The organism is Cytobacillus sp. FSL W8-0315 (genome assembly GCF_038002905.1).
GTDB classification, from domain to species: Bacteria; Bacillota; Bacilli; order Bacillales; family Cytobacillaceae; genus Cytobacillus; species Cytobacillus pseudoceanisediminis.
On record NZ_JBBOOC010000001.1, the window covers coordinates 3685874 to 3801216 of the forward strand.

Here is a 115343-nt window from a genome sequence, read left to right on the forward strand (position 1 = left end):
GAAAAGATCATTGCTTCTTCTCTCCCGGCTCATTGCGAAGGTGATAAAGATGGTAATTGGACACTGCTATCCTTCCCTCCAATCACAAGCAAATATATCCTTGCCGAAGGAAATAAGGAAAACATAAGCACCGATCAAAAAATATGGGATGCCTATCTAATCCAGCCTCAAATACACCTCCAGGCAGTGACCCGTTCTATTTATAGGTATTTATTTGCTATCCATTTTAATTATTCCCTTATATGCAGTTATATCGCCGGGCAGCTTACCCTTAAGGAAGTGGAAGCGAGGGTTCTTCCAGTAATATAACAATAAAGGAGTGAAATAAATTTGCTTGCTTCCATCATCTTTCCTGTAAAAAACGAAGGAATAAACGTAAAGAACACACTTGAATCTTTTTTCTCCGTAGAGATTGGCTCTCCATATGAAATCATTGTTGTAAATGATCAGTCTGATGATCATTGCTGTGATTTTCTTCGGGATCAGTTTCTGAATAAAAATATCACAGTAGTGAATACATCCGGTGTCGGGGCAGCAAATGCAAGAAATGCAGGGGCAGAAAAAGCAAATGGGAGCATTCTTGTGTTTTGTGATGCCCATCTGGAATTTGAAGATTCGTGGCTAGACAGACTGCTTGAACCAATTCTTGAGGGGACCTGCGATTCCATTACCCCTGCCATTGGCGCTATAGGTAATCCCAATTTTATCGGGTATGGCCAAACACTATGGGTAAATGAAAGATCAAATAAGTTCAGGACCCACTGGAACACAAAAAGAGATTATCTATTTGAAACCGCCGTTCTGCCAGGCGGATGCTTTGCGATCAGACGGGATGTATTTGAAGATGTGGGAGGATTTGAAACAGGGTTTCCGACTTGGGGACATGAAGATGTGGAACTTTCTATTAAGCTCTGGTTATTCGGCTACAATTGTTATGTACAGCCAAAGACGAAAGTACTGCATTTATTCCGGAAAGTACAGCCCTACAAAATTGAACTGGAAGATTACTACTATAACCTATTAAGACTTGCCTATCTGCATTTTAACCCCAGCCGCATTCAAAAAATCCGTAAAATGATGATAAAGCATACTAAATCAAAAGATGTTGAAAAAAGAGTGATTCAGAATGGGGCAATGGAGAAGAAACAGGTTTATTTGAAGAAAAGGAAATTTGATGATGATTGGTATTTTCGGAGGTTTGGGGTTGAGTTTTGATAGCATTTATAAAAATTAAAGCAAACAAGGAACCAGCCTTCAGCATCAATTAACAGACTCCGAGGATGATTCCTCAAATGAACTCTAAATGTTAAACGTTATTGCTAAACCCCTTCCTTAATATATCCGCTACTTCAGGCCTTGTAATTTCAGGTGGAAGCTGCTCTCCATTTCTTAGCATCTCCCTAACTTTGGTGCCGCTTAGAAAGAAGCGGTCCTCTTCTAAGTGGGGACACGTCTTAGCGGACGCCATATTCATGCATTTTTTACAGTAAAAACTATGTTCAAAAAATAACAGTTTAATTCCAATTTTTTCGGGGTCAAAATTGGAAAATATTTTTTGAGCATCATAAGTTCCATAATAATTTCCGACACCTGCATGATCTCTGCCGACAATGAAGTGTGTGCACCCATAATTTTTACGGATAATAGCGTGATGCACAGCTTCTCTCGGACCTGCATAGCGCATAGCACCTGGAAATACTGCCAGCTTAACTCGATCCATTGGATAATATTTATCAAGCAATACACTATAGCTTTCCATTCTGATATCTGCTGGTATATCATCCTTTTTTGTTTCTCCGACAAGGGGATGAAGTAAAAGACCATCTACCATCTCCAATGCACATTTTTGCAGGTATTCATGGGCCCGATGTACTGGATTACGTGTCTGGAAGCCAACGATAGTACTCCACTTCAAGTCATTGAACATTTTTCTTGTTTCAGCTGGTTCTTTTAGATAGTCTTCAAAAGGGGCATGTGAAGGCTGATTAATTGCATAAACCGGACCTGCAACATAAATATCCCCCTGGGTATTTAACTTCTTCACACCAGGATGATTATGATCGTTTGTGCCGTAAACCATCAATGCCTCATATTCTTTGTTGTAACTATATATTTCCTCTATTTTAATTACTCCGTAGGTAATATCATCTTTCCCTCTTAGGAGGACTTCATCTCCTATTTCAAGTTGTTCAGCCTCCTCTTTATCAACGGGAAGAGTGATGGGGATTGTCCAAGGAAGACCGCTTGGGAGATGCATGTTTTCCAAAACACTAAGGTATTCCTTTTGATTCATAAACCCGCGAAGCGGACTGTAACCGCCATTCGTAATCAGTTCAACATCAGATATTGTCCACTTCGAAATTGAAATATAAGGCATGGAATCTTGTTTTGATAAATATTTTTTTCTCTCTCCTTCAGATAACTTGCCATTTACTAAATTTCCACCGTGGGGGTCAATAATTGAATTCATTTTTTCCCTCCTTAGCCATTTACAGTAATCTTTTCAGATAATCATAAAGAATTTCTGTACACTCTTTTATCGAATAGTTAGAAGTCTCTAAGATGATTTCTGGATTCTCAGGCACTTCATAAGGCGAAGAAATCCCTGTAAATTCTTTGATTTCACCATTTTTTGCCCTTTGGTACAAGCCCTTTGGATCTCTTTTTTCGCACTCTTCCAAAGAGCAATTGACATACACTTCAATAAACTCGTCCTTTTCAACCATATCTCTGACCAGTTTACGCTCTGAAGCGAATGGTGATATAAAGGTAACCAGAACCACAATTCCGCTATCTACAAATAATTTTGCTACCTCTCCGATTCTGCGAATATTTTCTTTTCGATCTTCCTGACTGAATCCTAAATCGTTATTCAGTCCCTGCCGAATATTATCTCCATCTAAAATAAAGGTGGAGATACCTTTTGAATGAAGAATGTCTTCCAGTTCATTTGCGATGGTTGTTTTACCTGATCCTGATAAACCAGTAAACCAAATAATCTTACTATTATGTCCATGAAGAGCTCTTCTTTTTTCTTTTGTTACTTTAAATATAGGAGAATATAAATTCTTGTCTTTTTCCATGCCTTCCCTCCTTTTTGTATGACAGAACCTGTATCAGCTCTTATTCTTTTTAATTGTATAAATAATGGCTATTATCCAAAGCATAAAAAGACAGGGATATATAAAGTAAGATAATGTAATCCCTATGCCAGATAAATTAATAATGGTATGCAAATTGGTTATAATGATCACTCCACCTACTGCGACTCCAAGGAGGTAGGAAGGAAGGATCCTTACGAGCCATGCTGCAATAGGAGCAGCAAACAATCCACCTAGCATTAACGCAAGAACCCAAAACCAATCAAATTCCTTCCAGCCTAAAGAGATAAGAAACCCTGCCGTTGCTGATAATGCTATTACAAATTCACTCGTATCAACAGTTCCAATCACTTTTCTGGGAGCAGTGTCTTTTTGGGCCAGAAGAACAGGTGTTGTAATGGGCCCCCATCCGCCTCCACCGGTAGCGTCAGCGAACCCGCCTAATAGACCAAGGATTGCAGCTTTCCTGTTAGATAACTGGATTCCCTTATTCTCATTTGGAGTACTATTAAGAAACAAAAAGCGGAATAAGATATAAACTCCCAATAACAACAAAAAAACAGATATAAAAGGCCTGACAGCTTCTCCTGGCATGTTGCTTAAAAAGCATGCTCCAATAAATGCCCCTACACCACCGGGTAGAATTAATTTCATTACTGTCCCTCTATCTACATTTCCAAACTTAAAGTGAAAAAAACCTGAAGCAGCAGTCGTAACCACTTCCGAAATGTGAATACTGGCAGATGCAACCGCAGGAGCCATACCTAGCATTAAAAGCAAAGAGGAGGATGTAACTCCGTAAGCCATCCCTAGTGATCCGTCAATTAATTGGGCAATGAATCCAACAAATGTAACAGTAAGTAATTTTCTCAATTCTTCTGCTCCAATCTGTTTTTTTTATACACGAGGGTATACCTTTATTAGATTCAAAACTCTTGTATCATGAAACGGCTAATGCACCAAGGTGAAAGAAAAAAACTGGAAAGCTATATCTTCCCAGAATTTGTTTTACATCTTAATAATGTTCTTAAAATTACTTGCAAACGGCTTAACTTTAGGATACCTTTCTAAATCTTCAAGATTTTTTATAATTTGTTCTTTATTTACTGAACTAGTATTTAGTAAGTTTGTTAATGGTTCTTCTTTCCATAGTTTAACAGATATTCTTTGGAGTATTTGCTCTAATAACTTCGGAATTCCTTTATAAATATTTGAATATCCATTTAAAAAGTTCAAGTATGAATCATAAATTAAGTGTACATTAGGAACGGATATACCCAAGAAATGCAATATAAAAATCCTTAATTGTACCTCAGGATATTTATTAAACACTCGGACAAAATTTTTAATAGCATCTTGAGGATTTGTCTTTGAAATAGGGTGTTCTTGATGATAGGCTGCTAACCCATTATGATTAAAAAATCTATACCCCTTTTTATATAAACGATATCCAAGTTCATGATCATCCCAGCCGTATCCTGGGTACTCTTCAAATAGGCCTACTTCCTTAATGGCCTTTGCCTCAACAGAAACATTCCCAGTGCAAAATAAGAGCCATGGAAAGTGAAACCCATTCAGATTATTCCCAAAACGATTAAAAAGCGTTTCTTTGTAAACCTTTACGAATGGTTTATCAAATGAATAATTTTGATATGATTGATTACTAACCTCTTTTTCAGTTAATAGTTTAACAGTCTTACCACTTTTTATCTCATTCAAAGTACTAGGAGTAAAAGTCGGATAGTTTTTCAACAGCTTCATTATATGAGTCTTTTGTTCCATGTTGTATCTTGGATGATATATTGTATATAATCCTTTAAGTACCAAGCTTCCACAAATGACTATTTTTTTGTTCTCCTTATGTCCTTGGTAATGCAGAGAAACAAAGTCAGGCTTAACAATTATCTCTGCATCCAAAAATACAATAACTCGGCCTCCAGCATTCTGAATCCCAAGGTTTCTCATACTAGCCCTTCCAATATTTTGGTTGGATCTTATATATTTTAAATCAAATGAAAAATTGTGTTCATTGATTATAGAAGCAGTATTGTCAATTGATCCATCATCGACAATAATTACTTCATACTTTCTCTTATCAAAATGCTGGCATTCTAAGGAATGAAGTGTTAACAATAATTCTTGATATTTATTAAAGGTCGGCAATATTATACTGACTTCGTAGTCAGATTTCTTCCCATTTTTATAGGCAGACCCGCTTAAAAAGTCATAACCCCACACAATATTTTGATTTACATTCATATCTTCCCTCTTTAACCGAATTTCTGATTGGTTTGGGGGTACTTTCCAAAGTTTTATTGATTGGATTTTTCCATAGAAACACCCATCTTTAATGTTGCCGCCAAAAACCAAAGATGGACAAATGTGGGTATATCTGCTTTTTGTCCCCACGGCTACTTCCTTTTCATTAATATACACTGTTGGTGTCTTATCTATATAAATAAGGACTACTTTAATCCACTCATTCTGATTTATAGGCAAACTTATAACTGTTTCAACATTATTTTGATATTTTTCAACCACACATAACCTATTACTTTGGAATAATATACCTGCTACAGCAAAATTTCCTTCAATATTATTTACCTCTGGTGAAATAAGATATGATGCATTTTCATTATTTGACCTTCTTTGTGGTAAAATCACACATTCATATTTAAAATTATCAATTATTTGCCGAGGGTTAAATTGTGCAGCAATATATTCATTCCCTCTAAAAGTAAATGGAGAGTTAAACATGGTTCTCTCCTCTCTGTTCTGAAAAAAATTTATTATATTTGACTCTATAATTCTCTCTAAGTTCATAGAATTCTTTCATTTGATCTTTATTATGACGAATTGATCCCATTAAATCATGGACCCGGTAGTTAGTTAAAGTACAATGGAAATAATGAAGAGGAAAATGGGCCGAAGTTCTTATCCAGTAATCATAGTCTTGTGCATATTTTAAAGTTTCGTCAAAATATCCAATTTTTTCAATAACCTTCCTGGACATCATAACCGTACAACCATTTATAGGATTAAAATCTTTTAATGATTGTAAGACTTCTATTCCGCTCTTGAAATGTATCCCAACATTATATTTTTTTATCTGATTATGGCTATCGATAATATTAAAATTTGTAAAACTAAATAATGATTTATTCTCTTTCATAAAATTAAGCTGTAGTTCGATTTTCTTCTCAGAAAATAAATCATCTGAGCTTAACCAAGCTAGATATTCACCATTAGCTATCTTGATTCCCTCATTTAAAGCAGACGCAACACCTTTATTTTTTTGTTCTATATATATAATTCTTGATAAGTATGGTTTTAATAATTCATTATACATATAGGACCCATCATTAACTAATATAATTTCGATATTCTTGTAAGTTTGTCTTAATACGGTTTCAATTGCCTGGGGAACATATTTACAATTATAAAATGGTATTAAAACACTTACTAATGGCAGTTCTTTACTCAAACTTCTCACTCCTTTGTTCGAAAAATAAAAGATAAATCAGTTTCCATATACTATTTTCAACAACTGCTAATAAAATCATAGACCTTTTGTGGATTTTTAGATTTGGCCTAATCTTCCTTAGACTCGATCGCAAAATCGGCCATGTAAATCACCAATTATTGTCCTTTTCATAACCTAGTTTAATGATCAAATCACCAGCTACTTTTTTAAAGTTCGCTTTATTTCTAGATGTAAATTCTTCACGCCACCCTCCAAATTTGCCTTGTCTATATGTCCATGAGTTTTTAGTATCAATGTTGTTTTTCATTATTTTTAAGAATTCACTTTTACTTATGTTTAGGTTTCTTAGATCTTCCCATAAAAAATTTATTATTTTTAATATTTCAGTATCTGCAGTTAAATTATTTACTAGATCTTCGTAACGTATGCAGCACACGCTGGGATCTTTACGCCATTCATAAATTTTATAAGTTTCCTCATAAATGCCTGGATAATGTTTCTTAACCCCCCACTTATTTTCATTTTCTTCACCAATCAGATCTACTCCAAGAATGACAGCATCTAATTGATCTTCAAATAAGGTAATTCTCTTTTTAAAAACTTGATGAAGAGGATGATCAAAAAATACATCATTAATAAAGTAAACCATTGAAACAGCAACATCTCTTAAGTCTCTGTAAATGAATATCTGATTTATTGACATACTTTGAAGTCCGCTTGAAAATTTTTCATTATATGGCAGGTGACTATAGACCAATTCACCTTCCTTAATACTTAATACATCATTTTCATTGTTTACCCAATATGATTTACCTTGATATAATTTAGTTATGCCTTTTACTAATTGTATTACTAAATTAGTACTGCTTTTTGGGACAGAGTTAATAAATATCTTAGGTTGTTTAAAAGATTTGTTTTGCACTTTTTCACTCCTATTTAATGTTTTTATGATAGTAATTTAATCTCTTCTAATACAAATTCTTTCATAGTTAAAACGCCATGTTACATTCAAACATTCTTTCCACACAAATCTCCCTCGATAATTACTTAATACGGAAATGAAAATTAAATTTAAATACCCTTCAACCTGTCTTTTATAAGTTATGTCTAATTCTTATTCTTGCTATAGGCTAGTTTTATAGAATTATTCTTTATATTTACAAAATCCTCTTTTGCCTAGCCATGATCAATATTTTCAATCCTGAATTGATTTGAAAAGCAAAAAAATTTATTTAAAGCAGGCATAAATTAATGTCACAAAATATTTTTTCAATTAGAAAGTTTATTAATATAGGATATACCGGCAAAAGATCTAGCTAAAAAAACAGCAGCTTGTCTATAGAAGCTACTGTAAAGTAATTAATTATTTTTCTTTTAAATATTTCTCCAGTTCTGTTTTATATTTTAGTTTTACTTTCCTTGATTCCTTCAACACATCATTTAAATATTGTTTACTTCCCATTTTCCCATGAACTCTATACAATGTGAGTGGAATATTTAAATGCCCTATTTTAAATTTTAGAAACACCCTAATCCAATAATCATAGTCATTGGCATATCTCAGTGATTCATCAAAAAGCCCAATACTTTTAGTAACCTCTCTCCGCATCATAATAGTGGAACCGTTTATCGGGCAGCCTACTATTAGGCTTTTTAGGAGCTCTTCAGAGTTTAAAGGACCAACAGAATCAGATATTATTCGATTCTTTTCATTAATGCAAAAGTAATTGGTATAAGAAAACATATACATTTTGTTTTTCATAAAATCTAATTGTGTTTCGACTTTTGTATTAATAAATAAATCATCTGAACTCAACCATACAATATATTCTCCCTTTGAATTCCTTATTCCCTCATTTAATGCTGAAGCAGTTCCACCATTTTTTTTTCTTATATAGAAGATCTTGTCCTTAAGTGGTTTTATCATTGGTATATGAGAAGTTGATCCGTCATCCACCACAATAACTTCAATATTTCTATAAGTTTGTTTTAATGCACTAGAAATTGCTCTCTGGACATATTTACAATTATAGAATGGAATAATAATAGAAACTAAAGGATATTCATTTAATTCCACAATCTTTCACCTCTTTGTAATCAGATAAAAATAATTCCATATATTTCCAAGGAGGGGATTGGCACAAAAGTTGATAGTTTATTATTCATATTTAATAAATAGACTCCACAGTCTGAAGAAATATTAGGATGCTTTTCTAATAATTTATTTATATGTCTAGTTATACTTTGGCCAATTAGAACCGTTTCATTCTGAACAGCTAGACCTCTCGTATAACCAAGACATTTAAATAATATATTATTTTCTTTACGTACAGAGAATTCTTCCGAATTACAAAAATACAGATCATTTTTATATAACATAACACTATGAGGCTGAGATATTCCTTCATATAGAACATTCTTAACTTTCTTCTTTTTTAAAGAATATTCAACTACCCCGCCTCCAATATTAAATTGGCCAGGTAAATGAAACATTGATACAAAAAGACTATTTTCTTCAATAAATATATCATTAATATGGCAAATATCTGTTGCTCTGTTGGAAGAAAAGCAAATCTCATCGACTCTGTTTAATCCATTTGATAAATCATATATGCCAATACAATTAAGCTTAGTTTCTGCTAAATAAGCAAAATCTCCACTAATAGCTATACCATGCAGATCTAATCCTTTTCCTGCATGGCTAAAATTTACAACATTTAAACTTTCATCCAATAGAATAATTCCTTCCTCATTTGATGCAACAACAAATCCCTTACCATATCTAGCTATTCCTCTGCATTCAATATCTAATATTATTTGAAGTGTATTCATTCCTTTTTGGCGTTTCAGATGGTATAGTCCCCCATTTTGGTTACAGCAGCTTATCAGTGCATTAAAATCTTTAACTTGTAACATATACAACACTCCAACAATTTTAACTATGTTTTAGTTACTTTTTTTTTCTTAGTAAACAAAACACCTTTCAAGGTATTTTATGCATATATAATAATGAGTGCGCAATATATTAATCATAGGATTAAAATATTTGGAAATAAACTTATTCAAATTAATCGAGGTGGAATTATTGGACTTATCTAAAAAAACCGGAGCAGGCGGAATTAAAGTTTTATTTACGTATTATATTCCCAGTGGAGGTATCGAGACACTAAATAGACAGCGTTTTTATGCTCTAAGTAAAGCAGGAGTTACCTGTCACTTTTTGTATAAACAACATGGAACCGGATTACAGAATATGTTAAAACCAGTTTTTGTTCTTGATAAAGAAGAACTTATCAGGGAGTTAGTTATTCGTGAAAAGTATGATGCTATAGTAGTGGCATCAGATCTTCAAATGCTTGAGAATTTAAAGAAATGGGGAATTAAAAGTACATTAATCTATGAAGTTCAAGGACTTGGCTTCTATAAAGAATATGCAGAAAAATTCATTAAAACTCAAGCTTATGATATTATTAATAATTTTGCTGATGGAATTTTATACCCTAGAACGCCTCATTTAATAAAAGCTTTTGAAAAATATTTTCCCAATAAAAAAAAATTTTGCTTTCACAATTGCTTTAACTCAAAAAGTTTTCATTATAAGAAACTGCCTGCTCCTAAGAACCCTATCCTTGGCTGGGTTGGAAGGATAGAAGAAAATAAAAATTGGAGGGATTTTTTAACAATAGGGTCAAAGTTAAGTGAATCTATCCCCAATATCCAAATGTGGATGTTTGAAGACAATACTCTTTCAAAACCTGAATCAAGAAAAGAATTTGAAAATATGGTATCTTCCCTCAAACTGAATAACAGATTAACAATCTACCCTAATCAACCTCATAGTAAGATGGCAGACTACTTTTCAATGATCGGGGATTCTGGTGGCCTGTTATGCTCTACCTCAAAAGTTGAGGGTTTTGGATACGCAGTTCTTGAAGCTATGATTTGTAGATGTCCTGTCCTTACAACAGATTCAGATGGAGTCCGAAGCTTTATTGTTCATAACCATACAGGAAAATATTATAAACAGGGAGATATCAATCATGCTATCCAGGAAGCTAAAATATTACTAACAAACATTCCTATTAGAAATGAAATAAGAAGAAATGGAGTAGCACATATTGAAAAAATATTTTCGCCTGAAATTTATGCTGCTAATTTTCTGAATATGCTTATTACATTAAAAGAATAAAAATAATTTCAACCATTACATTCTTCAACCACTAGCTTTTTATAGGATTTGTATTATTTTGTTAGTTTCATAGCTGTGTTTACATTTTAAACTAATGATTTTACTTTTAAATTATAAATGGCAGCCATTCAAAAGATCGTAAATCAAGAACATTTTAATATCTCATCTAAGTTAATCTGTAAATTTCTAATAGAAGAAACCCATTTTAATAAGGGTTTCTTCTATAATATTTAAGATTATCCTCAAGTGATTTTTTAAAAGAGATAATTGGTTTCCACCCCAATTGGTTTATTCTTTCAGATGATATCTTAACTTTATCTTCTCTAATGCTCCTTTCAGATATTTTAACTTTAAAGTTAATGGGTGTCATCGTTTTAAATATTTTTACAACTTCCCCTAATGAGCGGCTTTTTCCTGATGAAATTGGATAAATTTCTTTACTTACCCCGTTCTTTAAAAGAATTTCATAAGCTCTGACGGCATCTCGAACGTCTATGAAGTCACGCTGAGCGTACAGATTGTTCACATTAAGAATATGTTCTGCTTTTTGGCTTTCCATTTCAGCAATCTTTTTTGCAAACATAGAACATACCCCGTTTGAATTGCCTGGACCTATTAAATTCGTTGGTTGGGCAATGACAATCGAAAGGCCATAAAGTTCTGCCCAAGCTCTGGCAGCTAGCACTTGAAATGTTTTACTGAGACTATATGGATGGGTAATTGCAGAGATATTGGAAGGGTCGATTTGAAGAGCGGATCCTACTATGACAGACTTTGATTCAGGGCATTCTTTATGGATAGCATCCAGTATATATACAGTTGAAAGCAGATTGGTTTCCAACGTTCCTGTTGGATCGGACCATGATTGACCAACATGGTTTTGACCGGCCAAATGCAACAGATATTGCGGTTTTACTTTCTTTATTAAATTTAGCACCAATTCTTTGTTATGAAGATCGCATTGTTCTACCATAACATTATCAATAGCAATATCCTTACTTCTTGTAACAGCAGTTACCTCATATCCGGCAGATGCAAAATACCTGCAGGAATGGAGGCCAGTAAATCCAGCTGCACCAGTAATTAATATTTTAGACTTCCCGCTCACTTTTTTTTCATCCAGTCTCTAAGTTCCAATAGCATTTCCTTATAAGGCGGGACTTGATACTTCCAATCACTTCTTGTATTTATAATGGTTCTATCCTGTTTAATTTCGCTATCAGGCTGAATGACAACATCTCTTTTATTAAATATCTCTTTAATTAACATCAGCAAATTATATTTTGAAATTTTTTCATCACAAGATAAATGATAAAGTCCCGTTATATTCTGCTTAATCATCCAATCGATTGCCTTTGCCAATTCAAGAGTAGTAACACCATTCCAATAAACTTCCTTATATCCCTTTATGTTCCCTTTTTGCTTCATGAACCACAAAAATAATCCGATCCCACTTCCTTTTAATTCAGGGCCTATTATAGAAGTCCGAATGGTCAAATGTGTATCACTGATGATTTCTCCAAGCTGTTTTGATTCAGCATAAACAGAAGTCCCATCTGGTATATCATTTTCAGAATAATTCCCTTTCGTCCCTAAAAATACACAATCAGTGCTAATGTGAATTACCTTCCCATTGTATCTCTCTGCAAATTTGACTAATTGATGGGGAAGCAAACTATTAACCTGAAAGGCTAGCTTTTGGTTTTTTTCTGCAAATTCGTTCAATATTCCAATACAATTAATTATTACATCGGGCTTTTGCTTATTAATTACGTCCTCAAGCTTTAAAGAATCTGTGATATCAAGATAAATTCCATCTTCATCTTCTTTATTCCTTGAAGTATAAATGACATTATATTGTGGCTGCCTCTGAAGATAATCTACTATCATATGGCCTGCCATCCCTTTTCCTCCAAGGACTAATACCTTCATTTATATAAACCTGCCTTTCTTTAAAACTTTCCTGATTTCATCCGTGCTCATTAGGTCTTTGCTGGAATTATAATTTATTAGATTAACCGGTTTATAATTTGCATATTTTTCCTTCAAGCCATCAATATGAATACTTGGCAATATAACAAAATACTCTTCATCATAAGCAATTGTTGTTTCACTTTCATACTCTGAAAGCAGAAGTTCATGAATCTTCTCTCCTGGTCGAACACCCAGAATCTCAACATCGATTCCTTTTTTGCCCATATCCTCAGATAAAACATGTGCAAGATCCAGGATTTTACATGCTGGCATCTTCATGACAAAAATCTCCCCGCCCAAACTTTCAAAAGTGGCCTTAAAAACCAGTTTGATAGCTTCTTCAATTGTTAAGAAAAATCTTGTCATCTCTGGATCAGTAATGCCAATCCTGCCTTTTTCTATTATCTGTTTCTTAAAGACATGAATCACGCTTCCATTTGTTCCAAGAACATTCCCGCCTCTTATGCAAACAAATTTTGTGTCAGTGTTAAGTGTATTTGCATGGATGATTAGCCTTTCTCCCATCGCTTTAGATAATCCATAAAAATTTGATGGATTTGCCGCTTTATCCGTGGAAATGTATACGACTCTTTTTACCTTGTTATGAATCGCAGCTTCAATTACATTCTGGGTACCGTGAACATTTGTCTTTAATGCTTCTAGGGGCTGATATTCACATACAGGAACATGCTTCAGAGCAGCAAGGTGAAAAACATAATCAACACCCTCAGATGCTTCCATGATAATTTCTTTTTCTTTAATATCTCCGATCACAAAATGAAGCAGCGGGTTATTGTCAAATTCTTGCTTCATCGAAAATTGGTTAGATTCGTTCCTGGAAAAAATTCTTATCTCCTTAGGCTTATAATCTAAAAGCTGCCTAACGAGTTCATAGCCCCATGATCCCGTTCCTCCAGTAATTAGAATTGTCTGGTTCTTAAACAACTTCCATGCCTCCCATCAATAATTTCACCACTTTATCAGAAACACCTGTCTCGCCATATCCCTCAGGCAAAGACCAGTCTCTTTCTCCTTTTAGCATGACATTTACACAATTCAATATCTTTCCCGAGTCTATACCTGATAGAACATTGCTTCCGCAATCAATTGTTTCAGGTCTTTCCGTTGTCCGCCGTACTGTAACCGTTGGCACCCGAAAAATACAGCACTCTTCCTGGACAGTTCCACTATCCGTTAAGACACATAACGCCTTTTGCTCCAATTGAACAAAATCAAAGAAACCAAAGGGTTCATGAAATTCAACAAAGGTATTAAGCGTAAATGAATCAAGCTTTTGAAGCTTTGATCTTGTGCGGGGGTGAATACTGCAGATGATTCTTTTTCGATAAATCTCTGCCACCCTGTTGATTCCATTCATAATTTCTCTTAGGTGGCATAAATTATCTACATTCTCAGCCCTGTGAATAGTTACTAAGAAATATTCTTCCTGCTGTAGACCAAGCGTCTTAATTATCTGACTCTGATCAATACTTGTTTTGTAAGCACTTAATACTTCTTTTATTGGGTTCCCGGAAAGGATGATTCTGTTTTTTGGAAATCCTTCTTTCATTAAATTTTCTTTACTTTGTGGTGTATAAGGCAGATTAAAGCTAGCAATAGCATCAATTACTTTTCGGTTCTTTTCTTCAGGAACGTTCAAATCGAAGCAACGATTCCCGGCTTCCATATGAATAACCGGGATTCCCATTCTTTCAGCCAATATTGCGCTTAATCCACTATTTGTATCTCCCAGTACCAAAACCTTATCCGGCTTTTCTTTTAGAAGGATATTTTCTAATTGATTAAACATATTTCCAAGCTGGCCACCTAAAGTGGCCTGTTTTTTCGATAAGATATAATCCGGTTCCCTGATCTTTAATTCCCGAAAAAACAAGTCGCTTAATGATTCAGTAAAGTTTTGGCCGGTATGGACAAGTATGTGTTTTGAGGCTAATAAATCAAGCTTTTTAATAATAAGGCTAAGACGGATTATTTCTGGTCTTGTCCCCAAAATTGTCATAATTCTCACTTTGTGCACTCCTTTCTGCTAAAATCATTATTTCAATTCGTCCCTATTAACCTATTCATATATCTTTAATTTGAATAGGTTTGTATCATTCATTTAAGTTAATTTTTTTGCTGCCAAAACGGATTCTTTGAAAAAAAAAGAAGGGTTGCCCCTTCTAATCATAGCTATTTAACATTTATACTTGGGATTAGTCATCTAGTAAGTTAGGAAAAGTAACACAATCCTGTACAACTAAATCTTCATCTGGTACAAAATCTACTGCAGCAGCAGCAAAAGTTATCAGAGCTGTTCCAGCAAGATCAGTAAGGGTAATGGCATATGTGTCATCAGCTGATCCGATATTTTCTACTAATGTCAATGTGAACAATACAGTCCGGTCAGCAACTCCAGGGTCTGCAAAGCTTACTGTACCTGCCCCTTCAACAGTCATCGTTGTTACCCCAAGAACCTCTGTACATTCCGGCATTCCAATTTCTGAAGCAGTAAACGTAAAGCTTTGATCTACAGTACCTGTTCCTGTTCCTGTTGGAACAACGAAATCTTCGACAATCCAGGAAATAGTGCTCCCAGTTAATTGACAGTTATCGCAAATCTCAGCATTAAGTTCCGTAGTATAAGTTCCTGCAGCTAACGGTGTATCAAAAAGAATTGGTGCGAAGGTAATATCAACTGGACCAGTCAATGGATCTGTATCCACAAACGCCTGGCAATCACAGTTGTCGCGAGGGAAGAAGTCACATTGTGCAGGCCATTCGAATTCCGGACATACGCCGTTAGTAGGAAGTTCAATGTCATTTGGACGCGGGAAGCAGAATTTAGCAAGTACTTCTAGTTTTACATCTGCTTCTACTTGAATCTCGAAACAGATATCCAGCATAACCTGAAGGCCAAGGTCTGGGTCTCCAGTTTCGATGAAGTTAGTGTCACAGTCTAGTGAAATTAAACGGCAGAACACGTTATCAGCTGTAAACGGTTCTGGAGCACAAACAACTAAACGGCGGGATTCACTGATAGTAGGACGGAATTGGCAAATGATAGCACCTGTGCTATCAAAGATTGTAATTAGCGGTCTAATAGTGAAAATGACTTTTACAATGGCCACTTCTACTAGTCTGCCGCCTAGCGGAATTTCACGTCTTTCAATTCTGGAAGAAACTGTACACAATGCGTTTCCATCCGTATCTGGAGGATCAAGCGGGAAGAAGCCTCCTACATCTGGAACTTCGCATGTTACATCTAGCGGTGTTCTTCCTGCTGCAACCGCTGCAGCAACTGCAGCTGCGCAATCATCCGGCAAGGTTATACCTGTATCGGTAGAAATAGCATCAAAAACCCAGTCATAAACCTTGGATACCCGAATACATTCTTCTTGAACGTTATTAGGAGTCAATTGGGATCCTCTAATAGGTTTCAAGCAAATCATCCTTTCTAATAGGTTGTGTTTTCACTTCATAGTATGGATATATTTAGAATTGTGTTCTAATCAAATAGCCTGTTTTTGTTGATTCTCACGAATTCGGTCTCTTCTTCATATATATAGGTGTTACAAATGCAATTGATAAAAGGAGACTGTACACATGACCTATTCTGTTTTTATTGATGGCGAACTTTTAGGCAAAGCTCTCTATCAGTCAGCAGTTAGCCTAGCATTATTTTGTGAGCAGCAGGGATTTGAAGCAGTTATTGATCAACACAAAGAAACGATTAATATTGAAACCGGAAGAAAACAGCACCCTATCTCAATTTCTGCTCGTTCAAAGAACCAGCCAAGCCAGGACGCTGTTCTAAAATTGAATGATATCCTTAAAGCTGAGGGTCTGGATCTTTTGAAAGAGCCAAGTATCATTATATATTTGGATAGCATTGACCAGCAGTATTCTGATCAGCAATTGATCATTGAACATAATGTTCTTCTTGATGAAAGGCTCAAAAATCTTCTCATTATAGAGTTTAATAAAGCAAAAATACCTTTTGTTTTAAATGAAAAGAAAAATTTAGCTGCTGATGGGAAACAGCAATTAGCCTTCAGATCTCAATTTAACGAAGATGATCGACTAATATTAAGCATATCTCGTGCTTTGATCAGGTACTGCAGCGTCAAACCTGCTGCAAATAATTCGGCTATAGTGCCAATGCCACTTATAAAGTCCTGGTTAAGCTCCTTTTTAGATCAAGCACCACTGCCTAATACACAAGAAAAGAAAGCTGTAACAAAGGGTCCTGAAAAAACCATGAAACCCGAAAAGAATAAAAATAGCTCAGCAGTCAACAGCCAAGACCAAAGATTAAAGAAAGCCAATGCTGAAGTATTCCTAAATTACACAATGCTCATTCCAAGACCGGATGATGAACAAAAAGAGTATATGGTGAACGGTTCAATCATAATGAAAAATACTGGGGATCTTGATTTAAAGAATCCTGTCATATGCATTAAAATCCCCGTCGAACAAGGAATCTCTTTACAGGGCCAGATCCTGCCGCCTAAACTGGTTGCAGGTCTGGCAATGAAGGGCAGTGATGGAGAAAAAGGCTGGAAATATGTATATGATGATTGGAGAGATAGGGTGAAAACCAAAGGGGAATATTGGATTACTTCCATTCAGGAATTAACTATTCCCCCTGGAGGCTCTGAAGTATTCAACGGGTTAAAGGTCCTTATAAGAGAACCTAAAAATTCCTCAGTCGGTATCCATGCATTTGTATACTTTAATGAAGGCAAACAACAATACGCATCCAACAACACCATTTCACTTTCATTTTAAGCCTGTGTTAAACAGGCTTTTTATTTTGCAACAATCTGCCTATTAGCACATAGGATAGTGTATATGCTCCTAATTGTAAGGTCAGGAGGGCACATACATGTTGAATGCACCTTTCATTAAAGATAATGGGAAACAAGACTATAGAAATCTTCAGCAAAAAGTGATTTATCTTACTGCTGAAATCTCAAAATATAAAAATAAAATTAAGGAATATCAAGAAAATTATCATTACAGCCAATTGGAAACTTTGAAAAATGAGAACCAATACTTAAAGGAACAAATCCAAAAAAACCAGCAGGATGAATTAAATATAAAAGAACAACTTAGTTTTGCAATAGCCCGTTATGAAATGAAGCTGAAAGAACTTTCTTCTAAAGAAGCAGATTACCTCTCTAAGATTGAATCATTAGATGAACAAATCCAAAACAGTCAGAAGCTTATTTCAAACCTGCAGGAAAATAACACCTCTTTACGTCAGGAAATTGAAGAGTTTCATAAAAATAGAATCTACCTGCATAAACAACTTTCAGAAAAAGATTCTGATCTTATCAGATTGAAAAGTGAGAATAAACATCTCCAATCAAAGAATAATGACTTTAAAGACTTAGTTGTAAGTATGAAAGATGAATTGAACAAATACTCAAATCAATTAGAGACAATCGAAAAAAAGGATCAGCTAATTATAGACGACCTGCAATATAACCTATCCATACAAAAAGAGGAAAATGAAAAGCTTCTTCTTGAAATACTGGAATACAGTACCTTAATTAGTGAATATGAAGATAAAATAAAGAAAAATGAAATGAATATAAATGAATTAAAAATAAAAGATGATAAAAACCTTCAGCTTCAACAGCAAAATGAGCAGCTGGAAGCATTAAACAGGGATTTGTATGAAGAAAAGGTGTTGTTGGAGCATGTACAAAAAGAAATAATTGCTCAGTTACTATTAATTAGAGATGAGATCAAGGAATATCCAAACTCCCCTTTTAGTTCGGATGTTATCTCTTACGGTAAACTTATGGGCAATGTTAAGAAATAATGTATTGCAGCTGAAAGAATGTAGAATATCAGAAAGGAGAATGAACATGCTCCGCAATCATACTCCCAATATGGATAACCAGATACAGCAGAAAATCACTAACCTAAAATCAGAATTAGCCAAATGTCAGTCCATGCTTAGCTCCCCTTTTAAAAGAGATGACTCAATAGAATTCGAAAATAACATGATGCAAATTAATGAATTGATCAATAAAAATGATACCTTGAGAAAGAAATTGGCTTTATTATCTGAAGAAAATAAAAAACAAAGGTCATATTTGCATAACCTACAGAAATCAGTTTATGAGCTTCATAATAAAGATTTAACAGATGAACTTTTTATAAAAGAAGATAAAGAGCTGATTTACAAATTAGAAAGACGAATTTATGAGCTTGAATTAACGTTTTGGGAAATGCATTGTAAAATTGAGAATTTGGAAAGGGAAAATGAAAGACTGATTCAAATACCTGAAAATGAAAATTCACTTCACTTATTCCATAAATCAGATTCTGGTGACACCAGCAGTGAGATCATTATATTAAAGGAAAAAAAGAGGCTTGAACAATTAGTAAGTATAGAAACGAACACAGTAACAGCCTTCAGCAAGCCAAAGCTTCAAAAAATGTCTAATAATGAAGCAGAAATTATTAATCCTGGAACTGCCCGCAATATAGAGCTTGAAAGGGCTATAAAACTTTTGGAGGGGGAAATTTTATCATTAGAAAATAAATTGAATGATCAAGAATAAAACACGTCTTTGAATAAGTCGTGTTTATTTTCTATCATTCTCCAATAAGTGTGAAGGCTGTATTTCTCAGTTAGTTTTAGAGTGCTCATTTTGGGTAAATAAGAAGTAAGCAAACACAAGGAGGAGATACTTATGAACAAAGACCAGACAAATGGAAATGTGGACCAATTAAAAGGCGAATTTAAAAAGCAATATGGCAAACTGACCAATAATGAATCCAAAGAAGCTGAAGGGAATATGGATAAATTCAAGGGACAGGCACAGGAAAAATGGGGAGATGCAAAGGAGGCACTCTCAAAGACTTTCAGTGATCGCAGAGATTAATAAAAGTACTCAACGCTGCATTTGAGCGTTGAGTACTTTTTCATGAGCAGAATGATTAAAAAGTCGTTTTCGCCCCTAAATAACGAGGCTTCCAATATGAATTATTCATATCACTGATTTCTACACCTCGTGAAGAACCAGCATGAATGAACTTGTAATTGCCAAGGTAGATACCTGCATGTGATGGACCGGACTTGTATGTTTCAAAAAAAACCAAATCGCCCACTCTTGGTGCTGCAACATGTTTTGTCGCGCTCCAAATGGATGCTACAGTACGAGGAATAGAGATTCCCACTTTACCATATACATAGTTCAGGTAGCCGCTGCAGTCAAATCCAGCAGGTGTGCTTCCTGCCCATTCATAAGGTGAACCGATGTATTTCTTAGCTTCAGAAATCAGTTCATTCACCTTTGATGTCGTTTGGCCTGCAACCTGTGATTCTGCCGGCTTGCTTGATGCCGTACCAGATACTTTTAAAGTCTGACCAGCATAAATCAAGTCAGAAGAAAGGTTGTTCATTGCCTTTAGTTGTGAAACCGATAAGTTATGGCGAGATGCAATACCTGAAAGAGTGTCTCCTCTTTTGATGGTATAGGATCCAGTGCTTGCAGGAGCAGAAGGTGCAGCAATGTTAGCCGAACCTTTCACTTTTAGCTTTTGACCTGGATATATCGTGTCACTGCTGAATCCGTTTAAACTCTTTAGTGTACTGACGGAAAGGCCGTGTGTTCTTGCAATTCCCCATAAAGTATCGCCCGATTTCACTGTGTAGCTGACTGTACCGCCAGAAGACCCTCCTGTTGAAGCGTCATGGCTGTGCGGTGCCAGAAGAGTCAGAGCTTGTCCTTTATATATTATCGATCCTGATATATTATTCCATGTCTTTAACTCTTCAATTGAAAGATTGTTAGAGCGGGAGATTCCCCATAAGGTGTCGCCAGACTGAACTATATATTTATTTTCATGAGCACTTGCTTCTCCATTGAACGGTGTAATCAAAAAACCAGCTGTCGCAGCCATTGTAAGTAGTTGTTTCTTCAAGTTGTACACTCCTTAAATTTCTTTGACAACCTAATATTAGTAATAATTCTAGTAAAATCCTATCTGAAAATAATGGACAAATAGGTAAAATCATCTATAATTTCATGGAATTCCCTACACTGGTTAAATTGTAGTAACTTTGTCCTGTATTTATTAGTAGTTATTTCCACAATAACAGGGGTAACCGGGTAAATCTTCGTCATATTTCGGACTATTCTGATTAAACTTTCTTTTCCCCAAACAAAAAATAGATCAGCATTTTAAAGCTGATCTACTTAAAGAAAACTCCTTACTTTAAATCCATATTCTTTTATTTTCTGCTCTGCGTGTCATTCCCAAAGTATCAAGTTTTTCGAGAAAAGGAATCATATACTTTCTGGAAAGACCCAATACATCCTTTGCATTGCCCACTTCAAATTCAGCAGCTGTGCTCTTTTTCAGTTCTTCTACTGCTTTTCTAAAATGATCACCATGCCAATAGTATTGTGCATCTAGCGGTACGACGATTTCCTGGTCTTCTAAATAGCGTTTTAAATCGCCTTTGAGATTCTCTGGGATTCCTGCAGAAGCATAATATTCATCGAAAGGCTTTACTTTATAGCCATCTTTTTTTAAGTCAGCAAGAAGATTGTCAGTGCGTTTTTGCCAGCTTTTCGGTACATGCGGATAAAAACCTTTATTCTGTAAAAACTGGCCTTTTCGTTGGAACGCGCTCTTTTCAATCGCTGCATTCAAAACAAATTCAACCAGCATTTTAGGATATTTATTCTGCATTGCCTGCAGCAATTCTGCTTTATTGGCCCCTTGCTTCATTGGATTTTCCAGGTGGAACTCATTCAGGCGGTCAGCTATTTCTTCCTCTACTGCCTCTTTGATGGCTACTAAAGTGAATTCCTTGCTGTTAATACTCAGAAAATCTTCTTCTTTAAGTATTTCTTTAACCGTCAATTCATCCAGTGAGGTTTTTGCTGTAATCTCTGAAACCGTAAGTACCTTATCATCTGACAACGCCGTTTTTATGCGATCTTTCGGTGTCCCTTCTTTTTTCCGGCTTAAGTTTTCAATGGTTTTTTGGCCGAACCGGTATTTTTCCCCGTTGGGATCTATAACCCAGCCCCCGCCGATAGTCTCCTGGGGACTAGGCCGTCTTAAAATGAACCTGTCTCCCCTTTTGGCGACGACTTCTTCTTCTAAACGGAGCTGGCAGAGAATTTCTCCCTCTGAATTGGATAAATCATTACGGTCAAAAAAGACGATTTTGCCCATGACCTCAGCTGTACCAATATGGCATTTGATCGGCATTCTCTGTTTGACGATATGCTCTAAATCTCCCACCATTCTTACTGCCACATCAATGGTTTTCGTGACGCTGAAATGCCCAGACGATACAAGGACCTCTCCCCGCTCAATATCCTCCTTCGAAACACCCGAAAGGTTAATGGCTGCCCTTTGCCCTGCAAATGCCGCTTTTGCAGGCTGATGATGTACCTGCAGCTGGCGTGCCCTGGTCTCAATACCATTTGGCATGATTTTCAGAAGCTGTCCTTCTTCGACTTTTCCTTCATAAACAGTTCCTCTGACTACGGTTCCCTGGCCTTTCACCGTAAATACCTGATCGATTGGAAGGCGGAATGCGCCTTTTGCATCCCGTGTGTCCCTTTCTTTCAGCGTAAGAATAATCAACTGCTTTAACTCTTCAATCCCTTTGCCTGACAAGCTATCTGTTAAAATAAATGGAACATCTTCAAAAACAGTTCCTTTCAGTTCCTCAATAATTTCTTCTTTTACAAGGCCGGTGAACTCTTCGTCCACACGATCAATTTTTGTTATGGCGACAATGCCATTTCGGATCCCCAGAAAATCAAGAATTTCCAGATGTTCTCTTGTTTGCGGCATAACACCTTCATCTGCTGCAACAGCCAGGATGACTAAATCAATACCTGCAACACCTGCAATCATTTGCCTGATAAAACGTTCATGACCCGGTACATCCACTACTGAAATTTGAATTTCCTCATCTTCATGTAAAGGGGCAAATCCTAGTTCTATGGATATTTGCCTTTCTTTTTCTTCTTTTAGCCTATCTGTATCCACGTTTGTTAATGCTTTAGTCAATGTAGTTTTTCCATGATCGATATGGCCAGCCATACCGATTGTAAAGTATCTTTTCATCAAATCTGCCACCTGCTTCTTTTTGCATTCTTGTTCAACTGTATCCTGAAAAAAAGAATCTTTCAATCATCTGGTTTTATAAGGACAGCATCGCACCTAATGCTCCACAATACGCCCCATTTTGAATAAAGACAGGTTTCTTGCCAAGCATGGCGGTATATTTCTCTAACAGGTGCTTTAACGGGGCATTATGCCGAAGTGTGCTTCCTATATAAATTATGTATTCAATTTGGTGCTGATCTGCGGCCTGAGTGCTTAAGAGTACTATCGTTTCAGCAATCATGCTGGTTAAACTGGCAGCTTTGTCTTCCTTGCTTACTTGATCATCCTTAATTTTCCCAAAATTGCTCGCAGTTAGGCTTCCATCTAACGGTGAATCGAATGGTGAATAAATATCTTTGACCAATAAATCTGCATTCTCTGCTTTCCCGCTGGCAGCCAGCGAAACGAGCTTGGAAAAGTCACCTTCACCAGTCAGCAATCTTCCCAGTCCCATCAACGTGCCCCCGCCAATGCCGCTCCCGGTCACCCTTGAGATACTCCCGCCGTTGTTTAGGGAAATCGAGGTTCCTGTGCCTATACTTATGAAGAGAAAATTTTCATAGGATAATCCATCTTGCTTCATCAAATAGGATGCACCCATACCGCAAGACTCAAATTCAGGAACAATCCGGGCATTTTGAAAAAACTCATTTTGAAGGTATTCAGCCTTCCCGCCTGTTAAGGCAATTGGCGCATCAGCAGCAGTCATTTTCAGCCAATTCATTGAACTGTACAGCTCATCAATCGGATAGCTTTTGTAATGGATTTGACCTTGTTCTTCAAATGCCATTTTCAGCAGAGAACCTCCAGCATCAATCCCTATTTTTGCAGGTTTCATGCAGATTCCGCCTTTCCATCTTTATTTTTCCAATCATTTTGAATGGCAGCAGCAATAATGAAAACAGCATTAATGCCGCTATCTCCAGTGTTATTATGTAATAAGGGTAAGGTCCGAAGTAATCTAATAATGAAGTATTCTCAGGCTTACGGGAAAGGAACATATAATTTCCTCCTGTTAGCTTGTTTGCGAAAAATACCGCAGCTGCACAGAGATTCAGGAAGATAAAAGATTGGAACAGACCCTTTCCTGTTGGCCTGAATTGATGAACAAACACGAAATAAAGGCAAGTCCAAACAATTAGATTATGAGTAATAAAAAATTGAAAATAGCGAAAATGAGGAAAGCCTAAAAACAGCTCGGGAGTCAGAATGGCCATTATTGCCCCCGTGACGCCTATGTAATAGACAATCTGGAAGACGGCCTTAGATTTCGATGCCAATAATAACAAGCAAAGGACTAAGCTTATGGAGCAAAGCTGGAGCGGCAGAGTGAAGGAAAGATCCCATTTCCCGCCATGATAAAGCCAGAAATGGTAAAGCAGCTCCAGTGTAAAAAGCAGCAGAAACATATACAGCCTGAATTTTTGATCAAGCCGGTATAACCCTTTTCTGAATATGAATAAAAGCGCTGATGCTGCTGCAAATAACACAATCATGGCAATATGAGGCGCGGAAAAAGACATAAAAGGGAAAGCTTTATAATCATGAGAAAATACATCGGACAAACTATTCTCTCCCTTCCGGGCTGGAGACTGCTCTCCGGGCCTGGAAAGGACTAGTCTCCAATTAAATTATTTATTAAACCAAAGGGGATCATCATTATCAGCTTCCCCATTATAATTAATCAATACCTCTTCACCTGCTTTAATGTCTCTATAAGCGAAAAAGTCAAAGGTATGATTGTCAAAGTTAATATCATATACTGCATTTGGCTTGTAGGAATGGTTAAAAAGCATCCCATAGCCTAATAAAATGGCACTGTGATTTTTTCCGTATTCAAATGCATAATCAGCCAGAGCCGTTTTTTCAATATGCTGATGTTCTTTGTTTGGATAAGGAAGGACCGGAGCCTCATGAATCAGTTCACCCTTCTTAATATCACGAGTAGCAAAGACTCCTCTATTATGTTCGCCATCGCTTACTGCTGATGTCTTAATTTCGATCATTTCATTACCTGCACATTCTCGTCAATGACGTTTTTTTATTTTTCAGCGAGCCTAAACTCACCAAATTCCAATTTCTTCGTGGTTTCAAGCTGAATCACTACAGGAGAGTCCAGCTGGATGCTTTTATAAAATAGCGGACCGTCATAAACAAATGTATGATACTCACCTGATTCACCCATTGGACAGACAGGCTCATCTTCAATTTTGCTTACAAAGTCTTGATTAAGTTCCTTGCCCAGCCAGGAGCTGTCCAATACATCTTCCCGGACACGTATGACTTTGGCTTTATAGCCTGATTCCGCAAAGGCCTTTAATGCCTTAAGACTATCTTTCTCCTCCATCCATAATGGATATACCGCATCCAATCCTGCTTCGGCAGCTGTTTTTTCTCCCCATTCGCGGTGACCATCCAAGTATAGATCCCCATATGCAATGCCTGTAATCCCATATGTATCTTTTATTTTTCTTAAATCACTCACGAAACGTTCCGAGTAATCCTCAAAAGTACAATAAATAAACTCTGCAGGTATGGACAAGCTTTTAGCCTGAAGCTGGATTAATTCCTTTTTTTCACCATGCCCGAACGTTCTGCCAATTTCCTTTGGAACCGTTGTCAGAAGGCATGCAACCTCGTACCCCTGTTTTATTAGAACATCTAGAGCCAGACAGCTGTCTTTGCCGCCGCTCCATGATAAAACGACTTTCTTCCTCAACAGTCTTCACCAACTTTAATAGTATTGGAAAAAGGATAGAAGGTCTATCCTTTTTCCTTGAATCCTAATTTAAAAATTGAAACTGTGTACGGCTTCCTGTCTGGCTTGCTGTTACTTCCAGACGTGCATCAATTCTTTCCTTCAGCTCAGGAACATGAGAGATGATGCCTACAAGCCTTCCGCTGCTTTGGATTTCGATTAATGCTTCTATTGCCTGATCTAATGATTCGGGATCAAGTGTTCCAAATCCTTCATCAATGAACATCGTCTCAAGGGATACCCCTCCTGCGTATTGCTGCACCACGTCCGCCAGACCAAGAGCAAGTGCGAGCGCGGCTTTAAAGCTTTCTCCGCCAGATAAAGTTTTAACATGCCTTTCCTGTCCAGTGTATTGATCGAACACTAGCAATTCCAGGCCGCTTTGTGCGTTGCCCTTTGACCGGTCTGTTTTTCGAAGCAGCATATATCTTCCGCTAGTCATCTTTGATAAACGTCCGTTGGCTTCCCTCAGTATATCATCTAAAAAGGCCGCCAGGACAAATCGTTCAAAAGTAATTCGGTAAGTGTTCTGCCCTTTTGAAATTTCATACAAGTGCCCGATTACTTTGTACCTTTCCTCCAGGGCTTTCATATTTTCATTTATTTCTTCGATTTTTTGCATAGTCTCTTTATTTTGCTTTTTCATCATAAACAGATTTGTATATTGATCCTGCAGCAGTTTCAATTGATCATCTGTTTCCTGCAATAATAGCTGCAAGCTATCCAGGTCAGGTTTTTCAATCCCTTCCAAGAGGTGCCCCAGCTCAGCGTATCGATCATGAACAGAACGGACTTCTTCCCGATATTCCCTTACTTCACCTTCAAGCTGCCTGATCTGATCCTCTGATTTTTTGGCATCACGGTATTCTCCGTAGACTTCAAAGCCCTGGTCCTTCATGCGCTGCACAAAATTCTGCCTTTCGGCTGCAAGCTTTTGCTCGATTTTATCAGCCTGCTTTTGAAGTGTCTCCAGTTTTGCCTGTTCTGCCAAGAGGGCCGACTTTGCATCTTGATAATTCTGCTGGGATGATTCCAGCTGCCTTTGCATAATTTCAAGTTTCTCAGCAGCAGTTTTCAAACTTGACTCATAAGCATCAATAGACCGCAGGTTTTCAGGAATAGTATCCGTCATCCTCGCCAAGTTGCTTCTCTTTTCCGCATGCAAAATGGCTGCGTCATTTATTTGGTCTTGCAGCCGGTCAATTTCTGCAGCTAGAGCTTCTTTCCTCTGCTGTGTTTTTTCTAACTCAGCAGTACAGTTTTCCAGCCTTAAAGATTTCTTCTTCAGTTCAGCATGAATTTTCAGAAGATCCTTCTTTTGATCGGCAAGAGTATTTTTCAGCACAAGCAAACTTTCTTGTTTAAAGTCAGGACGGTGTTTTTGTATTTGGGCTGTGAGTTCAGCCAATCCACTCTCGCTGGAATTCATGCGGGACTGGGCTTCATAAAAAGCAGACTCCGCTTTCGCTTTCTCGGCTTCAATTTGAGCTGCCTGTTTTTTTGCTTCCTTTAGGTCTTTTTCATCCGGAATATCATGCGGAGATACAGCCGGATTTGGATGGTGTTCTGAGCCGCAGACCGGACATGCCTCCCCGTTTTGCAGCCTGTTTGCCAAGATCGATGCCTGTCCATGAAGCCACTTGCCCTCCAGTTCTTCCACAAGCAGTTTGGCATCAGTCAGCCTGGATGAAGTCTGATCAAAATAATTTCTCTTATTGCTGAAGGCATTCATTGATAATTGATGCTCTTTATGCAGCTCTTCATATTTATGAAGCCGTTCTATTTCGTCTGTCAGTTTCTCCAGGTTTCGTTCATTCTCAATCTGTGCAAGCTTACTCTTTTCAATGTCCTGCTTTTCTTCAGAAAGTGTTTTTATTTGTAAATCAGCTTTTTGATGGGCTTCATCTTTCTGTCTCTTTTGAAGCCGGAGGTATTCAAGATTTTTTTCAAGAGAACGGACCAGCTTTTCCACTTTTGCATACGAGAGAATGTCCTCTTTCATATTTTGCAGGTGATTAACCTGTTCGGCAGCTTGTTTTCTTTCTTCCTCGCGGTTCTTTTCAGATTCCCATTTATCTTGCTTTTCTTTTAGGAGAGTTTCAAGAGTGCCTATATTTTTCTGAAGCTCATGAAGATCGGCATGTGCTGCATCAAGATCTTTCTTCAGTTCATGACAGAGCTGCTCCTGCTGATTAAGCAGGGCTGCTTTCTGGGCAAGAGCAATGGCATTCTCTTTGGCAGTATATTGGCCCCTAAGCCCCTCCAGCTCTTCTTTCCTTTGCTTTAGCTCTTCTTTCGTCTTCAGCTGTTTGAGTACCATTTCAGCTTCATAGAGCTTTTGCTGAAGATGATCTCTCTGTTCCTTCTTTTTCCTGCCTGCTTCTGTCAGCTCAGCAAGGCCTGCTTCCATTTCCTTAATTTCCTCTGCAAGAAGCGGCATGAGCAGGGTATCATTAACACTTCCTGCTTCGAGGCAGTATTTCAGCTCCTCGCTATATAAAGCCTGAACCTGATTAAAATACTGATCTCTCAGTTTTATCTGTTCTTCTACCGTTCTTTTTAATTCAGTTGCATCTTCTTTTAGTTTTTCTTCTATGCTTTTGTATATTTGAGTATGGAATAACCGCTGAAGAATGACTTCCTTATCCTTGCTTTCAGAAGTTAGGAGCTTTCGGAACTCTCCCTGGGGAATCATCAGAATTTGCCTGAACTGATTGCTGTCAATGATCATAATTTCTTTTATCTTTTCATCAACATCCCTGACATTTGAAGCCAGGAGCTTTTGCTCTCCATTTTCACCATACATATACAGTTCTGCTTTGGCACTTACTGTCGTCGTGCCATCGCCGCGCTCTTTTTTCTTTTCCTGCTGAGGAGACCTAGTAATATAATATCTTTTATTTCTTAAAATGAATTCGAGGGAAATCTCGGTTAGTGTATTATTTTTCGCAAACTGGCTTCGAAGTTCGGGGCCATTTCGATCCTCCCCGCTCGCCTTTCCGTAAATCGCATAGCTGATGCCGTCAAAAATAGTGGTTTTACCTGAACCCGTCTTTCCGGAGATGACAAACATGGTCCGATTTCCAAGTTCCGTAAAATCAATGCTCTCACTGTCTGCGTAGGGGCCGAACGCCTGCATCGTTAATTTTAATGGCTTCATTTCAGCGCCTCCTCCCTTAGCACTTTTTCGATCACATCGGTCATAACCTGCTGTTTATCTTCTGTAAATTCGGAAGTGGTCATTTGTTCATAGAATTGTTTAAACAGATCAAGCTCCGACTTTTTCTCTTCCTTCATCGAAAGGAAGGAGCTTTTTTTCTTCATATCTGTAACGGCTATCCTTCTTTCAAGGTGAAGAACATTTGGGTAGACCTGTCTCAGCTTATTAATCGGATCAAGCAATGCGCCTTCATCAAAAAGGGTGATTTTCAGATAGTCATCAAGGTTCTGTTTTTCATAGAAAGCTGGATCCATCAGTTCATCCAGATGCCCTTCGATCTCTCTCAAGTCTTTTTTAGGCTTTAATGAACGAGTACGCAAGTCAAATTCACCATTCTCCTTCATTTCTATAATAGAAATGGATTTTTCCTGTTTAGCTTCGGAAAAAGAATATTTTAATAGGGAGCCTGAATAGCGGATCTTGTCATGCTTTATGGCATCAGGACTATGCAAATGACCAAGTGCCGTATAGGAGAAAGGATCAAAGCTGCTTGAATGGACACAGCCTGATCCTCCGACAGAGAGGGTCCTCTCCGATTCACTGGTAGCACCGCCCAATACAAAAGCATGTCCGACAAGAACGTTCGGTTCATTTGGATTCAGGTACTCTTCAATTCTGTTCACAATTGCCTTCATTGCATCATCATGGGAATGCACACGGTCGTCATCAAGCAAATGCCTGACCATTCCGGGTTCAGCATACGGAACCAGATAAAAGTTCACACCATTAATATGTATGGGCCTAAAATCATTTACCAGTTTTCCAGACAGGTAGAACTTGCTTTGTTTGTACCAGGAGCTACCAAAGGACAGCCTTTCAGCGCTGTCATGGTTTCCTCCTATGGCAACCACAGGTGTATTGAGCTCTACATTTATTTTAAAAAGGATTTCATTCAGCAATTCTACAGCATCAGTCGGAGGTACGGAACGGTCATATAAGTCTCCTGCAATAACGACTGCATCCGGCTTTTCTTCCTCTACCACATCAATAAATTGATGCAAAAAATGACGCTGATCTCCGGTCATATATACACCATGGACCAGCTTGCCCAAATGCCAATCAGCGGTATGGATAAATTTCATATCTAACACCCTCTTTTCCTTGCCTGAGATTCTTTCTGCAATGTTACCATTATACCAAATCAAAAAACGGCAATGGCTCAGCAAAATTTGACAGAACATTCGTTCTAATTATATCAGAGATTATTTCCAAAACATAGCATTATTCGAAAAGAAAAAGAGCCCAACAAAGGCTCTTTCATCTATTGCTTTTTTAGCTTAGGGAAGTTAATCAAAATGGCTATAACACCGCAAATGCCAATTAATATTGGATAAATGGAATATGCCATGATGCTCACCGGCGAAATGGCAGCGAGCCCGGAAGCAGCCAGCATCTGTGCCCCATATGGGATAGTCCCTTGTACAAAACAGGCAAATATATCAAGAATACTTGCTGATTTACGTGGGTCAATCTCATATTGATCTGCAATTTTTTTGGCAAGCGGCCCTGCAATAATGATGGCAATTGTGTTATTGGCTGTAGATAAATTTGTCAGGGTGACAAGTGACGCAATACCAAATTCAGCTCCCCTGCGAGATTTTATTTTGCTTGTAGCCATGTGAAGCAAGTAATCGATTCCCCCATTAAATCGGATGATCTCAACCAATCCGCCAATGAGGATGGCAATTATCGCAAGGGTCTGCATACCAGCCATTCCTTCAGCAATCATTTGCAGGAATGAAACAAAGGTATAGCTGCCGTCTGCAATTCCGATCAGCCCTGCAAGAAGGATACCCCCGCTAAGGACAAGAATGACATTCATGCCAAGCAAAGCTGCAGCCAATACGCCAAGATAAGGGATTACTTTCAAAAAGCTGTAATCCCCGCTGGTTACCACGCTTTCCTGACCTGCTGTTAAAATCCCAAGAATCAAAGCCGTAAGCAATGCAGCAGGCAGGACGATTAAGAAATTCACACGGAATTTATCGGTCATTCTCGTTCCTTGTGTCCTGACCGCTGCAATGGTCGTATCAGAAATGACGGAAAGATTATCCCCGAACATGGCACCGCCTATTATTGCTGCCATGGCCAATGCGACGGAAATATCTGTCTCCGCAGAAAGAGCTACACCAATTGGAGCGAGAGCTACAACTGTCCCCATTGATGTTCCCATTGATAATGAAATAAAGCATGCAATGATAAAAATTCCGACCATAAGCAGATTCTGCGGGATAAAAGAGAGTGCAAGGTTCACTGTTGAATCAACTGCACCCATACCTTTAGCTGTACCAGAAAAGGCCCCTGCCAGGATAAAAATGATGGACATTAATATAATATCGGGATGACCTGCCCCTTTAGTGAATATCTCTACTTTTTCCATGAATGGCTTTTTTCTGTTCATTGCCAGTGCTATTCCGGCTGTAGCGGATACAATGACAATGATTGGAATGCTATTGAAATCTCCGGTTGCTATGCCGCTTCCAATAAAAATTAGAAGGAAAGCCAAAAGCGGCAATAATGCCCAGGGATTGCCCTTGTTTTTCATTAAAAATCTCCTCTCCGAATGGATTTTCCAGCAAAATAAAAAGACCTCTTCAAGCAAGAAGAGATCTTAACAAATCAATCGTTCTCTTCTTATCTGCCAAGCACCTATGCTTGCTGGATTTGGCACAGCGCTCTATAGAGCCCGCTGCCGAGACATCTTCGGGCCAGTCCCTCAGTCTCTCTTGATAAGTGATTTATATGAAATTATTCTGAAATAACTCACGCTTGAAAATTATACAGGAAACTCGCGAAACTTCAAGCACTTTTTTGTTATAGATTAAGAATCTGAATAATACTTTAAAAGGGGAAAGATGGGGATTATGAATTTAAAAAAGCCGCAATGCGGCTTAAAATTAATGCAGATCTTTTGAATTTGGCGGGGAATGCCCCTTTTTCAGCTCCTGAAATATATCACCTGATGCTTGTGGTGCAGGCTGAACGGGTGACTGCAAAATCATTTCTCCTATCAGCCTTTTAAATTCTCCAACAGTCAAAGGCTTCGCATCATTCATTAACTCATACCCAAGCTGTCCATTCGGTTCAAGCGTAGCCATTTTGACATCTGAAATTTTTGTGATTCCGTTGGTTCTAAGCCTCATTTCCAGCTGATCAGCTGTAAAGCGCAGCTTCCTCATATTTGCTGTTTTTAGCTTCCCGTCCTCAATCACAATTTTGGATTTGCCCGTTATAAATTTTTCAATAAAATTAAACTTTACCTGCAGATATTCCATTAATATTAATGATCCGATTAAGATAGCTGCTGCCACAATCGTTTTCCAAACACTTGTCTCAATGATCGGCTGAATGATAATGGTACCTATTGAAATCATCACAACTGTTTGAGCTAATGTCATTTGCGAAATGGATTTTCTTCCGGCCACACGTAAAAGCAATACCCCTGAAAAAATTAAAAGGACTGATTCCCATAAAAAATCCATCTTATACCACCTTCCCTTTTTCCCATAGGTTGTGGCATAGCAGGTACTTATATACAATCGTTGATAAATAAAACAGCCTGACCAAATGGCCAGGCTGTTTTTGTATGGGTCTGTCGATTATAGTTTAGTTACGTTAGCTGCTTGAGGTCCGCGTGCACCTTCAACAACTTCGAAAGAAACTTCTTGGCCTTCTTCTAAAGATTTGAAACCTTCAGATTGGATAGCAGAGTAATGTACGAATACGTCGTTTCCGTCTTCACCTTCGATGAATCCGAAACCTTTTTCAGCATTGAACCATTTTACTTTACCGTTTTTCATGAAAAAAATCCTCCTATTGGCTAGAAAAAGCCATGTGTAAATTCACCATATACACGCTTATAACTTTACGTTCATTACTCATCCAGACCATTGCCTAACGGTTGAAAAAGCAGCTAGCAAAATATAACACGATGCATAACGGCTGATTCAAATTTAGCACTTATAGGAAGGAATGTCAACTATACCACCCGTTTGCAAAAGGAATTTTCAAACTATTTCGTCTTCCGCAGATTCCAAAATGTGTAAATCTATCATGATATATCTACCATTTTAGAGACAATCAGACAAACAAATTATATGATGCATTCATAAAATATAGAAAACAGGATCAGGAGGTGAGTGGATTGAACTTACTGGATTTTTTAAACCAGAATTATTACATGCTGGTCCCGGCCTTGTGGGTAATTGGGTATGCATTGAAACAGACACCAAAAATTCCTGATTGGTCCATCGTATGGATTCTTGTAATCATTTCTGTTTCCGCAGGCAGCCTGGCATTTGGCTTTTCTTTTGAAGGGCTCCTTAACGGAATCGTTGCAGCAGGCGTTGCGGTGCTTGGACATCAAATGATGAAACAGACTATAGAAGGTGCATATAGCAATAAAAAGAATTAGATGATATCAAAAAAGGTTCATCCCAATTAGGATGAACTTTTTATTTACTCTATTATTTTAAGCTGGCCAGAACTTTTTCAATATACTCGCCAGTCATTTCCTGTGCTTTTGCAAAACTGTATACATGATTCGATGCCCAGTAATCATAAAGCCTGGCAAGATCATTTCGGTCATATACTTTATTCGCAAATGTGCTGAAGAAATAAACGATCAGGACATTCACGACATTTGCCGGCAGCTGTTTTCTGTTTGCAAGCGTGCCCAAAGCGATTTTTTCCAATCCTCTAATATTACCGCCTGTTAAGTATTCAACCATCTCAAGCGGGGAGGAAGTTTCACACTTTTGAATAAAATCAGGGTCATTTAATAAATTTAACATAGGTCTCTCCCCTCTATAACTTCTATTTATACACATTTGGAGGAGATCAATAAACCCTTTTGGGTATTTTGTATCAAAAATGATATAAATAGCTGAGATTTGTTAAATAAATGTCACTTGCTTTTAGGTTAACCGCGAATGAACCCTCCCTCGGAATGGATCACCTGCCCTGTTATCCACTTTGACTCTTCACTTGCCAGAAATGCTGCAAGATTGGCTGCGTCTTCAGGCTGGCCGATTCTGCCGGCTGGAAATTTAGGCAAGAGGTGATTTCTTATGCCTTCATCCATCCATGTAGAGTCTGTTGGACCAGGGTTAATCGCATTGACGGTTATTCCTAAATGAGCAATTTCTGTTGACAGAGTTCTGGTAAATGCCGTGATGGCTGCTTTAGTAGAAGCATAAGCCAATTCACCGGGCATTGGACCCAGCTCTTGTCCGGAAGTCATATTAATGATTCGACCGTAAGGCAAATTCCAATCCGGAAATCTTTTGGCGAATTCAGTGCAGAGAAGAAATAGGGCTCTCATATTAACCGCATAGTGTGCGTCCAGTGTTTTTGCATCAAGCTCCAGATATCCATCTCTTGTTGAATGAGCTGCATTATTAACAAGTATCATCGGCTTTCCAACTGTCAAGGCAGCAGATTCAAGCACCTTTTCTGCTGATTGAACATCCGATAAGTCTGCTTCAAGACCTTTGCATTCAACCCCGATTTCCGATATCTCATTGCTGAATACTTTTTCCCAATGGGGCTCGGCATCCCAATAAGTAAAGAATATGTTAAAATTTCGAATAGCCAGCTTTCGGCATATAGCAGCACCTATGCCTTTATGGCTGCTGACACCTGTAACAATAACAGTCTTATTCTGTTGATTCATCAGCTTTCCCTCCAATTTGGCCTGCTGCGGGGTAGCCAGGAGATAAAGATTCCAATAAAAAAGCAGATACACAACAAGGTATCAGCCAGCTTATGGTTTAAGAATTCACAGCAGGGCATACCTTGTTTTCATCATTTTTAAAAATAGAGAGACCTTTCCGACATTATGAGAAAGCTGCTCTATTTTAGCTTAAAATGATTACATGTTCTGCCACATAATAGAATCTCAATTCCCCTTCCGTATATCTCCTAGTTTGAGAATATCTGCAGGGCCGGGAAAAATCAACATAATTTTTCAGATTGCTCTGTTAGTTTCCGTCATAGCTCATCCAGACATTAAAAGGAAACGATTATGTTATTTTGTCTCCCTGTGCAGGGTGTGTTTTTTTAGCTTTGGAGAGTATTTCATTAATTCAATCCTATGTGGATTATTTCTTTTATTTTTGGTTGTTATATAGTTGCGATCCCCTGTTTCAATGCATGCCAAAGTAATTTTCACTTTCATACTATTTCCTCCATCCTAGTAGAATTAAAAGGTGGCAGCCTGTCAGCCAGCCTGCTCCAGGCTGAACTCATTTCTTTGTCGGTTAGTAAACAATCATCCAGGCTTGATGCAACCTCTTCTTGTTTCATATCCATGCCAATGAATACAAGCTCTGTCATTCTGTCTCCAAATTCCTTATCCCATCTATTAAGAAGTTCTGGGTCATTTTTTAAAATTTCGTTTCTTTCCACTTCTGGAAGGGCTGCTATCCATTCCCCGGCACCTTGCAGTGTTATGGATGGCCCTGCCTGAGACAGGAGCCCAGCCATGTCATTTCGGGAAGCCAGCCAGAAAAAGCCTTTGGCTCTCACAATATCTGCAGGGAATTCTTCTAGCCATTGCATGAATCTTTCTGGATGGAAAGGCCTTTTCCTTCTATATACAAAGGATGAAATTCCATATTCTTCAGTTTCCGGTGTATGTTCCTCATTAAGCTCCTTAATCCAGCCTGCTCCCTGGCTCGCCGTTTCAAAATCAAAAAGACGAGTATGAAGGATCTCTTCCGGTTCAACCCCTGAATTTACGGCATTAATAATTTTCGCTTCAGGATTTAACTTTTCTAATATAGCCCTAAGCTCATCAGCGCTTTCCGGATCAACCAAATCCATCTTGTTCAGCACTATAACATTTGCGAATTCTATTTGATCAATTAATAAGTCAACAATTTCCCGAACGTCACTTTCATCTGTGCCCTGTTTGCGGTCCAGCAGAGTTTCTCCGGATGCAAAGTCATGCCAAAAACGATTTGCATCTACAACTGTAACCATGGTGTCAAGAGTGCACCACTTTGAAAGGTTAATACCCAAACTTTCATCCATATAAGTAAAAGTCTGGGCAATCGGAATAGGTTCTGAGATGCCTGAGGATTCAATCAGGATATAATCGATATCCCCTTCTTTAACCAGCCTTTCCACTTCTATCATTAAGTCTTCTCTCAGGGTACAGCAGATACAGCCGTTTTGAAGCTCAACCAGCTTTTCATCGGTTCTGGTAAAACCGCCTTTTTTTACCATGGATGCGTCTATGTTGACTTCACTCATATCGTTTACAATCACTGCAATTTTCTTATTGCTGCGATTATGTAGTATGTGGTTGAGCAGAGTGGTCTTTCCTGAACCTAAATAGCCGCTCAGTACAGTGACGGGTAACTTCTTTATCATGGATTCTCTCCTTTTCGGTATAAATAGTAATTATTACGATTTATTTTTGATTACTCCCCCTCACCCTGATTAGATATAGTGTTTACTCGAGAATATTGGTGGATTTTTATTAAATCGTAATTGTTACGATTTAAATCATATTAAAATTTTCTTTCGATTGCAAGGATAGACTTTATATTTTTTTATCCTCCAATTCTCCTATCCTTTCAAAATGCTCATAATCCCATTTACAATATCATAAAATTAATATAGAGTATAAAACGAAATCATTACGATTTTTAAACACAGGAGGATACTATGAATCGAGTTGTTCGCAGCCATATCATTGATATAACGGGCATAATTTTGATAGCCATTCTGGTATATTTAATATCTTTCAGCTCTGGCTTAGGTTTATCTTTTGATATTCCCCCTTCTCTGTTAAATTTGAATGTTATCTTTATCAGCATCTTAATAGAAGCGTTGCCTTTTGTCCTGATAGGTGTGCTGATTGCAGGGTTTATCCAAATTTTCATTACAGAAGACCATATAAAAAGGTGGATACCGAAAAATAGAACGGCTGCTGTTGTCATGAGCTGCGTGGCGGGCGCCCTTTTTCCAGCGTGTGAATGCGGAATTGTCCCCATTATCCGCCGTCTTATGTCCAAGGGTGTTCCAGTATATGCAGCGATTGGTTTTATGCTGACTGGGCCCTTGATTAATCCCATCGTCATTGCTTCTACATACATGGCTTTTGGAAACGATTTTGAAATGGCGGGCTTAAGAATGGGACTTGGATTCCTAATTGCTATAATAGTCGCCTTTAGTGTGAGCATCTTCTTTAAGTCCGGGCAATTGAAAAATAATCTTCATTTACCCCACAGCAGCGAATACAATCGTTCTTTCCTGGACCGGATTTGGTCGATGCTGACTCATTCAATCGATGAATTTTTTGACATGGCCAAATATTTAATAATTGGTGCTTTATTAGCTTCCATTGTACAAGTCTATATGCCAGCAAAAACATTTCTGCAAAATGCTGATAATCCGGTTGTATCCTTGCTGATCATGATGGGCTTTGCTTATGTGTTGTCACTATGCTCCGAGGCAGACGCTTTTATTGGTGCGTCATTCAGCAGCATATTTCCTAAGTCTTCCGTACTGGGGTTCCTGATCTTTGGTCCAATGATCGATTTTAAAAATACAATCATGATGCTTAGTGTGTTTCGGATGAAGTTTGTTCTTGGGGTATTAGCGCTGACCGCTTCCGTTGTCTTTTTCACGCTGGTTCTTGTACAGAATTTCATTTAGGAGGATTGCTATGAAAATCCATTTTCAGCAGGCATTGAGGGCGCTGATTCTACTGGCTTTTTGCGGACTGATTTTTCAGCTTCATTATACAGGCGATATAACCAAATATATTAATCCGAAGTATGTCCGCTTAAGTCAATCCGCTTCCATACTGTTTTTATTTTTATTTTTTATTCAGATTACCAGGATATGGAGTTCCAAAAGAGAAAAAGAGGATCACGAACACCATCACGGCGAGGATTGCTGCCACCATGACGATCATAGCTGTTCTCATCACCATGATCATGGTGATACACCGTTTACAGGTAAAAAGCTGCTTTCATACTCTATTATATTATTTCCACTTTTAACAGGATTCTTCTTACCCGCGAGGACGCTTGATGCTTCAATTGCTGAAAAGAAAGGCGGGCTGGCCATACTTGGGAATCAAAAACAAGAGGTGAATACATCGGCAGGCTCTGAAGAATCAGACTTTGACCTTGAAGACTATTCTTTTGAAGAAGAGCTGGAAGAAGTTGAGGAGCTGGAACATGACCTGTCTGTAAATGAAGAAGTAGAGGAAATATCCAATGAAGAGTTTGAGCAATTAAAAAAGGACCTTTATTCGGCTTCTGCTATTAAGATGGATGATAAAGTTTTTAGCTTGTATTATGAGGAAATCAGTAAGGATATTGATAAATTCATTGGCAGGGAAATTGAATTTCAGGGATTTATATATAAAGAAGAAGGACTTGCTTCCAATCAGCTTGTCATTTCGAGGTTTTTGATTACGCATTGTGTGGCAGATGCAAGTATGATTGGCTTTCTTTCAGAAATGGAGGAAGCTCCGGAACTCTATGATAATATGTGGGTTAAAGTTAGCGGAGTCATAGATAAGGCATCCTATAATGGGACGGAGCTTCCTCTGATTAAAATTAAGGAATGGAAAGAAATTGAGGAGCCGTTTATTCCATATCTGTATCCCTTAACCATTAAAATCTTATAATACAAATCAAAAGGGACTCAGCTGAGTCCCTTTTATAATTTAAATCTCGATACAACCTCCTGCAGTTCTTCCGCAAGCTTTGCAAGTGATCCTGCTGATGTTGATACTTCTTCCATTGTCGCGAGCTGTTCTTCTGTTGCGGCAGAAGTTTCCTGTGAAGCTGCTGCATTTTTTTCTGAAATGTCCTGCACATTTGTCATGACTTCAATGATCTGGCTGGTTAAGGCAGTCAGTTCCTCCACTGAGGATGAAACTTCCTCGACTTTATATGTTACATTACCCATTGAATCGGCGATTTCGGCAAAAGCAGCACTTGCTTCCATCGTGTCTTCAAGGCCTTCTTTTACCTGGTCATTCCCTTTCTCCATTGCCTGAACGGCCTGCTTTGTTTCTTCCTGAACAAGTCCGATCATTTGCTGAATCTGAACAGCAGATTGTTTGGAACCCTCTGCCAGTTTGCGGACTTCATCTGCGACAACCGAAAAGCCCCTGCCATGCTCACCAGCCCTTGCAGCTTCAATGGCAGCATTGAGTGCAAGCAAATTGGTCTGCTCGGCGATAGTGGTGATCAGTTCCACAATATTGCTTATTTCTCTTGATCGGGATTCGAGCGTATAAATATACTGTGTGGCATCGCCTACCGAAATATTTATTTCATTCATCTGCCTTACAACATTTTCGACTGATTTAGTGCCTTTTTTAGTTAAGAAATCAGTTTTTTCTGCTGCTTCAAGCATCAGCTCGCTGCTTGACGAAATCTGCTGCATTCCGGAAGCAATCTCTTCCATTGAAGAAGATACCTCTCTAAAACGGTAAAGCTGCTGTTCAGTGCCAAGGGCATTTTTTTGTGAAATGGCAGCAACCTGTTCAGAAGCCAATGAACTTTCCTCTGCACTCGCAGCCAGTTCCTCACTGCTTGATGCAACTTGTTCTGAAGTGCTTCTTACCTGGCTGACCACAGATCTCAAGTCTTTTACCATCTTATTTAAAGATAAAATAAACGCTCCTATTTCATCCCTGTTTTTCACTTTAATGGAGCTCTGGCTTAAATCTCCTCCAGCCACCTTGTCTATCGTGGCTGCAGCCTGATTTATCGGCCTTGAAATCATTCTGCTTATAAAATAAGCGATCGCCATCGCAGCCAGAATGGCTGCAATCGTAATGATTAAAGTAATGACCTGAGCGGATTTTACGCTGGATACTGTTTCATTTATCCCGGCATCTAATTGGGATTCGTAAAATTTTACAAGTTCATCCGCTTTTTTGTTAAAATCCTGGCTGACCTGTTTATCAGAGGTTTCAACTAATGACATGTATGCATTATTATCTTCCAGCTTAAACTTAATTTCCTTATCAATAATGCTCTGGTAGCGATCATGGAGCACTTTCAGCTCTTTCGCCAGCGCCTTTTCTTCTTTATTGGCGGTTAATTTATTCAGTTCATTAATATGATGTTCCATTCTCTTGCGGGAACTTTCATAGTCACTGAGATATGTAGAGTCGCCTGTCAGGAGGTAGCCTCGGATTCCCCCTGCTTCATTCATAAGCTCTGCCTTCAGGGTTTTTACAAGCATCACTTCAGAGACACTTTCATCTAGTAAGCTTTGATAATTTCGGTTAACGTTACCGAGTTCATAATTCGATAAACCGGCTACAAGACCAAATAATAAAAGGACAGATAAAAACCCGAGGAACAGTTTTTTTGCCACAGATAATTTCATGACTTTCCTCTTTTCCAGATAAAATAGGATATTCTACTTATAATTTAACATGAACACACCTGGTAAGTCAGGTCCTTTTTACCTATCAGCTCATGTATTTACAGAAAATTCTCTTCCTTTCTCATTATTTGCATATAACAAAGAAAATGCCGCTAATCCGGCTGGCAGATTAGCGGCGACTATGCAGACCAAAGATCCTTAGGGAGGAGATCTTCTATATTATTGTATTAAGAGGGACTAAAAAGGTGTGGACAAACCCCCTCCGCTTTTTGCTTATTTTTTCAGCAATTTATTCTGTCAATGCAAGAGTGGTTTAAAAACAAGACAGGCACCTTACCGGAAACCTGGTATAGGTGCATGCTGCCATCATACTGCTTTCTTCAGTAATCCTTCATATTTTTTTGCTGTTCTGATTTCAATCGTTAAAACACCATTTCCAAAGTTTGCTTTTACAAGAAGAGGGATGCCCGTAGTATTTTCAAATCTGAAGTCTTTTCCTCCATAGGACACGGTTGCATCCCTGCCCTTAGGGACATAGCCCACCGTCACGGAATGGTGGTGTTTTTCGACATAGCTGACCCCGACTTTATCGACGGCATTGAAAAGTGTGGAGGATGTTTGGCAAATACCGCCGCCAATGCCCATCACGAGCTTGCCATTAATGGCTTCTTCAGCAGGCTGATATCCATGAGCTTCATCACTGGGACCCACAGTTGTATTAAAAGAAAAATGATCTCCGACACCTAGAATAATATTATTGATGGCTTCTGCAGAGAGTTCAATATTTTTTGTTCTGCCTGCCACACCACTGTTAAAACGGGTTGTATATGACGCAACGACCACTTCACCCAGATAGGGTACATCTGCAGGGTCATATCCACTTTCAGATACATAGAGCGGCAGTTCGACATCGCCTCCGCTTACAGACGAATCAATAATCCTCTGCACCAATTCACTTTCTTCAAGGATAATTTCAGGCTGCCCCTTAATAATTTTCCCATCCGGACCTAATTTATCAAGGGTCATTCTTTGATCATACCCTTGCTTTGCATCCGTGCCCCGTGCTATTTCTTTAGCCCATTGGGCAAGTTCTGCCTTATATTTTTCATCTTCACCTCCAAAGCCCATCTCAGCAGGGCTGAAGGTTTTAAGTACTGCTTTTGTATTGGGATCGATCACATTGACCACAACCGGTTTTACTTCTTCCTTCTTTTCTTCCTCTTTGGCCTGCTCCTCTGCTTTTGCCTCCTCTTTGGACTTTTCTTCATCTTCTTTAGCCTTTTCCGCTGTCTTTTTCTCCAGCTCATTATCGCCGGCAACTTTACCTGAACACCCGGCTAATCCTATGAAACAGACAATCAACAAAAGTGATATTCCCCATTTTCGCTTACTCATTTTTCCCCCAGCTTTTTAAATATTAGCTTCCTCTCTCTATTTAGGAAACTGTTTCCATTTTCTAATTGTATTCACCGGCGATATGAGGTATTCCTGCATTGCTGCAAGTTAAGTTGTACCTTTTTTACTATTTAAAAACGCCTGCGGGTTGCAGACGTTTTACAAGCTATTATACTCCTCCGCAGCCGGACGGATTTTCCCGTTCTTTTTCATGAGAATTAACTTCACTTTCTGAAACAGATTCTAAACCATAGCCTGTTGAACTGATTTCAAGCACTTCTTCAGCCGTTTCAACTTTTGATTTTTCATTTTCATCTTTGTCCCATTTCATGCTAAAACCTCCCTATTTCTTACTTAACCTTTTATCCCATGAAGCCATTCACTATAACATTCTTTGCAGAGGATTTCTTCCCGTTCATTTTCTGCCATATCAAACGAAATCAAATGCATTTGTTTGTCCGTGATCTCTTTCGTACAATAAAAACACGTTTCTCTCATGAATAATCCTCCCTATTTGAAAGTGTTTTTATTTTGGGATCAGTGGTGCTTATTTATTCATGAAAAGTACCAGGCACCTATACCATGTTGTTAAAGCGGTATAGGTGCCTGGCGCCATTTTATGAGAAGTTAGCTGCTGCCGGATCTTCGGTTTTGGCAGATCCTTTTGGCTTATCTTCAAAGATTGGGCTTGATGCAGGCTTTGTGATAAGGGAGATACCAACTAATGATATGGTCGAGATGATCATAGCAATCGCCCCTGTATCAAGTGCTGGAACATAAATTCCTTTTACTTTCAGAATGTATAGACCAAGGCTGGAGATGAACCCTAAAGCAGATGAACAAATAGCAGCTGTCTTCGTTGCACGCCTCCACAATAGGCCGATGCTTAATACAGGCAGCAATGATGCTGAGAAGATACCCCATGATGCATTGCCCAGCCAGCCAACGAGATCAGGGGGATTTAGGGAAAGCAGGAATGTGACAGCTATAATCGCAAGAGTGAACCATCTGGATAGCGCCAATTCCTTTTTCTCAGACAATTTTTCACCTTTCTTAATGATCTGCTGGTAGATGTCCCTTACAATCGATGAACTCGCGACTAGAAGAAATGCTTCGCTAGTCGACATGATCGCTGCCATGACAGCAGCAAATATGATTCCTGCAACAACAGGCGGGAAAAAGTTTTCGATAAACATCGGCGCCACCATATCAGGAGTTGCCGGTGCTGCCATTTCTCCGCGATTTACCATTACTCGTGTATAAAGGCCAACAAACCACAATAAAGCTGTTATCGCGTAAGTTGAAGCCGCAATAATACAAGCCCACTTTAGCATGGAAATTTTTCTGATCATATAGAATTTGGTTACAACATGCGGCTGACCCTGATGACCGATTACGTAAATAAAGAAATAGGATATGAAAGCAAAAATTCCGATTGGGCCTGTAGTATGGAAGGCCTGAACCATATCAGGATTAATAGCTGTCAGCTCAGCATTCATTTGGGACATGCCGCCAACCATTTTCATTCCGCCTATAAAAACAATTAAAGCGCCCGCAATCATGACAATCATTTGAATAAAGTCTGTCCAGACGGCACTGATCATTCCTCCGCCGACAACATATACCGTTAAAATGGCCACTCCTATAAATAAAGCAAGCTTATAATCAACCCCTAATACGGTTTCAAGCATATTGCCCAATGCTTTATATTGAGCCATCTGATAGCCAATTGCTCCGCCAAGGATGGCAAGTGCAGTAATGCCCCGCACAGTTTTGCTGTTATAGCGGATTTCCAATAAGTCCGGAATGGTCAGTGCGCCAAATTTTTGTGTAATTCTCCTCATCGGCTTTGCCAATATCAAGAAGCTTACAAAGATTCCGGCAGTGGCAAAAATACCGATCATAAAAATGGCATAGCCATGCTCATATACCAGCCCGGTCAGTCCAATAAAACCGTAACCTGACATGGTTGTGGAAGAAACAGCCAAAGCGACCAGCCACGGGCCAAATCTCCGCCCCCCGGTATAGAAGGTGTCCATGTCTTTTTGGTGTCTCATGGATAATAACCCGATAACGAGTATGACAAGAAGATAAATAATTCCGATGGCCAATATCATAAAGCATCCTCCTCTTCCCCTGAATTTTTAAATGCCAATACTCCCCATATACCTGCGGCTGCCAATGACAGCGGCCAAAAACCAAATAACATAAAAGTCATTAATGGCGATAATCCAAACATACCAATACCTCCTATTCTTTTAGCTACTGATCAGTAAATTTAGGATCCCTTTTTTGAATAAAAGCACCGACACCTTCTTTTACATCTTCAGTTTGAAATACCTGTCCAAAATATTCAGCCTCGGTGATTAGTGCAATCTCAAGTTTTTGCTCATAACCTTTATCGATCGATCGTTTGGCAAAAGTAAGTGCTGGCAAAGAATGTGCACTGATTGACTCAGCAAGATCCAGAGCCATTTCAAGCGACTTTCCTTTTGGGGCAATACGGTTAATTAACCCTATCCTCCAGGCCTCCTGTGCAGATATCGGCTCACCAATGAAGATCAGCTCTTTGGCTTTTGATTTACCAACAAGACGTGAAAGCCGCTGAGTTCCTCCCGCACCTGGAAATAAGCCAAGCTTTATTTCAGGCAGCCCAATTTTTATGTGCTCCTCTCCTATCCGGATGTCACAGCTTAAAGCCAATTCACAACCGCCGCCCAAAGCAAACCCATTGATGGCAGCAATCGTTGGCTGAGGCAGCCTTTCAAGTTTATTTAAGGGTTCCTGCAGCCAAAGAGACTTTTCTTTTGCGAATTCAATTCCTTTTCCCATCCAATCCGGAAAGCCTTTTATGTCGCCTCCGGCGACAAAAGCCCTTTCTCCAGCCCCTGTTATGATTACAGCCTTAATATTGGAATCGCTTTCAATCTTATCTGCTGTATGTGACAATAACTCAATTACTTCGGCACTCAGAACATTTAATGGCGGATTAGCAATCTTAATAATGGCAATATTACTTTGAACTGACCAGGAAACAGCTTTTGTCTTTTCCAAATCTGTCCCTCCTTCATGAGCTATATTGTTCTCTGAGCATGAACTTTTGAACTTTACCGGATGGTGTGCGGGGCAGTTTCTCTGTAAAGATGACTTTCCTCGGTTTTTTGTAACTCGCAAGATACTTTTTGCAGTGGTTGATAACCTCTTCTTCTGTAAGAATACAGCCATCCTTCCTGACTATGACTGCACAAACAGCTTCAATATATTTCGGATCAGGGACACCGATAATGGATACTTCTTTCACTCCCTCAAGACGGTACAGGACATCTTCAATTTCAGCAGCGTACACATTTTCTCCACCGCTTCGGATCATATCTTTTTTCCTTCCAGCAATGGATAAATATCCATCCTCATCCAGCCCTCCTAAATCACCTGTTCTGCACCATCCACCTGTAAATGTCTCTTTGGTGGCTTCCGGCTTTCGCCAATAGCCAGCTGACACTGCAGGGCTTTTGATCACAATTTCTCCAATTTCCCCTGGAGGAAGAGGCCTTCTATTTTGATCAATAATCTGGATTTCAGTCAATGGCAATGGCCTACCTACCGTCTCGCCTTTTTTACAGGCATCTTCTGGATCCAGACAGGCCGCAATCGGCGTACCTTCTGTAAGTCCATAAACCTGAACCACCCCGATATGAGGAAAATTCACTTTTAATTTTTCAATAGCCCAAGGCATTAAAGGGTCTCCGCCTGTATAAATAGTTTTTAAATGTGTAAATCTAAAATCGGATAATGAAGACAGGTTAAGCATTTCATAAATCATAAACGGAAAGAGAAAACAGTCGGTGACTGATTCCTTTTCAATCACTGCCAGGATCCTGTTTATTTCAAAACCTTTGCTGCCGGTTATCACTACGGTACCGCCCATCATTAAAATAGGAAGCGCGATATCTTCCATCGCTCCCACATGATAGAGCGGTCCTGTTGTCATTCCAATTTCCTTGCCATTAAAATTCCATTTAAGCGCCTGCATGACAGAAAACCAATAAGTCGTTTCGTGTGTCCAGATGGCTCCTTTCGGTCTCCCGGTAGTCCCGGACGTATACATTAGCATTAAGGGATCGCTTAATCCTATGGAATCTGTATTGATTTCATCCTCGGCGCCCCCATCCAGTAAATCCCAGCCTTGAGCCCATGCAGGCTTTGATTCATCCTTATCCGCTAGACAAAGATATCTTTCCACTCCTACATGTTTACGGATGTCTTCAAGCTGAGGAGTTAGCTTTGAATGAAAACATAGTATTTTTGTACCAGAATCATTTAAGGCATACTCAAATTCATTGCTGGTCAGCCGGAAGTTTAGACGGACAGCAATAGCCCCGATTTTCGCAGCTGCAAAATACAGCGCGAAATATTCAAGACAGTTATAAAGCAGTATACCTACACGCTCGCCTTTTTTGACGCCAAGTTCCTTAAGCTTATTTGCATAGGAGTTTGAAGTCCGATGAAGACAGTCGTATGTCCATTTCCTGCCTGTTTCTTCTTTTATTGCTACTTTCATAGGGTTTTCACTATTGAAATCAAGTGCCATCTTCCGTGTAAAATGTCCAAGATCCAAAAAAATCTTCCTCCTTCACTAATGTAAGCGTATACATTTTATATAAAGGCTTTCCTGCTAAAAATCTATTGCAAGTTTTGTGCCAGTTTGAAAATACTTTAGATAATAGTTTTACAGCCAGATAAGCAGATTATTTTTCCGACTTTTCAGAAAGTAAATTACATATTCTTGTATTTAGCTATGTAATGCTACTAGGAAGAAAACAAAAATCCGGGATTTCGGATTGAATTCCGAGTTCCCGGATTTTTGGCATTATGAGGTAATATTATATTTTTTTATTTTATCGTAAATAGTAGAATTGCCTATTCCCAATGATTCGGCAGCTTTATTTTTGTCCTGGCTGTATTTTTTTAAGGCTGTTTCGATAGCATTCTTTTCAGTTTCCTCCAAAAGAAGTTTTAAATTTTTGATTACTGATTTCTCTTTCCCGCCTTTTAAATAATCAGGAAGTTCTTCCAGTCCAATTGTTTCGCTATCCGTTAAATGGACACTGGCTTCCAGAACATTCTCTAATTCACGGATATTCCCCGGCCAGTCATATTGTTTAATCAGTGCAGCTGCTTTTGGACTTGTTCCTGTCACCCTCTTGCCTATCCGCTTTGACGCTTTCCTTAAAAAGTGTTCAGTCAGGAGGGGCAAATCAGATCTTCTCGATCTTAAAGGCGGTATAAATAACTGAACTGCATTAATCCTGTAAAACAAGTCTTCCCGGAATAAATGATCATTGATCATTTTTTCAAGTGGACGATTTGTTGCGGCAATAACACGCACATTCACTTTTTTAGGCTGCAGGGCTCCTATAGGCTCAAATTCCCTTTCCTGCAGAACTCGTAAAAGTTTCACCTGCATATGTAAAGGCATGTCCCCTACTTCATCAAGGAAAATGGTTCCCCCATCAGCCAAATGGAATTTTCCTATCTTACCGCCTTTTCTTGCGCCTGTGAATGCACCATCCTCATAGCCGAACAGCTCAGATTCCAATAAATGCTCAGGTATGGAACCGCAATTTACTTTTACAAAAGGTTTGTCGCTTCTTTCACTCAGCTGGTGAATGCTTTGTGCCAGGATCTCCTTTCCTGTACCGCTCTCCCCCCTCAATAGTATGGAGATATCCCCTCTTGAAATGCGCATGACCCTTTCCTTTAGATCTATAATCTCCTCTGTTTCCCCTATCAAATCATGAAGAGAATATCTTAATCCATTTGATTCATTCCACTCGCTTCGATAATAATTAAGCTCGGATAATACCCCTTTTATATGACTGTTCAATTTCTTCCATTCATCCAAATCACGAAAAATTATCGTCCCGACTGCTCCGATAATTTGATTATTTTCGATAATCGGAATTCGATTTGCGATAACAAAATCGCCCTGCAGAAATTGCAGATCAGCAAAATCTTGCTTTCCTGTTTGTGCAACCAGGTGCATTTTGGTATTTTCAATCACCTCTGTGGCATGCCTGCCAATTACCTCGTCTCTCTGGACATCTAGAAAATCACAATAATTATTGCTCATATATTGTATGATTCCTTCAGTGTCCACGATCACAATCCCATAATATGTACATTCAAAAATTAAATCCAGCAAATGATTATTTATGAAAAGTGCTGTATTTTTCATAATAAATCTCCTTTTTATGTACTCATTAGACACATTTTAGCATAAAAGGGCCAACTAAAAGCTGAAAATTCTAATAATTAAAACAGGGTCGATTTTAATTTATTAATCCCTACTTGACTAATCGGATAAATATGAATTAAAATAAAACTAACAAAAGGGAGGGTTCATTACATGCCATTAAACAGAGAAACGTTAATCAGCAAATTATTATCTCTATCTAAATTCCAGCATAATCATAGCTTGTTCAATTTAAGTGACCGAAAGCTGGAAGCTCTGTATCTGGATCATATTCTTTTTTCACCTCACCCTCACAGCGGACATCAATCAATCAAATTAGTTGGAAAAAATAGATAATAAGAAAGCCTGCTAATGCTCAGAATGCATAGCAGGCTTTTTCATAAAACCATAAAAAAGAGGGAATCCTAAGATTCCCCCTCTTCTAACTAATTTTTTGCTAATTTAGACACCATATTCTCCTGCTTTGGCTCTTCAACCGGGTCTTCCATTGGTATTGCACGTTTAATGAAGAAGGCCAGAACCAGTGCAGCTGCTGCGATGAAGGTTGCTACGAAGAAAGCATCGTTGATTCCCTCAAGCATGGCTTTCATTAAAACTTGCTGCTGCATTTCCGCCACAGCGGCTTCAGTCATTTGGCCGCCATTAGCCATAGCCCCGCCTTTCATCGCTTCTTTCGCGATTTCAGCAGCATGCGTTTCCGTCCTTGTTGACATAACTGTTACCAATAAGGCTGTACCAATGGCTCCTGCCACCTGGTTCAGCGTGTTGTTCATTGCTGTTCCATGAGGATAAAGTCTTCTTGGCAGCTGGTTCAAGCCATTCGTAGAAACTGGCATCATGACCATGGACATCCCAAACATCCTGATTGAGTTCAGAATTATCAGCTGTGTATAAGTTGTTTCCAGAGTCAGCCTGCTGAATGCATAAGTAGTTCCCACTGTAATGGCTAACCCAATGATCGCCAGTATCCGGCCGCCGATTTTATCGAACAGCTTTCCTGTTAATGGCGACATCACGGCCATAACAATGGCACCTGGAAGCATCATCAATCCTGCATCCAGCGGTGAAATTCCCCTTAGTGTCTGAACATAAATCGGAATCAGAATCATCCCGGAGAACAGCGCCATATTTACGGTCATGCTGATGGCTGATGACAAGGCAAACATCGGGTACTTATATACCCCAAAGTTGAGCATTGGACGATCAGATTTCGATTGTTTTAGGATAAACCATACTAAGCTGATGACACCTACAGCAATTGTCAAATATACATGAGGGCTATCCCAGCCTTTGTTCCCTGCAGAACTGAATCCATAAAGTATTCCGCCAAACCCTACACTTGATAGAATTAGGGAAAACAGGTCCAGACGAATATTCACTTTTTCCTTTTTGTCCTTTAGCATGACGGCACCAAGCACTAGTATGACACCGGCAATTGGTGAAAGGAAGTGGAATAGCATTCTCCAATCATAATGTTCAATAATCCATCCGGAAAGAGTAGGCCCAATAGCAGGGGCAAACATTAAGATCAGGCCAAATACACCCATGGCTGCTCCGCGTTTTTCCACCGGAAAGCTGATCAGCATAACATTCATTAACAAAGGCATCATGATTGCCGATCCCGATGCCTGCAGCATTCTGCCTGCCAGCAATACCGGGAATGCATGAGCAACACCCGCTACAAGCGTACCAATTGTAAATAGCCCCATTGCCACAATAAATAACCTGCGGACTGTATATTTTTCAATTAAAAAGGCAGTAGCCGGGATCAAAATACCATTTACCAGCATAAAGCCGGTAGTCAGCCACTGCACTGTTGCCGCTTCAATTTCTAAATCTGCCATAATAGATGGCAAGGCAATATTTAACAATGTATTATTCAAAAAGGCAATAAATGCCCCAATCATTAAAACAGCCAGAATCCCATAGGGCGGTCGATCTGTTTTATTATTTATTGCTTGTTCCATTTGCATTTTTCCTCCTGTACTATCAGTTCATTCTTTTATACTTGCGTTACACACAAACCATATAATATACCATGAGTACAATTTTTGCAACAAAAAAATCCTTGTTAAATAGAGGGTTTGTGAAAAGTCTTAGAATGATGTACTATTAAATTATACACACAGTTCAAATAAAATGACAGGTGATAATAAATGAATGACAGGAAACTGCATGTAATAGAAAAAGCACATCAATTATTCCTGGATAAAGGGTTTCAAGCTACCTCCATTCAGGATATTTTAGAATACAGCGGGATCTCTAAAGGAACCTTCTATAATTATTTTTCCTCAAAAAATGAGCTGCTTATGTCCATTTTTAAAACATTGCATAAAAAAATGGAGGATGAACGCAATAAGCTCCTTATTGGCCAGGATCCAAGCAGCTTAGAAGTATTCACACAGCAGATAGAATTACAAATGAATATGAATCGGACGAATAAATTGGTTGCCCTTTTTGAAGAAGTGCTTGTTTCAAATGATCCTGAACTCAAGCAGTTCATTAAAGAAGGCCAGCTTAGAATGGTGGATTGGATTTTCAACCGGTTTATTGAAATTTTTGGTGAAGACAAGAAACCCTATTTGCTGGACTGCGCTGTGATGTTCCTTGGAATCCTCCATCATAACGTAAAATACTATACAAAATTCTTTGAGTTCTCTTCAAGCATTAATCCTGTGGTCCGTTATAGTGTAGAAAGAATCAGGAAGGTCGTTGAAGAGGTCAGTTCTGCCGATGAATACCTGCTGAAGCCTGAACTGATTGAAAACAGATTTAAGCAGACAGATCATAGAAATGTGCATATTCTTTGCAAATCCATTTTGACTTTAAAAAAGTCCATACAGCAGGAATCTCAGAACGATTGCATGGATCTTCTGGACTTTATTCAGGAAGAAATGGTTCATTCGAAAAAGCCAAGAAAATTTCTCATTGATAGCGCACTGAATACGTTGCGCAGCTGCATTTCCTTTTTGGATGCTAAAGAATTTGAGAATCTTGAAATGCTTGTTTCTGCCTGTTTTAAACAGCCGGAAGAAGAACCCGTGTAATTAAAAATGCCTTCCTCCTTCTTCAGGAAGGCTTTTTTTAGCTATTCCCCGTCTATTCATTCATAATCCTTCCAAAAACGGTAACACTACACATAATGCCGAAACAAACTGGTGATTTGTGTATGAAAAAAGAGTTAAAAAAGAAGAAGAATATATCCGAGTATGAATTTGTCGAGCTGGAAAAGTCCTTTTCACGATCTCACGATTTCCAAAAGGTAAATTATAGCAATAGGCAAACAGGTCTTTGTTTTTCTTTTATTTATTTCAAAACACTGACTGACCAAAAAATGATCACCAAGAGTTTGCTTCCTCAGCTTCTTCAGGGTGAGTTCAACAAGATCGATGATTTGAAAAAGCTTTTGCCATCGGCAAGCATACAAATTTGTGAGGAACTTTCAAAAGCAGAACATTTGCTTTTAAATGGCTATGTGATGGTTACAGTAGAAGCAGAAAAGCAAAAAGCGGCTTTTATGGCTGCTAAATGTTCATATGTAAGGGAGCTGACGCATCCGGAAGTCGAGCAAACGGTTATTGGACCGAAGGAAGCTTTTGTCGAGTCTTTAGACAATAATTTAAATTTAATCCGCAAACGGCTGCCCGTCTCTGAACTGATCATTGAGGAATATATAATCGGAAGCATATCCAGAACAGTGGTGGCCGTTCTCTATATTGAGGGAATCACGAATGCAGATTATGTCAGCATGGTTAAAGAAAGAATTGAAAATATCGATTTTGATGAAATCACTGACAGTTCTTATATTGGACAGCTCATTTCTGATAATAAGAACTCTCCTTTCCCTCAGCTGCTGGATACAGAAAGACCGGACAGGGCAGCCGCTGTCCTTGCAGAAGGAAAAATCGTGATCGCCATAGATGGGTCACCGCATGTGCTGATTACCCCTACAACGTTTTCTGAATTCTTCAGTTCCTTTGAAGATTATTTTTTAAATTGGACTATCGCTTCTTTTGCAAGAATATTGCGGGCCTTTTCTGTTATATTTTCCATACAGATCACGTCCATTTATGTTGCAACGCTTACTTATCATATGGAGCTTATCCCCACGGATTTGTTAGGTACACTGGTGACTTCAAGACAGCATATTCCCCTGCCGCCTTTCTATGAAGCTTTAATGCTTGAACTGGTAATTGAGCTTTTAAGAGAAGCTGGAGCCAGACTGCCCACGAAAGTCGGGCAGACAATCGGTATCGTAGGAGGGATTGTCATTGGAACTGCATCTGTACAGGCAGGACTGACAAGTAATGTCTTGTTAATTATTATCGCATTGGCAGCTCTTGCCTCTTTTACAACACCTGTTTACAAGATGAATAATACGATTCGATTTCTAAGATTTCCGTTTTTAATTTTCGCCAATTTATGGGGTTTTGTAGGTGTGTTGTTCTGTTCCTGCATCTTGCTGACGCATATGATCAGGCTTACCTCTCTCGGAAGACCGTTTTTGGAGCCGTTTTACCCGCCAAGATACCGGGACTTGAAAGATTCATTTCTCAGATTTCCGTTTCAGCCTTTAAGGCCGGTGTATTTAAGAACTCAGAATCCGCATCGGTTTCAGCCCCCTCAGAAATCAAAAGTTAAGAGAGATATTGATGAATAACAGCCTGGCTAAAAGCGCCAGGCTGTTATTCAGTTTTCTTTGATTTGTCTTCCCAAGGTTCAAAGGAAAATGGAATCCCGATCATTTTTGCCGTCATCTCATCATAGGACACAAGATCTTTCTTGGACAGTTCTTTTAAAGTCTTTTTCCCCATGGCTCGCAAAGCCATTTTGATTTCCTCCGTGCTCGCGGTTAAAAACTTTTCTGCAGATTTTGTCCCATCTTCGATTTTAAAAGTATCCTTGAATTTACCTTCGTTCCACACAGATTGTGTTGGCGGTTCAAAAGGCAGCGAATTCAAAGTCTGCTTATGGGAAACAGTAAACAGCATAACAGATCCAAGGTAGACAGCATCAGCGCCAAGAGCGAGGACTTTTAAAAAGTGTCCTGGTGTGAAGAGGCCGCCTGATACAATTAAGCTGATTTCCCCCTTCTTTTTTCGTTTTTCAAGGTGATTGGATGCACGGATGAGAGCATGTAAAGTTGGAATCCCAAAATCATCTGACAATAAAGGCGGCGCACCGACAGATGCTCCCTGGCCCCCATCAACTGCTATAAAATCAACGCCCATTTCGATTAAATGGTCAATGTCTTCTTCTATTTTTCCTCCTGCCCCTATTTTTGCACCAATTGGAACACCTCCGGTCATACTGCGGAGTTCATCCACCAGTTCCTTTAAATCCTTCAATGTCTGTTTATCAAAAAAGTGTTCCATTATATGCGCAGTTTCATTTTCCTTTAAGCCCATTACTTCCCTTGCACGGCCGGTTAAATTTTCAGGAGATATGTTTCCTCCCATCCCCATTACAGCTCCCTGCCCCAGCTTAATTTCAATCATGTCGGCACGTTTGATGGTTTTTTCTTCCTTCCCCCATTCGGTTTTCGAGAACTGAAGGATATACTTTCCTGCACTTTCAAGCTCTTCGGGAAGGATTCCTCCTTCACCGGAATTGACAGCCGTACCTGTATTCTTGGCAGCTGTTGCCAGCGCAATTTTCACTTGCTCACTCAATGCTATTCCATAGGCCATTCCACTAATCATCAGGGGTATTTTGATTTTCATTGGTTTTTTCGCTTTTGGCCCGATTGTCACCTTCACATCAACATCTTCATCCCCGTCAATCGGAAAGGGCGAAGTCTGTGCAGGAATAAAGGTAATCTCATCGAAATGAGGCCATTTTTTCGAAGAGCCAAATGGGCGGTGCAGGACATCACCCGTTTCGGCTCGCAGGTTATTTTCAAGTGCATTTTGAATGCCCATATGCTTGAAACCAGGGATCAGCTCAATGAGATTTTCCTGGTAGCTGTCTGTCATAATTATTTTCCCTGCCTGCTTAACGAGCCGCTTCATGATCCAGCGCCAGCCGATCAACATTAAAATTAAAAAGATAAATAATATAAAAATCATAGCCAGAGTTGCAATCAATAATATATTTGTCATACGTTTTCTCCAAAAGATCTTTTAGCCTCCATTATTTCCATTGGAAGGGAATTTAACCTATGACTTCTCGGTTTTTGGAATAATCATTAAGCGGGAAGTAAATTCTATGAAAAATTAGTAAAATGAGGTGAAGTGATGGACAACCGCGATACTATTCAGCCGGATAATATGGATGAACAGAATCAAGTTAAAGGAAGTCTTCTTGAATCTATGATGGAGCCTATGGACCAGCTTTCCAAGATTCCTCCTGAGAAGACAGACCGGAGAACCAGTGATGAAGAGATGAATTAACCAATGCAGAAAGCCAGCATGATTGATGCCGGCTTTCATTTTTGATAAGGAGTATCCTGATAGAAGTAATTAGGCGTTTTTACTTCATTAATATACTGTTTATGAAAAATGTGTGTAGCTGCAGGGGATACGGGCGGGATCAGCCAGGTCCAGTCACCGGTCAGATCCCTTCCCTGGCCCTTTTCGTTTTCTTCAAATTTCTTGAACTGCTGTGCAGCAGTATGATGGTCTACTATGCTGACACCTTCTTTTTTAAATGAATGCAATACAGCTGCATTCAATTCCACCAGTGCCCGATCCTTCCAAAGCGAAGAATGCGACCTGGTATCCAGCCCCAATAATGAGGCAATCTGCGGGAGCACGTCATAACGAAAATCGTCTGCCAGGTTTCGCGCACCAATTTCAGTACCCATATACCAGCCATTAAAAGGGGCTGCTTTGTAGGAAATGCCCCCAATTTCCAGCTTCATATCCGATATCATCGGGACTGCGTACCATTTCAAGCCGAGGTCACTGAACCAATTATATTCTGGATGCACAATCGCGACTTCGAGAATCAGCTCTTCAGGTATTTCCCTTAATCGGGGCTGCTGATTGTACATTTGAACAACTAATGGCAGCACATCAAATTTGCCGTACTTCGGCTCCCAGCCCAATTTCACGCATTGTTTAGTAAAAGGGATGGAGTGGGGATCGCCAATAATCCCATCCGCAGTCTCATAGCCAGCATACCGGATTAGCTGATGGTTCCAAATTCTGATTTTCTGTTCGGAAGTGTCAGGAGAGAAGATGGTGATGGCCGGACGAAGCCTGCCATTGTTAGTGGCAAATTGTATATGTTCAAACAGAGCAGAAAATACTTCATCCGCTTCTTTCGCCTCCCGCTTATCCAAAACTTTTAGATGATCCCAGAACAGTCTCCCTATACAGCGATTGCTATTTCGCCAGGCAGCTTTGGCACCAAATTCCAATTCTTCATAAGTATGTTCATAAACTCCGTGCTCTGCAATTGAATATTCGATTTCCCTTAGTCTGTTGCTTAGTTCAGCAGGACTTCTATTCTGTTCACTATAAAACATTTTTATAAATTCTGCTGCTTTTTCAAATAAGTCCTTTTTCAAAGATAAATCCTCCCAGAATAGACTATTGGTTAATGATAGCATAGGGAAGGTTGGGGAGAAAGAAATGATGTTCTGGGGTTTGCCGGATCGTCTAAGGATGTTGCTTTAGAGTGGACTTGGCAAAATTATCTTTCTGATTAACATCCGTTATTAAAGAGGGGTTTCTTTTTCGTCGTTATTCATTTCGATTAGCTCTCATTTTTTGAGTAGAGGTTTCTTTTTCGCCATCCTTAGAGTAAAGGGTTCCGTTTAGAACTGCTTTTTAAAAAATCTGCACCGAAATGACAGCCCTTTTGACAAGGTTTATGTCGGATAAAAAAGCAAAACTCGCCCTTTCATAAAACTGCCCCGTAAGAACAACAAAAAACGCAGCAGCAGTCATCTTCTTCATTAACCAACAATTAAGATTATCTTATTAATGGATAACCATTGCTTAAACTGGTATACCCCACTATCATAATCAATTTCTTTATTGCGTATTGAAAAAATTCTCGTTCCGTATGAGTTTAGTGTTAATTCGTTTTCTGGGGTATTATTTTTAATCCCATACGCTTTAAAGTCAAAGAATATATCCCATATATCCTCTGATTTTCTTTTAAATGCTATCGACTCATAATCACAATCATCCTGGTAATAACCTAAATGCAGATGATATTTATCATCATACAAATTATCCATTAAGCACCTCTTTTTTTATCATTTAAATTTCGAAGATAAAAATCAACAATTCTTCTTCATATTCCTCAATAAAAAAAGTTTGTTCAATATGGTATTCAACAAAAATAGCGGTTAATGCTTCCGAACTCAACGACTCGCTACTTTCTTAACAAACTCATAATCTACATAAAACCGAATAAGCAGCAGAATAAGTAAATTAAATTATCACACCCAGAATATACAGAAACCGGCTATATTGCTTTCTATTTGCACTATTTATAGGAATGAGAGGAAAGACCCCGACCAATAAGGTTTGCAGAAACAGGGTTTATTCCAATATCCCTTGCCCAAATTGATAATTGTCCTATATGGTGAATTTCATGAGCAATAGTATGACGCATAATCTCACCCCAGGTATCCGTCACTATTCTTCCATCTGGTAAGGTATCGTAAAATAAACGATTTTCCATACTGGCATCCCAATTTTTCACAAAGTTTTCTACTTCTAAATGAAATTCAGCGTCCAATTTTCGAACCTTATTCAAACTTTTATAACCATCGAAACTCTCTTGAAAGTCGGTTTTTCCTTGTAAGAGCCGTATCCAGCTCCATTCGACATCAACTATATGGAAAAGTGTATACAAAATACTTCCCATTCCACCCGTTCGGTTTTGCTGGAGTTCTTCTTCACTTAACTCTTCACACCAGCGATACCAGTCTTCTCTTACCATCCAGTTATATTTAAAAAAAATTTGCAAAAAAGCCCCTCCTTATTTAGGAAATAATTGACCTTGAAAAAAACAGTATAAAAGCAAAACGAAACATTGTTAATTATTACTATTTCACAATTATTATTAGAATTCCTTGTTCCACAAACCTGCCCTATAGTTTTTATAAAAAAAGCTGACCGGAATGGAAGCCTGTATTTAGCACCGATTTCTGGAAATAAAATTCTTTAGTACAAGGCATTAAATCTCTTTTACCATTTTAGTACTTCAGTTTCATAGTTTAAATGCCTATAGAAATTTACCGCACGATCATTCTTGGCAAAGACATCAGGAAGAGTTGATGATATCCTTTTTGCTGAGCCCAACTACTGCCTTCTCCATTAGGCTCTTACCGATACCCTTCCCTTCACCTTTAGATGAAACTGCAATGGCTACAAGGTTCCTTGTTCTATACCGCTTAAAAAATCTTTATGTGGTTTTACTTCTATGAAACCTAATAAATCCCCTGTCTCTTCCTCTGCCACAAAGAATCTCTGTATAAAGTGAAGGATCGTTAAGAGATTCTTCAGCTATTTTTAATTGTGCCTCTTCCATTTTTTGAGGATCACGCCAGGCCATAAGGTCGAATTTCGCAAACCGTGTTGAAAGACTTACAAGAAAAGCTTTATCTGTCTCTTTATATGGTCTAATATTCATTCTATTCCCCTTTAAATTGAATTTTTTCTATCCATCAAGAATAAATAATTCTCCTCTCTTTAAAATAATCCCTTTTTTCACTAACCTGCCTTTTTAGTTAAATAATAAACAGCCACCAAATTTGGCAGCTGATCTTTAACATACACACAATTAATTGATAAACGTCCTTTTTCTTAGTGCAAAGTTTGGTTACTTGATGAAACATCAATAAGACCATCTGATATACTTAAATCCCTTTTCTTTGGGTAAGATAAAAATGAAGAGTAAAGATAAGGCAAGCTTTCCAGTTTACTCGCTTAAGCCCTGCTCCTTACTCGCATCCTCATTCAATTATGAACCTATACTACAGATCAATTCACAGGGTAGCCGCAAATCTGCGGGTGTTTTTGTATTTTAAATTAGATATTTTCACAAGCACTGGGCATAATAATATCTGGAGTAAGGGCTTTGTATATTCTCCTTGTATATTGAATAAGTTTCAGCCCTTTCTCTTAGCACATGAGGTGATATCATGCTTCATTGGATAGATCAACATATTTTAAACACTCCCTGGTTTTTACTAGCTATTTCAACAATAATTTTTTTTACTTGGGCTATAGCTACTACCCTGGTATATATAGCGGGAAGAAAAGATTAATGAAACAAGATGCTTATTAATACAACTTCTTCGAACTTTGCAGGAACATTATAATTTTTAAATGTCTGGGAACAAAAAAGTAATACAACCTCTTTAGCGAAAGGCATGATTTTTGTGTTTAAGGATACCCGAATGCTAATTAAATGGCTAACGATATTTAATATAGCGAATATTATTATTGCTGCAGTAGTAGGACAATTGCAAACTGAATATCTTATACGTCGAATAAATAAAAATACAAATCGTAATAAGAATTAGCTAACCATGGTCACTTTTATTGTTTTACAATCATTAATACTCTTTTCTCTGTGTAACGCCTTAACTAGGAATTCCCTTACTCCTTTGTTTCAAAAGCACTATCTCCTTTAAAGTAAATACAATGTATACGGCTCCTCTGATAAGCTTGCTCCAACCTGGTCCCTCTATAAGGGAATTTTTCAATGTTTATAATTAGGCTCATAAGCAATCAACTATAAATTTAGTCAAGCTTATAGATTTATTAACTCCTTCATGATAATCGTTTTTTTCAGCACATCCTTTTTTCCCTTTAATGGGCTTTTTCTTTTGTTGAGGAAATTTCCCCTTTAACTAAAATCCTACAATATGCTAATTTAGAATTGTCCCTTAACCATGCATTCTAGGAGGTATAACCATTAGTATAGGAGCCAAAGTTGTTTATAAAACTGACACATATACCGTATTATGGATATATGAAAGTGGTTTCTGTGAAATCAAGAAAGATTACCAAACAAAATTAGTTCCTCAATCAGAAGTTACACTTTTAGAAAATTAGTTCTTTACTATTGCAGCGGTTAAGGGACATCACTTAATAATTGAAACCTATAACCATAAGGCAAAACCCTATTGAACCCCCTTTGTTTAATACCGTTTTCTCAAATCTGTCCTTTAGTTGAACAAAAAAAGCCGCCAGAAATGACAGCTGAATCTTTTCCCTTGTTTTGAATAGTTTATAAGCTGCCAGAATCCTTATAAGTGGACTTAAACACTTCCTCGAGCCAATAATGGTAACCATAAATAACAATTGATAGTGTGATGAAAATACAAAGACGACCCCAAGGAGTTATGTTAATCAATTGATAAATTTTTAATTTTTCCTGAAGGATAAAATGGACAGGGAAAATTGCAAACATAAAATCCAGTACAATATTAGTCACTAAGTAAATCCAAAACTTACCATATGTGAAGTAAAAAATCCATATAGTTACAATTAAAAAAGCACCTAGTATACCTGAAGCAAAGGAAGGTTTTAACCATGGTAAAATTGATTCTTTAATTATCCAGTGTTTTTGATTGTGAGCTATCAAGTTATAGAGAACCATTAGAAATGCAGCTAATATTGCAACAGGCATAAAACGCTTAATATCTTCTCTCTTTAAAAAGAATAATGTGAACCATGGAGCAATTAAAATTGTCCAAAGTACAACTTTACTTAACAAAATAAACCCACCTTCTTTTATTTTGTAGTTTCTCCTGGTAAAAGTTATTTATACCATAATTTATCAGCTGTATCATAAAAGATAATGCCCTTAGTCAAATAAGAAAAAGGCTGTATTTTTTAGCAGCCAGTTCTTTAAGGGAAGCACCCGGTAGTTTAAGTGAAACACTTCACAAAGTACTATAAAAAAGTGAGTTGCCAAGCAACTCCTTAGGTAAATACCAAATCCCTCTTATGATTTACAGTTTTGACGTTAATATTTTTCTTGAAGTAGAGTTGGTAAGATTTATAAAATTTGTATCAGGCAGTCTCACTCCAGAACACGTTTCGTTTACAGAAAAATTATCGGAAGTGAAACGAGCTTATGCATCCAAGCTGTTGATGATAGCTAATACTTGATGATCTGTCCACTTTCCATTAATCTTTAAATTTTCTTTAGCTATACCTTCTTTTTTAAACCCCGCTTTTTCTAATACACGAATAGATGCTATATTATCAGGCATAGCTCCTGCTTCAATTCTATGTAGTTTTAATTCTTTGAAAGCAAAATCTACAACAAGTTGAAGAGCTTCTGTTGTATATCCCTTTCCATTATACTCCTTATCTAAAGTAAATCCCGTATAACAGCTTTGTTGGTCTCCCATAGTAATTTGAGTTAATGAAATGTCTCCGATAAGTTTATCAGTTGCTTTTAAAAAGATTCCTAAAGCATATAATTGCCCTTCGCCTGTCTTTTTTAAAGCCTGTTCAATGCGTAATTTTTGATGTTCTTCCGTATAAAAGGCTTCCGGGAGTAATGGGCTAACTCGTTGAAAAAATTCGCGATTTCTAGTATGTAAGTTAGCTAACTCGCAGGCGTCAGAAGTTTTGTAAAGTCTAAGGTAAATTTGTTGTCCTACTAGCTCCATAAAACCCCTCCAATATCATTTTACAGCCATTTTATTCTAAATAGTCAAAAGTATGATATTAACACCTAGGTATTTACCATATTTCAGCATTTATTGTTATAATATAAATCCTTATTGACTAACCAGCCTCTTTAGTTCAAAAGAAAAAAGCTGCGTTTAGCAGCAGATTTTGAACATAAGAATCCGTAAGTTGAATTCAACAAAAATTGCATCAATCCTCCGTGGATCAACGCTAATAATAAAGTCATATTTAGCTTTATCTGATCTGTGAAACTTGATAATTATTCTTTCCGTTCTGTTTTGCTTGATACATAGCTTCATCAGCATATTTCAGCAAATTCCTGACATCCATATTGAAATCATCGCAAAAAGCAATTCCGATACTGGGAGTTATTGAGATAACAACATTCTGCACCGACACTTTATTAGATAGAATGTCGATGATCCGTTCGGCAACATGTTTTGCATTATCGATTGTCGTTTCCGGAAGTAAAATCGTGAATTCATCACCTGCAAGCCTGGCCACAGTATCCTTATTTCCTATACAACCTGTAAGCCTTCTCGCGACTTCTTTTAACAATAAATCTCCTAAGTCATGACCGAAGGTATCATTTATTTGCTTAAACCCATCTAAATCAAGATACAGTACTGCGACTAGCCCTTTATTGAAATTAGCTGATTCAATTGCATGATTAAGTCGTTCTTCAAATAATCTCCGATTAGGCAATTGGGTTAGAAAGTCATAATGAGCCATTTGTTTCAATATTCTTTCTGAGTTTTTACGATCGGTTATATCTTGTATTTGAGAAATAAGGAATAATGGCTTGTTCCCTTCCCGCACTATGGATACTGATAATAACACCCATACAATCTTCCCGCTTTTATGGACATACCTTTTTTCCATCTCAAAAGAGTCTCTTTTTCCTTCCACTAATTCTTGTGTGTAAGATAAATCAGTATCTAAGTCCTTTGGATAGGTTAATGTTTGAAAGTTCGTGGTAAGGAGCTCGTCCTCTGTATATCCAGTAATTTTAGTTAAAGCATGATTTACCCTAATCCATTTTCCCTCTAATGAGACTATCGACATCCCAATCGGAGCAAAAAAAAAGGCCTGATTAAATAAATCTATATTTTTAAACATATTTATATCCTTTTTATAAAAAGTTGAAAAGCATTCCCAATTTTTTTATTTTATCTCAAACTAAACTGGCAAGCAATAAATTTCAACTTTCCTGGTTAGCTTAACAGACAGAAAAGGGAGTAAGGAGAAAAGAGCTGCAAAAACCGTACGGAGTATTACTCACCATTATATATAAACCTGCCCCGTTTGTTCAATATGAGTAAGAAATTGCGGCAGTCCAAGTGACATTGAAATTGACAGCATCTTGGCACTACATTTTAATGGCACAATATTTATCGTCCATTATAAATTATAATGTCAATTGCTATCTCAAAAACGATAAAATAAGTTAAAAACCTTATAGGAAAATGACGTGTGCCAATTCACACGTCATTTTTATGCCCTTTTTCAATAAATCACCCGAAAGAGGAACCCTTTTCCTTAGAGTGGAGGCTTCTTTTTCGTCGTTATTCATTCAGATTCTCTTGTCTCCAGTTTTATTTCCTTTTACTGCCGATTTTCTGCAACGTTTCTGTAAAATCAGCCGCTGGGCTGGCATCCTTCATGCTCTGCATCAATTATCCAGGATATGATGGTCGTACTGTCCCGGACATCCCTATCTTTTATTATCTTTAATAGCTCACGGACCCCATCCTCATTCCCGAATAAGCTAAAAAGATTAAATATTTCTCTTGGTTCAGCAAAGTTGGTGTTGGGACATTCCGTCAGCCCATCTGTTGTTAAAAAAATATGATTCCTGCCTCTTCTGAGCTCCTTTGTACCCGAGCTATAACAGGGAACCGGCAAATCAAACGTATTGACTTTGCCCACCCATTCATAAAAACTTCGGTGGTTTTGCTGATATTCGTTAAATGCAGCCAGTTCAGGGTGGAATAAATGCAGAATACAATCCCCGATCGATAGCCACCAAAGAAATGAGCCTTTTCTGATCACACATAAAAAAGCTGTTTCACCTTTAATCCTTCTGCATTCCTCCTTGAAACCCTGACTTTTAAATTGTTTAAGCAGTAATCCGCCAACTTGTTCAAACACTTCCCGGGGCGGCAGCACTAATAAAGCAATGATTTCCGTTTTCATTGATTTGACCGTTTGAATAACTAACTCAGCGCTTTCCGCAGTAGTATGGGCATCCAGTAAAATAGTAAACTCCCAATCTTCGTTATTACCTGTCCATAACAGGCAGCCGTCTTCATTTTTATTTTGCCCAGCATTCCTGTTTCCGCCGAAACGCCCTAATACCATTCTACCGATATGCTGAATGCTTATTTCATCCAGGTAAGGCTCCTCACTGCCAACCCAGGAATATTCTAATAAATTCATTGAAATGGCCCCTTCCATGTTTTAACATAATAATATTTATTAATAAGAATATGTCAACAAAAAAGAGAACCTCAATGGTCCTCTAAGCAATACTTCTTCATTTTTTCCCCTGTCACTCTTGTAATTAGAAAGAATCAGCTTCCAGCTTGTAAATCGATCAAAGGAAAATGTCTGTTTATTAACACCAATAAGGGCCCTAAACAGGCCCTATCTTTATTTCTTCAAACGATACACTCTAGCTTCATAAGGCTTGAGTGGCAGATTTTCAATTTCTTCATTTTCATCTGCATTCAGGTTGGAAATCAGCAGTTCCTTAGAAGAGTACCGGACATGGACTGGAAGTTTAAAGTCAGGAGTTTCTTCACTGAAGTTGCAGATCACAAGCAGCTGGTCATCTCCAAGAGTTCTTGTAAAGGCGAAGATCTGCTCATCTTCTTCCATTATTAAATCGAATGTGCCATAAACAATCACTTCATTTTGCTTTCTAAGCTGAATGAGCTTTTTATAAAAATGGAAGATGGAATCTTCATCTTTAAACACTGCTTCAGCGTTAATTCTCTCATAATTTGGATTCACATTAATCCAAGGCGTTCCGTCGGTAAAGCCTGCATTCGGGCTGGCATCCCACTGAACAGGCGTTCTCGCATTATCCCGGCCTCTCTCATGAATGCCTTTAAAGATTTCATCATATGTTAGGGAATCCGGTGTAAGATCACGGTATGCATTTAACGTTTCGATATCACGGTAATCATTGATATCAGTGAACTTTACATTTGTCATGCCGATTTCTTCGCCCTGGTAAATATAAGGCGTCCCCTGCATCATATGCAGACATGCCGCAATCATCTTACCAGAAATAACGCGGTATTCCTCTGATTCATTTCCCCATCTGGAGATGGCACGAGGCTGGTCATGGTTGCTCCAGTACAAGCTGTTCCATCCATCTTCCTCCAGACCCTTTTGCCACTTGCTGAAAATCTCTTTCAATTCAGTCAGTTTCCAAGGACGCGGATCCCATTTGCCGTATTGCCCGTCGCCAAGCCCTACATGTTCAAAATGGAAAACCATATTCAATTCATTTCTGTCTTTGCCTGTATAGAGCTTGCCTTCTTCTACTGTTACACCCGGCATCTCCCCAACCGTAATGGTATCATACGGGCTAAGGGCTTCTTTGTTCATTTCCTGCAGGAATTGATGAATTCTTGGTCCATTCATATAATACTTGCTGCCGTCCCCATATTTGTGTCCTTCACGAATCTCCCCCTGTGGATAGCTGGTATCTTTTGAAATGAAATTGACGACATCCATGCGGAAACCATCAATCCCTTTGTCCAGCCAGAAGCGCATCATATCATACACTTCATTTCTTAATACAGGATTTTCCCAATTCAAGTCAGGCTGTTTCTTACTGAAAAGGTGCAGGTAATATTCACGTGTTTCTTCATCATATTCCCATGCACTTCCGCCAAACGCAGCGCCCCAATTCGTAGGAGGTTCGCCGTTGTCTGTTTTCTTCCAAATATAATAATCTCTGTAGGGATTATCTTTGGATTTTCGTGATTCCTGGAACCACTGGTGTTCATCGCTTGAGTGGTTGACAACGAGATCCATCATGATTTTGATGCCGTGCTCATGGGCTTTGTCCAGCATACCGTCGAAGTCATTCATATTTCCGAACTCGTCCATGATATTGCGGTAATCTGAGATGTCATAGCCATTATCATCATTAGGCGATTGGTAAACGGGGGATAGCCAGATGACATCGATCCCCAGTTCGCTTAGATAAGGAATTTTTTCAGTGATTCCGTTGATATCTCCAATCCCATCCCCATTGGAGTCATTAAAGCTTCTTGGATAAATTTGATAAATGACACTTTCTTTCCACCATGTTTTGTTCAATTTATTACAACTCCGATCTAAGAATAATATTTATTTTATAAAACCTTTCATTACATCGCTTATAATCCATTTCTAGGCAAAGGTATACATAATAATCATAGTGCAAGTTCCATTAAGCAGGACGCAGATGAAAGATCTGTGCTGAAATGGGCCTTGGAAAATATACAGGAGTAGCGGCAGTCTGGCCATTTTCCGGTCGCTGATCAAAACGAGGTGCAGCATGTAGTCATTCCATGCACCAAGACTTGTGATGATGGCCACCGTTGCATTCAGGAATAGCACGAATATAGCCAATATAGATAAAAATAATATCGGAAAGATTGAAAGCGATATACAAAATGATCAATCCAAGCAGCTCATCCATACCCCAGGCACTCGTATGCATGACAAGCTGCTGAATGAAGATCGGGAAAGGAATGGACATTGAATTTAAATTTGTTATTTGTTATTTAGCTCTCAATTACGTAAACGTTTACGTAATTAAGCCGAGAAAAAGAGAGTTATTTTTTCCTCTCTTTCACACTCATTCTTTCAATGATTCTATGCGGCATAATCCGGCTTTCCGGAATTTCGCCAGTTTCCATTATGGTAAAGAGCATTTCTGCGGCAGCCTCACCCATTTTTGCGAGAGGCTGTCCCACTGTTGTCAGCGGCGGAATGGACATCTCAGCAAGGTTTAAATTATCGTACCCCATAACAGATATCTCATCCGGGACCTTAATTCCTAATTGATAAGCTGCTGATAAGGCCCCGATAGCCATTTCATCACTTGCTGCAAATATCGCTGTAACATCCGGGAACTGCCCGATTAGCTTTTTCAAGCCCTCGATCCCATCAGGAAATGCAAATCCCCTGCTGAACACAACATTTTCGGAACCCAGCGATATGCCATGATCTGAAAGAGCTTTCTTAAAGCCTTCAATCCTCGGAATCCCCGCGATGATATCATCCTTTTTTCCGCTTATCATTCCAATTTTGGTATGCCCCTTGCCGATTAAATACTTGGCTGCAGCATATGCTGCATGAAAATCGTTGACCTTTACAAAAGGCACGGGGTACGCATAGGACTCGGTTGAAAGCAAAATAATCGGCATCTTGGTTTTAGCTACAAATTGATAATACTCTTCTTTTAATATTTCACTTGCAAAAATTATCCCGTCTACCCTTTTTTCGATAAGCAGCTGGAGATATTTCATCGTTTTTTCGCCATTTGATTCTGTATGGCAGACGATCACACTGGAACCGTTGTCATTTGCAGCCTTTTCAATGCCATCCAGCAGATCGGTAACCAGAGAACTGGAAAGCTTCGGGAAAAGCACCCCAATCGTATGTGTTCTTTTGTTAATTAATCCTCTTGCCACTGCGTTTGGCTGGTATCCCAGCTCTTCAATCACTTTAAGAACCTTGAATTTTGTTTTTTCCGAATAGCCTCCCTGGTCATTCAAAATCCTGGAAACGGTTGCAATGGAGACATTTGCTTTTTTGGCAACATCTTTGATGGTATTAGTCATATCCCACCTGCTTAAAATTGATGTATTATTTTTGGTGCGAAAACGTTTACGTTGTAACATTATCATCCCTTGTATGCATTTTCAATATATTTTTTATGATTTTTTGAAATTAGTATATCCATGAATTAATTAAAAAGGAGCCTAAAGGGGCCCCTTTCAAGAGTATATTCTGCGCTCTAGAAGCTTATTTATTTTTACAAATTAGTCCTTAAATGACTTCTTAATTATAAAAACGGGCTAATTCAATAACCGCACTCCCGATCCTCTCGGCTTCCGGAAAAATGACTCTTTCAATTCCTTCTTCATGTAAAGCTTGTGCAGTTACTTTTCCAACTGATAAAGCCACAACCTGTTCTGATAGACAACTTTTCAATTGCGTATCTGCCTTCTTTTTCCGGGCGAAGGTGAATAAATTCCTTACTTGAGGTGTGCTGGTGAAAAATACTGAATCAAGCTTTCCGTCAAGGAGCTCGGACAGCAGCTGATTCATTACATTTTCATCAGGAGGAATATGGGTATATGGCAGTATTTCTTCATAGTCCGCATGGTTATCTTCCAGCCACTGTTTAAGGCGTGGTGCCGGGTCCCCGTGAAGCTGCAGGGCTACTTTCCGGCCTGTTAGGGAATGAGCTGAGAACTCTCGGATTAAGCCTGCCGTACTTCCGTCATCATCCCGCACTGAAGGTGTGATATCAAGTTTTTTCAGAGTATTAACGGTTTTATAACCCCTTGCTGCAATATTTGCTTTTTGCAGGCTGTTGATTAGGGCGTCACCCTCATTCATATCAAGAGCCGTTTGATATATGGTTTCGACCCCGATTCCGGTAGTAAAAATAATCCATTCAAAGCTTTCCTTTATTAGCAGTCTTACATGATCCTGGAGTTTATCGTCTTTGAGCAGTGTTGTCCCCTGGGCTGGCCTGCTGAAGGCAATCCCTCCCTGATTCTCCACCAATTTGCCAATTTCTTCTATTTTCCGAGAACCTAAAAGTGCAATCCTTTTGCCAGCAAGCTTCCTCATCTTAATCCCCCTAGAAATGTATCTTTTTATTTTTAATTATAAAGGTTGAATGTTTATTTATCACATAATATTAGGCTTGAACCAGATTTAGCTAATGCATAATGGTATTCCACACTGAATCAAAGTAAACACCCTTACTTTTGTTTATTTGATTTTACCTGCTTTATAAAAGTATTTAGTTTGGTATGTGACTTATTTATTTTCGAATAGAGGAGTTATCCAGCAAAAAAAACTGCCCGCAGGATTTCCCGCAGACAGTTTTTGAATTATTTATCAGCTGGCTCTTCTTCAGCCATTTCTTCAGTTACTTCGTTCTTCTTGTTGACCCCATTGCTTTCTGCTTTGTAATCGTACTTTGAACGATCAACCGGTTCGAAGTTTTCCGGTGTGTAGAAGCGGAGAAGATCTCCGTTTACGACTTTATCAGATAGCGCCAATTTCTGCTCGGCACTTTCCTGAAGTTTTTTCGCTTCTTCAAAACGGCTTTCATCCAGCAGTTCACCAGTTGTTGAGTCATAGAACTTTCCGTCAACAGATGAAATGGTTGGACTCATGAAATCTCCGTTACGGAAAGGAACAAGATCATCATGCTGTTCTGATAATAAGTCTGTACCGAATTGCAGATACTGTTTAGTATCAATGCCAAGCAAGTGCATCAATGTTGGCATCAAGTCGATCTGACCGCCAAATTCATGGTTTACCCCGCCTTCCATGCCAGGTACGCGGATGAATAGAGGCACACGCTGCAGACCGGCACTATCGAACGCTGAAATTTCCTTGCCTAGCACTTGTTCCATTGCTTTATTATGGTTCTTGGAAATACCATAATGGTCACCATACATGACAATCACTGAGTTCTCATACAGGCCGGAAGCTTTAAGCTGCTCAAAGAACTGTTTAAGTGCTTCATCAGCATAGCGGGCTGTCTGGAAGTAATTATCCACTGATTTGTCACCAGTAGTATGAGGCTCAATTGTCGCCAGTTCCTGATCCATATGATAAGGATAGTGATGGGACACAGTAATGAATTTAGAATAGAACGGCTGTTTAAGTGACTTAAGATACGGCATGGATTGTTCAAAGAACGGCTTATCCATTAGACCATAGTCAGCCATGTTTTCTGGTTTTAAATCATAATATCCTGCATCGAAAAAGTTGTCATAGCCAAAGGATTTGTAAATTTCGTTACGGTTCCAGAAACTTCCCGAGTTACCGTGAAAAACTGCAGAAGTATAGCCTTTATCCTTCAGAATTGCTGGTGCTGCATTGTAGGTATTCATGCCCTTTGTTGTAAAGGCAGAACCCTGCGGCAATCCATATAGGGAGTTTTCAAGGATAAACTCAGCATCAGCTGTTTTCCCTTGTGCAGTCTGATGGAAGAAGTTATCAAAATACGTTGTATTTTCTTCTTCAATCAGTGAGTTCAAAAATGGTGTTACTTCTTCACCGTGCAGTTCATAGTTCATCAAGAATGTCTGAATGGATTCAAGGTGAAGGTAGATCACATTCATGCCTTCCGCTTTTCCGAAGTACTTCGGGTTCGGTTCAGCATAATTCGATTTTGTAAAGTTGATGACTTCGGTTGTATCACTGCTATCCGCCATAACTCTTTGCGCGGATGCCTTCGTGCTTTGTACTGCATCATAAATCGTATAATTGTACATGCCTAAATACTTAACAATGTAATTGCGGTCAAAACCTCTTGTCAAAAGTTCAGGGCGGTCTGTTTCAGCCAATCCCAGGTTTGCAAATGAAATGGCCAGAGAAGCATAAATTAATGCTGCTGATCTGCGGCGCGTCAAATCCTTTGTTTCCACTTTTACAACTTTAAATACAAGCAAGCCGGCAAGCACGATGAAATCAAGGAAGAAAAAGATATCAGTCGGCTGTAATAATGAGCTGATGCTTCCGCTGACGTCACCAAAGTTCTGTGTCTGCGTCAAAGTCGGCAAAGTAATAAAATCATTAAAAAAACGATAGTACACTGCGTTCGCAAACAGCAGGAACGATAGCAAGAAATACATTACCATCAAGGCGATATATTTTCTTCTGCCTTTGAAAAAGAATGCAATTCCTAAAAACAGCAATGAAGACCCCAGCGGGTTGATGAATAAAAGGAAATGCTGCAAGGCACTTTCAATGCCTAAGTTAAATTGTGTCATTTGAGTAATATACGTTTTCATCCAGAGCAGAAATACTGCTAAAAAGAAAAAGCCAATATATTTATTTAATATATCCTGACTTTTATGAAGTAAAGTATTCAAAATCATACACCTGCCTTCTAGCACTTTATTCTAACATACTTTGCTAGTAATTTAAAAATCTTATGTTGGCAATCAGCCCAATAATTATTAGTTTACCTGATAAATATTAAGAATCTATGAACATCCAAAAAAGCACTGCACAAGAATATAACTATACTCGCATTTAATAAAATGTCAAGCATGTCCAGATTAAATGCTCTTTTTATGACTATTAAACAGAGTAAGTGCAGTTCACAGCCTAAGCTGGGTGTTGCCCATTAATAAATGCTGCACGTCTATATAGACGAATGAAATGCCATTTGGTTTCACTTTTTATGTAAAAACTTATAAATCTAATTTTTCAAGGAAGGAGAAAAATCAGACAACAGCCAATATATATGAAGAATGTAAACGAATTATACATAAAGGCGGAAATTCCTATGGACCAAAAACAGCAAATAACGAGTATATGGACATTCTTGCTGAGGGCAATTATTTTAATGGATGTGTTTTTGCCTCCCATAAAGTCAAAGTCATCCTGAATGAAGGATATGGACTATCAAGCTATCAATATGCCATTGAAAACACTCCTATTACCAAATTCCGCATTGGGTCTTTGACAAATTCATTTACGGCAGCAGCTACTCTTCTGCTTCACCAGCAAAAGAAGCTGAATCTGTTTGATATGATTCATACTTATATTAATGATTTTCCTGCTGAAAAAGGTGTGACCATTCATCACTTATTAAGTCATTCATCAGGCGTAGCCGATTTTACCTTTTCTCCTGAATACTGGGAAAAATTCATGCGTCTGCCCTCCAGTCTGGAAAAATCCATCAATTGGATTAAGAGGAAGCCTCTGCAATTTCAGCCCGGTAAGGACATGCAATACAGCAATGCAGGATATTTACTGCTAACTGCTTTAATTGAAAAAGTTTCAGATTTACCCTATGAACAATTCCTCCTGGAGAATATTTTTAAACCTCTTCAATTAAAAAATACAGGAATTGATAATGGCCGTAAGATTGTAACGGACTTGGCTTCCGGTCATTCGGTCTGGGAAGAGGCCATTCACCCAGAGTATGTCGCTATGAGCATCCCTCAGGGAGCATATGGAATGTACAGCACTGCAGAGGATTTATTTAAATGTACAGAAGCTTTGCAGAATGGTTTGCTGCTAAACAAATGTATGACATCAAAAATGTTCACTGCCAACCCTGGAGGCTATGGGTATGGCTGGTTTATTAACGGCGAACAAGGGACAGCGAGACACTCTGGGGATATTAATGGCTTTACAAATGAACTGTTAATGAACTTTAAAGAGGATCTGACTATCGTCATCTTGAGTAATATGAATATCACTCCAGCAGACAAAATCTGTGAGGATCTATACCGCATCACTTTAAAAGAAAAGGTGCGAATGCCTCAAAGGTTAGCATACTCAAACGATCCCGTTCCCTGGAGAATGCTGACAGGAGAATACCGGGCGCATGAATTATATGCTGCGGTCCATTGGGGGGGAAAATAAACTATTTGTGACTATGCCAAAAAAATATGGGGCGTTATATAAATATGAAGTAAAACCCATTACCATTGCAGATGACAAAGTATTTTTCAAAATGAATTTTATAAATGAAGATTTTATTTTCGATTTGAAAGGTCAATGCCTCGAGATTGTGGATGTATATGAGCAAAAGCAGACACTGAAAAAACAAACCGCACTTATTAGCTAAGTGCGGTTTTAGTTTACCATAATATTATTATGTTTTTTACCATACTGATTTAAATTCTCCGGATTTTCCTGTGTCACTTGCTGTAAGTATCTCAATATTTTCGGTTACCTTTGTTGTATAAGTAAAATCCCCATAACAGTATGGATAGCGGAAATTATTCTTGTCGCCTCCGCAATTATAAATTTCCGGATTTTTTTCGGCCTGTTTGAGTGAGAATTCTTTCGCGATTTCTTCACTGTGTTTTCCGCCCTGATCTGCAACAAAGTCAATATATCCGATTCCCATATTGTAGGCCTGGATAACGGCAGGAAAGTCTACATTTTTCTGACTGCCATAATTTAGTGCTTTCTGAAAGTGTTTAACACCCTGCTTAATGCTTTGTTCCGGATCCTGAATGGAATTCGGGGGCAATCCAGCTGATTCCGAAGCCTGCATCGGGTCCCCGCCCTTCCCTTTGCTTTCCTGCTGCATGATCGCGGCTAATACGAGAGTATATTCTTCAAGGTTAACTTCCTTCAATTCCTTCTGAAGGATCGGCGTATAATTCTGAACATCCCTTGACACCGTATTAGGCAGTAAGGATACCGCTGTTTCCTTAATATTAAGCTGCTTGAATTGATCAAATAAGACAAAAATCAGAACCAAAAAAAATAACAGGAATGCTACATTTGATCTGCGTTTTGTACGCTTTTTGCTTTTTTTGCGTTTCATTGCTGCTCTCCCGGTTTCTCTATTATTTCAGATTATCATTATAGCAGAAAATACTGATATTTTAATAGGAATAGCTCCTTTAGAGAAGACCGGAAGAAGGTTTTCCGGAAAGTTCGGTTTTTATCATTGGTTTTTATCTGCCTGAATTTTGGTTTAACCCAGCATTTAAATTATATCGGTCAGTTTGCTTACACCGGCTTTCTGCTATACATACCAAATGAAGTAACTGAGCCTTCCTGTCTCCGCTGATTACTTCTTCCTCTTCACCATAATTCCGGCCTCTTCCTCAAGAGGCTTAATGACTGCCGACATATCCTGATCGCCATGGCCTTGCTCAGCGGCTGTCTGGAATGCTTTTTCAGCCAGTTGCCCGGTAAATTGGTTTAAGCCGGCTTCCTGTAAAAGCTGGTTGGCAAGCCGGACATCCTTGTGGACATATTTCACAGCTCCTCCTGGTGTGAAGTGGCGATCGAATACGTATTGTTCCATATGCCTGCGCAGGATTCTGCTGTCGCCATAGCTTGTCTTCAGCACTTTTAAGAGCTGTTCGGAATCCAGCCCATAAGCAGATCCGGCTACCATTGCCTCTGATGCAGCCAGAGAGTGAACAGCAACAAGATACTGATTAATCAGCTTGGCAATGCTGCCTGAACCCGAAGGTCCCAGATATTCTATGGTGTCACCGAGCATCTCCAGTACCGGCTTAACTTTTTGAAAAGCCACTTTTCCGCCGCCTGCCATGATCGTTAATGTCCCGCTTTCTGCTCCTTCAGGACCTCCGCTAACCGGACAATCCAGATAACTGATCTTTTTTGCATCTGTCATCTCAAAGATAGTTTTACTCGTGTCTGCCCCTACCGATGTGAAGTCAACGCATATCGTTCCAGGCTTGGCACTTTGAATGATCCCCTCTTTACCTGTATAGACGTTCAGCACATCGTCTGGCATAGAAAGACAGGTACACACGACTTGACATTGGCTGGCCAGATTGCTGATCGTTTCCGAATAAAAGGCACCCAGATCAATAAGGGGCTGTGCTTTTTCAATTGTCCGATTATGAACGATGACGTGAAAGCCATTGCCCAGGAGGCGCTTGGCCATCCGCGAGCCCATTACTCCTGTTCCAATAAATCCAATCTTCATGATATCACCCCTTTCTGCCAGGCAAAACTCTCTTCACTTCTGCCTTGCGGATTATATTCAAGACCAATTAAGCCTCGATAGTGTTTACTCAAATATTGAAGAATATCGGTATAATTCATTTCACCTGTCCCTGGCTGCTGTCTGCCCGGATGGTCAGCAATTTGCACATGCGAAACCAGCTCAGCGTATTTTTGATACATGGAAAGAGAATGGCCATAAATTCTTTCAATATGGTAAAAGTCGAATTGAAGCTTCACATTCGGCAAAGCGACACGATGGATTATGTCTGATGCCTGATGGATATCATTTAAGAAATAGCCAGGCATGTCGAATGGGTTGATAGGCTCAATTAATAGGGTTATCTCATGCCTAGACATTGCAGTGCCCGCATAAAGGAGATTTTCTATAAATACTTCCAGATTATTGTCTGGGTGTATCCCCGCCATACAATGTATCTTTTTAACTCCAAGGCCATTTGCATAACGGATCCCCCTTTCAACTGATTTTCTAAATTCCTCTATACGTACGGGGTCTGCTGCCAGGCCACGGTCCCCTTTTTCCCATTGACCTGGCGGCAGGTTAATTAAGTCCATCGATAACTGATTTTGCTTAAGCTCTGCTTTGATTTCTTCTATTGTAAATGTATATGGAAACTGGCACTCCACATAAACAAAACCAGCTTCACGGGCTTTTTTAAACCGCTCCAAAAAAGGAACTTCTGTAAAAACGGTTGAAAGATTAACAGAATATCTATTCATGATAGCCTCCTGGAATAGGGTTATTGTTAATAAAATGGTCTTTTCTCATAGATTGTTGTTTTTGGTTTTGAAATCAGCGGGGAGGACGTAAGCCTCCTGCTGGAGTCAAGTGACCTCAGCTCCAATCAACTCAGCAAATTAAACGAAGGTATTTAGAAAGAAGGAGACTTCACAAAAATAGCCTTTAAAACACGCAGAACTTTAAATATCTGATCCTGTTGAAGGCCCTTTTAGTTCATAGCCATTTGCAAAGTACTGTATCGTTTCTAGCTCATTGCCATTCAGTTCACGATTGACACTGGATTGATAGGCATTCTTCATTTCTTCCATTTGTCCTTCGAATTCTTCTGTTAGTCTTGCTGCCTTCCTGAGCATGGCCGTTTCCACCTGGTACTCTGCCTTTGAGATGGCCGTCCCGTGGGACAAAATATATGTATCTGCATCAAACTGTTCCAGTGCATCCAATAGCTGAAGCACACAGTCTGCTGTGTAATTCCATTTACTTGCGTAAAGATTCGCGTAAATCGCATCGCCGAGAAATAATATTTTTTCTTCTTTTATATATACCACCACCGAGTCTGGAGAATGGTCCCCGCCGACTCTTTGCAGTTGGCAGCTCACACCGCCAAGATCGATTTCAAGAATATTCTCAAAAGTGATATCTGGAAGTTTAACCTTAATGCTTCGATCATTACCATACTCGTTCTTAATAGCGCTCGCGCAAAATTCTATTTCGATTCCGCTTTTCACACGTTCATCCAATGCCTCATCTGTCCATTGGTAAGGGATTAGCTTTTCCATTTCAGCTTTGGTGAGATTAGAAGCAATAGATGGAATATCCAGTGCAGGCAGGCCGAAAATATGATCCCAGTGCCAATGAGTCAGGACCACCATCCTCGGTGAAGGTATTCGCAGTTTCTCCAGCTCGCTTAAAAACAATTGAGCATGTGCTTCAGAATTGCCTGCATCAATCATCAAAGTCATTTGATCCCCGACCACAGCCCCTAAAATAGGACGGTCAGTTTCTGAAACAGGAGTTTGATACCAAACCCTGTGCTTAAGTTTTTCTAAAGTTTGCATAAAATCCTCCCTCCGATTCTTTTGTACATTAATTCGTTAAAAGTGAATAGAATCCTTTTTCTCTATTATATAGAAAAAACTGCTCAATACTTGAGCAGCCCCATTTTATGATTAAGATTCGCCTTTATAAACAAAGTAATCAAAATCGGCAAATTGATTTTGGCCGGAAGTGTCCTGACATTGCATGCCGACGAATGCACCTGTAAAAAAACCGCCGCCCTTTATGTAATCATCCGATAATTTATGGGATTGGAAAGGAACTGCAAGTTCTGTCCAGTTCTCACCGTCGAATGAATAAGAATAATTATATTCATGGATATGGACATTTACACGAAGGTAAACATATTTCACTTCTGCCGGGATTTCAATTTCACTCCCTTTTAACGGCTGGGAGAAAGTAAAATTATCGCATGACACCAATTCCAGGATTCGTCCTTTATCTTCATCCCAGCTGACCTGGCATGACGTCCAGTTTTCAGTATTATAATAATTAACGAGACCGGCAGATTGCTGGAAGGTTTCGGGCTCAAATGCCACCTTTGTTTCAGCAGTAAAAGAAAAGTGCTGCCATCTTCTCGCTATGAAGGCCTGTGTAAATTTGGATGTTAAGCTTTCTTTCCCATATAACCGAAGATGGCCAGGGTTATCCTTCAAAGAAACAATATTCTCACCGAGCGGAATCCTTAAATTCTGGAAATGCAGGTTTAGGGTTTCACTATCAAAATCGTCTTTTTCCGGAAAATCTCTTCCCCACTTTACTTCCTTAATCTTTGGCCCTTCTATTTCAAGGGCAGGCTCGTTCCCGCCAGTTACATAAGGCCAGTCATTCTTCCATTCCAGCCTTTGTATGGCAGTCTCCCTTCCAAGAGGACAATAACCGCGCGGGTCAAGTAAAGGATGACCCTCTCTTGTTAAGGGGCGTCCTGTAAGATGGACAAGAAACCACTCATCTGTGTGAGTTTTTACCATTGAAGCGTGACCTGCCTTTTGCAGAGGGTTCCTCGGTGACCCGAAAGATGAAATGAGCGGATTTTCAGGGTGTACTTCATATGGCCCCCTTATGTTCTTTGATCTCGCAATGGTGGCCTGATGATCATATTTAGTTCCGCCTTCAGCAGTCAGCAAATAATAATAACCATTGATTTTATACAAATGCGGAGCTTCTGTCAGTTTGATATCAGTCCCCTTGAAGATGACCTCCGCTTTCCCTTTCAGCTTTTGCTTCTGTACGTCATATTCCTGCAAAGCGATTCCGTAAAAGTTGTGATGGCCGGCACGGTGATCCCACACCATGTTGACCAAATATTTTTTTCCGTCCTCATCATGGAACATAGAAGGGTCAAAGCCTGAACTATTTAAATACACAGGATCAGACCATTCCCCTTCTACGCTTTCACATACTGAAAGGTAATTATGGCAATCCTTCCACTGGCCATCCACCACTTTTACATCCGTATAAATAAGCCAGAACCGGCCATCGTGATAGGATAAAGCAGGTGCCCAAATCCCGCCTGAATCCGGACTTCCTGTCATATTCAGCTGGCTTATCCGGTTTAATGGCCTTGCAGCCAGACGCCAATTTTTCAGATCCTTAGAATGATAGATTCCAACACCGGGAAACCACTCAAAAGTGGAAACAGCAATATAATAATCTTCTCCCACCCGGCAAATGCTCGGATCAGGATTAAATCCTGTTAAAATCGGATTGCGTATAAGTGCCATTTGACCATACCTTTCATTTTATTATTCCTTAAATATGTCTGCTTAAGCCCGAATGCCTGAACTGTTCAAGCTGCCGGTGCTTTTGCCTCGCTTCAATTTTCCTAAAACTGTACATTCCCCCATACATCAAAATCCATGTAATGGAAACAGCGCTAAAGAAGGGAATAAATGCAGGACTGTACAAAAGCAGAAAAATGATGGATCCGGCAGAGGCTGCTATGATCAGGGTAAGATGCAGGTTAAGGATCCCAAGTAAACATGAATTTTTTATATATTCGCTAACTCTTAAATCGTAATGTACATAAACCGGAAAAAGATACATCAGAGTAATGAAATAAAGAGCTGATATAATAAGCAGCAGTACGAAAAACATCAGCTGCAGAACCCCTTCTAAGCCATTTACAAAATGCAAATCCAAAAGAATGAACCCCGCGCAGATGACAAGTATGAAACCAAGCAAATTAGATTTAGTAAATTCCTTTTTATAGATTGATAGGAAAGTATCCCAAACAGGCACTTCTGTCTCTTTCATCTGCCACTTGCGGACGATAGTGAAGAGGGATACGGTTGCAGGCATGAAGCCAAATACGATTAGCCCCGCCATCGTAAATAACAGCCAGAGCAAGTTAACATAAGCAAGCTTCATGATCCATTCACATATTGTAAATAGCTTGCCCAGCATATTTTGCATGTTTGTCACCTCCTCTGATTCAAATCATTAGCCTTTAACCGAACCAGATGCTATTCCCTCAACGATGCGATTGCTTAATATCAGAAAGGCAATTAATATTGGCAGGATGCTGATGACCAGTGTGGCACCTATAGCACCCCAATCCGTAGTATACTGGCCAATGAAATTCTGGATTCCAACTGTAAGTGTCTTAAAGCTATCCGAACTGATAAATGTATTCACAAATACAAATTCATTCCAGTTGTAAATCATATTAATAATCGCAGCCGTTGCCATTACCGGCATCGTCATAGGCAGTGTGATTTTAAAGAAAATATGATGGATGGATGCACCATCCATGACTGCTGCTTCTTCTACCTCCCTTGGCAAAGCTTCATAGAAGCCCAGCAAAATCATAATGGTGATTGGAAGGTTGAAAGCTGTGTAAGTTAGAATAATGGATAGCGGATTATCAATCAGATTGATATTGGTAAAAGTGCTGAATAAAGGGATCAATGTCGAATGGACCGGTATCATTAAACCGACCATAAACAGTCCCAGCACCAGCCTGCTGCCTTTCCAATGCATTCTCGTAATGGCAAAGGTAACCATGCTGGCTAAAACAACAGTCAGAATGACAGCTGCAAGGGTGTACGTTACACTATTTATAAAATAGAGGCTGATGTTTCCTTCCGTCCAAACCTTTGCGTAATTTTCCCATTTAGGGTTTTCCGGCAATGAGAATGGAGACATATTGAATACTTCCTGGTTGCTTTTCAGGGAAAAAAGAAATAGCCAGATAATCGGGAAAATCTGAAACACGGCGACAAGAACCAGGAACACATACATGATGCCATATGCTAAACGGTTCACAATCGGTTTTGAGACAAGCTTTGTGTCCAGTCCATTTCCTATGCGTGGGGCGCCATCAGGTTTTACTGTTTCCATACATTTTCCTCCCTTCCATTAATAGATATCTTCATTAGCAGCTGTAAATCTGCGGATGATGTAAGTAACAACAAGACAAATGACCAGCAGGAAAAATCCGATGGCACTCGCATATCCAAAGTCAAAACCCTTAAATGCTTTCTGATACATATAAGACGCCATTACTTCGCTTGCTCCATTCGGACCGCCTCCGGTCATGACATAGATCAGGTCAAAGTATTTCAGCGAGCCTACGACTGCTAGAACAATTGTTACTTTAATTACATTCATAATCAAAGGGAGCTTTATTTTAAGGGCAATCTGCCAGGGAGAAGCCCCATCAATTCTTGCTGCTTCAATAAGTGATTCAGGAATATTTTTTAATGCTGCATAATAAATGAGAATATAAAAACCGGCGTATTGCCATATAATTGGTATAATGATGGCATAGAGTGCGAGATTGGCATCCGCTAGCCATGCAGGCGGATCTTCAATGCCGATAGCTACTAACACTGTGTTCAGCATGCCATTTGAAGGGTGGTATATCTTCATCCAAAGCTGTGCAATTGCGACTGATGCCAGCAGCATGGGGATCAGGTATATCTTCCTTAATAAATCTGCACCTTTGATTTTACTGGCGAGGATAATGGAAATGAACAAGTAGCCGATCAGACTTAATGCAGAAAACAGGGCCAGCAAAAAGGAATGCAATGCACTTTTCCAAAAGAGTGCATCTTTCATCAGTACCTTGTAATTCTTTAGGCCGATGAAATCCATTTCTCCAATGCCATTCCATTTCATTAAACCAAAGTAGCCTGTCTGTATAATCGGCACATAGATCAGCGCAAGGACCAGGAAAAGGGCAGGTGTGATGTACAGTGCGATGACTTTTTTATTGGAAAGCACTTTATTCATTTCATTTCAGCTCCTTCCTGTTAGAATTAGAAAGGATATACCCCAACAGCAGATATATCCTTTTTTCGGGAAGGCTGTTAATTCCCTTCCTCAGCCTTAAGAGCCTCTTCATGCTGTTTGGCATAATCAGCTGGTTTTACTTCATTGCCGAACAGTGATTGGATAAGGTTTAAATGTGTTTCTGCAACCGAAGCACTCATTTGGACATCAGCAAATAAGGTTAAGCTGCTGGCTTTATTTAACTCATTTAAAACATCAATATACAGTTCCGGAAGATCCACTTTACCGGTATCAACCTTCGTGGCAGGAATTACACCCGCTTTTTCAACAGATTGCTCTCCCCATTTTTCAACAAAGAACTTTACAAATTCTTTTGATTCATCTTTAACCTTTGAATTTTCAGCTACGAATAACCCTACTCCCGGGCCGCCCACCCAGCTGTCGATATTTCCTTTGCCTCCGTCAACGGTCGGGAATTTAAAGAATCCAACCTTTTCCCTGAAATCCTGCGGAATTTCTTCATTCGTCGTAAAATTAGGGAGCTCCCAGGTTCCCATTAGATACATTGCAGCATTGCCGTTCAGGAACTCAGCCTTTCCTTCGTCATTTGAAAGTCCATTATAGCCTTTATTAAATGCGTTCTCTTTGACAAGGTTTTGAACTTCTTCAGCAGCTGATACCAGTGCCGGATCTTCGAACGAACCAGAGCGGTCAATGGCTTTATTAAGAACTTCAGCCCCTCCAATTCGGTCTGCCAGGTACATGTACCACAAGGATCCTGTCCAGCGGTCTTTATTTCCAAGTGCAATCGGGGCAACCCCGTTGTCTGTCAATGTCTTAACAGCATTTTCAAACTCACTGTAAGTGTGGGGTACATCAAGATCATATTTCTCAAAAATTTCTTTATTGTAGTAAATAGGTGCAATGTTCAGCTCAAGAGGCAAACCATAGGTTTTTCCATCGAGAGCGTAGGCTTCCGTAGTCCCGCTTACAAAAGATTCCTTCAAACCATCATTCAGTACATCATCCAGCTCTGCAAATAGATTGCCTTTCACAAATGGGGTCATATATCCGGCTGCCCAGGTAAACCCTACATCCGGCAATTCATTAGAAGATGAAAGAACTTTGATTTTATTTTTGTACTGTTCATTTTCCAGAACTTCGACTTCAATTTTCACATCTTCATGCTCGGCTTCATATTGTTCAATAATATCTGTAACAATCTGATTTTGCTGCTTGGAGCTTCCTGCCGGCCATAAGTGCATGAATTTAATGGTTTTTTTGGAACCGTTTTCACCACTGGCCGTATCGGTGTTTCCGCTGCATCCTGCGAGCGCTGCTGCCAGGATCAGCACTGCAATAAGTATTAATGAATGCGCTTTCTTAAGCATTTTCCTAACCCCCTATTTCTTAATTATTCTAACAATTCTAATGATAACACCACTAAAAAATCGCGGTAAGGTAACCGCGATTGGGAAAAATTCCACTATTTTTAGATGGGAGTTTCATCAAGTTCGGTCAGCTTCCGGTATTTGCTTGGGGTCACACCTTCCGAGTCTTTAAAAAGTTTAATAAAGTACTTGGCTGTTTGATACCCGGCCTGCCGGGCCACTTCATCTATTGGCAAATCCGTGGTTATGAGCAGCTTTTTCGCCAATTGCAGTCTTTTTCTTGTCAAATATTCACTAAAAGTAATGCTGGTCTGCTCTTTAAACATCGCACTAAAATAACTGGCATTCAGATGCACTGCATCAGCGACTTCTTTGAGAGAAATTTGTCCCGGAAGGTTTTCGTTCACATAAGCAATGGCCTGTTTGACAGATGAATTTACATACTCTTTTTTTGCTTCCAGCTCAAGCAGGCCTTGGTCTGCGACTTTTTCCAAATAATCTGCCCTGACCATATGTTCTTCCGTTTCAAGGGCTTCTTCAATTGCCTTTATAAGACTTTCCTTCCGCAGTGGTTTGACCAGATAGTTGAGAACACCAAGCCGGATGGCTTCCTGGGCATATTCAAAATCAGGATAGCCTGAAATTATCATGACAGCCGGCTTGTATCCTTGGTTTCTGATGTTTTTCAGCAGTGCCAAACCAGTCATTTCTGGCATGCATATATCTGTAATAAGCAGGTTCACTCTGGTCCTCTGGAATAACTCTAAAGCTTCCTGTCCATCAGCTGCGCTTAGAATCTCAAGTCTCCCTGCTGACCATCCTTCCAGTGTCTTTTTCAGCCCCTGTCTTGTTGTCTCTTCATCATCCACTATTAAGATTATCTTTGTATTCACCTTTATTTCCCTCCCCCGCAGGTATTACGAACACAACTTTAGTGCCTGAACCCAACTCACTTTCCAGATGAAGACCGCCAAGGGAATAGGCATCATAATAAAGGCTGAGCCTTTTGTTAACGTTTGTCAGCGCCATCCCAATCCCTTTAAATGAAGAAACATTCTCTTTTTTTATCTCCTCGTTTAACTGATGAAGCTCTATCTGATCAATCCCCGGGCCGTTATCCTGCACCGTGATTTTGACCGAGTCCCCACCGGCTGATTCTTCTAATTTGATAAGGACAGTTCCTTGTATTCTCTTATTTTCAATTCCATGCTGTATAGCATTTTCAACTAATGGCTGTATAATCAGTTTTGGTATTTTCACACCAAGGAGCTTGGGCGGTGCAGCAATTTTCCATAACAGTCTTTCGCCAAGCCGCATTTTCATTAGGCGCATATACCGTTCAATATGATCAAGTTCATCATGTATGGTAACCCATTCAGCAGATCTGCGATTCCCGATTGTATATCGGAAAAGTTCAGACATTGAAATGACAATCTCAGCCAATTCCTCTTCCTCTTTCTCCTCCAGGGACCAGTAAAGTGCGTTTAGAGTGTTGTAAAGAAAATGCGGATCAATTTGGGCCTGCAGTGCCTTCAGCTCCGTTCGGGACCGAAGCAATTCTTTTTCATAAACAACCTGTATTAAGTGGTTGGTCCTTTCAACCATTTTATTGTAGGTGTTATTTAATTCAATAAATTCAAGTGAGGAATTACTCTCAGGATTCAGTTTTAATTCATCCATTTTGGCATTTTTCATCGTATTAGTCAGTTTTTTAATCGGTCTGGTGATCATGGTGGCAAGCACTATGGAGGAAATGACAAATAAAAAGAATCCAATGGAAACTGCTAAAATGATTACTGCTCGAACTTTCGTAACGCCCTGCAGCAGAAAACTCATCGGCTTCAGGATGACAAAAGTCCAGCCTGTCAGAGCTGACTTTTCAGTAACAGCCATATATTCCTGATCACGGATCATAATCGATTTTTCCTCTTGCTGGATAATGCTTTTTATGTCGAGTCCATAATCATAAGTAATGGGTGTTAAGTCGCGATCGAGAAGCATCATATAATCGTTTTGTCCGTTTTCTTCACTATTGCCCTGAACCTGAAAATAACTGTTGGAAATACGGACGACAAGATAACCGCCATTCGAGAACCAGCGATCCATAAGACTGACTCTCCGTATGGCTGCAGAATAGCTGGTGTTTCCCTTATCCTTCCCAGTCCAAACAAGCTTCCCCTTTTCCTTGTCAGCGGCCTTCACCCACTTTGAATCGATTACTTTAAAAATATTTTTCCCATCGAATGGATAAATCCTTTTGCCTTCTGCATTATACAGTTCAATTGAAGATATTCCATCTGAGTAGGCATATGTATTATTGATGATTTTTATCAGGGATTCCAATTTTCCATAATCCATGCTTTCCCCTTCAAGCATCTTTAGCAGCATTTGCTGAACAGTGCTATTGGTCATGAGCTGATTAGTCAGAGTATCAATCTGTTTATAAAGCGTTTCCATTCTGCCGTTGGCTTCTGCAGCGGTTTGCTGAACCTGGCGTTCCGCATTTTGCCTGAAAAAGCCGCCTAATTGGTCATAGACAACGAGTGAAACAAATGCCAGGACAAACAGCATGACGCTTAAAAACACTGCTAAAATCTGGTTTCGCAGTGTATTGAATTTTTTTAAAGAAGAAAGAAAACTCTTCATATGAATCACCTATTCTCAGGTTATCTTATATATTTATTTAAATATAGCAGATTTAAAGCTGGATAACATGAAAACCCTTACATTAATTTATTTGGGCTTACATCCTCCATTCTCCTTTTTGAAAGTATGCTAGCATTTTATTTATGGAGAATAAATAGAAAAACTGCTCAATATCTGAGCAGCCCTTGTTCGGAAGTTATTCTATTTCAACGATCATTTCAATTTCTACAGGGGCTCCGCCTGGAAGGGAGGCAAGCCCCACAGCTTTGCGGGCATGTCCATTTTCCTTGCCGAAAATGTCATGAAGCAAATCTGATGCAGCATTAATGACTATAGGATGATTTTTAAAGCTGCTTGTTGAGGCAACGTATCCATCCATTTTGATGATTCTTTTTACTTTATTTAAATCTCCAATGATCCCTTTAAGGGCTGACAGCAAATTCAGCGTACAAATTCTTGCTGCATCCTTTGCTTCCTCGATTGAGATATCTTCCCCGACAATTCCTGCATATTTTTGCGCGCCATTTACCCTGGGTGTTTGTCCGGATAAAAAGACTGTATTGCCCGAGATAACGCCCGGTTCGAAAGGCATTCGGATATCAGCCAATACAGGGAGCTGGATATTCAGCTCTTCCAGTCTTTCTTCAATTCCCTTTTTTACCCCTTCCATCACTATGCCTCCTGGGAAACACTTTGTTTTAATGAAGAATATAGTTGTTTAGTGAATTTAAATGAGCGGTGAGTATAATAGACTTTGGCGAAAGCTTGATTTTCACAAAGTGAGCATTTGATTTCATATGGAGCTTTTCGAATATGAGGAGTTTTTAATATTTGCATGGCTTCTTTTAAATGTGTGCTGCAAACCCACATAATGTCACCTTCTTCTATTTTATTGGGATTCTATATACTATTACATTCTGTAATGGGCAAATGACGTTATTTCATCCATTACAGAATGCAGTATTCGCAATCTCATTTTCCTGTTGTAACGGTTTGCTTTAATTTATCCGGCTTTCTCTTTTTCACCTGATCTGTAACTTCATCGTCCCATGAAATGGTGATATCCCCGTCTGTAACGAATGTCTGGCAGCCTAAACGATAGCCTTTCCCCAGCCACTCTTCTCCCAGCTTCCTTCTTTCCTGGATTTTTACGTTGTCCAGGTATTCTGCTCCTTCTTCAGTTTTAAAAACACAAGTACCGCAAATTCCTCCGCCGCAGCGATTTGGCAGATCTCCATCATAGCGGAGCGACATTCTTAATATATTAGAATCCTCAGGCACTTCCAGAGTTTTGTTGCTATTGACAAAATGGATGTTTGGCATGATTGAATTCCTCCCTGTGGTTTCGTTTCTTAGTTCTTGGTATACAATATACCATATAAATAATATTCAGACAATACTAAACTTTTAAATATTTTATTTTAAGTTATTACTCTAATCCCGTAACTGCAGCACTGCTTTGCCCTTGACCCTTATGCATTTTCCATAGTCGACATTCTTTGAACATATCCCCATTGGTTTCTTCTCCCTCTAAAGAAATGGCCAGTTCGGACTGATTTCTTCCTCTTCTGTCCCGAAGGTGGCCCAAGTTCGGACTCACGCCCTCCGGTTTCTTTCTCTTCTGTCCGAAGGTCGCCCAAGTTCGGACTCACGCCCTCCGGTTTCTTCCTCTACTGTCCGAAGGTCGCCCAAGTTCGGACTCACGCCCTCCGGTTTCTTCCTCTACTGTCCGAAGGTCGCCCAAGTTCGAACATTATTCCTATGGTTCCTTGCTCTCCTGTCCGAAGGATGCTTCATTATTTTCTTTTACTTTCATTCATAAACGTTTTGCTGTTGAAATTTTAGCAGGTCCCTCTTTTTAACACTGTTTATATACGCCATGTAGGCTTTCTTCGAATTTTCAATATGAATCCTCATCAAGTATTCAGCTATTTCGGCATCTTTATCGCGCAGTGCCTTCATTATATCGATATGTTCTTTTAATGAGTCCTTCCTTCTTCCTGGTGTTTCATATCCCATATTGGCCGCCATATGAATAAAATCGATCAAGCCTGATAGGATTTCATATAGTTTTGGACTTTTAGATGCCTTATTAATCAGCCTATTCATTTGAATATGTTCGGAATTGAAGTTTTCTTCATCCTGTTCACTTAGCTCCATTAGTTCCTTAATTTTGAGATCCAGTTCTTTTTGTGTACTTGTATCCATTCTTTGTGCTGCCAATTTTACAGCCAGCACTTCCAGTGAAGAGAGAATCGTAAACACCTCCAATACTTCATCCTCTGAGATATTGGAGATGACAACCCCTTTTCTGGGAACTGTTTTCACGAAACCTTGAGATTCCAGCCTGAACAGAGCCTCCCGAATCGGTGTGCGGCTAATGTTTAGCTTGGCTGCAAGTTCTCTTTCTACCAGTCTGTCTCCTGCCTGGTATTCTCCTTCTAAAATGAGTTTTTTCAGGTACAAATACGCATGTTCGCGTATAGATATTAAGTTGTTTTCCTCCCATGTTCTATCCATTTTTCCACCTCCTATTTTTATAACTTAAGATAAAAAGATTCCTCCATAAAATAAAGCTCCAAATATAACAAGCGAAGGATGAACCTTGAATTTAATTAATGTTAAATAGCTAACGGCTGCAAGAAGCACAAGATGCAGCATTCCGCTGTTTTCAAAGGCTGTCAAAAAGAACTGGTAGGCCATGACAGCCAGGAGGACAGCAATGATCGGCTGCACGGATTTGGTCATTAGCTTTACTTTAGTGGAATCTTTGAATAGATTAACAAACTTAAACAGGACGATGACTGCCAGCGCTGATGGTAGGATGGTAGCTGCCAAAGCCACTGCCGCCCCTAAAACCCCGCCTAATTCATAGCCGATGAATCCGGCCATTTTTGTTGCAATGGGACCCGGCAGCGCATTGGCAATGGCGAGAACATCCCCAAATTCAGTGAGTGTCATCCAGCCATTGTTGTTCACTACTTCTATTTGAATGAGCGGGATCGTTGCGGGTCCCCCTCCGTAACCCAATAGATTTGCTACAAAAAATGCCCAAAAGATCTCCCAATATATCATGAACTTTTCTCCCTTACTGGCATGTACTCTTCAGTTGCCTTTTTATTCGCCTGCTCCTTCCGATGGGCAATATAAAATGCTGTGCTTAAGACTATCGCAATTAAAATACCGGGATGCCATTCCAAAAACTGAACAAATACCAGTGATACGGCAGCCAGCATAAGATTTTTTGGCAGCCCTAAGCCCTGGCTGCCTTTCTGGTAAAAACGATAGGCCATCTCTGCCAGCATAAAGCCAATGACTGGTGTCACTCCCTGTACCATTCCGCTGACAATCGGGGACTGGCGAAAAGAGTATAAAACGCCAAGCAAGGCTAGCATGGCAATAATAGAAGGAAGGATATGAGTAAGGATAGCTACTGCGGCACCCATGCTGCCTTTGACTTTGTAGCCGATATAGGCAGCCATTTTCGTTGCAATCGGTCCTGGCAGCGTATTGGCTAATGCCAGAATCTCCCCGAATTCCTCCTCCGTCATCCATTTATATTTCTTAACTGCTTCAAATTCAATCAGCGGTATTGTCGAAGGACCTCCTCCATACCCTGTCACGCCGGTGCGTGCAAATCCAATTGCCAATTCAAGATAAGGCTTCATGCGATCCTCCCCTTATTTAGGTGTTATTGACTGAAGAAGGACCTCATTCCGCTACCTATTAATAACGAATGAGGTCCCTTTCTATTATTTTTTAATATCTGCTTCGGTTACAACTTCATAGCCGTCTTTTTCCACGTGGGATTGAAGGGCTTCTAATGCAGCGGTACCAACAGCCGTATCCTGCTCTCCATTTCCTCCGCTGATGCCGATTCCGCCAACGACTTCCCCATTAACAACAATTGGGAACCCTCCGACAAACACAGCAAATTTGCCATTAAGCATATGCTGGATCCCAAATGCCTCATTTCCTGGAAGGGCAGGTCCGTTCGGTTCCTTATTGAATAGATGGGTGGAGCGTTTATGGCCGGCTGCTGTGTAAGCCTTGGCAATTGCAATTTCTGGCCCGGTGATTCTTGCTCCATTCATGCGCTCCAGGGCAATCACACTTCCTCCGTCATCGACAATTGCAATAGTTTCAAAGACATTGATTTCCGCTGATTTTACCTTTGCTGCTTCAATCATCAATTTTGCTTCTTCCAATTCAAGTTTTAGAGCTGTTTTCATCATCATTCTCCTTCTGATTTAATAGCCAATATAAACGGTTTTCACTTGAGTGAAAAATTCCAGGCCCACTCTTCCCGATTCCCGGAACGTAGCGGTGCTGGATTGCTTTAATCCGCCAAAAGGTGCATTGATTAAGTTGCCGGTTGTTGTCCGATTCACTTTTACCGTGCCTGCCTGAATGTCTTTAGTAAACCGGCTGGCTGTTTTTAAGTTATTTGTCACAATGGAAGCAGACAATCCATAGTCAACGTCATTGGCAATCGCAACGGCTTCTTCATATGTATCTGCCTCGATCACGGCAATGACAGGTCCAAAGATTTCTTCCTTGGCAATGCGGTGATTTGGCTTAACATTAGTAAAAATGGCCGGCTGCACAAAATATCCTTTTTCATATTCACCTGATGTGAGGTGCTCACCGCCATAAGCGAGTTCCGCACCGTCTTCTTTGCCAACCTCAATATACTTCAGGACATTTTTCAGCTGTCTTTCATTTGCAAGCGGGCCGATCTTAACTCCTTCTTCAAACCCGCTGCCAATTTTAAGGGCGCTTGTTTTTTCAATCAATTTCTCCAAAAATGCTTCTTTTACTTCCTTCATCACGATCACTCTGCTTGTTCCTGTACAGGCTTGCCCGGTTAAAGAAAACCCGCCATTCACTGTTAATGCAGCGGCAAGATCAAGGTCAGCATCTTCCATAACTAGAAGCGGGTTCTTTCCTCCAAGTTCCATTTGAGTGCGGGTGGTGAAAGAGCATTTGCTATGGATGTCCTCTCCTGCAGCTGTTGAGCCAGTGAAAGTGACAGCCTTGACTGCAGGATGAGTGACCAGTAAATCACCAACATCAGATGCCTTCCCAGTAACAAAGTTCAAAACGCCATTTGGTATACCGGCCTCGTGCAGCGCTTCAACAAGCCGCACGGCAATCAGAGGGGTATCTGAAGAAGGTTTGAACACCACTGTGTTTCCAGTAATTAATGCCGGAGCAATTTTTCTCGCAGCAATGGAGATTGGAAAGTTCCATGGCGTGATCACACTTACCACTCCAAGCGGCTCTCTTTCCGTCGAAACTCTCATATTTGGATCATCATTCGGGAAGGTTTCACCTGTGAAGCTTTGTCCCTCGACCGCATAATAGCGAAGTGTCTGTGCGGAGCGCAGCACTTCATTTTTCGCATCATTGACATGCTTTCCTTCTTCCCTTGTCAGTTCTTCTGCATATTGGGCAGCATTTTCTTCGAGATGTGCTGCGGCCTTGTTTAAAATGGCAGCACGCTTTGATGGAGCTGTCTTTGCCCAGCCAGGGAAAGCTTCACTGGCAGCTTCAATTGCCTCTTTCACATCGGTTTCATTGGATGCCTGAAAAACGCCGACAACATCTTCTGTATTTGCAGGGTTCACACTATAAAACTTCTTTTGGCTCGCGGATTCCTGCCACTCACCATTAATATAGTTATTGAATGTTTCTACCTTTGTTGTAATCAAACCTATCACCTTACTCTCTGTTAATTTCTCTCTTTCCTGCGACAACTTCTCCTATTATAGAAAGAGCCGCCACATAGACCTCGAAGGACAAGATTTAGTGTGACGGCCTGGATATTACATATTATTTTGCTTCTACTAAAGAACCAAGATCCTGTTCAAGATATTCCCTCCATAAGCCATCCATGTACATACGGCGCATTTTCGCACCTGTGCGGACTACTTCAAGGCAGCGCTGCTGTAATTCAGGAGTATCTGCATGGTCCAAAACGATTTTGTAGCCGCGTTCTCCATGGATTTCATCGGATACGATATGAAGATCGAAGAATTCGATTTCTTCATCCGTGAATCCGTATTGTGCACGGAGAGCAGGAGTCTGCTTTCGATAAATGTCCGGAACCTGGGATTCCAGGCCGACAACTAGAGCAGCTGTTGCTACAACGAAGTTTTCACGGGCAGCTACTGCGTAGCACCAGCTTTGCAGGCCTAATGTTGTTGGTGCCATGTTTTCTGGATTGATTACTCGTTCGCGGGTTGTTCCACATGCTTCCGCAAAGCGAATCAGCAAGTCTGTATGGCGGTCAGCCGCAATTTCTTCTTCATACATGTTTTGAAGTGTGAAATCTTTTGCTGCTTCAAATTTTGGATCGGTTGGAGTGTTGTGATAGATGTATGCTAAGTAGTCAGCAAAAGGTCCAACATAGTGGTAATGGTTTTCTGCCCATCTGGCAAAATGCTTTCTTTCCAATTTTCCTTCAGCCCAAGCTACAGTGAATGGAGCTTTCTGGCTATGGTTTCCTTTAATGGCTTCCTCTAGTTCTTTGCGAAATTCATCTTTCGATAATAATTCTGGCATGTGTAAACTCCTCCTCGAAATTTTATGTAGCCTATTGGCACTTGATATTTTGTATACCAAAACTAATTAAAAAATAATAGGTTGCTAATTTACAACCTTATATTACCTTGTTTTTTTGGTCTTTGGTATACCTTAATGAAATCATAACCTATTCTTTTTGAATTGTAAACATAATTTTTAGAATTTTTTAAAGATTAATTTTTATCGTATGATAGATTGTAAGTAACTAATACAGCAGCTCTTCTTTAAGATCAAGCAGCTCGGAAAGTTCTGCAGACAGATTATCCAGGGCTTCTTCAACGATTTGCTCTCCGATTTCCCTGCTCCCTTGCCGGCCATCACCTATACAGCCGTTTCCAGTCATTTCTTCATAGAAGTAAAATCCCTGGACAGCTTTCCCAGGCCGGAGCCTTTCCCATCTTCCGCCCTCCTTGATATCTCCTTTTTCCAAGAGGTCCTCTCTTACCAGTTCAGGAGCGAGATACAGGGCTTCAGACACTTCCCGTTCGCAGCTGTGGCCAAATAAAGGGGATTTTACATATTTCCCGATAGATCCCTTTGCAGATGACGTGGTCTTTGCATAGTAGACTTCTACTTCCAATTCCTTTGTGATAGTCATCGCGGCCAAATTCAGTGTGGATTGGTTTCCGCCATGTGAATTCAAAAATAAAAACTTCTTGATGCCATGCTGTTTCAGTGAGGAAACCATGTCTGTAAGAATGGCAATCAAAGTTGAAGGCTGAAGTGTTATTGTTCCGGGAAAATGGATGTGATGCTCGGAAACCCCCATGTTAACAGTCGGCGTCACAATAGCATATGGGAACATTCTCTGCCCCAGTTTATTAGCCATTCTCTCCGCAAGCACCGCATCACAGCTTTCGGCCATATGTGGACCATGCTGCTCATGTGCTCCAACAGGAATTATGGCAAACTCTACTGTGTCTAGTGATTTCTCGACTTCCTTCCAAGTCATTTTAGTAAGATCATAACAATTCATTTTCTTGATACCCCGCTTATTTTAGGTATTTTGTATACCAATAATAAATAAAAATAAAAAACTATTTTGTAATAGCTGCAGTAGTCTTCTTGGGGGGCTTTACAGAGATGTTTTCCTGGGATATTTCAATGTCGTTTTGGATCGTCATTTGACAGGTTAACCGATACCCTTCTTTCACTTTGTCGCCAAGCATTTTTTCTTCCTTCCAATTTGGCGGAGCGAGATCATCTCCCCCATTTAATACTATGCACGTACATTTTGTGCATCTTCCCATGCCGCAACCATATTTTAATTCGGGAAACTGGCGGATCCCTGCAAGGACAACCAAATTGGCATTATCCTTTACCTGCTTTTCCACAATCTCTCCATCCACATGAAGCGTAACCTTCGGCATAATATTACCCCTTTCAGTTAATTCTAAAGATTTTGATACTTTTTTCAAAGTATACAATCTTTCGGGAAGATTAGCAAACTCGTTTTTTATTTTTTTGTGTTTGGCGGATATAGGTAGGTGTCTCTTACTGGATTAACTACGATTTTCCTTTGAGTGCGATTAATTTCGTCGTGATTCGGCTACATTAACTACCATTTTCATTGAGTTTAATTATTTCGTCGTGATTCGCTCACATTAACTACCGTTTTTCCTTGTGTGCGATTAATTTAGTGTTATTCAGCGAGATTAACTACCATTTTCTTTGAGTTTAATTATTTTCGTCGTGATTCGGCCGCATTAACTACCGTTTTTCCTTGTGTGCGATTAATTTGGTCGTTATTCTGTGAGATTAACTACCATTTTCTTTGAGTTTAATTATTTTCGTCGTGATTCGGCCGCATTAACTACCGTTTTTCCTTGTGTGCGATTAATTTGGTCGTTATTCTGTGCGATTAACTACCATTTTCTTTGAGTTTAATTATTTTCGTCGTGATTCGGCCGCATTAACTAACATTTTTCCTTGTGTGTGATTAATTTGGTCGTTAATCTCCCAGATTGGCTCTCGCCCTTTTCCTCTTTAATAAACAATAGATAAAATTTTCGCCGAATTATTAAAAAATTTAGAATATAATATTGAATATTTCAAAATCTTAGTATAAAATAAGCTCAAGACAAATGGTATACAATATTCCAAATAGAAGGAGGTATGCTCTCGAGCTACATATGAGCAATTCTGCATTTGCAACTAAGTTCAAATAAAACTAAAGGAGTGTTTTAATTGGGTAAATATATTGTATTAACAAATAAAGATACTTTCCAGACCATTCTTGAAAATGAGGGTCTAAAGCCGGTTGAGACATATCATTTTTATTTTTTCGATAAGCTGAAGGCTAAGTACACAATAGCGGAAGTTTTGGATGAGAATATGAAAATCCAGCTTTATGAAGAGTATGAAGGAAAAGAGTATGTAAATCATATAGGTGTTAAATTTTTTGAGCGGTTTGAAACGCTGGAAGCAGCCAGAGAAGAACTGGATGAAATAGTAAAGGCATCCGGCAATAGTGAAGACTCCATACATTCCAAACTGGTAAAATCTGATGAAGTAGCAGTATAAATGTTATTACTAAACCCGGAGGAAGCCGCTCTTCTTCCGGGTTTCCTGTTCATAAAAAAAAGCGGAAGCGGCTTGTCAGGGGGTAGGCTTCTTGCACTTGACATTTTTCTGTGTTCATAATTCTAACTTTCTTATACTATTGAAAAAACCGCCAAAGATAAGGCGGCTTTACTAGAATTTTAAAGTTCTTCTCAAACGGGCTAATTTTCTTTCTGTTTTCTCAATTGCATATTTGGATCCAAATAGAAAATGGAACATCGGGGCGTCCTCCTTTTTTTCTCTAACCTGTTATCATTATTATATTATGAATTTTTGAGATTCACAACAAAATTGTATACCAAATACCAAAATGACAATAGAAATGTGGCTGATTTTTGAATAAATAAAGAAAAAGTGAAGATTTGGTATACAATTTAATTTCTACCATTTATTTTATTTAAGATCGCGAGGGTGTTGATATGCTGAGTGTTTTATTTTTGAGCGTGATTGGTTTATATTTGCTGTCCACTTTACTTCCGCATTGGAATATCGATCCCCTCCTCTCTATCTTGTGTTTTATTATAGTGGCTTTAACATTCAGACTTGCAAAGAAATTTGTACAGATTCTCGGCGGCGTATTCCTGGCTTTTGGTGCTGTGCTGCTTTGGACAAGCGGCTCAGACTGGCAGCAATATATTCTTGCCTTTGGACCAATGCTTGATCTGCTTACCATGTTTACGTTAATACCGATACTGGGGATTCCGGTTAAACTTGGGCGATACGGGGAAGGCATCCAGGCCATTATCCAAAATCGGGTAAAAACATCTGGTCATTTATATATGATGACTTCGGGGATCTCTTACTTTTTTAGCATTTTCATGAATCTTGCCACTCTTCCCATGACGTACTATTCAATCCGGCCGGCACTCGGGAGCTTTCCGGTGCGTAACAAGGAACGATTCATGAGCAGAGCGATTTCCAGGGGGTTTGCAATGCCATTAATCTGGGCGCCTGTTACGCCTATTGTGGGAATTGTGATTACAATGACAGGAGTCAGCTGGGTATCCATCCTCCCCTATGTCATTCCGCTGAGCATATTGGGTTTAGCAATGGATTGGTTTATTGGTTCCCGTCAGTCCCAGCCTATGAAACTCCCCCAGCCCGGCGAAGTAACTGTGCATGAAACGGCTGCAGCCCTGGAAGCAGGTTATGCCGGCCGGCCTGGCAGAGTTTTTCAAATCCTGATAGCCATCGCAATTTTTAATGTTCTTGTATCCCTAGCTGAGACGCAGCTATCTTTGCCTTTCTTAATTCTTGTTTCTTTAATCGTTATTCCATTCGCATTCAGCTGGTCTCTTTTATTAAAAAAAGGGAAAAAATTTGGCGAACAGCTTGCTGAGCATTTTAATACCTTCGCCTTGAGCATGAAGGATCAATTTTTCATTTTTTTATCAACAGGCTTTTTTATCTCATCCATGAACTTGTCGAATGCAAATGAAGTCCTTTTTGATTGGATTGCAGCTTTTATAAATGTGGCCGGGGTCGAATTTTTCCTGATCATCTTGCCTTTGATCCCTTTAGGGCTGGCATTTCTGGGCCTTCATCCAGCGGTCTCACTTGCATTGATGATTGAAGGCGTCAACCCGGCAGACATCGGAATATCACCGCACATTCTGACAGTTGCGATGCTCTCCGGGGCTGTTTCCGCCTTCTTAGTGGGTCCATATAATGCCACTCTTGGCCTCATGTCAAACATTATCAAAGTCGATTCCTATAAAGTCTCCAACTGGAATATGCCCTTCGCGGCAGTTTATGTTGCTTGTGTGATGTTCTATTTGTTTTTACTGGAAAGATTACTCTAATAGAAAAAGCTGCTGATCAACTAGTTTAATCAGCAGCTTTTTTAGTGGATTCCTTTATTTCTTTCACGATCTCCTGTGCAAAATGCCCCAGGGTGCCTTGACTGTAAGAGCGGATGACTTCAGGTGCCAGGGAGGCAAGAGCTCTTTTAATATAAGCTGGCGGATAGTCTTTGCTGATAAATTCGTTCTCGATTTCGACGGCTGTCTTTATGGCAAAGAATGTTGCCAGTTTGTTAACTTCTACTAATCTTCCTTCACTATCCTTTACGATTTCCCCCAATGGCTTGATAAGGTCTATTATCGGACCTGGCAGTTGGTCCTCTGAAATAAACAGTCCATTTCCATTCTCCATTAAATCTCTCGAATGCCCCATATACTTCAATCCATATACCTTGAAGGAAGGGAATCTTTCTGAAATGCCTTTCGTTGGAAGTGCAGTCGCCATGTTGATGAAAGCAACTGAAGACTCCACAGGAAACATGCTTTCCATGAAAGAAATCACTTTTCCGGCCGGCAAAGCGAGCAGAATTATATCCATTTGTTTCAGTTCGTCATCGTTTAAAGGGCGTCCGTTAGGGAACTTTTCAGCAAATTGTTCTGCCTTTAATCTGTCGGGATGATAAATGCCGATTGGAAGGTTTGCTTTATGCCAGTGAGTCATCATGGCAGTCCCCAATTTTCCAATCCCTGCTAAACCTATTTTCATCAAATGCCTCCTATTCTGAAAAAAAGACTATCCTCTAAGTTAGTTTATTCTAACTTTGCAGGATAGCCTTTTATTTTTCAAGATTACTGTTTTACCAGATTAAAATAGCTATTAATGTGGCGATAAAAAGGCTGGCGACAACAGGGATAAAGTTTTTCCTGGCCAGTTCCAGCGGTGAAAGCTGAAGGAATCCTGCTACTGCCACAAGGGAAGACCAGGCAACAATTGTTCCTCCGCCCCAGATGGCACCCATCTGCCCGATCGCTGCCAATGTTGAAGGATCGATATGACTTCCATTTGCCAAAGCACCCGATAAGGCACCTGTTAACGGCAGCCCCGAAAAGCCTGAACCATCCAAACCAGTGATCAGACCGACGATTAAAAGACCAAAACCGGCAATAAAGGCATTTTCCGGAATATAAGCCTGTCCTGCCTGTATCATATCAAACAAGAACGCAGGCTTGGCAGCGCTTTCATCCAGGGATAGTATCGTGCCGGTGAAGTCCGAGCTTCCCATAAAGAAGAAACCTGCTATTGGAATAACGGGGGCCATCGCTCTGAAGGCGAAAACAAATCCTTCAGTTAAATGCTCGCTAATTTTATCCAAGGCATGGATGCGATTAAATGCCACGGTGGCGAGCACCAATAAAAGTGTCGCTACCCCTCCGATAAAGGCAGCTCCATCTGTTCCTTCAAATCCGGATCCACCCGTCAGCTTTGTTGAGAACATATAGAGCATAACAGCCAGCATGGATAAGGGCACTACTACGGCAAAGACCTTTCCCCATGTATTTTTTCTCTGGATAGTTTCAGCACTTTCTTCAGCTGTGGCCGCAAGCTCATTGGCTACACCAAAAAATGCTGAATCCTCAGGGTTTAGCGAGGAGTCATGGTGTCCATTTTTAACAATAGATTTTCTATGTGCCAAATAAATATAGCCTAATGCGCATACTCCTGTAATGATGGAAAGAACCAATGTCTTATCAGCAACCAGTGCCTTATCAATTCCAGCTGCTTTGGCGCTTAGCATCGGTGCTACCTGCATGATATAATCAGATGAGAGCGCCATTCCCTGGCCCGCAATGACAATGACCATGGCAGCCGTCATCACAGGCAATCCAGCCCTGACCGCTGCCGGGACAAGCAATGCACAGATAAGCGGGACAGCAGGAGTCGGCCAGAAAAAGAGTGAAATTACATAGGTAGTAACCATTAATACTAAATAGGAAACATGCCCATTGATCATTACCTTCTCAATCGGGCCGATAAGCTTTTTATCAGCTCCCAGGTCTTTCAAAGAATTAAGAAGCGCGATCATAAGGGAAATGATTAAGAATATACTGAACAACTCTTTTGCTGCGAGGAGATTAGCGTTAAATACCGCCTGGAAGCCGGCGATCAGACTTCCTTTATAGATGACTGCCACAAAGAAAGTTCCGATGATAACCGGCAAGACAACGCCTCTTCTAAAAAGCATTGTTGCGATTACAGACACAGTAACAATTGCATAGACCCAATGAGCAAATGTTAACTCCATATATTCCCCTCCGTTTTTCGTATTAAAAATATCTCTCTATAAATAAATTGCAAAAGACAGATTGCAGGAGGCATGATCTGTTTATCTACAGCTGAATATGTAATACCTCAACACTTGGCTTATTCAGGAGGTTTTGAAACATTTTCCAAAAAGCATACTGCATTTGGTGGATTGTATACCAAACTAAGCAAAAAACAAAAAAGCGACAATCTTCGATGTGTTTGTGATATGTGAGTTCGCCAGCCGAATCATCCAATACTATTGACTTATGCTCCTTCAGAAATACAGTTCTAAAGATCAGCCTTACTTCCTCTGGTTGACCACCTCCCATTTTCACTATTTTAAACTTGTATACTATAATAACACTAAAAATAAATATTGTGCAAATAATTTTGAAAATTTAGATGTTTTAATATTTTCTATAAAATATATTGCTCTCTTTATGGATTTAAGTTAAAATCTAGAATAAAATTGCACAAAGTATATCGTATACCGATTTATAAATTCCTAATTTTTAGGGGTGATTCCCAAGAAGGAGTGATAAATATGCTTAAAGCTGGAATTATCGGTTATGGAACGCTGGGGAGAACCATTTCGGAATTAATTGAAGCCGGTCATGCTGGCGACGTGGAATTAAAGTCTGTACTGGTTAGAAGAAAAAAGGGAGCAGAGCATGCTGATAAAAAAACATTTGCTCTAACATCAGATGAAGCAGAATTTTTTAATGGGGATTTAGATATTATCATAGAAGCAGCGGGTCATCAGGCTTTACATATGTTCGGGGAGAAAGTGCTGGCAAATGGAAGCCATCTTGTGGTGCTTTCCGTAGGAGCATTGGGAGACTCCGGTTTTTATGAACAACTGCAGACCGCGGCCAAGCAGCATAACCGGCAGATTTTTATCCCGTCTGCTGCTATCGCCGGTCTGGATCGGATTGCAGCAGGTTCATTGGGGGAAATTGAAAATATTACCTTAATTACAAGAAAGCATCCCCGCAGCTGGAAAGGTACGATTGCGGAAGAAAAAGTGGATTTACATACGCTGACTGAACCATTTTGTATTTATGAAGGGAATGCACGGGAGTCATCCAAGCTGTTTCCGCAGAGCGTGAATGTGTCAGCGGCCCTTAGCCTTGCAGGAATCGGCTTCGAAGATACTAAAGTAAAAGTCTATGCTGATCCAACGATCCAATCGAACAAACATACCATCAAGGCAAAGGGTTATTTTGGCGAAGTGGAGATATCCGTATCGAATGTTCCTTATGAGGAAAATCCAAAATCCAGTCCGATTGTCGCCATGAGTGTGGCAAAGGTTTTAAAAAATTTAACTTCGCCATTTGTGATTGGAGTGTAAAAAAATTAAGAAAGAGCTTCTGCTCTTTCTTAATTTTTCTTTTCACTCTGCTGCACCGCTTCAATATATGCTTTTTTGGAGTTTTCAATATGTATTTTGGTCAGATATTCAGCCATTTCCATTTCTCTATTGACGATGGCTTCCATAATTTTCAAATGCTCCTCCATTGATTTCTTTGCCCTGCCCGGGTTTTTATGCCCGATTTTGGCAAATGCGCGAATGTAATCGGATAATCCGCTCAGCATCTCATAAAGCTTCACATTCTTGGCAGAGCTGTATAGGAGATGATTGAGTTCCCTATGTAATTCAGAAGCATCCTCTTCAGGATTGTTCAAGTATTCCTCGACCTTTTTTATGCTGGCAGTGAACTTGCTTTCCATATCATTATCCAGCTTTTGAACAGCCAATTTTGCAGCCAGTACTTCAAGTGATGATAAAATGGTAAACACTTCGATAATTTCCTTTTCGGAAATATCGGCAACAATTACGCCTTTTCTTGGGACTGTCTTAACAAACCCCTGGGATTCCAGGCGGAACAGCGCTTCCCGAATTGGTGTCCTGCTGATACTTAATCTCTCAGCAAGTTCTCGTTCCACCAGACGGTCTCCCGCTTTAAATTCTCCGTCCAAAATAAGATCCTTAATATGCAGATAAACCCTCTCGCGTATCGAGATCAGATTATCTTCCGTCCAGTTATTCCCCATCCCTTTCCCTCTTTCTCTTTGGTATCCTTACGCTCATTATATCTTACCTATCGGGGTACAGCAATTTTTTGGCTGATTTACCCAATTTATGTTTACGGAACATTCATTTTTTCAATCACTCCTCTGGAAGTACGGTCATTTACCGCTACACGTGAAATGATTTCCGCAATGATTTCAGCCAGTTTTAAAACCAGGTATAATCTCGTGCTATTTAAGGAATTTACAGGTGATAATGGATCAAGCGTGTTGACAATGGCCTTCAAATGATAATCACCCACACTCGGAAGAGCCCGATTCACTGCATTTCCTGGAATAAACGACCCCTCCCTTATTAAAATATAGCCGATTTGCCGCTCGTCTCCGAGGCAGGCATCTATGCCAAATATAAACGGTTCATCATGGGTTTCTTTGATTTCTTTAAGAACCTTTTTGATATTCAATGCGTGAACAGGCTCCTTCAAAGTCCCATACACTGGATAGGGAATGTTCTTTTCTTTGAGGATCTTCCCTGCCAATGGCCCAAGAGAATCTCCTGTTGAGCGGTCAGAACCAATGCACAAAATAACGATTTCCCTGGATGTGCTGAAAAAAATCTGTTCCAGCTTAGATACCATCTTATCGATTTCTGCTTCTTCCGTCGTTTCTTTAATGGAAATATAACTGGCTGCATCGACGGCATTTTTGTTCTGTTTGCTGGATGAAAATGGCCACATCTTGGTCCCTCCTTTCCGCGGTAATCGTTATTTATATACCAAATCGTCTTTATTTTTTAATTGATAATCATTCTTAGTGTATACAATGAATGCAGTAATTGTAAATTTTTTTACCAATATATTATGTCCTGCCCAGACATTTGGCGATATATCCCCGTTAATATCTTTCTACAATCATACTAGAAGCCCAAGCTTTAGTTCATCTCCTTTTTAGATTCCTTTGAAGAATATTTTATTACCTTATACAAAAAATATTTTTTATGGAGGTGATCAGAATGAAAAAGGATATTAATGATGGAATTGAAAATCGAAACAGCACTTCCCAGGATATTTTGATGGATCGGGTAAATCAGGCTTTTAATAAAGTGGCGCAGGATGTAAGAGGAATGGTTGCAGAGAGTACAGTGAAGAAGAGCAACAGATAAAAAGAAGCTGGCTCCATGACCAGCTTCTTCTTTATTAACTTAAAAGCCTGATGATTCCGCAGGAACAATCCCATTATAATCTGTCCAGTAGCCTGCTAAAGGATAGGCCGGGATACTATTCCAACTCTCAGGATCCACATCATTTACTTCACCTGTAACATAGCCATATATCAAGGATTTTAAAGCTAAATAGTTTTGTTTTGTTAAATATCCATTCGATTTCTGCCCCAGGCTGCCATCGCTTGAATTGCCTTTTGTTTCAAAAAATACTGCTGGATGGCTGTGATTTTCCGGGTTTAAACCACTATAATTCAACCCCATCATCATAGCTGAAACGACTCCGCCTTTAATGTCGATATCATAACCTACCTGTTTTTCACTATCAACAATCTGGTAGCGGTCAATATGGGTATAGCCGTATCCGTTCATTTCATCGTAGACATATGCCAACATTTGTCTTGTCACATCATTGTAGTTTTTGTATGCAGGCAATGTTGGTCCATTCGGCGCAAGGGAAATACCGAGTGAAAATGAAGTAGCTTCATTTGTTCCATAAACCTGTTTTAAGCCTTGATGATGCAAATCGATTGCAAAGTCAGGTTTTAATTCGGCCCAAAAGGAATAAACGACTTTAGACTCTTTGGCTTTAAAGCCGCCTTCTGGAGACCAATCCCGGTTCAAATCCAGTAATTGTCCTGTCTCCGTAATCTTTGTACCACGGGTATTCATTTCTGCTCCATCCGGATTGTACATTGGAATGAAGTATAGTGTGGACTCTTCCAGAACGGTCTGTACCTCTTTGGAATTGTTGCTCGCATAAGTTTTTAACAGCTGAAGCGCTGCCTCTGTAACCAGCTTTTCATTTCCATGGATTTGAGCCTGAATCCAGATTTTCTTCTCCCCGGTTCCAACCTTGGCGACATAAATGCTTCTGCCCTGCTCTGATTTGCCGAAGCGGTCGAGTGTAAAAACTTCCACCTTCCCCTTGCTTGCCTGCTCAATGCCGTTGAGCGTTTTCACGACATCTTCGTAGGAGAGCATGCTGTTAATACTTGTGTTTCCATTTGTAGATGGCCCTCCTGGTACGGTTGCCGCAAAGGAAAGTGTGGAGAACAGCATAACAAGAAATGCTGTCAGCAATGCGATTTTCACTGCCGGTTTCTTCATATGTATTTCACCCTTTCTATTAGCCCCTTTATTCGGGACTCTAAAGAAATGATACGGGATGGGCTTGTCCCTAGACAGAGAAAAAAGAATGAATTTTCAGCTAATTCAGGAGATCATTTTGTTAATTGTGGTAATGTGACTAAGAATAAAGAACTGTTTTGCGCTGTAAATCGATAAAGTGTGACAAAAACCAACATATTCCCCTCTTCTTTTTTTCCTAAAGTTAAAATTGATAAGTCTTTAATAAAAATTAACTATTTCGCCTTCCGAAAAAGGTGTTATAATACTATTTATAAAATTTTACAGAAATGAAGGCGAGTTGTTTGAAAAAGAGATTATGGCTTATTTATGGAATGCTGACTTTGGCTACTGCTACATGGGGCAGCGCTTTTATTGCCGGCAAGTTTGCTGTTCAAAGCTTTGAACCTGCAACAGTTGCTTTTTTGCGGTTTTTGGGAGCTGCCATTTTGCTTTTTCCGCTCATGTGGATCATGGAAAAAGACCGGAAACGACCGAATTTGAAAGATCATGGATTGTTTGCTCTTTTGGGCCTGACCGGAATTGCCTTATATAATATTTGTTTTTTCCTGGCCACAAAGCATGCGCCCGTGATTAAAAGCTCATTATTTATTGCTTCAAACCCGGTGCTGATTGTCCTTTTATCAGGGTTATTTCTAAAAGAAAAGATAACAAAAAATCATATCATTGGAATGGCCGTTGCTTTGACAGGTGTAGTGTTTATTATAACAGATGGCCATTTGCTTAAGCTTTTCCAATATGGCTTTGAACCCATTGACTTCGTATTGCTGGGAGCTGTGGTCAGCTGGGCCATCTATAGTGTTGTGGGGAAAGTGGTTTTGAAAAAATTCAGCTCAGTGGAGTCCACTACTTATGCAGTTGCCTATGGAACTTTATTTCTATTGCCATTCGCTTCTGCTGAAACATCGTGGATGGATATCCAGCAAGCCAGCATGACGACATGGACTGCTATAGCCCATATGAGCATTTTTGTTACCGTGGTTTCATTTGTCATGTATTATAACGGAATTAAAGAGGTCGGTGCGGCCAAAGCCTCAATTTTTATTAATGTGATGCCTGTATCTGCCGTTATCATGGCTACGGTCTTTTTGGGTGAAACATTCACCATGGCTCATGGAATAGGGGCAGCCTTTGTTCTGACAGGTGTTTATATAGGAACAAATGCGAAAATGTTTAAAAAAAGGATGCATAAACAGTCAATGAAAAATGAGACAGCATAAGAATGCAGTCTCATTTTTTTCATTGCGAAAAAAGGTTACTCGTGATCATAATAGCTTTTTTGTTTCTGTATAAAAGAACGGGCGAGCTCAATTGCTTTTTGTGCCTCACCTATTTCTGAATAAAAATGGAAAAGCTTTTTCTCATAATGGTCGATTAAAATGCCATAGCCAATTTTCTTAAAGTACGGCAAAGCTGTTTCCTCAATAAATTGATAGTATTGCTGTTCTTCTTTTTTCAATAGATAGAGATGAAGCTGAAAGTAAATCCAGGTAAATGAATCAGCTGCTTTTGCCCTCTCCATGCCCTCTTCAGCTAATTTTATTAGCGCACTGCCGGCCTGAAGTTTTCCTTTATAACAGGTATGAATGTAACCATCTAAAGCAGTTAAATAGTGAGGAGCATTTTCGGCAGTAAGCTTAAGTGCTTCTTCATAAAGGCCTGCTGATTCCCTGTATTTCTTTCGGCGAAAATATTCGAATGCCAGATTATGATAAAGCTTGGATTTCCGGTCACCTGAATTACACGCATCACATAACTTAATTAACTGTTCATATTTTTCCTTTGTTTCATTAAAATCATGTAGTTCTTTGGCATTTAGCTGAACAATCAGCAGCATTTCTGTGTCTATAATGCGGAGAATATTTAAGGTTCTTTGAAAATATTGAAGAGCCTTTTTCCCGTAATAATAGGCTGTAATATTTGAATGGATGGAATGGTAAGCAATCGCTAGGTGGTAATAGTATTCATCATAGTTGTACTGATCTCTGTCAATGGAAGCTAAACAGCTGATACAGTCACGGTATTGACCTGTAAGAAAGTAATAGATGCCCTGGATATGTTTCAACAGATTCGCATCATGAGGCGAAAAGGCAGCGGAAGCTTTATTAAGATCCGAGATTAATTTTGAGGCTGACTCCAAATCACTCACAGATAAATAGAACCTTGCTGACAGAAGCCCATATAGAGTCTGAAAATCTGGCATATGAATCAGTTTTTCAACCTGCAGCTCCTTTTTTATCTGTTTTGATTCCTGTATTCGCTGCATGATCATGCTCTCATGCCATTCATCCAGCCTCTTTGCAAGCTGATGATATCGAAGTATTTCTTCTTCGGGATTAATGCCGAGCCTCCTGGCCAGGAGGTGTGTAATTTCCCCGGAGTATTCGGTAATCCCCCTTTCAATTTTACTTAAATGGGTTACTGAACAAATCCCTTCTCCCAGCTGACCCTGAGTTAGGCCTTCTCGTTCCCTGTAAAACTTAATTATTTTCCCAATGATCATGCTGCACCTCGATATTAAAGTTTCTATTATTATAGTGAAATCACCAGTGATTTTCTATAGGTTAATAGAAACAGGCAGTAGACCTGTCTCCCGCCATCTGTGGAAATGTATCTTAATAGATAGGAGGAAGCTTAAAAAGATTACCCCACAATGGCAGTGGCAGCCAGTTTGCTGGATATTTTTGATCTCATGTTCTTATGACGACTGTTTTCTTTTCCCCGATTTCGCTTTCGTCTTCATAAACGCTTTATGGCGACCGTTTTCTTTCCCTCGCTTACATTTTCGTCTTCATAAACGCTCTATGGCGACCGTTTTCTTTTTCTCTCTTGTATTTTCGTCGTCATGAGCCATCCATGACGGCCATTTTCTTTTCCTCTCTTGCACTTTCGTCGTCATGAACGCTCCTTGGCGACCGTTTTCTTTCCCTCTCTTGCATTTTCGTCGTCATGAGCCCTCCATGGCGACCGTATTAATTCCTTTAGTCGCCATGAGCTCTTCAGAAAATCTGGCAAGTAATTAATTTACAAAACTAACACAAAAAAGGACACTCCTTCAATCAGAAGTGTCCAATCTGCATATATTATTTCGAAGCGACACTCCCCTGGAACACACGCTTTAAAGCATTTGCCGCCTGCTCAATCGATTTTCTTCCCTGCTCCAGTACACCTGGCATCCAGAAGAAGCCATGGATCATGCCGTCATACCGTTTGGCTTCGACCGGGACGCCTGCTTCTTTTAAGCGTTAAGCATAGGCTTCCCCTTCATCCCGCAGCGGGTCAAACTGTTAATATGGCATTAGAATCTACCATTTTGGATAATATCCAGAATTTAGAGGATGTCGATAGTCATGAGGAAAAGCTGTATAAAATTCTAGAGGTTTATATGAACGTTTTCCCTGTAAAGAATGCCCATTTATTCCGGTATTCACCTTTAGGTTTTATTGGTGAAGGAATCATCGCAATAACGTGCCACGGATTAATTCATATCAGAGATATCAGGGATGATATTCGTTCATTGCCGCTCATTTACTCCGCCCTTTATGAACGAAAAGCAAAATATTGTTCTGGGATCGAGTACCTTAAGCAAATAAACATCAAATACATAACAACTTCCAATGTCAACTCCTTCCTGGCTATCCCCATCTGCTTTGGTGCCGTTCCTATCGGCTATATTTGCACAAACGAATTTGATGAGCACGGAAAAATATCTGATCAGCAGCTTTCTTCTTATACACAATTTGGTCAACACGTAGGAAAAACCCTTGAAAAAACGGAAGGAAATGGAGATGCCCGGCTATTAAGCAGAAGAGAAATGGAGGTCATGAAAAGGATTTCCTGGGTGGGAAAGCATCAAAGAAATGGCTGACTCCATGTTTATCAGTCAAGTCACCATCAACCAGTATATTAAAACAGCTATTAGGAAACTGGGAGCTCAAAACCGGACACAGGCAATTGCGGAGATGTTTCGACGAGGGATGATTTCGTAATTAGCACACCAAAAAGGCCCTTTTCTTAAAGAGAGGGCCTTTTTTTCAGTTTATTTCTCCATCATCAATTTTAAAATCAGCTCATCCGTATGACGGGTTCCTTCATTCCCTAATTTACAAAAACTCTCGATGCTCTTTTCAACGTCATCGTGAATAAATCCATCGGTTGATTTGATTTCCTGATCGTTGAGCGCAAGGAGGGCAGACTGCACAGCTACATTGGAGCAGGTAGATACTTTCATGGCACAGCCGGCTTTTGCTCCGTCACAGATCATTCCGGAAACATTCCCAATTGTGTTTTGTATGGCTGCTTTAATTTGCTGAAGCTCTCCATCCAGCAAATATACGATGGCTCCACTTGCCCCCATTCCTGCAGCTGTTACACCGCATAATGCTGAAAGCCGGCCAAATTTAGATTTAATATGAATGGTTATCAGATGACTGAGTGCCACTGCCCTAATCATTTTTTCCTCAGAAACCTTTAGTCTTTCTGCAGCAGCAACAACTGGAAGTGTGACTGCGATTCCCTGGTTGCCGCTTCCGGTATTTGCCATGACAGGCAGAGTGGAGCCTGCCATTCTCGCATCTGATCCAGCTGCTGCCAAAGACATTGCTGCAGTGGCAATATCATCAGACAAGATGCCCATTTTCACATTTTTCTTTATCGTTTTCCCTACCTTTAAGCCATATTCGCCTGAAAGGCCTTCCATTCCAATGACCCGATTGAGCTCGATACTCTTTTTGACAAGTGATAAAGAACTGATTTCAGCATTAAGCACCCATTCATATATCTCATCAATAGAAAGTGCAATTAATTCATCTTCTTCCGATTGAATTCCTATATTTTCACATCCGCCCTGGTAGATAGCCTTGCCATCAACCTCTATTAAAGTAATATTGCTGTGGTTATCAGAGATTACCACTCTGGCAGTCTGCATATCTGTTTTTAATTCTGCTTCGATAAACAGCCTTTTTGGCGTCTCCGCCTGAAGGGAAATTACTTTTCCTTCTTCAATAAGTTTCAGCGCCAAAAGTTCATCTTCTGGCCCCACTCCCTCTAATACTTCCAGCTTTCTTGCAGGGTCCCCTGCCACAGCGCCGATTGCCGCTGCGAAATCAAGACCATAGGAACTCATGCCGGGTATTCCTACTGACTTAGCATTTTTAATAATATTTCCGCTCGCTTTTAAGCAAAGCTCTTTTATTTCCCCTTTTGCATGGCTCTTTGCAGTGGCTGCTGCAAGTGCAATCGCAACAGGTTCCGTACATCCAAGGGCAACCACTAATTCTTTTTCCAGAATTCTTAAGATCTTGTGCTTCTCCATTTTTCATACCCCTAATTGTTTAAAGTAAAAGAATAAACTTTAACTATTATAATCCAAATAGTTAAAAATTATGAGAGGCAATATTTCCTTCCACGCTAAAACTCTTAGGAATCAGAAAAATAGGAGCAGCTCTGTCTGTTTAATCTTTGCTGAATAATGCACTGAGATTCTTCAACGTATATAATCTTCCAGTCACCATAAACAGGCTGTTATAGTTTCTATGTACATATTCATCTATAATGGTGAGCCCTTTTACAAACCGGTCCACCAAATAATTTGTATACTTTGGGTCCCAGACAAAGCGATTGATTCTGAACAGCTCATCTGCGAGGATATGAAACTTAAAGTCTGCAGCAATCAATTTGATTTGATGTATTTTGTCAGTGTCCATATAAAAGATATTTCTTTCAAGATTTTTATCGAGAAAGTCAAGAAAGTCCTTAATATTTTCAGCGAGCAGGTTAGCCTTTTCCATCTCAAATAGCATATCAACATCTCCTTAAGCACAAGTGCGATTAAGAAATGTGTATGATAGTCGGGCATAATTTAAAACAGTTCACCATGCAAAAACCGCCTGGATTCTCCCCAGACGGTTTTCGAGTACTACTTCAGAAGCCCCTCCTTTTCCAAATACTCCCGGGCAGTTTCTTCTGCACTTGCCCCTTCCACATTGACTTTATAATTCATTTCACGCATTTCATCGTCGCTAATTTTACCACTCAATTTGTTTAAGGCTCTAACCAATTCGGGGTGTTCCTCGACTGTTTCAGCTCTTAGCAATGGTGCACCCTGATACGGAGGGAACAGATTCTTGTCATCCTCCAGGACAGTGAGGTTATATCTTGCTATTTCACTATCTGTTGAATAAGCATCCACTAGGTTGATTTCGCCTTTTTCGATTGCTCCATAGCGCAGCTTAGGCTCCATGGTTAAAACAGTTGGAAATTCCACGCCATATAGCTCCTGGATTCCACGATAACCATCTTCCCGATCCGAAAATTCAAGGGTGAAGCCAGCTTTTATGTTTTTCTCGACAGCTTTTAGATCTGAAATAGATTGCAGGCCAAATTCCTCGGCCAATTGCTTAGGAACTGCCAAAGCATAGGTATTATTGTATGCCATCGGTTCTAACAGCTCCATGTCGTATTGTTCTTTCATTCCTTTTCTCGCCTGCTCATAAACCTCTCCACTGTCGGTGCTTACCGCTGTCTCTTTTAAAAATTCAGCAATGGCCGTACCGGTAAACTCAGGATACGCATCGATGCTGCCTGATTTCAGCGCATTGAAGACAAACGACGTTTTTCCTAATCCTGGCTGTAACTCAACGTTAAGGTCGGTTTCATTTTCAATCAGTAATTTGTATATATTGATAAGGATTTCCGGTTCTGAACCAAGCTTCCCGCCAATGACAAGATTCTCTTCTGATTTATTTGTCACTAAAGGGATGGCCATAACCAGTATCATCGCACAAATAAATATCCCCAGCGCTGTGAGCGATCTTTTAAATGACATATGCTCGAAGCGGCGCAGCAGCATGTCAAAAAGGATTGCCAATATGGCTGCAGGTATGGCCCCAAGAACGATCAGTGCCGTATTATTCCGGTCGATTCCAAGGAGGATCAGTTCTCCCAGTCCTCCTGCTCCAATTAATGCTGCAAGTGTAGCCGTTCCAACAATTAAAACCATAGCTGTCCGGATTCCGGCCATTATCACCGGCATGGCGAGAGGAAGCTCTACCTTCAAGAGCCTTTTCCGCCTGTTCATTCCCATTGCCCTTGCCGCTTCGATAATGGAATCATCCACTTCCTTTATGCCTGTATATGTATTTCTTAGTATGGGCAGAAGTGCATATACGACTAGTGCGATAATTGCCGGAACTTTCCCAATGCCGAATAAGGGAATTAAAAGACCAAGCAAAGCTAAAGAGGGCACAGTCTGCAATACTGCCGTCACTCCAATGATCCCTTCTGCTATTTTTTGTTTGTTAGCCAGATAAATTCCAAGCGGGATCGCAATCAGGACTGCGAAAAACAAAGCAATAAGCGAAATCTGTATATGTTCAATAAGTACACTTAATAATTGCCCTTTCCTTTCATTAAAAACAGAGCTGAAGGTGTTCATGACCTCACCTCTTTCTTCATGCTGCCAGCCAGCTTACGAATAACGGCCTGCCTGTTAACCATTCCAATGATGTTTCCGCCCTCTTCCACAGCAAGTTCATCTTGAGCTGCCAATAAGTTAAGAGTTTCTTCCAGTGAAGCCGAGACGGAAATGACTGCCCCGTTCTGTTCGGTTTCTGAAATCGGCTGGAGGATATCTTGAAGGCTGAATCCCTCCATGTAAGGACCCCGCTCTTCCCCGACAAACTGCCGGACAAAGTCATCCTCCGGGTTAGCAAGAAGCTCCTCTGGAGTGCCAACTTGCACGATTTTCCCGTCCTTCATGACACAAATGCGGTCACCAAGCTTTAAAGCTTCCTTCATGTCATGTGTGACAAAGACGATTGTCTTCTCTATTTTTTTCTGGAGATGGATTAGGTCGTCCTGAAGCTTTTCCCTGCTTATGGGATCCAGCGCACTAAAAGGCTCGTCCATCAGGATGATAGGCGGATTGGCGGCCAGGGCTCTTGTTACTCCGACTCTTTGCTGCTGTCCCCCTGAGAGTTCATGTGGCCTTCTGCTGCGGTAGATGTCAGGCTCCAATCCGACCATTCCCAATAACTCATCAATCCGTTCTTGGATTTTTCCCTGTTCCCAGTTCTTTAGCTCGGGTACTATTGCGATGTTCTCCGCAATTGTCATGTGAGGAAAAAGGGCAATTTGCTGGAGGACATAGCCGATATCCCAGCGGAGCTCATGAATGTCATAGTCACTTATCCGTTTGCCTTTAATGGATATCGTTCCTGATGTCAAAGGAATCAGTCTATTAATCATCTTCAGAACGGTTGTTTTTCCAGAACCGCTCGGACCGATAATAACGAAGAACTCGCCTTCTTTTATATGTAAATTAATTGAATCAACAGCCTTGGTTCCATTCCCATACTGTTTTGACACATTGTCAAATCGAATCATTGCTCCACCCCTCTAATAAGTTCAAATCTGGATTGTTCCCTAAATATTTTACGGAAAAACAGCCGTGCAGAAGTTTTCTTTTTACCGTTATACCATCATACAGATAGATAGGTTATTTTTCCATTATGGGGTTCTATAAAAAAGGACAGCCTCCATCAAATAGAGGCTGCCTGTTATTATTATGCCGGAGACCTGTTCAGTTTCTTAAAGAGATCCGGAAAGTCGTTTCTGATTGTTTCGCGGATATCTCCAAATGCAAGATGGCGAATGGGATATGCTTTTACTTTTTTTAGGGTGGAGTGCGGGTTTCCTTTAAAGACATTAACTGTCTCTTCTAAAAATCTTTCCTGCTGAAACAGATGATTGTTTCGATTTTCAAAGATTTTGTTTTCTGTTTGCTCATAAATAATATAATAGTCTTCGATGATTTCACCACGGAACATTTCCTGCGTCTCGATTACTTCGTATACTTTCATCGGTATCAATCTCCTTAATAAAATTAATTTGCTCTTTTCTAAAGATAGGAAATTTTATAAGGCTGTCCGCTGATTTCCGCTACGGACACATGCTTTCCGCGGGGAGGAACGGGAGCCTCCTCGGTTTTGCAGGAGTCAAGTTTCCTCCGCTTTAATCAACTCAGCTGATAAACTTAGTTATCCGCTTAGAAACATAGAACCTTAAGAAAACAGCCATTAATTCAGAGTGACGAAAGTGATAAAATAATTCCCATTGGCAAAACCAGCATCCTGATACTTTGGATACTATGATTTACTTCGCTTGAACATGCCTCCGCATGCAAATTTCAGTCTATTGGCTTATCGTCTCGCTCTGCAGGATTTCGATCCGGGCAGCACCGGTTTTCTGGGCGGCTTTTACTACGGCATCCCTTACGGCCGGAACAACTCGGCTGTCGAGCGGTCCTGGTATTACATAATCCGGTGATAAGTCTGTAGCGTCGATTAATCCGGCGATGGCCTCGACAGCTGCCATCTTCATTTCTTCATTAATTTCAGTAGCCCTGACGTCCAAAGCCCCTCTGAAAATCCCCGGGAATGCGAGGACATTATTCACCTGGTTAGGCAAGTCAGAGCGTCCTGTTCCTACCACTTTGGCTCCTGCCTCCTTTGCCTCTTCCGGCATGATTTCTGGAACCGGATTTGCCATGGCGAAAATAATGGAATCCTGACTCATTGTCTGGACCATTTCCTTTGTTAAGGCTCCTGCAGATGAAACCCCGATAAACACATCAGCGCCGATAATAACCTCTTCAAGCGGACCCTGCCGTTTGTCTGGATTGGTGATTTTCGCCACAGACTCTTTGACAGGGTTCATACGCTCCTGTCTTCCTTCATAAATCGCTCCCTTTGTATCGCACATGATGATATCTTTTACACCCATATTAAGGAGCAGCTTGATAATCGCGATTCCTGCGGCACCTGCCCCATTGATTACGATTTTTATTTTTTCCATTTGTTTATCAACAAGCTTTAAAGCATTTTTTAAACCGGCAGCCGTTACGATGGCTGTTCCATGCTGGTCATCATGAAAAACGGGAATGTTCATTTCCTGCTTAAGGCGTTCTTCAATGTAAAAGCAATTAGGTGCCGCGATATCTTCCAGGTTGATGCCTCCAAAGGAAGGCTGCAGCAGCTTGACTGTTTTAATGATTTCTTCGGGATCCTTCGTATCAAGGCAAATTGGAACGGCATCAATTCCTGCAAAAGCTTTAAATAGGGCAGCCTTCCCCTCCATGACGGGCATGGAGGCTTCAGGGCCAATATCGCCAAGCCCCAGCACCGATGTTCCGTCAGAGACAACCGCGATTAAATTGCCTTTTATTGTATAATCATAGACTTTCTCAGGCTGGTCATGAATTTTCCGGCATGGCTCTGCTACTCCTGGGGAATAGGCTAAGCTTAAATCCTTCATGCTGTTCAGCGGCATTTTCACATCAATTGATAACTTCCCTCGAAACTTCTCATGAAGCAATAAAGATTCTTTCTGCAAATCCATCTTAACCATCTCCCCAAATTGAATATTGTTAATTTTCAGTATTATATTGTTGTAGATTATTATATAATGAATGATATCCATAAATGAAATACATATAATCTATAAACATTATGCCTTTTGGTTATATGAAGGGGGGATCTGTTTGGATATACGGCATTTGGAATATTTTGCTGAAGTAGCTCAGCACTTAAGTTTCACAAAAGCATCACAGACCCTGCATGTCACCCAGCCATCCATCAGCAAAGCCATAAAAAACCTCGAAGGCGAACTGGGGGTGCCGCTTTTTTACCGGTCATCGAAGCAGCTTGAATTAACGGATGCGGGAAAAGCGGTGCTGATTAATGCAAAGAAAGTGCTGGACGCATTTAAAAACCTGACTTTGGAGTTAACAGATGTGACGGAGCTGAAGAGCGGTGAAATCAAAATTGGCATCCCTCCTATTGTAGGTGCCGCTTTTTTTTCGCAGCTCATCAGCCAGTATAAAGAAAAATTCCCATTGATTGAAATTAAATTAACAGAGGTAGGCACAAAGAAAATTAAAAAGGGCGTAGACGATGGAACATTGGATATTGGCCTTATTTGTACGGTGCCTGCACAAGGCAGCAGCTTTGAAATTATTAATGTTTTAAAGGACCCCTTAATGCTTATTGTCCATCGTGAACATCCGCTGGCTTCAAATAGTGAGGTACACTTTTCACAATTGGCGAATGAGCCCTTTATACTCTACCGGAAAGATTTCACCCTTTACGACCTGATCATTGAGGAGTGCTCGAAAAGCGGATTTCATCCCAATATTGTCTGTGAAAGCTCACAAAAGGACTTCCTGCTGGGGATGGTTGAAGGAAAACTGGGGATCACTATGCTGCCAAGTAAAATCTGTCAGAATATATACAGCCAAGGCCTTGTTGTTCTGCCAATCTCTGAATCTGCTGTAAATTTGGAGCTGGGGATGATCTGGAAAAAGGAAAAGTACTTATCGTTTGCGGTTCGGGAGTTTATCGCCTGTTCAGAGAGTTATTTAGAGAATGGACTATGAAAGAGCCGTCGCAAAAATGAAAAATGCGACGGCTTTTTATTTCTAGTTTTATTGTTTGCAAGCCTTTATAAATGCATCAAAAATAGCTAAGGATGGGTGATCGTTCTTTTGTGTCATGCATTCAGGGTGCCACTGTACCCCTAATACAAAGCTATGCTTGTTACTCTCAAAAGCCTCAATGACTCCATCATTTGCCTCGGCACATACCTCAAAGTTTTCAGGCATCTTGCGGACAGCCTGATGATGATAGCTGTTTACTTTAAAACTTAGCTCACCAGTGGCTCTGTGCAGAAGAGAATTTCTTTTTACATTTACAAAGTGGGACGCATGCCACCGGGGTGCTTTTTGGGCATGCTGCAAAAGAGGGACGCCCATCTGGAAATAGATGTCTTGATACATATCACCCCCAGCAGCAATACTGAGGATTTGGCAGCCCCTGCATATGGCTAAAATTGGTTTATCAAGAGCCAGCATTTTTTTAATAATGCTGAGTTCAAACGTGTCTCTTTCAGGACAGATGCTTCCCAGATTTTGATGGGGTTCTTCACCAAATAGGGTGGGATCGATGTCCCCTCCACCCGTAAGAAGCAGCCCATCCATCTCTTCAGCTAATTTTTCAATTTTGCCATCTTCCAGCAGATTAGGCAAAACAATTGGAACGGCCCCTGCGTTTAATAATGAATGGATATTATCCATTGAAACGGAAAGCTGCTTGTCATCTAAATTCGATGTAACCCCTATAATTGGTTTCATTCGGCACCTCTGGCTATATAGTTTAGGAGATTATTCTACAAAACCGGGAGGAAGTCCTACCTGCCTGCAATTAAAAAATGGAAAAAACAAAGAAAAAAAGCTGTCCACCTTTGGACAGCCCTAGCTTCTTAATTAATATGGATCCGTTTCACGGCTTTTCTCAACAGCTTCCTTTGCTGCCTCGTTTTCAGCAATCGAACCCTGGCCATATTTGGATCTTCCAGCGTCTCGGCCAGGCACTTGCTCTTCCCCGCTCATTGCCAGCAATTCTTTCATGACTTTCTCGGTTCCTTCCTTCACACGGCGTCCATAATCTTCATCAGCCTGTGTGAAATGCTCAAACATAGCATCCTGAATACGTTTGTCACATACCGCCAGTGCTTCAGAGAGGTTTTTGATTAATTCCTCGCGCTCCCAATCTTCAAAGCTCCGATATGTATGGCCTGCCTGACCATAATTATTTGGACGATCGATAGGTGCGCTCATGGCTGCAGCATTATAGGTTGGCCGATGCGGTGTGCGCCCTTCCTCAGGTGCTTCCTTGAAGCCGCCCTTCATCGATGGCTCATAGTTAATATGCGGATTTTCTCCCGATTCTTTAGGGTCACGAGTATCCATTTGGCCGCGCTGCTGGTTTGTGCGAACAGGTGCTTTCGGCGCGTTCACCGGTAATTTCAGATAGTTTGCCCCTACGCGATAGCGCTGTGTATCGGAATAAGAGAATGTCCGGCCCTGAAGCATCTTATCATCAGAAAAATCCATTCCGTCAACGAGTACCCCTGTACCGAAGGCAGCCTGCTCAATCTCTGCATGATAATCCTCTGGATTGCGATCAAGAACCATACGGCCAACAGGAAGCCAAGGGAACTTATCTTCCGGCCAAAGCTTTGTATCATCAAGGGGATCAAAATCCAGTTCAGGATGGTAATCATCCTCCATAATCTGTACAAATAGCTCCCATTCAGGATAATCTCCCCGTTTAATTGACTCAAATAAATCCTGTGTGGCATGACCGACATTTTTCGCCTGAATTTCGTTTGCCTCTTGCTGTGTCAGGTTGCGGATGCCCTGCTTCGGCTCCCAGTGATATTTCACCAGTACCGCTTCCCCTTTTTCATTCACCCATTTATACGTATTGACGCCGGAGCCTTGCATATGACGGTATGTAGCGGGTATTCCCCAAGGTGAAAACAAGAATGTAATCATGTGTGTGGCCTCAGGTGTCCTGGATACAAAGTCAAACATCCGCTCGGGATTTGACACATTTGAAACAGGATCAGGCTTGAAGGCGTGAATCATATCAGGGAATTTCATCGCATCCCGGATAAAGAAGATTTTCAGGTTATTACCGACTAAATCCCAGTTTCCATCCTCTGTGTACATTTTTACTGCAAAGCCGCGCGGATCACGAGCCGTTTCCGGTGAATCTTTTGCCCCTGCAACGGTAGAAAAGCGTACCATCAATGGCGTCTTCTTCCCTGCACCAGAAAAAACCTTTGCGCGTGTATACTTTTCGACCGGCTCATCCCCAACTTTTCCGTATGTCTCAAAGTAACCGAATGCCCCTGCTCCTCTTGCGTGAACCACACGCTCCGGTACTTCTTCCCTGTCAAAATGGGAGATTTTCTCAATGAAATGGTAATTCTCCAAGGTCGCTGGTCCCCGATTGCCTATCGTACGGATGTTTTGGTTATCAGTAACAGGATGTCCCTGCCGAGTCGTCAGCGTCTCACGCTTTACATCTTGATCATTTGCTGAATTCCTATCATTATTCTTTGCCAAAATCAGACCTCCTAATATTTTATGACGATATTTTACCTCGGTTTTAGAAATTTATACCTGGATTTTCCTGTATTGTTAGGTGATGGGGTTTCTTCCAAAACACAATTACTTCAGGTGTTATCATACCCTGTGTGGCTGAAATGAAACCTTTTTACGAAAAAAGCTCCTCGTTTATTTGTTCGAATAATGTTCTTGCCTTTGTAAAAAAATACTCTTGTCCAAAGGGGGGTGAAGACGTGCCTAATCTAAATGATAACAAGTTCAAAAAAATTCAATCGGAAAGCCAGAAGCAGGGTAAAACATACGAAGAGTATGCTGCTGAACTGGAAGAGAACAAAATGAAGGCTCAAAAAAGAAAATAGAAGAAAAGAAGACACGCGCTTTTCCCTTCAACTTTTACGGGAACAGGCGCTTTTTATATTTTTAGACCTTTTCTTAAAACAA

113 protein-coding genes and 1 riboswitch (1 of these 114 cut by a window edge) are annotated in these 115343 nt (G+C 39.8%); of the genes, 26 read left to right on the forward strand and 87 right to left on the reverse strand.

Translation table 11 applies throughout. The annotated features are described in order from the left end of the window. A protein-coding gene (locus MKY20_RS18830) for a hypothetical protein (RefSeq protein WP_009334796.1) crosses the window boundary here: on the forward strand, positions 1 to 309 show its 3' portion. 294 nt of this gene lie to the left of the window's left edge; 309 of the gene's 603 nt are visible here — the last part of the coding sequence; its start codon lies beyond the left edge, outside the window; its stop codon occupies positions 307 to 309. A 21-nt stretch (positions 310 to 330) separates the two neighbouring features. Continuing rightward, a complete protein-coding gene (locus MKY20_RS18835) occupies positions 331 to 1215 on the forward strand; it encodes a glycosyltransferase (protein ID WP_009334797.1) in 885 nt (294 codons plus the stop codon). Positions 1216 to 1306: 91 nt separating this feature from the next. Here MKY20_RS18835 and sat read toward each other — a convergent pair whose 3' ends face one another. The 8 genes from sat to MKY20_RS18875 all read right to left on the reverse strand — a co-directional run bounded on the left by sat (position 1307) and on the right by MKY20_RS18875 (position 9501). After that, positions 1307 to 2470: a sulfate adenylyltransferase gene (gene sat / locus MKY20_RS18840; RefSeq protein WP_009334798.1), complete on the reverse strand. Its 1164-nt coding sequence runs from the start codon at positions 2468 to 2470 to the stop codon at positions 1307 to 1309. Positions 2471 to 2489: 19 nt separating this feature from the next. After that, positions 2490 to 3083: an adenylyl-sulfate kinase gene (gene cysC, locus MKY20_RS18845; protein ID WP_009334799.1), complete on the reverse strand. Its 594-nt coding sequence runs from the start codon at positions 3081 to 3083 to the stop codon at positions 2490 to 2492. A 33-nt stretch (positions 3084 to 3116) separates the two neighbouring features. After that, positions 3117 to 3974 carry a sulfite exporter TauE/SafE family protein gene (locus MKY20_RS18850; RefSeq protein WP_009334800.1) on the reverse strand — a complete coding sequence of 286 codons (858 nt, stop codon included), beginning with the start codon at positions 3972 to 3974 and terminating at the stop codon, positions 3117 to 3119. A 135-nt stretch (positions 3975 to 4109) separates the two neighbouring features. After that, positions 4110 to 5858 (reverse strand): glycosyltransferase, encoded by a 1749-nt coding sequence (locus tag MKY20_RS18855; RefSeq protein ID WP_009334801.1) that lies wholly within the window; start codon positions 5856 to 5858, stop codon positions 4110 to 4112. Further along, a complete protein-coding gene (locus tag MKY20_RS18860; RefSeq protein WP_009334802.1) occupies positions 5851 to 6585 on the reverse strand; it encodes a glycosyltransferase in 735 nt (244 codons plus the stop codon). Before MKY20_RS18860 ends, MKY20_RS18855 begins: the two co-directional genes overlap by 8 nt. A 148-nt stretch (positions 6586 to 6733) precedes the next feature. After that, positions 6734 to 7507, reverse strand: coding sequence for a sulfotransferase domain-containing protein (locus tag MKY20_RS18865; RefSeq protein WP_009334803.1), 774 nt, complete (start codon positions 7505 to 7507; stop codon positions 6734 to 6736). A gap of 441 nt (positions 7508 to 7948) precedes the next feature. Next, entirely contained in the window at positions 7949 to 8662 is a 714-nt protein-coding gene (locus MKY20_RS18870; RefSeq protein ID WP_071157819.1) for a glycosyltransferase, read from the reverse strand. 20 nt (positions 8663 to 8682) lie between these two features. Continuing rightward, the gene (locus MKY20_RS18875; protein WP_009334805.1) at positions 8683 to 9501 is read right to left on the reverse strand and encodes a DUF4915 domain-containing protein; all 819 of its coding nucleotides are present in this window, start codon (positions 9499 to 9501) and stop codon (positions 8683 to 8685) included. 130 nt (positions 9502 to 9631) lie between these two features. On the opposite strand from MKY20_RS18875, the gene MKY20_RS18880 reads away from it, so the two are divergent. Beyond that, the gene (locus tag MKY20_RS18880; RefSeq protein ID WP_019382438.1) at positions 9632 to 10774 is read left to right on the forward strand and encodes a glycosyltransferase family 4 protein; all 1143 of its coding nucleotides are present in this window, start codon (positions 9632 to 9634) and stop codon (positions 10772 to 10774) included. Between the two features lie 205 nt (positions 10775 to 10979). Here MKY20_RS18880 and MKY20_RS18885 read toward each other — a convergent pair whose 3' ends face one another. From MKY20_RS18885 to MKY20_RS18905, 5 genes are all read right to left on the reverse strand, one after another. After that, positions 10980 to 11882, reverse strand: coding sequence for an NAD-dependent epimerase/dehydratase family protein (locus MKY20_RS18885; RefSeq protein ID WP_009334807.1), 903 nt, complete (start codon positions 11880 to 11882; stop codon positions 10980 to 10982). Then, positions 11879 to 12706, reverse strand: coding sequence for a dTDP-4-dehydrorhamnose reductase family protein (locus MKY20_RS18890; protein WP_009334808.1), 828 nt, complete (start codon positions 12704 to 12706; stop codon positions 11879 to 11881). Before MKY20_RS18890 ends, MKY20_RS18885 begins: the two co-directional genes overlap by 4 nt. Next, positions 12707 to 13693, reverse strand: a complete 987-nt coding sequence (locus tag MKY20_RS18895; RefSeq protein WP_009334809.1) for a polysaccharide biosynthesis protein — start codon at positions 13691 to 13693, stop codon at positions 12707 to 12709. Beyond that, entirely contained in the window at positions 13686 to 14777 is a 1092-nt protein-coding gene (wecB, locus tag MKY20_RS18900) for a non-hydrolyzing UDP-N-acetylglucosamine 2-epimerase (RefSeq protein WP_009334810.1), read from the reverse strand. The genes MKY20_RS18895 and wecB overlap by 8 nt, the downstream gene beginning before the upstream one ends. Before the next feature lie 187 nt (positions 14778 to 14964). After that, complete coding sequence (locus MKY20_RS18905) at positions 14965 to 16191, reverse strand: hypothetical protein (RefSeq protein WP_009334811.1); 1227 nt, start codon at positions 16189 to 16191, stop codon at positions 14965 to 14967. Between the two features lie 163 nt (positions 16192 to 16354). Between MKY20_RS18905 and MKY20_RS18910 the strand changes: the two genes are divergently transcribed. From MKY20_RS18910 to MKY20_RS18925, 4 genes are all read left to right on the forward strand, one after another. After that, on the forward strand, positions 16355 to 17539 hold the full coding sequence (locus MKY20_RS18910) for a hypothetical protein (protein ID WP_019382440.1): 1185 nt from the start codon (positions 16355 to 16357) through the stop codon (positions 17537 to 17539). 97 nt (positions 17540 to 17636) lie between these two features. Further along, entirely contained in the window at positions 17637 to 18581 is a 945-nt protein-coding gene (locus MKY20_RS18915) for a hypothetical protein (RefSeq protein ID WP_217025048.1), read from the forward strand. A gap of 4 nt (positions 18582 to 18585) precedes the next feature. Then, a complete protein-coding gene (locus MKY20_RS18920; RefSeq protein ID WP_254786582.1) occupies positions 18586 to 19329 on the forward strand; it encodes a hypothetical protein in 744 nt (247 codons plus the stop codon). 132 nt (positions 19330 to 19461) lie between these two features. Further along, a complete protein-coding gene (locus tag MKY20_RS18925; RefSeq protein ID WP_251175215.1) occupies positions 19462 to 19653 on the forward strand; it encodes a CsbD family protein in 192 nt (63 codons plus the stop codon). A gap of 55 nt (positions 19654 to 19708) precedes the next feature. Here MKY20_RS18925 and MKY20_RS18930 read toward each other — a convergent pair whose 3' ends face one another. The 11 genes from MKY20_RS18930 to MKY20_RS18980 form a co-directional block, all read right to left on the reverse strand. Further along, on the reverse strand, positions 19709 to 20695 hold the full coding sequence (locus MKY20_RS18930; protein ID WP_285856470.1) for a C40 family peptidase: 987 nt from the start codon (positions 20693 to 20695) through the stop codon (positions 19709 to 19711). A gap of 294 nt (positions 20696 to 20989) precedes the next feature. Next, entirely contained in the window at positions 20990 to 22867 is a 1878-nt protein-coding gene (selB, locus tag MKY20_RS18935) for a selenocysteine-specific translation elongation factor (RefSeq protein WP_251175213.1), read from the reverse strand. A 76-nt stretch (positions 22868 to 22943) separates the two neighbouring features. Further along, positions 22944 to 23747 (reverse strand): type II pantothenate kinase, encoded by an 804-nt coding sequence (gene coaW / locus MKY20_RS18940; RefSeq protein ID WP_019382446.1) that lies wholly within the window; start codon positions 23745 to 23747, stop codon positions 22944 to 22946. After that, on the reverse strand, positions 23722 to 24474 hold the full coding sequence (locus MKY20_RS18945; protein ID WP_341002423.1) for a YwaF family protein: 753 nt from the start codon (positions 24472 to 24474) through the stop codon (positions 23722 to 23724). The genes coaW and MKY20_RS18945 overlap by 26 nt, the downstream gene beginning before the upstream one ends. Positions 24475 to 24540: 66 nt before the next feature. Then, positions 24541 to 24915 (reverse strand): SET domain-containing protein, encoded by a 375-nt coding sequence (locus tag MKY20_RS18950; RefSeq protein WP_061791647.1) that lies wholly within the window; start codon positions 24913 to 24915, stop codon positions 24541 to 24543. Between the two features lie 35 nt (positions 24916 to 24950). Further along, the gene (locus MKY20_RS18955) at positions 24951 to 25628 is read right to left on the reverse strand and encodes a Dph6-related ATP pyrophosphatase (protein WP_019382448.1); all 678 of its coding nucleotides are present in this window, start codon (positions 25626 to 25628) and stop codon (positions 24951 to 24953) included. A gap of 64 nt (positions 25629 to 25692) precedes the next feature. After that, on the reverse strand, positions 25693 to 28827 hold the full coding sequence (locus MKY20_RS18960; protein WP_341002429.1) for an SMC family ATPase: 3135 nt from the start codon (positions 28825 to 28827) through the stop codon (positions 25693 to 25695). Beyond that, positions 28824 to 29969: an exonuclease SbcCD subunit D gene (locus MKY20_RS18965; protein ID WP_252246343.1), complete on the reverse strand. Its 1146-nt coding sequence runs from the start codon at positions 29967 to 29969 to the stop codon at positions 28824 to 28826. Before MKY20_RS18965 ends, MKY20_RS18960 begins: the two co-directional genes overlap by 4 nt. A gap of 179 nt (positions 29970 to 30148) precedes the next feature. Then, the gene (locus MKY20_RS18970) at positions 30149 to 31432 is read right to left on the reverse strand and encodes a Na+/H+ antiporter NhaC family protein (protein ID WP_071157838.1); all 1284 of its coding nucleotides are present in this window, start codon (positions 31430 to 31432) and stop codon (positions 30149 to 30151) included. A gap of 86 nt (positions 31433 to 31518) precedes the next feature. Beyond that, positions 31519 to 31623, reverse strand: a riboswitch (SAM riboswitch). A 161-nt stretch (positions 31624 to 31784) separates the two neighbouring features. Beyond that, a complete protein-coding gene (locus MKY20_RS18975) occupies positions 31785 to 32369 on the reverse strand; it encodes a DUF421 domain-containing protein (RefSeq protein WP_019382452.1) in 585 nt (194 codons plus the stop codon). Between the two features lie 117 nt (positions 32370 to 32486). Then, positions 32487 to 32687 carry a cold-shock protein gene (locus tag MKY20_RS18980; RefSeq protein WP_009334826.1) on the reverse strand — a complete coding sequence of 67 codons (201 nt, stop codon included), beginning with the start codon at positions 32685 to 32687 and terminating at the stop codon, positions 32487 to 32489. Positions 32688 to 33022: 335 nt separating this feature from the next. Here MKY20_RS18980 and MKY20_RS18985 point away from each other — a divergent pair, with 335 nt between their 5' ends. Beyond that, entirely contained in the window at positions 33023 to 33301 is a 279-nt protein-coding gene (locus MKY20_RS18985) for a phage holin family protein (protein WP_372675447.1), read from the forward strand. A gap of 52 nt (positions 33302 to 33353) precedes the next feature. Here the strand turns inward: MKY20_RS18985 and MKY20_RS18990 are convergent, their stop codons facing one another. The 4 genes from MKY20_RS18990 to MKY20_RS19005 all read right to left on the reverse strand — a co-directional run bounded on the left by MKY20_RS18990 (position 33354) and on the right by MKY20_RS19005 (position 36264). After that, positions 33354 to 33680, reverse strand: coding sequence for a hypothetical protein (locus MKY20_RS18990; protein ID WP_009334828.1), 327 nt, complete (start codon positions 33678 to 33680; stop codon positions 33354 to 33356). A 128-nt stretch (positions 33681 to 33808) separates the two neighbouring features. Beyond that, a complete protein-coding gene (locus tag MKY20_RS18995) occupies positions 33809 to 34564 on the reverse strand; it encodes an SDR family oxidoreductase (RefSeq protein ID WP_034297172.1) in 756 nt (251 codons plus the stop codon). Between the two features lie 351 nt (positions 34565 to 34915). Further along, on the reverse strand, positions 34916 to 35065 hold the full coding sequence (rpmG, locus tag MKY20_RS19000) for a 50S ribosomal protein L33 (protein WP_341002437.1): 150 nt from the start codon (positions 35063 to 35065) through the stop codon (positions 34916 to 34918). Next, positions 35062 to 36264 (reverse strand): GTP-binding protein, encoded by a 1203-nt coding sequence (locus MKY20_RS19005; protein WP_009334830.1) that lies wholly within the window; start codon positions 36262 to 36264, stop codon positions 35062 to 35064. The genes rpmG and MKY20_RS19005 overlap by 4 nt, the downstream gene beginning before the upstream one ends. A 297-nt stretch (positions 36265 to 36561) precedes the next feature. Here MKY20_RS19005 and MKY20_RS19010 point away from each other — a divergent pair, with 297 nt between their 5' ends. Beyond that, positions 36562 to 37554, forward strand: coding sequence for a permease (locus tag MKY20_RS19010; RefSeq protein ID WP_009334831.1), 993 nt, complete (start codon positions 36562 to 36564; stop codon positions 37552 to 37554). 10 nt (positions 37555 to 37564) lie between these two features. After that, positions 37565 to 38539 (forward strand): TIGR03943 family putative permease subunit, encoded by a 975-nt coding sequence (locus tag MKY20_RS19015; protein WP_009334832.1) that lies wholly within the window; start codon positions 37565 to 37567, stop codon positions 38537 to 38539. Positions 38540 to 38571: 32 nt separating this feature from the next. On the opposite strand, the gene MKY20_RS19020 is transcribed toward MKY20_RS19015, so the two are convergent. From MKY20_RS19020 to MKY20_RS19060, 9 genes are all read right to left on the reverse strand, one after another. Further along, positions 38572 to 40260, reverse strand: coding sequence for a methyl-accepting chemotaxis protein (locus MKY20_RS19020; RefSeq protein WP_009334833.1), 1689 nt, complete (start codon positions 40258 to 40260; stop codon positions 38572 to 38574). Between the two features lie 366 nt (positions 40261 to 40626). After that, complete coding sequence (locus MKY20_RS19025; RefSeq protein WP_019382457.1) at positions 40627 to 41655, reverse strand: VanW family protein; 1029 nt, start codon at positions 41653 to 41655, stop codon at positions 40627 to 40629. A 169-nt stretch (positions 41656 to 41824) separates the two neighbouring features. Further along, positions 41825 to 41986, reverse strand: coding sequence for a hypothetical protein (locus MKY20_RS19030; RefSeq protein ID WP_019382458.1), 162 nt, complete (start codon positions 41984 to 41986; stop codon positions 41825 to 41827). A 23-nt stretch (positions 41987 to 42009) separates the two neighbouring features. Next, positions 42010 to 42153, reverse strand: a complete 144-nt coding sequence (locus MKY20_RS19035) for a hypothetical protein (RefSeq protein WP_019382459.1) — start codon at positions 42151 to 42153, stop codon at positions 42010 to 42012. Positions 42154 to 42272: 119 nt separating this feature from the next. Then, positions 42273 to 43772 (reverse strand): sodium/proline symporter, encoded by a 1500-nt coding sequence (locus tag MKY20_RS19040; RefSeq protein ID WP_019382460.1) that lies wholly within the window; start codon positions 43770 to 43772, stop codon positions 42273 to 42275. After that, positions 43769 to 43894 (reverse strand): hypothetical protein, encoded by a 126-nt coding sequence (locus tag MKY20_RS19045; protein ID WP_019382461.1) that lies wholly within the window; start codon positions 43892 to 43894, stop codon positions 43769 to 43771. The genes MKY20_RS19040 and MKY20_RS19045 overlap by 4 nt, the downstream gene beginning before the upstream one ends. Positions 43895 to 43917: 23 nt before the next feature. Further along, positions 43918 to 44709: an enoyl-CoA hydratase gene (locus MKY20_RS19050; protein WP_019382462.1), complete on the reverse strand. Its 792-nt coding sequence runs from the start codon at positions 44707 to 44709 to the stop codon at positions 43918 to 43920. Between the two features lie 13 nt (positions 44710 to 44722). Beyond that, positions 44723 to 46270, reverse strand: a complete 1548-nt coding sequence (locus MKY20_RS19055; RefSeq protein WP_019382463.1) for an AMP-binding protein — start codon at positions 46268 to 46270, stop codon at positions 44723 to 44725. Positions 46271 to 46522: 252 nt separating this feature from the next. Further along, a complete protein-coding gene (locus MKY20_RS19060) occupies positions 46523 to 47890 on the reverse strand; it encodes a sigma-54 interaction domain-containing protein (RefSeq protein ID WP_019382464.1) in 1368 nt (455 codons plus the stop codon). 171 nt (positions 47891 to 48061) lie between these two features. Between MKY20_RS19060 and MKY20_RS19065 the strand changes: the two genes are divergently transcribed. Beyond that, complete coding sequence (locus MKY20_RS19065; RefSeq protein ID WP_009334884.1) at positions 48062 to 48244, forward strand: hypothetical protein; 183 nt, start codon at positions 48062 to 48064, stop codon at positions 48242 to 48244. An 89-nt stretch (positions 48245 to 48333) separates the two neighbouring features. Here the strand turns inward: MKY20_RS19065 and MKY20_RS19070 are convergent, their stop codons facing one another. Beyond that, entirely contained in the window at positions 48334 to 49875 is a 1542-nt protein-coding gene (locus MKY20_RS19070; protein ID WP_019382465.1) for a DHA2 family efflux MFS transporter permease subunit, read from the reverse strand. Between the two features lie 189 nt (positions 49876 to 50064). Between MKY20_RS19070 and MKY20_RS19075 the strand changes: the two genes are divergently transcribed. Further along, positions 50065 to 50955, forward strand: coding sequence for a TetR/AcrR family transcriptional regulator (locus MKY20_RS19075; protein ID WP_009334886.1), 891 nt, complete (start codon positions 50065 to 50067; stop codon positions 50953 to 50955). 122 nt (positions 50956 to 51077) lie between these two features. Continuing rightward, positions 51078 to 52568 (forward strand): spore germination protein, encoded by a 1491-nt coding sequence (locus tag MKY20_RS19080; protein WP_019382466.1) that lies wholly within the window; start codon positions 51078 to 51080, stop codon positions 52566 to 52568. Between the two features lie 25 nt (positions 52569 to 52593). Here MKY20_RS19080 and MKY20_RS19085 read toward each other — a convergent pair whose 3' ends face one another. Next, the gene (locus tag MKY20_RS19085; RefSeq protein ID WP_009334888.1) at positions 52594 to 54009 is read right to left on the reverse strand and encodes an FMN-binding glutamate synthase family protein; all 1416 of its coding nucleotides are present in this window, start codon (positions 54007 to 54009) and stop codon (positions 52594 to 52596) included. A 135-nt stretch (positions 54010 to 54144) separates the two neighbouring features. Between MKY20_RS19085 and MKY20_RS19090 the strand changes: the two genes are divergently transcribed. Next, positions 54145 to 54300 (forward strand): hypothetical protein, encoded by a 156-nt coding sequence (locus MKY20_RS19090; RefSeq protein WP_009334889.1) that lies wholly within the window; start codon positions 54145 to 54147, stop codon positions 54298 to 54300. Positions 54301 to 54335: 35 nt separating this feature from the next. Here MKY20_RS19090 and MKY20_RS19095 read toward each other — a convergent pair whose 3' ends face one another. From MKY20_RS19095 to MKY20_RS19135, 9 genes are all read right to left on the reverse strand, one after another. Further along, complete coding sequence (locus tag MKY20_RS19095; RefSeq protein WP_009334890.1) at positions 54336 to 55421, reverse strand: nitric oxide synthase oxygenase; 1086 nt, start codon at positions 55419 to 55421, stop codon at positions 54336 to 54338. Between the two features lie 390 nt (positions 55422 to 55811). Continuing rightward, positions 55812 to 56099, reverse strand: a complete 288-nt coding sequence (locus MKY20_RS19100; RefSeq protein ID WP_009334891.1) for a DUF3986 family protein — start codon at positions 56097 to 56099, stop codon at positions 55812 to 55814. Between the two features lie 251 nt (positions 56100 to 56350). Continuing rightward, on the reverse strand, positions 56351 to 56836 hold the full coding sequence (locus MKY20_RS19105; RefSeq protein WP_009334892.1) for a DinB family protein: 486 nt from the start codon (positions 56834 to 56836) through the stop codon (positions 56351 to 56353). A 438-nt stretch (positions 56837 to 57274) separates the two neighbouring features. Further along, a complete protein-coding gene (locus tag MKY20_RS19110) occupies positions 57275 to 57502 on the reverse strand; it encodes a hypothetical protein (RefSeq protein WP_009334893.1) in 228 nt (75 codons plus the stop codon). 1605 nt (positions 57503 to 59107) lie between these two features. Continuing rightward, on the reverse strand, positions 59108 to 59596 hold the full coding sequence (locus MKY20_RS19115) for a hypothetical protein (protein WP_019383533.1): 489 nt from the start codon (positions 59594 to 59596) through the stop codon (positions 59108 to 59110). Positions 59597 to 59957: 361 nt separating this feature from the next. Continuing rightward, the gene (locus MKY20_RS19120; RefSeq protein ID WP_251264617.1) at positions 59958 to 60503 is read right to left on the reverse strand and encodes a GNAT family N-acetyltransferase; all 546 of its coding nucleotides are present in this window, start codon (positions 60501 to 60503) and stop codon (positions 59958 to 59960) included. A 256-nt stretch (positions 60504 to 60759) separates the two neighbouring features. Next, positions 60760 to 61644 carry a sensor domain-containing protein gene (locus MKY20_RS19125; RefSeq protein ID WP_009330421.1) on the reverse strand — a complete coding sequence of 295 codons (885 nt, stop codon included), beginning with the start codon at positions 61642 to 61644 and terminating at the stop codon, positions 60760 to 60762. 519 nt (positions 61645 to 62163) lie between these two features. Further along, positions 62164 to 62964, reverse strand: coding sequence for a protein phosphatase 2C domain-containing protein (locus tag MKY20_RS19130; RefSeq protein ID WP_019382748.1), 801 nt, complete (start codon positions 62962 to 62964; stop codon positions 62164 to 62166). A gap of 213 nt (positions 62965 to 63177) precedes the next feature. Continuing rightward, entirely contained in the window at positions 63178 to 64863 is a 1686-nt protein-coding gene (locus MKY20_RS19135) for a glycoside hydrolase family 13 protein (RefSeq protein ID WP_341002453.1), read from the reverse strand. A 250-nt stretch (positions 64864 to 65113) separates the two neighbouring features. Here MKY20_RS19135 and MKY20_RS19140 point away from each other — a divergent pair, with 250 nt between their 5' ends. Further along, the gene (locus tag MKY20_RS19140; protein WP_341002456.1) at positions 65114 to 65290 is read left to right on the forward strand and encodes a hypothetical protein; all 177 of its coding nucleotides are present in this window, start codon (positions 65114 to 65116) and stop codon (positions 65288 to 65290) included. A 73-nt stretch (positions 65291 to 65363) separates the two neighbouring features. Here MKY20_RS19140 and MKY20_RS19145 read toward each other — a convergent pair whose 3' ends face one another. The 3 genes from MKY20_RS19145 to MKY20_RS19155 form a co-directional block, all read right to left on the reverse strand. After that, a complete protein-coding gene (locus MKY20_RS19145) occupies positions 65364 to 66374 on the reverse strand; it encodes a LacI family DNA-binding transcriptional regulator (protein WP_009330424.1) in 1011 nt (336 codons plus the stop codon). 220 nt (positions 66375 to 66594) lie between these two features. Beyond that, on the reverse strand, positions 66595 to 67395 hold the full coding sequence (locus MKY20_RS19150; RefSeq protein WP_019382750.1) for a uroporphyrinogen-III synthase: 801 nt from the start codon (positions 67393 to 67395) through the stop codon (positions 66595 to 66597). Between the two features lie 266 nt (positions 67396 to 67661). Continuing rightward, a complete protein-coding gene (locus MKY20_RS19155; RefSeq protein WP_019382751.1) occupies positions 67662 to 69665 on the reverse strand; it encodes an LTA synthase family protein in 2004 nt (667 codons plus the stop codon). Positions 69666 to 69951: 286 nt separating this feature from the next. Here MKY20_RS19155 and MKY20_RS19160 point away from each other — a divergent pair, with 286 nt between their 5' ends. Beyond that, on the forward strand, positions 69952 to 71166 hold the full coding sequence (locus tag MKY20_RS19160; RefSeq protein ID WP_341002461.1) for a serine hydrolase domain-containing protein: 1215 nt from the start codon (positions 69952 to 69954) through the stop codon (positions 71164 to 71166). Positions 71167 to 71179: 13 nt separating this feature from the next. Further along, positions 71180 to 71371, forward strand: coding sequence for a hypothetical protein (locus MKY20_RS19165; protein ID WP_236888065.1), 192 nt, complete (start codon positions 71180 to 71182; stop codon positions 71369 to 71371). 36 nt (positions 71372 to 71407) lie between these two features. Here the strand turns inward: MKY20_RS19165 and MKY20_RS19170 are convergent, their stop codons facing one another. From MKY20_RS19170 to MKY20_RS19275, 22 genes are all read right to left on the reverse strand, one after another. Beyond that, entirely contained in the window at positions 71408 to 72082 is a 675-nt protein-coding gene (locus MKY20_RS19170) for a lysozyme family protein (RefSeq protein ID WP_009330429.1), read from the reverse strand. Positions 72083 to 72331: 249 nt separating this feature from the next. Next, the gene (locus MKY20_RS19175; protein ID WP_019382754.1) at positions 72332 to 73225 is read right to left on the reverse strand and encodes an NAD(P)-dependent oxidoreductase; all 894 of its coding nucleotides are present in this window, start codon (positions 73223 to 73225) and stop codon (positions 72332 to 72334) included. Then, complete coding sequence (locus MKY20_RS19180) at positions 73222 to 73983, reverse strand: hydroxypyruvate isomerase family protein (protein ID WP_019382755.1); 762 nt, start codon at positions 73981 to 73983, stop codon at positions 73222 to 73224. Before MKY20_RS19180 ends, MKY20_RS19175 begins: the two co-directional genes overlap by 4 nt. 201 nt (positions 73984 to 74184) lie before the next feature. After that, on the reverse strand, positions 74185 to 75063 hold the full coding sequence (locus MKY20_RS19185) for an MBL fold metallo-hydrolase (protein ID WP_019382756.1): 879 nt from the start codon (positions 75061 to 75063) through the stop codon (positions 74185 to 74187). Between the two features lie 111 nt (positions 75064 to 75174). Beyond that, positions 75175 to 76785, reverse strand: a complete 1611-nt coding sequence (locus tag MKY20_RS19190) for a glycoside hydrolase family 43 protein (protein ID WP_009330433.1) — start codon at positions 76783 to 76785, stop codon at positions 75175 to 75177. A gap of 28 nt (positions 76786 to 76813) precedes the next feature. Then, positions 76814 to 77476: a YesL family protein gene (locus MKY20_RS19195; protein ID WP_251156584.1), complete on the reverse strand. Its 663-nt coding sequence runs from the start codon at positions 77474 to 77476 to the stop codon at positions 76814 to 76816. A 27-nt stretch (positions 77477 to 77503) separates the two neighbouring features. Then, entirely contained in the window at positions 77504 to 78403 is a 900-nt protein-coding gene (locus MKY20_RS19200) for a carbohydrate ABC transporter permease (protein WP_019382758.1), read from the reverse strand. Between the two features lie 18 nt (positions 78404 to 78421). Continuing rightward, positions 78422 to 79297: a carbohydrate ABC transporter permease gene (locus MKY20_RS19205; RefSeq protein WP_019382759.1), complete on the reverse strand. Its 876-nt coding sequence runs from the start codon at positions 79295 to 79297 to the stop codon at positions 78422 to 78424. 77 nt (positions 79298 to 79374) lie between these two features. Beyond that, complete coding sequence (locus MKY20_RS19210; protein ID WP_019382760.1) at positions 79375 to 80688, reverse strand: extracellular solute-binding protein; 1314 nt, start codon at positions 80686 to 80688, stop codon at positions 79375 to 79377. Between the two features lie 101 nt (positions 80689 to 80789). Then, positions 80790 to 81581 (reverse strand): response regulator transcription factor, encoded by a 792-nt coding sequence (locus MKY20_RS19215; RefSeq protein ID WP_019382761.1) that lies wholly within the window; start codon positions 81579 to 81581, stop codon positions 80790 to 80792. After that, positions 81550 to 83334, reverse strand: a complete 1785-nt coding sequence (locus MKY20_RS19220; protein ID WP_019382762.1) for a sensor histidine kinase — start codon at positions 83332 to 83334, stop codon at positions 81550 to 81552. The genes MKY20_RS19215 and MKY20_RS19220 overlap by 32 nt, the downstream gene beginning before the upstream one ends. A gap of 196 nt (positions 83335 to 83530) precedes the next feature. Next, positions 83531 to 84004 carry a RidA family protein gene (locus MKY20_RS19225; protein WP_217025112.1) on the reverse strand — a complete coding sequence of 158 codons (474 nt, stop codon included), beginning with the start codon at positions 84002 to 84004 and terminating at the stop codon, positions 83531 to 83533. 302 nt (positions 84005 to 84306) lie between these two features. Then, on the reverse strand, positions 84307 to 84657 hold the full coding sequence (locus MKY20_RS19230) for a 2Fe-2S iron-sulfur cluster-binding protein (RefSeq protein ID WP_009330441.1): 351 nt from the start codon (positions 84655 to 84657) through the stop codon (positions 84307 to 84309). Positions 84658 to 84763: 106 nt separating this feature from the next. Beyond that, positions 84764 to 84934 (reverse strand): hypothetical protein, encoded by a 171-nt coding sequence (locus MKY20_RS19235; protein ID WP_157380155.1) that lies wholly within the window; start codon positions 84932 to 84934, stop codon positions 84764 to 84766. A gap of 212 nt (positions 84935 to 85146) precedes the next feature. After that, positions 85147 to 85854, reverse strand: a complete 708-nt coding sequence (locus MKY20_RS19240; RefSeq protein WP_009330442.1) for a GntR family transcriptional regulator — start codon at positions 85852 to 85854, stop codon at positions 85147 to 85149. Positions 85855 to 85878: 24 nt separating this feature from the next. After that, positions 85879 to 86409, reverse strand: coding sequence for a chromate transporter (locus tag MKY20_RS19245; protein WP_009330443.1), 531 nt, complete (start codon positions 86407 to 86409; stop codon positions 85879 to 85881). Next, positions 86406 to 87002 (reverse strand): chromate transporter, encoded by a 597-nt coding sequence (locus tag MKY20_RS19250; RefSeq protein ID WP_009330444.1) that lies wholly within the window; start codon positions 87000 to 87002, stop codon positions 86406 to 86408. Before MKY20_RS19250 ends, MKY20_RS19245 begins: the two co-directional genes overlap by 4 nt. A gap of 84 nt (positions 87003 to 87086) precedes the next feature. Further along, positions 87087 to 87566 (reverse strand): GlcG/HbpS family heme-binding protein, encoded by a 480-nt coding sequence (locus tag MKY20_RS19255; RefSeq protein WP_009330445.1) that lies wholly within the window; start codon positions 87564 to 87566, stop codon positions 87087 to 87089. An 18-nt stretch (positions 87567 to 87584) separates the two neighbouring features. Continuing rightward, entirely contained in the window at positions 87585 to 89057 is a 1473-nt protein-coding gene (locus MKY20_RS19260; RefSeq protein WP_009330446.1) for an aldehyde dehydrogenase family protein, read from the reverse strand. A 112-nt stretch (positions 89058 to 89169) separates the two neighbouring features. Beyond that, positions 89170 to 89901 (reverse strand): TenA family transcriptional regulator, encoded by a 732-nt coding sequence (locus tag MKY20_RS19265; protein WP_019382771.1) that lies wholly within the window; start codon positions 89899 to 89901, stop codon positions 89170 to 89172. A gap of 226 nt (positions 89902 to 90127) precedes the next feature. Beyond that, positions 90128 to 90898: a creatininase family protein gene (locus tag MKY20_RS19270; protein WP_009330448.1), complete on the reverse strand. Its 771-nt coding sequence runs from the start codon at positions 90896 to 90898 to the stop codon at positions 90128 to 90130. Between the two features lie 61 nt (positions 90899 to 90959). Continuing rightward, positions 90960 to 91292, reverse strand: a complete 333-nt coding sequence (locus MKY20_RS19275; protein ID WP_035330542.1) for a 2Fe-2S iron-sulfur cluster-binding protein — start codon at positions 91290 to 91292, stop codon at positions 90960 to 90962. Between the two features lie 817 nt (positions 91293 to 92109). On the opposite strand from MKY20_RS19275, the gene MKY20_RS19280 reads away from it, so the two are divergent. Together MKY20_RS19280 and MKY20_RS19285 are read left to right on the forward strand one after the other, a co-directional pair. Further along, on the forward strand, positions 92110 to 92445 hold the full coding sequence (locus tag MKY20_RS19280; protein ID WP_071158416.1) for a hypothetical protein: 336 nt from the start codon (positions 92110 to 92112) through the stop codon (positions 92443 to 92445). A 458-nt stretch (positions 92446 to 92903) separates the two neighbouring features. Beyond that, complete coding sequence (locus tag MKY20_RS19285) at positions 92904 to 94286, forward strand: hypothetical protein (protein ID WP_341002489.1); 1383 nt, start codon at positions 92904 to 92906, stop codon at positions 94284 to 94286. Positions 94287 to 94311: 25 nt separating this feature from the next. On the opposite strand, the gene MKY20_RS19290 is transcribed toward MKY20_RS19285, so the two are convergent. Together MKY20_RS19290 and MKY20_RS19295 are read right to left on the reverse strand one after the other, a co-directional pair. Then, positions 94312 to 94992 (reverse strand): NAD(P)-binding domain-containing protein, encoded by a 681-nt coding sequence (locus tag MKY20_RS19290; protein ID WP_217025122.1) that lies wholly within the window; start codon positions 94990 to 94992, stop codon positions 94312 to 94314. Positions 94993 to 95083: 91 nt separating this feature from the next. Continuing rightward, on the reverse strand, positions 95084 to 96529 hold the full coding sequence (locus MKY20_RS19295; RefSeq protein ID WP_341002492.1) for a hypothetical protein: 1446 nt from the start codon (positions 96527 to 96529) through the stop codon (positions 95084 to 95086). Between the two features lie 546 nt (positions 96530 to 97075). Between MKY20_RS19295 and nadX the strand changes: the two genes are divergently transcribed. Beyond that, on the forward strand, positions 97076 to 97882 hold the full coding sequence (gene nadX, locus MKY20_RS19300; protein WP_009330454.1) for an aspartate dehydrogenase: 807 nt from the start codon (positions 97076 to 97078) through the stop codon (positions 97880 to 97882). 29 nt (positions 97883 to 97911) lie between these two features. On the opposite strand, the gene MKY20_RS19305 is transcribed toward nadX, so the two are convergent. Both MKY20_RS19305 and yyaC read right to left on the reverse strand, forming a co-directional pair. Next, on the reverse strand, positions 97912 to 98586 hold the full coding sequence (locus MKY20_RS19305; protein WP_009330455.1) for a GntR family transcriptional regulator: 675 nt from the start codon (positions 98584 to 98586) through the stop codon (positions 97912 to 97914). A gap of 92 nt (positions 98587 to 98678) precedes the next feature. Continuing rightward, positions 98679 to 99299, reverse strand: a complete 621-nt coding sequence (gene yyaC / locus MKY20_RS19310; protein WP_009330456.1) for a spore protease YyaC — start codon at positions 99297 to 99299, stop codon at positions 98679 to 98681. Between the two features lie 275 nt (positions 99300 to 99574). Between yyaC and MKY20_RS19315 the strand changes: the two genes are divergently transcribed. Beyond that, positions 99575 to 99724, forward strand: a complete 150-nt coding sequence (locus tag MKY20_RS19315) for a hypothetical protein (protein WP_157380156.1) — start codon at positions 99575 to 99577, stop codon at positions 99722 to 99724. Between the two features lie 39 nt (positions 99725 to 99763). Here MKY20_RS19315 and MKY20_RS19320 read toward each other — a convergent pair whose 3' ends face one another. Then, a complete protein-coding gene (locus tag MKY20_RS19320; protein ID WP_071158422.1) occupies positions 99764 to 100891 on the reverse strand; it encodes a M14 family zinc carboxypeptidase in 1128 nt (375 codons plus the stop codon). Between the two features lie 353 nt (positions 100892 to 101244). On the opposite strand from MKY20_RS19320, the gene MKY20_RS19325 reads away from it, so the two are divergent. Next, a complete protein-coding gene (locus MKY20_RS19325) occupies positions 101245 to 102150 on the forward strand; it encodes a DMT family transporter (RefSeq protein ID WP_071158442.1) in 906 nt (301 codons plus the stop codon). A 35-nt stretch (positions 102151 to 102185) separates the two neighbouring features. Here the strand turns inward: MKY20_RS19325 and MKY20_RS19330 are convergent, their stop codons facing one another. Continuing rightward, complete coding sequence (locus MKY20_RS19330; protein ID WP_071158424.1) at positions 102186 to 103433, reverse strand: helix-turn-helix domain-containing protein; 1248 nt, start codon at positions 103431 to 103433, stop codon at positions 102186 to 102188. Positions 103434 to 104222: 789 nt separating this feature from the next. Between MKY20_RS19330 and MKY20_RS19335 the strand changes: the two genes are divergently transcribed. After that, positions 104223 to 104798 carry a helix-turn-helix transcriptional regulator gene (locus MKY20_RS19335; protein ID WP_251175185.1) on the forward strand — a complete coding sequence of 192 codons (576 nt, stop codon included), beginning with the start codon at positions 104223 to 104225 and terminating at the stop codon, positions 104796 to 104798. Between the two features lie 4 nt (positions 104799 to 104802). After that, complete coding sequence (locus MKY20_RS19340) at positions 104803 to 104919, forward strand: LuxR C-terminal-related transcriptional regulator (protein WP_232292460.1); 117 nt, start codon at positions 104803 to 104805, stop codon at positions 104917 to 104919. A 50-nt stretch (positions 104920 to 104969) separates the two neighbouring features. Here the strand turns inward: MKY20_RS19340 and MKY20_RS19345 are convergent, their stop codons facing one another. The 6 genes from MKY20_RS19345 to MKY20_RS19370 form a co-directional block, all read right to left on the reverse strand. Further along, positions 104970 to 106244, reverse strand: coding sequence for an L-cysteine desulfidase family protein (locus MKY20_RS19345; protein WP_009330461.1), 1275 nt, complete (start codon positions 106242 to 106244; stop codon positions 104970 to 104972). Positions 106245 to 106383: 139 nt separating this feature from the next. Next, positions 106384 to 106731: a hypothetical protein gene (locus MKY20_RS19350; RefSeq protein ID WP_009330462.1), complete on the reverse strand. Its 348-nt coding sequence runs from the start codon at positions 106729 to 106731 to the stop codon at positions 106384 to 106386. Positions 106732 to 106847: 116 nt separating this feature from the next. Further along, positions 106848 to 108365 (reverse strand): osmoprotectant update ABC transporter permease/substrate-binding subunit OpuFB, encoded by a 1518-nt coding sequence (gene opuFB / locus MKY20_RS19355; RefSeq protein WP_341002504.1) that lies wholly within the window; start codon positions 108363 to 108365, stop codon positions 106848 to 106850. After that, a complete protein-coding gene (locus MKY20_RS19360) occupies positions 108362 to 109315 on the reverse strand; it encodes an ABC transporter ATP-binding protein (RefSeq protein ID WP_019382020.1) in 954 nt (317 codons plus the stop codon). Before MKY20_RS19360 ends, opuFB begins: the two co-directional genes overlap by 4 nt. 179 nt (positions 109316 to 109494) lie before the next feature. Further along, the gene (locus tag MKY20_RS19365) at positions 109495 to 109791 is read right to left on the reverse strand and encodes a hypothetical protein (protein WP_071158436.1); all 297 of its coding nucleotides are present in this window, start codon (positions 109789 to 109791) and stop codon (positions 109495 to 109497) included. Between the two features lie 331 nt (positions 109792 to 110122). Continuing rightward, on the reverse strand, positions 110123 to 111328 hold the full coding sequence (locus tag MKY20_RS19370) for an NAD(P)-dependent malic enzyme (protein ID WP_034295647.1): 1206 nt from the start codon (positions 111326 to 111328) through the stop codon (positions 110123 to 110125). Positions 111329 to 111470: 142 nt separating this feature from the next. Between MKY20_RS19370 and MKY20_RS19375 the strand changes: the two genes are divergently transcribed. Beyond that, positions 111471 to 112364, forward strand: a complete 894-nt coding sequence (locus tag MKY20_RS19375; RefSeq protein WP_341002508.1) for a LysR family transcriptional regulator — start codon at positions 111471 to 111473, stop codon at positions 112362 to 112364. A gap of 48 nt (positions 112365 to 112412) precedes the next feature. Here the strand turns inward: MKY20_RS19375 and MKY20_RS19380 are convergent, their stop codons facing one another. Next, complete coding sequence (locus MKY20_RS19380; protein ID WP_071158440.1) at positions 112413 to 113117, reverse strand: gamma-glutamyl-gamma-aminobutyrate hydrolase family protein; 705 nt, start codon at positions 113115 to 113117, stop codon at positions 112413 to 112415. A gap of 132 nt (positions 113118 to 113249) precedes the next feature. Next, positions 113250 to 114899, reverse strand: a complete 1650-nt coding sequence (locus MKY20_RS19385) for a catalase (RefSeq protein ID WP_217025156.1) — start codon at positions 114897 to 114899, stop codon at positions 113250 to 113252. Between the two features lie 236 nt (positions 114900 to 115135). Between MKY20_RS19385 and MKY20_RS19390 the strand changes: the two genes are divergently transcribed. After that, complete coding sequence (locus MKY20_RS19390) at positions 115136 to 115261, forward strand: hypothetical protein (RefSeq protein ID WP_019382015.1); 126 nt, start codon at positions 115136 to 115138, stop codon at positions 115259 to 115261. Positions 115262 to 115343: the final 82 nt, after the last annotated feature.

What these genes read in the sequence shown, in the direction of transcription:
- MKY20_RS19245 (WP_009330443.1), bottom strand. Translation starts at nt 86,409, where the DNA reads ATGATATATTGGGAGATCTTTTGGGCATTTTTTGTAGCAAATCTATTG.
- MKY20_RS19365 (WP_071158436.1), bottom strand. Translation starts at nt 109,791, where the DNA reads ATGAAAGTATACGAAGTAATCGAGACGCAGGAAATGTTCCGTGGTGAA.
- MKY20_RS19340 (WP_232292460.1), top strand. Translation starts at nt 104,803, where the DNA reads ATGTTTATCAGTCAAGTCACCATCAACCAGTATATTAAAACAGCTATT.
- MKY20_RS18890 (WP_009334808.1), bottom strand. Translation starts at nt 12,706, where the DNA reads ATGAAGGTATTAGTCCTTGGAGGAAAAGGGATGGCAGGCCATATGATA.
- MKY20_RS19275 (WP_035330542.1), bottom strand. Translation starts at nt 91,292, where the DNA reads ATGCCGAAGGTTACGCTTCATGTGGATGGAGAGATTGTGGAAAAGCAG.
- MKY20_RS19370 (WP_034295647.1), bottom strand. Translation starts at nt 111,328, where the DNA reads ATGGATTTGCAGAAAGAATCTTTATTGCTTCATGAGAAGTTTCGAGGG.
- MKY20_RS19170 (WP_009330429.1), bottom strand. Translation starts at nt 72,082, where the DNA reads ATGAAACGCAAAAAAAGCAAAAAGCGTACAAAACGCAGATCAAATGTA.
- MKY20_RS19290 (WP_217025122.1), bottom strand. Translation starts at nt 94,992, where the DNA reads ATGAAAATAGGTTTAGCAGGGATTGGAAAATTGGGGACTGCCATGATG.
- MKY20_RS19065 (WP_009334884.1), top strand. Translation starts at nt 48,062, where the DNA reads ATGCCATTAAACAGAGAAACGTTAATCAGCAAATTATTATCTCTATCT.
- MKY20_RS19250 (WP_009330444.1), bottom strand. Translation starts at nt 87,002, where the DNA reads ATGAAGCCTTATCTTGAATTGGCAATTGGATTTGCACGCACCGGCGTG.
- MKY20_RS18960 (WP_341002429.1), bottom strand. Translation starts at nt 28,827, where the DNA reads ATGAAGCCATTAAAATTAACGATGCAGGCGTTCGGCCCCTACGCAGAC.
- MKY20_RS19150 (WP_019382750.1), bottom strand. Translation starts at nt 67,395, where the DNA reads ATGAGGAAGCTTGCTGGCAAAAGGATTGCACTTTTAGGTTCTCGGAAA.
- MKY20_RS19330 (WP_071158424.1), bottom strand. Translation starts at nt 103,433, where the DNA reads ATGATCATTGGGAAAATAATTAAGTTTTACAGGGAACGAGAAGGCCTA.
- MKY20_RS19020 (WP_009334833.1), bottom strand. Translation starts at nt 40,260, where the DNA reads ATGAAATTATCTGTGGCAAAAAAACTGTTCCTCGGGTTTTTATCTGTC.
- MKY20_RS19210 (WP_019382760.1), bottom strand. Translation starts at nt 80,688, where the DNA reads ATGCTTAAGAAAGCGCATTCATTAATACTTATTGCAGTGCTGATCCTG.
- MKY20_RS19010 (WP_009334831.1), top strand. Translation starts at nt 36,562, where the DNA reads ATGAATCGAGTTGTTCGCAGCCATATCATTGATATAACGGGCATAATT.
- MKY20_RS19320 (WP_071158422.1), bottom strand. Translation starts at nt 100,891, where the DNA reads ATGAAGAAACCGGCAGTGAAAATCGCATTGCTGACAGCATTTCTTGTT.
- MKY20_RS19190 (WP_009330433.1), bottom strand. Translation starts at nt 76,785, where the DNA reads ATGGCACTTATACGCAATCCGATTTTAACAGGATTTAATCCTGATCCG.
- MKY20_RS19350 (WP_009330462.1), bottom strand. Translation starts at nt 106,731, where the DNA reads ATGCTATTTGAGATGGAAAAGGCTAACCTGCTCGCTGAAAATATTAAG.
- MKY20_RS19075 (WP_009334886.1), top strand. Translation starts at nt 50,065, where the DNA reads ATGAATGACAGGAAACTGCATGTAATAGAAAAAGCACATCAATTATTC.
- MKY20_RS19045 (WP_019382461.1), bottom strand. Translation starts at nt 43,894, where the DNA reads ATGTTTGGATTATCGCCATTAATGACTTTTATGTTATTTGGTTTTTGG.
- MKY20_RS19295 (WP_341002492.1), bottom strand. Translation starts at nt 96,529, where the DNA reads ATGGAGTTAACATTTGCTCATTGGGTCTATGCAATTGTTACTGTGTCT.
- MKY20_RS19200 (WP_019382758.1), bottom strand. Translation starts at nt 78,403, where the DNA reads ATGGAAACAGTAAAACCTGATGGCGCCCCACGCATAGGAAATGGACTG.
- MKY20_RS19015 (WP_009334832.1), top strand. Translation starts at nt 37,565, where the DNA reads ATGAAAATCCATTTTCAGCAGGCATTGAGGGCGCTGATTCTACTGGCT.
- MKY20_RS19085 (WP_009334888.1), bottom strand. Translation starts at nt 54,009, where the DNA reads ATGACAAATATATTATTGATTGCAACTCTGGCTATGATTTTTATATTA.
- MKY20_RS18915 (WP_217025048.1), top strand. Translation starts at nt 17,637, where the DNA reads ATGTTGAATGCACCTTTCATTAAAGATAATGGGAAACAAGACTATAGA.
- MKY20_RS18965 (WP_252246343.1), bottom strand. Translation starts at nt 29,969, where the DNA reads ATGAAATTTATCCATACCGCTGATTGGCATTTGGGCAAGCTGGTCCAT.
- MKY20_RS18970 (WP_071157838.1), bottom strand. Translation starts at nt 31,432, where the DNA reads ATGAAAAACAAGGGCAATCCCTGGGCATTATTGCCGCTTTTGGCTTTC.
- MKY20_RS19070 (WP_019382465.1), bottom strand. Translation starts at nt 49,875, where the DNA reads ATGGAACAAGCAATAAATAATAAAACAGATCGACCGCCCTATGGGATT.
- MKY20_RS19030 (WP_019382458.1), bottom strand. Translation starts at nt 41,986, where the DNA reads ATGAAATGGGACAAAGATGAAAATGAAAAATCAAAAGTTGAAACGGCT.
- MKY20_RS19035 (WP_019382459.1), bottom strand. Translation starts at nt 42,153, where the DNA reads ATGAGAGAAACGTGTTTTTATTGTACGAAAGAGATCACGGACAAACAA.
- MKY20_RS18910 (WP_019382440.1), top strand. Translation starts at nt 16,355, where the DNA reads ATGACCTATTCTGTTTTTATTGATGGCGAACTTTTAGGCAAAGCTCTC.
- MKY20_RS19175 (WP_019382754.1), bottom strand. Translation starts at nt 73,225, where the DNA reads ATGAAGATTGGATTTATTGGAACAGGAGTAATGGGCTCGCGGATGGCC.
- MKY20_RS19265 (WP_019382771.1), bottom strand. Translation starts at nt 89,901, where the DNA reads ATGCCAGAATTATTATCGAAAGATGAATTTCGCAAAGAACTAGAGGAA.
- MKY20_RS18855 (WP_009334801.1), bottom strand. Translation starts at nt 5,858, where the DNA reads ATGTTTAACTCTCCATTTACTTTTAGAGGGAATGAATATATTGCTGCA.
- MKY20_RS19120 (WP_251264617.1), bottom strand. Translation starts at nt 60,503, where the DNA reads ATGGAGCTAGTAGGACAACAAATTTACCTTAGACTTTACAAAACTTCT.
- MKY20_RS19125 (WP_009330421.1), bottom strand. Translation starts at nt 61,644, where the DNA reads ATGTTTAAAAATATAGATTTATTTAATCAGGCCTTTTTTTTTGCTCCG.
- opuFB (WP_341002504.1), bottom strand. Translation starts at nt 108,365, where the DNA reads ATGAACACCTTCAGCTCTGTTTTTAATGAAAGGAAAGGGCAATTATTA.
- MKY20_RS19325 (WP_071158442.1), top strand. Translation starts at nt 101,245, where the DNA reads ATGCTGACTTTGGCTACTGCTACATGGGGCAGCGCTTTTATTGCCGGC.
- MKY20_RS19255 (WP_009330445.1), bottom strand. Translation starts at nt 87,566, where the DNA reads ATGAAAACAGCTCTAAAACTTGAATTGGAAGAAGCAAAATTGATGATT.
- MKY20_RS19305 (WP_009330455.1), bottom strand. Translation starts at nt 98,586, where the DNA reads ATGGGGAATAACTGGACGGAAGATAATCTGATCTCGATACGCGAGAGG.
- MKY20_RS19165 (WP_236888065.1), top strand. Translation starts at nt 71,180, where the DNA reads ATGCCAAAAAAATATGGGGCGTTATATAAATATGAAGTAAAACCCATT.
- MKY20_RS19225 (WP_217025112.1), bottom strand. Translation starts at nt 84,004, where the DNA reads ATGGAAGGGGTAAAAAAGGGAATTGAAGAAAGACTGGAAGAGCTGAAT.
- MKY20_RS19230 (WP_009330441.1), bottom strand. Translation starts at nt 84,657, where the DNA reads ATGCCAAACATCCATTTTGTCAATAGCAACAAAACTCTGGAAGTGCCT.
- MKY20_RS19005 (WP_009334830.1), bottom strand. Translation starts at nt 36,264, where the DNA reads ATGATAAAGAAGTTACCCGTCACTGTACTGAGCGGCTATTTAGGTTCA.
- MKY20_RS18990 (WP_009334828.1), bottom strand. Translation starts at nt 33,680, where the DNA reads ATGTTAAATTTATTAAATGACCCTGATTTTATTCAAAAGTGTGAAACT.
- MKY20_RS18950 (WP_061791647.1), bottom strand. Translation starts at nt 24,915, where the DNA reads ATGATCGAAATTAAGACATCAGCAGTAAGCGATGGCGAACATAATAGA.
- MKY20_RS19090 (WP_009334889.1), top strand. Translation starts at nt 54,145, where the DNA reads ATGGACAACCGCGATACTATTCAGCCGGATAATATGGATGAACAGAAT.
- MKY20_RS19060 (WP_019382464.1), bottom strand. Translation starts at nt 47,890, where the DNA reads ATGAAAAATACAGCACTTTTCATAAATAATCATTTGCTGGATTTAATT.
- MKY20_RS19195 (WP_251156584.1), bottom strand. Translation starts at nt 77,476, where the DNA reads ATGCAAAATATGCTGGGCAAGCTATTTACAATATGTGAATGGATCATG.
- MKY20_RS19240 (WP_009330442.1), bottom strand. Translation starts at nt 85,854, where the DNA reads ATGGATAGAACATGGGAGGAAAACAACTTAATATCTATACGCGAACAT.
- MKY20_RS19155 (WP_019382751.1), bottom strand. Translation starts at nt 69,665, where the DNA reads ATGATTTTGAATACTTTACTTCATAAAAGTCAGGATATATTAAATAAA.
- MKY20_RS19205 (WP_019382759.1), bottom strand. Translation starts at nt 79,297, where the DNA reads ATGAATAAAGTGCTTTCCAATAAAAAAGTCATCGCACTGTACATCACA.
- MKY20_RS19025 (WP_019382457.1), bottom strand. Translation starts at nt 41,655, where the DNA reads ATGAGTAAGCGAAAATGGGGAATATCACTTTTGTTGATTGTCTGTTTC.
- MKY20_RS18975 (WP_019382452.1), bottom strand. Translation starts at nt 32,369, where the DNA reads ATGGATTTTTTATGGGAATCAGTCCTTTTAATTTTTTCAGGGGTATTG.
- sat (WP_009334798.1), bottom strand. Translation starts at nt 2,470, where the DNA reads ATGAATTCAATTATTGACCCCCACGGTGGAAATTTAGTAAATGGCAAG.
- MKY20_RS19160 (WP_341002461.1), top strand. Translation starts at nt 69,952, where the DNA reads ATGCCATTTGGTTTCACTTTTTATGTAAAAACTTATAAATCTAATTTT.
- MKY20_RS19380 (WP_071158440.1), bottom strand. Translation starts at nt 113,117, where the DNA reads ATGAAACCAATTATAGGGGTTACATCGAATTTAGATGACAAGCAGCTT.
- coaW (WP_019382446.1), bottom strand. Translation starts at nt 23,747, where the DNA reads ATGAAACCTGCAAAAATAGGGATTGATGCTGGAGGTTCTCTGCTGAAA.
- MKY20_RS19140 (WP_341002456.1), top strand. Translation starts at nt 65,114, where the DNA reads ATGATGGCCACCGTTGCATTCAGGAATAGCACGAATATAGCCAATATA.
- MKY20_RS19285 (WP_341002489.1), top strand. Translation starts at nt 92,904, where the DNA reads ATGCTGAGTGTTTTATTTTTGAGCGTGATTGGTTTATATTTGCTGTCC.
- MKY20_RS19130 (WP_019382748.1), bottom strand. Translation starts at nt 62,964, where the DNA reads ATGAATTTATTAGAATATTCCTGGGTTGGCAGTGAGGAGCCTTACCTG.
- MKY20_RS19315 (WP_157380156.1), top strand. Translation starts at nt 99,575, where the DNA reads ATGAAAAAGGATATTAATGATGGAATTGAAAATCGAAACAGCACTTCC.
- MKY20_RS19100 (WP_009334891.1), bottom strand. Translation starts at nt 56,099, where the DNA reads ATGGATAATTTGTATGATGATAAATATCATCTGCATTTAGGTTATTAC.
- MKY20_RS18875 (WP_009334805.1), bottom strand. Translation starts at nt 9,501, where the DNA reads ATGTTACAAGTTAAAGATTTTAATGCACTGATAAGCTGCTGTAACCAA.
- MKY20_RS19270 (WP_009330448.1), bottom strand. Translation starts at nt 90,898, where the DNA reads ATGAATTGTTATGATCTTACTAAAATGACTTGGAAGGAAGTCGAGAAA.
- nadX (WP_009330454.1), top strand. Translation starts at nt 97,076, where the DNA reads ATGCTTAAAGCTGGAATTATCGGTTATGGAACGCTGGGGAGAACCATT.
- MKY20_RS19335 (WP_251175185.1), top strand. Translation starts at nt 104,223, where the DNA reads ATGGCATTAGAATCTACCATTTTGGATAATATCCAGAATTTAGAGGAT.
- MKY20_RS19110 (WP_009334893.1), bottom strand. Translation starts at nt 57,502, where the DNA reads ATGAATATTAGACCATATAAAGAGACAGATAAAGCTTTTCTTGTAAGT.
- MKY20_RS19185 (WP_019382756.1), bottom strand. Translation starts at nt 75,063, where the DNA reads ATGCAAACTTTAGAAAAACTTAAGCACAGGGTTTGGTATCAAACTCCT.
- MKY20_RS19220 (WP_019382762.1), bottom strand. Translation starts at nt 83,334, where the DNA reads ATGAAGAGTTTTCTTTCTTCTTTAAAAAAATTCAATACACTGCGAAAC.
- MKY20_RS19360 (WP_019382020.1), bottom strand. Translation starts at nt 109,315, where the DNA reads ATGATTCGATTTGACAATGTGTCAAAACAGTATGGGAATGGAACCAAG.
- selB (WP_251175213.1), bottom strand. Translation starts at nt 22,867, where the DNA reads ATGAAAAGATACTTTACAATCGGTATGGCTGGCCATATCGATCATGGA.
- MKY20_RS19180 (WP_019382755.1), bottom strand. Translation starts at nt 73,983, where the DNA reads ATGAATAGATATTCTGTTAATCTTTCAACCGTTTTTACAGAAGTTCCT.
- MKY20_RS18925 (WP_251175215.1), top strand. Translation starts at nt 19,462, where the DNA reads ATGAACAAAGACCAGACAAATGGAAATGTGGACCAATTAAAAGGCGAA.
- MKY20_RS19345 (WP_009330461.1), bottom strand. Translation starts at nt 106,244, where the DNA reads ATGGAGAAGCACAAGATCTTAAGAATTCTGGAAAAAGAATTAGTGGTT.
- MKY20_RS19145 (WP_009330424.1), bottom strand. Translation starts at nt 66,374, where the DNA reads ATGACTAATACCATCAAAGATGTTGCCAAAAAAGCAAATGTCTCCATT.
- MKY20_RS19080 (WP_019382466.1), top strand. Translation starts at nt 51,078, where the DNA reads ATGAAAAAAGAGTTAAAAAAGAAGAAGAATATATCCGAGTATGAATTT.
- MKY20_RS19040 (WP_019382460.1), bottom strand. Translation starts at nt 43,772, where the DNA reads ATGATATTGGCCATCGGAATTATTTATCTTCTTGTCATACTCGTTATC.
- MKY20_RS18980 (WP_009334826.1), bottom strand. Translation starts at nt 32,687, where the DNA reads ATGAAAAACGGTAAAGTAAAATGGTTCAATGCTGAAAAAGGTTTCGGA.
- cysC (WP_009334799.1), bottom strand. Translation starts at nt 3,083, where the DNA reads ATGGAAAAAGACAAGAATTTATATTCTCCTATATTTAAAGTAACAAAA.
- yyaC (WP_009330456.1), bottom strand. Translation starts at nt 99,299, where the DNA reads ATGTGGCCATTTTCATCCAGCAAACAGAACAAAAATGCCGTCGATGCA.
- rpmG (WP_341002437.1), bottom strand. Translation starts at nt 35,065, where the DNA reads ATGAAAGTGAAAATTACTTTGGCATGCATTGAAACAGGGGATCGCAAC.